At 59.6% G+C, this 113,700-nt stretch carries 103 protein-coding genes, 1 tRNA gene, 3 pseudogenes and 1 riboswitch (2 of these 108 running past the window's edge); of the genes and pseudogenes, 61 read left to right on the forward strand and 46 right to left on the reverse strand.

The features are described from left to right. From lsrD to lsrG, 4 genes and pseudogenes are all read left to right on the forward strand, one after another. Positions 1–793, forward strand: a pseudogene (lsrD, locus tag MMW58_RS03030) (autoinducer 2 ABC transporter permease LsrD) (it extends 201 nt beyond the left edge of the window). Between the two features lie 7 nt (positions 794–800). Next, positions 801–1,814, forward strand: coding sequence for an autoinducer 2 ABC transporter substrate-binding protein LsrB (gene lsrB / locus MMW58_RS03035; protein WP_241722728.1), 1,014 nt, complete (start codon positions 801–803; stop codon positions 1,812–1,814). An 11-nt stretch (positions 1,815–1,825) separates the two neighbouring features. Continuing rightward, entirely contained in the window at positions 1,826–2,713 is an 888-nt protein-coding gene (gene lsrF / locus MMW58_RS03040; protein WP_133600876.1) for a 3-hydroxy-5-phosphonooxypentane-2,4-dione thiolase, read from the forward strand. After that, entirely contained in the window at positions 2,710–3,003 is a 294-nt protein-coding gene (lsrG, locus tag MMW58_RS03045) for a (4S)-4-hydroxy-5-phosphonooxypentane-2,3-dione isomerase (protein ID WP_241722729.1), read from the forward strand. Before lsrF ends, lsrG begins: the two co-directional genes overlap by 4 nt. Positions 3,004–3,077: 74 nt before the next feature. On the opposite strand, the gene ygjG is transcribed toward lsrG, so the two are convergent. Both ygjG and MMW58_RS03055 read right to left on the reverse strand, forming a co-directional pair. Then, complete coding sequence (ygjG, locus tag MMW58_RS03050) at positions 3,078–4,457, reverse strand: putrescine aminotransferase (RefSeq protein ID WP_241722730.1); 1,380 nt, start codon at positions 4,455–4,457, stop codon at positions 3,078–3,080. 266 nt (positions 4,458–4,723) lie between these two features. Next, positions 4,724–5,263 carry a PadR family transcriptional regulator gene (locus MMW58_RS03055; RefSeq protein ID WP_133600878.1) on the reverse strand — a complete coding sequence of 180 codons (540 nt, stop codon included), beginning with the start codon at positions 5,261–5,263 and terminating at the stop codon, positions 4,724–4,726. Positions 5,264–5,500: 237 nt separating this feature from the next. On the opposite strand from MMW58_RS03055, the gene MMW58_RS03060 reads away from it, so the two are divergent. Next, positions 5,501–6,277, forward strand: a complete 777-nt coding sequence (locus MMW58_RS03060) for a siderophore-interacting protein (protein ID WP_241722731.1) — start codon at positions 5,501–5,503, stop codon at positions 6,275–6,277. Between the two features lie 110 nt (positions 6,278–6,387). Here MMW58_RS03060 and MMW58_RS03065 read toward each other — a convergent pair whose 3' ends face one another. The 4 genes from MMW58_RS03065 to dhaK all read right to left on the reverse strand — a co-directional run bounded on the left by MMW58_RS03065 (position 6,388) and on the right by dhaK (position 11,252). Continuing rightward, complete coding sequence (locus MMW58_RS03065; RefSeq protein WP_241722732.1) at positions 6,388–8,037, reverse strand: glycerone kinase; 1,650 nt, start codon at positions 8,035–8,037, stop codon at positions 6,388–6,390. A 69-nt stretch (positions 8,038–8,106) separates the two neighbouring features. After that, entirely contained in the window at positions 8,107–9,528 is a 1,422-nt protein-coding gene (dhaM, locus tag MMW58_RS03070) for a dihydroxyacetone kinase phosphoryl donor subunit DhaM (RefSeq protein WP_241722733.1), read from the reverse strand. Between the two features lie 10 nt (positions 9,529–9,538). Then, the gene (gene dhaL, locus MMW58_RS03075) at positions 9,539–10,171 is read right to left on the reverse strand and encodes a dihydroxyacetone kinase subunit DhaL (RefSeq protein WP_241722734.1); all 633 of its coding nucleotides are present in this window, start codon (positions 10,169–10,171) and stop codon (positions 9,539–9,541) included. A 10-nt stretch (positions 10,172–10,181) separates the two neighbouring features. After that, on the reverse strand, positions 10,182–11,252 hold the full coding sequence (gene dhaK, locus MMW58_RS03080) for a dihydroxyacetone kinase subunit DhaK (RefSeq protein ID WP_241722735.1): 1,071 nt from the start codon (positions 11,250–11,252) through the stop codon (positions 10,182–10,184). A 604-nt stretch (positions 11,253–11,856) separates the two neighbouring features. Here dhaK and MMW58_RS03085 point away from each other — a divergent pair. Next, the gene (locus MMW58_RS03085) at positions 11,857–12,954 is read left to right on the forward strand and encodes a glycerol dehydrogenase (protein ID WP_095099669.1); all 1,098 of its coding nucleotides are present in this window, start codon (positions 11,857–11,859) and stop codon (positions 12,952–12,954) included. Between the two features lie 103 nt (positions 12,955–13,057). Continuing rightward, positions 13,058–14,971, forward strand: a complete 1,914-nt coding sequence (gene dhaR, locus MMW58_RS03090; protein WP_133600882.1) for a dihydroxyacetone kinase operon transcriptional regulator DhaR — start codon at positions 13,058–13,060, stop codon at positions 14,969–14,971. A gap of 4 nt (positions 14,972–14,975) precedes the next feature. Here the strand turns inward: dhaR and MMW58_RS03095 are convergent, their stop codons facing one another. Next, the gene (locus MMW58_RS03095) at positions 14,976–15,764 is read right to left on the reverse strand and encodes a DeoR/GlpR family DNA-binding transcription regulator (RefSeq protein WP_241722736.1); all 789 of its coding nucleotides are present in this window, start codon (positions 15,762–15,764) and stop codon (positions 14,976–14,978) included. A gap of 134 nt (positions 15,765–15,898) precedes the next feature. Here MMW58_RS03095 and MMW58_RS03100 point away from each other — a divergent pair, with 134 nt between their 5' ends. The 11 genes from MMW58_RS03100 (at position 15,899) to MMW58_RS03150 (ending at position 29,675) form a co-directional block, all read left to right on the forward strand. Next, complete coding sequence (locus MMW58_RS03100) at positions 15,899–16,876, forward strand: ABC transporter substrate-binding protein (protein WP_133600884.1); 978 nt, start codon at positions 15,899–15,901, stop codon at positions 16,874–16,876. A gap of 3 nt (positions 16,877–16,879) precedes the next feature. Continuing rightward, positions 16,880–18,592, forward strand: coding sequence for an ABC transporter permease (locus MMW58_RS03105; RefSeq protein WP_241722737.1), 1,713 nt, complete (start codon positions 16,880–16,882; stop codon positions 18,590–18,592). Then, a complete protein-coding gene (locus MMW58_RS03110) occupies positions 18,580–19,608 on the forward strand; it encodes an ABC transporter ATP-binding protein (protein ID WP_159237075.1) in 1,029 nt (342 codons plus the stop codon). The genes MMW58_RS03105 and MMW58_RS03110 overlap by 13 nt, the downstream gene beginning before the upstream one ends. Continuing rightward, entirely contained in the window at positions 19,605–20,663 is a 1,059-nt protein-coding gene (locus MMW58_RS03115; RefSeq protein WP_159237076.1) for an MBL fold metallo-hydrolase, read from the forward strand. Before MMW58_RS03110 ends, MMW58_RS03115 begins: the two co-directional genes overlap by 4 nt. Next, entirely contained in the window at positions 20,654–21,211 is a 558-nt protein-coding gene (locus MMW58_RS03120) for a histidine phosphatase family protein (protein ID WP_159237077.1), read from the forward strand. Before MMW58_RS03115 ends, MMW58_RS03120 begins: the two co-directional genes overlap by 10 nt. Positions 21,212–21,504: 293 nt before the next feature. Continuing rightward, positions 21,505–22,002 carry an RNA polymerase sigma factor gene (locus MMW58_RS03125; protein WP_045856774.1) on the forward strand — a complete coding sequence of 166 codons (498 nt, stop codon included), beginning with the start codon at positions 21,505–21,507 and terminating at the stop codon, positions 22,000–22,002. Between the two features lie 73 nt (positions 22,003–22,075). Next, positions 22,076–23,050 carry a FecR family protein gene (locus MMW58_RS03130; protein ID WP_133600889.1) on the forward strand — a complete coding sequence of 325 codons (975 nt, stop codon included), beginning with the start codon at positions 22,076–22,078 and terminating at the stop codon, positions 23,048–23,050. A 135-nt stretch (positions 23,051–23,185) separates the two neighbouring features. Then, complete coding sequence (locus MMW58_RS03135) at positions 23,186–25,855, forward strand: TonB-dependent receptor (protein ID WP_241722738.1); 2,670 nt, start codon at positions 23,186–23,188, stop codon at positions 25,853–25,855. Positions 25,856–25,933: 78 nt separating this feature from the next. Next, complete coding sequence (locus MMW58_RS03140; protein ID WP_241722739.1) at positions 25,934–26,497, forward strand: heme acquisition protein HasA; 564 nt, start codon at positions 25,934–25,936, stop codon at positions 26,495–26,497. Between the two features lie 50 nt (positions 26,498–26,547). After that, positions 26,548–28,347 carry a type I secretion system permease/ATPase gene (locus tag MMW58_RS03145; RefSeq protein ID WP_241722740.1) on the forward strand — a complete coding sequence of 600 codons (1,800 nt, stop codon included), beginning with the start codon at positions 26,548–26,550 and terminating at the stop codon, positions 28,345–28,347. Then, complete coding sequence (locus tag MMW58_RS03150; protein ID WP_241722741.1) at positions 28,344–29,675, forward strand: HlyD family type I secretion periplasmic adaptor subunit; 1,332 nt, start codon at positions 28,344–28,346, stop codon at positions 29,673–29,675. The genes MMW58_RS03145 and MMW58_RS03150 overlap by 4 nt, the downstream gene beginning before the upstream one ends. A 99-nt stretch (positions 29,676–29,774) precedes the next feature. On the opposite strand, the gene MMW58_RS03155 is transcribed toward MMW58_RS03150, so the two are convergent. Beyond that, a tRNA-Ile gene (locus MMW58_RS03155) sits at positions 29,775–29,850 on the reverse strand. A 124-nt stretch (positions 29,851–29,974) separates the two neighbouring features. Here MMW58_RS03155 and mug point away from each other — a divergent pair. Continuing rightward, positions 29,975–30,481: a G/U mismatch-specific DNA glycosylase gene (gene mug / locus MMW58_RS03160; protein WP_041147304.1), complete on the forward strand. Its 507-nt coding sequence runs from the start codon at positions 29,975–29,977 to the stop codon at positions 30,479–30,481. A gap of 74 nt (positions 30,482–30,555) precedes the next feature. On the opposite strand, the gene rpoD is transcribed toward mug, so the two are convergent. The 3 genes from rpoD to rpsU all read right to left on the reverse strand — a co-directional run bounded on the left by rpoD (position 30,556) and on the right by rpsU (position 34,740). After that, the gene (rpoD, locus tag MMW58_RS03165; RefSeq protein ID WP_041147303.1) at positions 30,556–32,400 is read right to left on the reverse strand and encodes an RNA polymerase sigma factor RpoD; all 1,845 of its coding nucleotides are present in this window, start codon (positions 32,398–32,400) and stop codon (positions 30,556–30,558) included. Positions 32,401–32,550: 150 nt separating this feature from the next. Then, the gene (gene dnaG / locus MMW58_RS03170) at positions 32,551–34,296 is read right to left on the reverse strand and encodes a DNA primase (RefSeq protein ID WP_041147302.1); all 1,746 of its coding nucleotides are present in this window, start codon (positions 34,294–34,296) and stop codon (positions 32,551–32,553) included. A 228-nt stretch (positions 34,297–34,524) separates the two neighbouring features. Further along, positions 34,525–34,740 carry a 30S ribosomal protein S21 gene (gene rpsU, locus MMW58_RS03175; protein WP_001144069.1) on the reverse strand — a complete coding sequence of 72 codons (216 nt, stop codon included), beginning with the start codon at positions 34,738–34,740 and terminating at the stop codon, positions 34,525–34,527. Between the two features lie 349 nt (positions 34,741–35,089). Here rpsU and tsaD point away from each other — a divergent pair, with 349 nt between their 5' ends. Next, positions 35,090–36,103: a tRNA (adenosine(37)-N6)-threonylcarbamoyltransferase complex transferase subunit TsaD gene (gene tsaD, locus MMW58_RS03180; RefSeq protein WP_041147301.1), complete on the forward strand. Its 1,014-nt coding sequence runs from the start codon at positions 35,090–35,092 to the stop codon at positions 36,101–36,103. Positions 36,104–36,145: 42 nt separating this feature from the next. Here tsaD and MMW58_RS03185 read toward each other — a convergent pair whose 3' ends face one another. From MMW58_RS03185 to MMW58_RS03220, 8 genes are all read right to left on the reverse strand, one after another. Further along, complete coding sequence (locus tag MMW58_RS03185; protein WP_133600894.1) at positions 36,146–37,753, reverse strand: purine-cytosine permease family protein; 1,608 nt, start codon at positions 37,751–37,753, stop codon at positions 36,146–36,148. Positions 37,754–37,904: 151 nt separating this feature from the next. Further along, the gene (gene ureG, locus MMW58_RS03190; protein WP_041147299.1) at positions 37,905–38,522 is read right to left on the reverse strand and encodes an urease accessory protein UreG; all 618 of its coding nucleotides are present in this window, start codon (positions 38,520–38,522) and stop codon (positions 37,905–37,907) included. Positions 38,523–38,530: 8 nt separating this feature from the next. Beyond that, the gene (locus tag MMW58_RS03195) at positions 38,531–39,205 is read right to left on the reverse strand and encodes an urease accessory protein UreF (protein WP_241722742.1); all 675 of its coding nucleotides are present in this window, start codon (positions 39,203–39,205) and stop codon (positions 38,531–38,533) included. Continuing rightward, entirely contained in the window at positions 39,206–39,700 is a 495-nt protein-coding gene (ureE, locus tag MMW58_RS03200) for an urease accessory protein UreE (protein WP_241722743.1), read from the reverse strand. A gap of 9 nt (positions 39,701–39,709) precedes the next feature. Next, positions 39,710–41,413 carry an urease subunit alpha gene (gene ureC / locus MMW58_RS03205; protein ID WP_159237088.1) on the reverse strand — a complete coding sequence of 568 codons (1,704 nt, stop codon included), beginning with the start codon at positions 41,411–41,413 and terminating at the stop codon, positions 39,710–39,712. Beyond that, positions 41,406–41,726: an urease subunit beta gene (locus tag MMW58_RS03210; RefSeq protein WP_159237089.1), complete on the reverse strand. Its 321-nt coding sequence runs from the start codon at positions 41,724–41,726 to the stop codon at positions 41,406–41,408. Before MMW58_RS03210 ends, ureC begins: the two co-directional genes overlap by 8 nt. 9 nt (positions 41,727–41,735) lie before the next feature. Next, entirely contained in the window at positions 41,736–42,038 is a 303-nt protein-coding gene (locus tag MMW58_RS03215; RefSeq protein ID WP_041147294.1) for an urease subunit gamma, read from the reverse strand. A 9-nt stretch (positions 42,039–42,047) separates the two neighbouring features. Beyond that, a complete protein-coding gene (locus tag MMW58_RS03220) occupies positions 42,048–42,872 on the reverse strand; it encodes an urease accessory protein UreD (RefSeq protein ID WP_241722744.1) in 825 nt (274 codons plus the stop codon). Between MMW58_RS03220 and MMW58_RS03225 the strand changes: the two are divergent. Next, positions 42,862–42,945 (forward strand): annotated as a pseudogene (locus MMW58_RS03225) (short-chain dehydrogenase); the annotation flags it as partial. The gene MMW58_RS03220 and the pseudogene MMW58_RS03225 sit on opposite strands and share 11 nt — an antisense overlap. A gap of 151 nt (positions 42,946–43,096) precedes the next feature. Here MMW58_RS03225 and MMW58_RS03230 read toward each other — a convergent pair. Both MMW58_RS03230 and plsY read right to left on the reverse strand, forming a co-directional pair. Further along, entirely contained in the window at positions 43,097–44,566 is a 1,470-nt protein-coding gene (locus tag MMW58_RS03230) for an MFS transporter (protein WP_133600899.1), read from the reverse strand. A 210-nt stretch (positions 44,567–44,776) separates the two neighbouring features. Next, positions 44,777–45,397: a glycerol-3-phosphate 1-O-acyltransferase PlsY gene (gene plsY, locus MMW58_RS03235; protein ID WP_041147754.1), complete on the reverse strand. Its 621-nt coding sequence runs from the start codon at positions 45,395–45,397 to the stop codon at positions 44,777–44,779. Positions 45,398–45,627: 230 nt separating this feature from the next. Between plsY and folB the strand changes: the two genes are divergently transcribed. Further along, positions 45,628–45,996, forward strand: coding sequence for a bifunctional dihydroneopterin aldolase/7,8-dihydroneopterin epimerase (folB, locus tag MMW58_RS03240; protein WP_095099587.1), 369 nt, complete (start codon positions 45,628–45,630; stop codon positions 45,994–45,996). A 224-nt stretch (positions 45,997–46,220) separates the two neighbouring features. Next, positions 46,221–47,042 (forward strand): undecaprenyl-diphosphate phosphatase, encoded by an 822-nt coding sequence (bacA, locus tag MMW58_RS03245; RefSeq protein WP_241722745.1) that lies wholly within the window; start codon positions 46,221–46,223, stop codon positions 47,040–47,042. Positions 47,043–47,053: 11 nt separating this feature from the next. On the opposite strand, the gene MMW58_RS03250 is transcribed toward bacA, so the two are convergent. Both MMW58_RS03250 and MMW58_RS03255 read right to left on the reverse strand, forming a co-directional pair. Beyond that, positions 47,054–48,295, reverse strand: a complete 1,242-nt coding sequence (locus MMW58_RS03250) for a multifunctional CCA addition/repair protein (RefSeq protein ID WP_133600900.1) — start codon at positions 48,293–48,295, stop codon at positions 47,054–47,056. 61 nt (positions 48,296–48,356) lie between these two features. Then, the gene (locus MMW58_RS03255; RefSeq protein ID WP_041147288.1) at positions 48,357–48,977 is read right to left on the reverse strand and encodes a TIGR04211 family SH3 domain-containing protein; all 621 of its coding nucleotides are present in this window, start codon (positions 48,975–48,977) and stop codon (positions 48,357–48,359) included. A gap of 214 nt (positions 48,978–49,191) precedes the next feature. On the opposite strand from MMW58_RS03255, the gene MMW58_RS03260 reads away from it, so the two are divergent. From MMW58_RS03260 to glgS, 4 genes are all read left to right on the forward strand, one after another. Beyond that, positions 49,192–50,490 carry a CYTH domain-containing protein gene (locus MMW58_RS03260; RefSeq protein WP_241722746.1) on the forward strand — a complete coding sequence of 433 codons (1,299 nt, stop codon included), beginning with the start codon at positions 49,192–49,194 and terminating at the stop codon, positions 50,488–50,490. A 21-nt stretch (positions 50,491–50,511) separates the two neighbouring features. Beyond that, complete coding sequence (gene glnE, locus MMW58_RS03265; RefSeq protein WP_241723682.1) at positions 50,512–53,349, forward strand: bifunctional [glutamate--ammonia ligase]-adenylyl-L-tyrosine phosphorylase/[glutamate--ammonia-ligase] adenylyltransferase; 2,838 nt, start codon at positions 50,512–50,514, stop codon at positions 53,347–53,349. Between the two features lie 58 nt (positions 53,350–53,407). Further along, complete coding sequence (gene hldE, locus MMW58_RS03270; RefSeq protein WP_133600903.1) at positions 53,408–54,841, forward strand: bifunctional D-glycero-beta-D-manno-heptose-7-phosphate kinase/D-glycero-beta-D-manno-heptose 1-phosphate adenylyltransferase HldE; 1,434 nt, start codon at positions 53,408–53,410, stop codon at positions 54,839–54,841. 263 nt (positions 54,842–55,104) lie between these two features. After that, positions 55,105–55,314: a cell surface composition regulator GlgS gene (gene glgS, locus MMW58_RS03275; RefSeq protein WP_115191857.1), complete on the forward strand. Its 210-nt coding sequence runs from the start codon at positions 55,105–55,107 to the stop codon at positions 55,312–55,314. A gap of 29 nt (positions 55,315–55,343) precedes the next feature. On the opposite strand, the gene ubiK is transcribed toward glgS, so the two are convergent. Next, positions 55,344–55,613, reverse strand: a complete 270-nt coding sequence (gene ubiK, locus MMW58_RS03280; RefSeq protein ID WP_041147283.1) for a ubiquinone biosynthesis accessory factor UbiK — start codon at positions 55,611–55,613, stop codon at positions 55,344–55,346. A gap of 120 nt (positions 55,614–55,733) precedes the next feature. After that, positions 55,734–55,885, forward strand: a riboswitch (FMN riboswitch). 107 nt (positions 55,886–55,992) lie between these two features. On the opposite strand from ubiK, the gene ribB reads away from it, so the two are divergent. Next, positions 55,993–56,646: a 3,4-dihydroxy-2-butanone-4-phosphate synthase gene (gene ribB / locus MMW58_RS03285; protein WP_045856843.1), complete on the forward strand. Its 654-nt coding sequence runs from the start codon at positions 55,993–55,995 to the stop codon at positions 56,644–56,646. Positions 56,647–56,702: 56 nt separating this feature from the next. On the opposite strand, the gene zupT is transcribed toward ribB, so the two are convergent. Continuing rightward, positions 56,703–57,473: a zinc transporter ZupT gene (gene zupT, locus MMW58_RS03290; RefSeq protein WP_241722747.1), complete on the reverse strand. Its 771-nt coding sequence runs from the start codon at positions 57,471–57,473 to the stop codon at positions 56,703–56,705. Positions 57,474–57,666: 193 nt separating this feature from the next. On the opposite strand from zupT, the gene ygiD reads away from it, so the two are divergent. Continuing rightward, positions 57,667–58,458, forward strand: coding sequence for a 4,5-DOPA-extradiol-dioxygenase (ygiD, locus tag MMW58_RS03295; RefSeq protein ID WP_133600904.1), 792 nt, complete (start codon positions 57,667–57,669; stop codon positions 58,456–58,458). 49 nt (positions 58,459–58,507) lie between these two features. Here the strand turns inward: ygiD and MMW58_RS03300 are convergent, their stop codons facing one another. The 3 genes from MMW58_RS03300 to tolC form a co-directional block, all read right to left on the reverse strand. Beyond that, entirely contained in the window at positions 58,508–59,668 is a 1,161-nt protein-coding gene (locus MMW58_RS03300; protein WP_115191859.1) for a glutathionylspermidine synthase family protein, read from the reverse strand. 5 nt (positions 59,669–59,673) lie between these two features. Beyond that, entirely contained in the window at positions 59,674–60,345 is a 672-nt protein-coding gene (locus MMW58_RS03305; protein ID WP_133600905.1) for a DUF1190 family protein, read from the reverse strand. 181 nt (positions 60,346–60,526) lie between these two features. After that, complete coding sequence (gene tolC / locus MMW58_RS03310) at positions 60,527–61,987, reverse strand: outer membrane channel protein TolC (RefSeq protein WP_241722748.1); 1,461 nt, start codon at positions 61,985–61,987, stop codon at positions 60,527–60,529. 195 nt (positions 61,988–62,182) lie between these two features. Here tolC and nudF point away from each other — a divergent pair, with 195 nt between their 5' ends. From nudF to parE, 5 genes are read left to right on the forward strand one after another with little or no spacing between them, the layout of a single operon-like run. After that, the gene (nudF, locus tag MMW58_RS03315) at positions 62,183–62,815 is read left to right on the forward strand and encodes an ADP-ribose diphosphatase (protein WP_041147276.1); all 633 of its coding nucleotides are present in this window, start codon (positions 62,183–62,185) and stop codon (positions 62,813–62,815) included. Then, positions 62,812–63,234: a DUF1249 family protein gene (locus MMW58_RS03320; RefSeq protein WP_041147275.1), complete on the forward strand. Its 423-nt coding sequence runs from the start codon at positions 62,812–62,814 to the stop codon at positions 63,232–63,234. The genes nudF and MMW58_RS03320 overlap by 4 nt, the downstream gene beginning before the upstream one ends. Positions 63,235–63,258: 24 nt before the next feature. After that, positions 63,259–64,086 carry a 3',5'-cyclic-AMP phosphodiesterase gene (cpdA, locus tag MMW58_RS03325; RefSeq protein ID WP_133600907.1) on the forward strand — a complete coding sequence of 276 codons (828 nt, stop codon included), beginning with the start codon at positions 63,259–63,261 and terminating at the stop codon, positions 64,084–64,086. Then, positions 64,086–64,661, forward strand: a complete 576-nt coding sequence (gene yqiA / locus MMW58_RS03330) for an esterase YqiA (protein WP_045856855.1) — start codon at positions 64,086–64,088, stop codon at positions 64,659–64,661. Before cpdA ends, yqiA begins: the two co-directional genes overlap by 1 nt. A gap of 30 nt (positions 64,662–64,691) precedes the next feature. Next, positions 64,692–66,587 (forward strand): DNA topoisomerase IV subunit B, encoded by a 1,896-nt coding sequence (gene parE, locus MMW58_RS03335; protein WP_041147272.1) that lies wholly within the window; start codon positions 64,692–64,694, stop codon positions 66,585–66,587. A gap of 101 nt (positions 66,588–66,688) precedes the next feature. Here the strand turns inward: parE and MMW58_RS03340 are convergent, their stop codons facing one another. From MMW58_RS03340 to qseB, 4 genes are all read right to left on the reverse strand, one after another. Continuing rightward, positions 66,689–67,003: a putative quinol monooxygenase gene (locus MMW58_RS03340; protein ID WP_045856859.1), complete on the reverse strand. Its 315-nt coding sequence runs from the start codon at positions 67,001–67,003 to the stop codon at positions 66,689–66,691. A 35-nt stretch (positions 67,004–67,038) separates the two neighbouring features. Continuing rightward, positions 67,039–67,620 carry an NAD(P)H-dependent oxidoreductase gene (locus MMW58_RS03345; RefSeq protein ID WP_041147270.1) on the reverse strand — a complete coding sequence of 194 codons (582 nt, stop codon included), beginning with the start codon at positions 67,618–67,620 and terminating at the stop codon, positions 67,039–67,041. Between the two features lie 106 nt (positions 67,621–67,726). Continuing rightward, positions 67,727–69,076 carry a quorum sensing histidine kinase QseC gene (qseC, locus tag MMW58_RS03350; RefSeq protein ID WP_241722749.1) on the reverse strand — a complete coding sequence of 450 codons (1,350 nt, stop codon included), beginning with the start codon at positions 69,074–69,076 and terminating at the stop codon, positions 67,727–67,729. Next, the gene (qseB, locus tag MMW58_RS03355; RefSeq protein ID WP_241722750.1) at positions 69,073–69,732 is read right to left on the reverse strand and encodes a quorum sensing response regulator transcription factor QseB; all 660 of its coding nucleotides are present in this window, start codon (positions 69,730–69,732) and stop codon (positions 69,073–69,075) included. The genes qseC and qseB overlap by 4 nt, the downstream gene beginning before the upstream one ends. A gap of 151 nt (positions 69,733–69,883) precedes the next feature. Between qseB and MMW58_RS03360 the strand changes: the two genes are divergently transcribed. From MMW58_RS03360 to MMW58_RS03380, 5 genes and pseudogenes are all read left to right on the forward strand, one after another. Next, positions 69,884–70,291 (forward strand): YgiW/YdeI family stress tolerance OB fold protein, encoded by a 408-nt coding sequence (locus tag MMW58_RS03360; protein ID WP_241722751.1) that lies wholly within the window; start codon positions 69,884–69,886, stop codon positions 70,289–70,291. A 147-nt stretch (positions 70,292–70,438) separates the two neighbouring features. After that, positions 70,439–72,697: a DNA topoisomerase IV subunit A gene (gene parC / locus MMW58_RS03365; protein ID WP_045856867.1), complete on the forward strand. Its 2,259-nt coding sequence runs from the start codon at positions 70,439–70,441 to the stop codon at positions 72,695–72,697. 270 nt (positions 72,698–72,967) lie between these two features. Beyond that, positions 72,968–73,705, forward strand: coding sequence for a 1-acylglycerol-3-phosphate O-acyltransferase (plsC, locus tag MMW58_RS03370; RefSeq protein WP_041147265.1), 738 nt, complete (start codon positions 72,968–72,970; stop codon positions 73,703–73,705). Between the two features lie 83 nt (positions 73,706–73,788). Continuing rightward, a complete protein-coding gene (gene ftsP / locus MMW58_RS03375; RefSeq protein ID WP_133600912.1) occupies positions 73,789–75,201 on the forward strand; it encodes a cell division protein FtsP in 1,413 nt (470 codons plus the stop codon). 33 nt (positions 75,202–75,234) lie between these two features. Beyond that, positions 75,235–77,546, forward strand: a pseudogene (locus MMW58_RS03380) (YgiQ family radical SAM protein). 83 nt (positions 77,547–77,629) lie between these two features. On the opposite strand, the gene dkgA reads toward MMW58_RS03380, so the two are convergent. Together dkgA and yqhD are read right to left on the reverse strand one after the other, a co-directional pair. Then, positions 77,630–78,457: a 2,5-didehydrogluconate reductase DkgA gene (dkgA, locus tag MMW58_RS03385; RefSeq protein ID WP_041147262.1), complete on the reverse strand. Its 828-nt coding sequence runs from the start codon at positions 78,455–78,457 to the stop codon at positions 77,630–77,632. A gap of 145 nt (positions 78,458–78,602) precedes the next feature. Continuing rightward, a complete protein-coding gene (gene yqhD, locus MMW58_RS03390; protein ID WP_041147261.1) occupies positions 78,603–79,766 on the reverse strand; it encodes an alcohol dehydrogenase in 1,164 nt (387 codons plus the stop codon). 196 nt (positions 79,767–79,962) lie between these two features. On the opposite strand from yqhD, the gene MMW58_RS03395 reads away from it, so the two are divergent. The 4 genes from MMW58_RS03395 (at position 79,963) to MMW58_RS03410 (ending at position 83,362) form a co-directional block, all read left to right on the forward strand. After that, a complete protein-coding gene (locus tag MMW58_RS03395) occupies positions 79,963–80,862 on the forward strand; it encodes an AraC family transcriptional regulator (protein WP_123708851.1) in 900 nt (299 codons plus the stop codon). Between the two features lie 324 nt (positions 80,863–81,186). Beyond that, positions 81,187–81,933: a molybdate ABC transporter substrate-binding protein gene (modA, locus tag MMW58_RS03400; RefSeq protein ID WP_133600916.1), complete on the forward strand. Its 747-nt coding sequence runs from the start codon at positions 81,187–81,189 to the stop codon at positions 81,931–81,933. A 6-nt stretch (positions 81,934–81,939) separates the two neighbouring features. Further along, positions 81,940–82,752 carry an ABC transporter permease gene (locus tag MMW58_RS03405; protein ID WP_133600917.1) on the forward strand — a complete coding sequence of 271 codons (813 nt, stop codon included), beginning with the start codon at positions 81,940–81,942 and terminating at the stop codon, positions 82,750–82,752. After that, the gene (locus tag MMW58_RS03410; RefSeq protein ID WP_133600918.1) at positions 82,739–83,362 is read left to right on the forward strand and encodes an ABC transporter ATP-binding protein; all 624 of its coding nucleotides are present in this window, start codon (positions 82,739–82,741) and stop codon (positions 83,360–83,362) included. The genes MMW58_RS03405 and MMW58_RS03410 overlap by 14 nt, the downstream gene beginning before the upstream one ends. Positions 83,363–83,391: 29 nt before the next feature. Here MMW58_RS03410 and yghB read toward each other — a convergent pair whose 3' ends face one another. After that, positions 83,392–84,051, reverse strand: coding sequence for a DedA family general envelope maintenance protein YghB (gene yghB / locus MMW58_RS03415; protein ID WP_045856877.1), 660 nt, complete (start codon positions 84,049–84,051; stop codon positions 83,392–83,394). A 130-nt stretch (positions 84,052–84,181) separates the two neighbouring features. After that, a complete protein-coding gene (gene metC / locus MMW58_RS03420) occupies positions 84,182–85,369 on the reverse strand; it encodes a cystathionine beta-lyase (protein WP_095099509.1) in 1,188 nt (395 codons plus the stop codon). Positions 85,370–85,617: 248 nt separating this feature from the next. Between metC and exbB the strand changes: the two genes are divergently transcribed. The 3 genes from exbB to MMW58_RS03435 all read left to right on the forward strand — a co-directional run bounded on the left by exbB (position 85,618) and on the right by MMW58_RS03435 (position 87,417). Further along, positions 85,618–86,349 (forward strand): tol-pal system-associated acyl-CoA thioesterase, encoded by a 732-nt coding sequence (exbB, locus tag MMW58_RS03425; RefSeq protein WP_133600919.1) that lies wholly within the window; start codon positions 85,618–85,620, stop codon positions 86,347–86,349. Positions 86,350–86,355: 6 nt separating this feature from the next. Beyond that, complete coding sequence (exbD, locus tag MMW58_RS03430; RefSeq protein WP_045856883.1) at positions 86,356–86,781, forward strand: TonB system transport protein ExbD; 426 nt, start codon at positions 86,356–86,358, stop codon at positions 86,779–86,781. 141 nt (positions 86,782–86,922) lie between these two features. After that, on the forward strand, positions 86,923–87,417 hold the full coding sequence (locus MMW58_RS03435) for a TIGR00645 family protein (protein ID WP_041147753.1): 495 nt from the start codon (positions 86,923–86,925) through the stop codon (positions 87,415–87,417). A 41-nt stretch (positions 87,418–87,458) separates the two neighbouring features. Here the strand turns inward: MMW58_RS03435 and mgrA are convergent, their stop codons facing one another. Next, complete coding sequence (gene mgrA / locus MMW58_RS03440) at positions 87,459–88,499, reverse strand: L-glyceraldehyde 3-phosphate reductase (protein ID WP_133600920.1); 1,041 nt, start codon at positions 88,497–88,499, stop codon at positions 87,459–87,461. 147 nt (positions 88,500–88,646) lie between these two features. On the opposite strand from mgrA, the gene yghX reads away from it, so the two are divergent. Together yghX and MMW58_RS03450 are read left to right on the forward strand one after the other, a co-directional pair. Beyond that, the gene (gene yghX, locus MMW58_RS03445; RefSeq protein ID WP_133600921.1) at positions 88,647–89,534 is read left to right on the forward strand and encodes a YghX family hydrolase; all 888 of its coding nucleotides are present in this window, start codon (positions 88,647–88,649) and stop codon (positions 89,532–89,534) included. 79 nt (positions 89,535–89,613) lie between these two features. Beyond that, positions 89,614–89,901, forward strand: coding sequence for a DUF2623 family protein (locus MMW58_RS03450; protein ID WP_133600922.1), 288 nt, complete (start codon positions 89,614–89,616; stop codon positions 89,899–89,901). A 34-nt stretch (positions 89,902–89,935) separates the two neighbouring features. Here the strand turns inward: MMW58_RS03450 and yghU are convergent, their stop codons facing one another. Together yghU and MMW58_RS03460 are read right to left on the reverse strand one after the other, a co-directional pair. Then, positions 89,936–90,802 carry a glutathione-dependent disulfide-bond oxidoreductase gene (gene yghU / locus MMW58_RS03455; protein ID WP_133600923.1) on the reverse strand — a complete coding sequence of 289 codons (867 nt, stop codon included), beginning with the start codon at positions 90,800–90,802 and terminating at the stop codon, positions 89,936–89,938. A gap of 145 nt (positions 90,803–90,947) precedes the next feature. Further along, complete coding sequence (locus tag MMW58_RS03460; protein WP_159864923.1) at positions 90,948–91,508, reverse strand: DsbA family protein; 561 nt, start codon at positions 91,506–91,508, stop codon at positions 90,948–90,950. Between the two features lie 221 nt (positions 91,509–91,729). Here MMW58_RS03460 and gss point away from each other — a divergent pair, with 221 nt between their 5' ends. Both gss and MMW58_RS03470 read left to right on the forward strand, forming a co-directional pair. Next, a complete protein-coding gene (gene gss, locus MMW58_RS03465; RefSeq protein WP_159237102.1) occupies positions 91,730–93,601 on the forward strand; it encodes a bifunctional glutathionylspermidine amidase/synthase in 1,872 nt (623 codons plus the stop codon). Positions 93,602–93,732: 131 nt separating this feature from the next. Then, entirely contained in the window at positions 93,733–94,914 is a 1,182-nt protein-coding gene (locus MMW58_RS03470; protein ID WP_133600925.1) for an aminotransferase-like domain-containing protein, read from the forward strand. A 293-nt stretch (positions 94,915–95,207) separates the two neighbouring features. On the opposite strand, the gene MMW58_RS03475 is transcribed toward MMW58_RS03470, so the two are convergent. The 3 genes from MMW58_RS03475 to MMW58_RS03485 form a co-directional block, all read right to left on the reverse strand. Next, positions 95,208–95,396: a hypothetical protein gene (locus MMW58_RS03475; RefSeq protein ID WP_045856893.1), complete on the reverse strand. Its 189-nt coding sequence runs from the start codon at positions 95,394–95,396 to the stop codon at positions 95,208–95,210. Between the two features lie 329 nt (positions 95,397–95,725). Further along, positions 95,726–97,108 carry an aspartate aminotransferase family protein gene (locus MMW58_RS03480; protein ID WP_041147248.1) on the reverse strand — a complete coding sequence of 461 codons (1,383 nt, stop codon included), beginning with the start codon at positions 97,106–97,108 and terminating at the stop codon, positions 95,726–95,728. 48 nt (positions 97,109–97,156) lie between these two features. Next, on the reverse strand, positions 97,157–98,647 hold the full coding sequence (locus MMW58_RS03485; protein WP_241722752.1) for an aldehyde dehydrogenase: 1,491 nt from the start codon (positions 98,645–98,647) through the stop codon (positions 97,157–97,159). Between the two features lie 529 nt (positions 98,648–99,176). On the opposite strand from MMW58_RS03485, the gene MMW58_RS03490 reads away from it, so the two are divergent. From MMW58_RS03490 to argE, 5 genes are all read left to right on the forward strand, one after another. Then, complete coding sequence (locus MMW58_RS03490) at positions 99,177–100,106, forward strand: LysR family transcriptional regulator (protein ID WP_133600927.1); 930 nt, start codon at positions 99,177–99,179, stop codon at positions 100,104–100,106. A gap of 344 nt (positions 100,107–100,450) precedes the next feature. Further along, positions 100,451–101,716, forward strand: coding sequence for a flavin-containing monooxygenase (locus tag MMW58_RS03495; RefSeq protein WP_159237104.1), 1,266 nt, complete (start codon positions 100,451–100,453; stop codon positions 101,714–101,716). Positions 101,717–101,744: 28 nt separating this feature from the next. Next, positions 101,745–102,167, forward strand: a complete 423-nt coding sequence (locus MMW58_RS03500) for a RidA family protein (RefSeq protein ID WP_041147244.1) — start codon at positions 101,745–101,747, stop codon at positions 102,165–102,167. Positions 102,168–102,176: 9 nt separating this feature from the next. After that, positions 102,177–102,851, forward strand: a complete 675-nt coding sequence (locus tag MMW58_RS03505; RefSeq protein ID WP_241722753.1) for a DUF1028 domain-containing protein — start codon at positions 102,177–102,179, stop codon at positions 102,849–102,851. Then, positions 102,844–103,995: an acetylornithine deacetylase gene (argE, locus tag MMW58_RS03510; RefSeq protein WP_241723683.1), complete on the forward strand. Its 1,152-nt coding sequence runs from the start codon at positions 102,844–102,846 to the stop codon at positions 103,993–103,995. The genes MMW58_RS03505 and argE overlap by 8 nt, the downstream gene beginning before the upstream one ends. A gap of 250 nt (positions 103,996–104,245) precedes the next feature. Here argE and MMW58_RS03515 read toward each other — a convergent pair whose 3' ends face one another. Then, positions 104,246–105,649 (reverse strand): purine-cytosine permease family protein, encoded by a 1,404-nt coding sequence (locus tag MMW58_RS03515; RefSeq protein WP_241722754.1) that lies wholly within the window; start codon positions 105,647–105,649, stop codon positions 104,246–104,248. Between the two features lie 736 nt (positions 105,650–106,385). Continuing rightward, positions 106,386–106,988, reverse strand: coding sequence for a short chain dehydrogenase (locus tag MMW58_RS03520; protein ID WP_041147240.1), 603 nt, complete (start codon positions 106,986–106,988; stop codon positions 106,386–106,388). A 99-nt stretch (positions 106,989–107,087) separates the two neighbouring features. On the opposite strand from MMW58_RS03520, the gene MMW58_RS03525 reads away from it, so the two are divergent. The 3 genes from MMW58_RS03525 (at position 107,088) to MMW58_RS03535 (ending at position 108,938) form a co-directional block, all read left to right on the forward strand. After that, entirely contained in the window at positions 107,088–107,978 is an 891-nt protein-coding gene (locus MMW58_RS03525) for a LysR family transcriptional regulator (RefSeq protein ID WP_159237105.1), read from the forward strand. A gap of 67 nt (positions 107,979–108,045) precedes the next feature. Continuing rightward, positions 108,046–108,495, forward strand: a complete 450-nt coding sequence (gene lysM / locus MMW58_RS03530; protein WP_041147238.1) for a peptidoglycan-binding protein LysM — start codon at positions 108,046–108,048, stop codon at positions 108,493–108,495. Positions 108,496–108,542: 47 nt separating this feature from the next. Further along, positions 108,543–108,938 (forward strand): YidB family protein, encoded by a 396-nt coding sequence (locus tag MMW58_RS03535; RefSeq protein WP_133600933.1) that lies wholly within the window; start codon positions 108,543–108,545, stop codon positions 108,936–108,938. 60 nt (positions 108,939–108,998) lie between these two features. Here MMW58_RS03535 and MMW58_RS03540 read toward each other — a convergent pair whose 3' ends face one another. After that, a complete protein-coding gene (locus MMW58_RS03540; RefSeq protein ID WP_241722755.1) occupies positions 108,999–110,144 on the reverse strand; it encodes a trans-sulfuration enzyme family protein in 1,146 nt (381 codons plus the stop codon). 9 nt (positions 110,145–110,153) lie between these two features. Next, positions 110,154–111,530, reverse strand: coding sequence for a pyridoxal-phosphate dependent enzyme (locus tag MMW58_RS03545; RefSeq protein ID WP_241723684.1), 1,377 nt, complete (start codon positions 111,528–111,530; stop codon positions 110,154–110,156). A gap of 489 nt (positions 111,531–112,019) precedes the next feature. Between MMW58_RS03545 and MMW58_RS03550 the strand changes: the two genes are divergently transcribed. The 3 genes in view from MMW58_RS03550 to MMW58_RS03560 are tightly spaced (at most 36 nt apart) and all read left to right on the forward strand, a layout consistent with a single transcriptional unit that may run on beyond the window. Further along, complete coding sequence (locus tag MMW58_RS03550; RefSeq protein ID WP_371823006.1) at positions 112,020–112,676, forward strand: amino acid ABC transporter permease; 657 nt, start codon at positions 112,020–112,022, stop codon at positions 112,674–112,676. After that, positions 112,654–113,421, forward strand: a complete 768-nt coding sequence (locus tag MMW58_RS03555) for an amino acid ABC transporter ATP-binding protein (RefSeq protein ID WP_133600937.1) — start codon at positions 112,654–112,656, stop codon at positions 113,419–113,421. The genes MMW58_RS03550 and MMW58_RS03555 overlap by 23 nt, the downstream gene beginning before the upstream one ends. A 36-nt stretch (positions 113,422–113,457) precedes the next feature. Next, positions 113,458–113,700: the start of an amino acid ABC transporter substrate-binding protein gene (locus MMW58_RS03560; RefSeq protein ID WP_133600984.1), read on the forward strand. The gene runs 531 nt beyond the window's last position; 243 of the gene's 774 nt are visible here — the first part of the coding sequence; the start codon lies at positions 113,458–113,460; its stop codon lies off the right edge, out of view.

Raw genomic sequence — 113,700 nt, forward strand, 5'->3', positions numbered from 1 at the left:
GGCCTGTGCGCCATCGCGCTGGGGGTAATGATGCAGGCGGGCTGGCCGCTGGGGCTGGCCATTCCGCTCACCCTGGCGCTCGGCCTGCTGTGCGGGCTGATTAACGCGGCGCTGATCCACTACACCGGCATCAGCCCGCTGGTGATCACCCTCGGCACCCTCTACCTCTACGGCGGCGGGGCGCTGCTGCTCTCCGGCATGGCGGGCGCGACCGGCTATGAAGGGATCGGCGGCTTCCCAGACGCCTTCACCGCCTTCGCCAACCTGACCCTGTTGGGCCTGCCGCTGCCGCTGGTGCTGTTTATCGTCATCACCTTCTTCTTCTGGCTGCTGGCCCACCGCGGGCGCTTTGGCCGCCACCTGTTTCTGCTCGGGCAAAACCCGCGCGCCGCGCGCTATGCCGCGCTGTCGGTGAACGGCATGCCGTACGTGCTGTATGGCCTGGTGGGCGTGGCCTCGGCCATCGCCGCGCTGGTGATGGTCTCCTATTTTGGCTCGGCGCGATCGGACCTCGGCCGCGATCTGCTGATGCCGGCGCTGACCGCCGCGGTGCTTGGCGGGGCGAATATCTACGGCGGGTCAGGTTCCATTATCGGCACGGCGCTGGCGGCGCTGCTGGTGGGATATTTACAACAAGGTTTACAGATGGTCGGCATCCCCAACCAGGTGTCGAGCGCGCTGTCAGGGGCGCTGTTGGTTGTGGTGGTGATGGGGCGCTCGCTGAGCCTGCACCATGAATGGGTGCGAATGACCTGGCGACGCCTTTCTCGCGCATAAAACACTCGGAGCATAAACATACGATGAAAACCAAACGAATCCTGCAGATGAGCGCCCTGGCGCTGGCGCTGAGCGTGGCGACCGCCCAGGCCGCAGACCGCATTGCCTTTATTCCTAAGCTCGTCGGCGTGGGCTTCTTTACCAGCGGCGGCAACGGCGCCAAAGAGGCGGGCAAGGCGCTGGGGGTCGACGTGACCTACGACGGCCCGACCGAACCGAGCGTCTCCGGCCAGGTGCAGCTGATCAACAACTTCGTCAACCAGGGCTACAACGCGATTATCGTCTCCGCCGTGTCGCCGGACGGCCTGTGTCCGGCGCTCAAGCGCGCGATGCAGCGCGGCGTGAAGGTGCTGACCTGGGACTCCGATACCAAACCCGAATGCCGCAGCATCTATATCAACCAGGGCACCCCGCAGCAGCTCGGCGGCCTGCTGGTGGATATGGCCTCGAAGCAGGTAACCAAACCGGCCGCTAAGGTGGCGTTCTTCTACTCCAGCCCGACGGTGACCGACCAGAACCAGTGGGTCAAAGAGGCCAAAGCGAAGATTGCCAAAGAGCACCCGCAGTGGGAAGTGGTGACCACCCAGTTCGGCTATAACGACGCCACCAAATCGCTGCAAACCGCCGAGGGCATCTTAAAAGCCTACCCGGATCTCGACGCCATTATCGCCCCGGACGCCAACGCGCTCCCGGCGGCGGCGCAGGCGGCGGAGAACCTCAAGCGTCAGGGGGTGGCGATTGTTGGCTTTAGCACCCCGAACGTTATGCGCCCGTACGTCGAGCGCGGCACGGTGAAGGCTTTCGGCCTGTGGGATGTGGTTCAGCAGGGGAAAATTGCGGTTAACGTCGCCGATCGTCTGCTGAAAAAAGGCGATCTTAACGTTGGCGACAGCGTGGAGGTAAAAGATATCGGAACGCTGAAGGTCGAGCCAAACAGCGTCCAGGGCTATCAGTATGAGGCGAAAGGCAACGGCATCGTGCTGCTGCCGGAGCGCGTGGTGTTCACCAAAGAGAACATCAACAACTACGACTTCTGACGGGGGATGAAATGGCAGATTTAGACGATATCAAAGAGGGGAAAAACTTTGGCCTGGACCGACCGCAGCAGAACGCGCTCTACGGGCTGAAGGGCTGCGGATCGCTGGAGTGGGGGATGCAGTCCCGGCTGGCGCGCATCTTTAACCCGCAGAGCAACCGCACGGTGATGCTGGCTTTCGACCACGGCTATTTTCAGGGGCCGACCACCGGGCTGGAGCGGATCGATCTCTCCATCGCCCCGCTGTTTGCTGAGACCGACGTGCTGATGTGTACCCGCGGGATCCTAAGAAGCACGGTACCGGCGGCCACCAATAAGCCGGTGGTGCTGCGCGCCTCCGGCGGCAACTCGATCCTCAGCGAGCTTTCCAACGAGTGCGTGGCGGTGACGATGGAAGACGCGCTGCGCCTCAACGTCTGCGCGGTCGCGGCACAGGTCTATATCGGCAGCGAATACGAGCATCAGTCGATCGGCAATATTATTAAGCTGGTGGATGCCGGGAACCGTTACGGCATGCCGGTGCTGGCGGTTACCGGGGTCGGTAAAGAGATGACCCGCGACGCGCGCTATTTCTCACTGGCCAGCCGCATCGCCGCCGAGATGGGGGCGCAGTTCGTAAAAACCTATTTCGTTGAAGAGGGCTTTGAAAAAGTGACCGCCAGCTGCCCGGTGCCGATAGTGATCGCCGGCGGCAAAAAGCTGCCGGAGCAGGAGGCGCTGGAGATGTGCTGGCGGGCGATTGACCAGGGCGCGTCCGGCGTCGATATGGGGCGCAATATTTTCCAGTCCAGCGCGCCGCGCGCGATGCTGAGGGCGGTGAAGAAAGTGGTGCACGAGAATATGAGCGCCCGCGAGGCGTATCAGTTCTGGCAGGAGGAGAAGCAGGGGGAGCTGAAATGAACGTGACGCTGGTCGAAATCAATATCAAGCCGGAGCGGGTGCACGAGTTTCTCGACGTCTTTCGCGCGAACCATGAAGGGGCCCTGCAGGAGCCGGGCAACCTGCGCTTCGACGTCCTGCAGGACCCGGAGGTCAAGACGCGGTTCTTCATCTATGAGGCCTATAAGGATGACGAAGCCGTGCTGGCGCACAAAAAAACGCCGCACTACCTGGCCTGCGTCGAGAAGCTGGATGAGATGATGTCGCAGCCGCGGCAGAAGCGCAGCTTTGTGGGCCTGCTGCCGGAATAGCATCGGAAAGCTGAACGGCAGGCGTAAAAAAGCCCGGTGAATATCGCTTCCACCGGGCTTTTTGTTGGCTATCGTCAGGCTTCTTCCACTGAAACCCGCAGCTCGGCCAGCGCGTTCCGCGCCGCTTTCAGCACCAGATCGCACTGCTCAAGGGTCAGGGTCAGCGGCGGTTCGATGCGGATCGTCCTCGCGTTGTTCAGGGTGCCGGCCACCAGCACCCGCTGGCGGAACATCAGGCTGGCAAAGTCATAGCCGATTTCGTTATCCACGAACTCAATGGCCATCAGCATCCCTTTACCACGGACTTCGTTCACCAGCTCCGGATACTCGCGAGCCAGCAGGCGGAAGCCGTCCAGCAGCAGATCGCCTTTCTGTTCGGCCTGCGCCGGCAGATTCTCCGTCAGCAGAACGTTGATCGTCGCCAGCGCCGCGGCGCAGGCCAGCGGGTTACCGCCGAAGGTGGTGGTGTGCAGGAACGGATTATCGAACAGCACCGAGAACACCTCTTCGGTGGCAACCGTCGCGCCAATCGGCATCACGCCGCCGCCGAGCGCTTTGGCAAGACACAGAATGTCCGGATGAACGTTTTCATGCTCGCAGGCAAACATTTTGCCGGTGCGGCCCATGCCGGTCTGCACTTCGTCGAAGATCAGCAGCGCGCCAAACTCGTCGCACAGCTTACGGACCGCGGGGAGATAGCCCGGCGGCGGCAGGATCACCCCACCTTCGCCCTGGATCGGCTCAAGGATCACCGCTGCGACGTCATCGCCGGTTTTTTTACACTCGCTGAGCAGCGTGCGCATGGCGTTGATGTCGCCAAACGGCACGTGACGGAATCCCGGCAGCAGCGGCATAAAAGGCTTACGGAACGTCGATTTGGCGGTAGCGGACAGCGCGCCCAGCGATTTGCCGTGGAAAGCGCCGCTGGTGGCCACAAAGGTAAATTTGCCGCGCGGAGACTGATAGGCTTTAGCGAGCTTCAGCGCCGCTTCGACCGACTCGGTGCCGCTATTGGAAAAGAAGCTGTATTTCAGCTTGCCCGGCGTCAGGGCCGCCAGCGTTTTGGCGAGCATAGCCCGCAGCGGATCGAGCAGTTCCTGACTATGAAGAGGTTGCTTAGCGAGCTGGTGCTCTACGGCGGAAACAACGACTGGATTACGGTGCCCTACATTAAAAATTCCAAAGCCACCCAGGCAATCAATAAACTCTTGTCCCTGAGTGTCGACAAGCGTATTTAAACTTCCCGCCTGCCACTCTACGGCTCCGTAATCCCCGCCAGCGGTAACAGATTTTCGATACGCTAAAAACCCCGGATTCACGTGCTCTTTAAAGTACTCTCTGACCTCCTGGTTAAGTGCTTTCATCTCCTCATGATCGAGCGTTTGCTTCTCAATGAGATTCAGTGCGTGTGCGCTGCAGGCCAGAGCCGATGCGCTGGAAGGTAACCTGTTCAAAGTGGGCTCCTGGGATGGGCGTATCACATGATACTGAATTAAGTATTGCAGGGATTACGCCACTTCGGTGCAGGAGCTGAAAATCGGGATAAACGCAGCGTGAAAGCGCAATTGCGCAATATTTAATCTTCCGGCGATATTTTTGGCATACTTTACTCCTGAGCGGGCGCGGTATGCGCTCTGCGGGCTTAGCGCCGCGTGCTTCGCCGCGGTGCGCTTTGCCCAACGATGGGGCAGAGGAGAGCCGGCTGGCGGGCAGCGACGGCTTAATCGAGCTGGGAGATCTCCATCGCCGCGCGGTCGATAACGGCAATAATCTGCTTTAGCTGCGCTTCGCTGATGGCCTGCTGATTCACTTTCAAATCCAGCACGGCTTTAAAATTTTCCAGCGCCCGTTTCATCTGCGGATTTTTGCGCAGCTCGCAGCCGACCATCCGTGCCTGAAGACGCTCCCGAATGTCTACCAGGGACTGCTGGTTTTCCACGTGCAGGCGGCGGCCGTCTTCGCTAATCGAGATTTTTTTACGCCCGTTTTCCTCCTCAACGCCGATCAGCCCCTGATCCTGCAGAAGGTCGAGCGTGGGGTAGATAACGCCGGGGCTCGGGCTGTAGTTGCCCTGGGTCAGGGTCTCTATCTCTTTGATCAGCTCGTAGCCGTGGCTGGCGCTGCGGCTGAGGATATCGAGGATAACCAGCCGCAGCTCGCCGTGGCCGAAGAAGCGCTGGCGCCGCCCGCCGCCTCTGCGCCCGCCGCGTTCAGCGTGGTGCTCGCGCGAGTCGTGGTCCTCTTCATGATGATTTCGCATTGTTATCTCCTGTTGATTTTTGATATATCTAATTTATATCTAAATGTCTTATCGTGGCAATGATAATTATTGTGTGTAATTTAATTTATTGATAATTAATGTATTTATTTCATTTTTTGGATTTTTATGTCTTTTAGTCTGACTATATCAAAAAAGATCTTGCATTCTTTTTTGATGGCAATCATTATCATTTGCATCAAGTTTAGATATATCTATTTAACTTCAAGAAGGCCGCCGATGATGACAACAATGAAAAAAACGCAGTACCCGCAGCGCGTACAAAACGAGCTCCGTTTCCGCGAGCTCACCGTTCTGCGCGTGGAGCGTGTGAGCGCTGGCTTCCAGCGCATCGTGCTGGGAGGCGACGCGCTGGATGGTTTCGTTTCGCAGGGTTTTGATGACCACACCAAGCTCTTTTTCCCGCAGGAGGGCGCGACCTTTACGCCGCCGCAGGTGACGGATGAAGGCATTAACTGGGGCGAGGGCGTGCGCCCGGCGAGCCGCGACTACACGCCGCTGTACGATGCCGAACGCCACGAGCTGGCCTATGATTTCTTTATTCATGACGGCGGTATCGCCAGCCGCTGGGCGCTGGCGGCAAGCGTCGGCGATAAGCTGGTGATTGGCGGGCCGCGCGGTTCGCTGGTGGTGCCGGAAGACTACGCCTGGCAGCTGTACGTTGGCGATGAGTCAGGGATGCCCGCGCTGCTTCGTCGCCTGCAGGCATTAAGCCAGCTGCCGGTTCAACCGCAGGTTACGGCGATCGTCACCATTGGCGATGCGTCTTATAAAGACTATCTGGCGGAGTTTGACGGCTTCAATATCGAGTGGGTGGTGGGCCATAACCCCGCCGCGGTGGCCGAACGTCTGGCGCAGGTGAGCGTCCCGGCTGAGGATTACTTTATCTGGGTGACCGGCGAAGGCGCGGTGGTGAAATCGCTGCTTGAGCGCTTTAAAGGGGAAGAGATCGACCCGCAGCTGGTGCGCTCCCAGGCCTACTGGCACAGTAAATAAGCGGATGCTATGAAGTCCCGGGCCGCGGCTCGTCCTGTCCGGGCCGTATTGCCAAAATTCCCTGCTTTCCGGACATTCCCGCAGGCATCTGCGGGAATGTCCGGCTCGTTCTATTTCTCCGCCAGGGCCTTAAACACCATCGCCACCGCGTGAGCGCCCGGGTCCATATTGCCCAGCAGGCTGTCGCTGTTGAGATACGACGCGCGCCCGGCGTTGGCTTTGCTGGCGTGGAGGGTGCTTTCTGCGCCGGCCTGAGCTGCAGCGAACGCCGCCTGCAGGTTGTCGGGCGCGGCCAGCAGCGAGGCCAGCGCCGGCTGCAGCGCGTCAATCATGGTGCGATCGCCTTCGTCCGCCCCGCCGTAAAACTTCATCTGCGCCAGGCCGGCGTTCAGCGCTTCGGCGACGCCAGCGCCCTGTTCCAGCTTCTGCCCGGCGGCGGTAAAGAAAATAGACATCAGCACGCCGCTGGAGCCGCCCATCACCACGGTCAGGCGTTCGCCGATCAGCGCAAACAGGGTGGCTAGGTCGGCGAGCGGCAGCTGCTGGCGATGCAGCAGGTCAGCAACGTCGCGCGCGCCCGCGGCGAAGGTCGAGCCGGTGTCGCCGTCGCCGACTTTGGCATCCAGCGCGTTGAGGTGGGCCTCAAGGTCGGACAGCGTTGCGGTCACCGTTCCGACGTAGCCCGCCACGAGGCTATGGTCTGAAGGCTGGAACTCCACGCGGCTGCTGCGCAGCGAGCAGGGCATAACCCCGACGGCGCGCGGCTGGACCGGCTTCTGCCAGCTGGCAGTTTCCACCTCGGACAGCAGCGCTTTCTCAATGCTCTCTTCCAGCACGATCGCGGTAATCGAGAAGCCTTTCATGTCCAGGGCGGTGACCAGCGAAGCCGGGCCAATCAGCCAGTCAATACGCTGGTGGAGCGGCGTGTTCGCCAGCTCGCGGGTGAGGATCGCCATTTCCGCGACCGACACGCCGCCGAGATTATTGAGCATCACCGCCAGACGGCCGGTTTCCGGCAGGGCCGCGGTCAGCTTCTCCACCATCAGCCGCATAATCTGCGCGCTGTTCTGGGTGGCGATAACCGAAGCGCCGGGCTCGCCGTGAATGCCCATCCCCAGCTCCGCCTGTTCGGGATGGTGGCGCGGGGCCGTCCCGGCATCCTGCGGCAGGTGGCAGCTGGAGAGCGCGAGGCCGAGGCTGCGGGTGTTGTTCGCCGCGTACTGTGCCTCGCGCAGCACGGTCGCCAGGTTGTAGCCGCGTTCGGCGAAGTAGCCCGCCACCTTATGCACCAGGATGGTCCCGGCAATGCCGCGCGGATGCTTGTTATCCGGCAGCGAAATATCGTCGCCAACGATCAGCATCTCGACGCTGTAGCCCAGGCGACGCGCTTTCTCCGCCGCGAGGCCAAAGTTCAGGCGATCGCCGGTGTAGTTCTTGACGATCAGCAGGCAGCCCGCTTCGCCGGTGACGGCCTGGATCGCCGTCAGCACCGCATCGACGCTCGGTGAGGCAAAAATATCGCCGCAGACGGCGGCGGTGAGCATGCCTTTACCAATAAAGCCCACGTGGGCCGGCTCGTGGCCGGAGCCGCCGCCGGAGATCACCGCGACGTTGCTCTTATCCAGATCGCTGCGCACGACCACGCGGATCGCCGGATCGCTCTCCAGCCGCGCCAGGTTATTCCACGGGCTGGCGATAATCGCCCCTTCAATAACGTCGCTGACGAGGCTGGTGCGCTGATTAAAAAAGAATTGAGACATAACGGTTCCTGGAGGTTGAGCGAAAACAAAGTCCCCGGAGGCGGCGCCTCCGGCGTGAGGTCAGCGGGGCTACCCGCGGATAATGCGCCTTTCGGCGACATCAAGGGTGATGGCATCGCCGCTGCGCAGCGTTTTCAGCGTCTCACCCTGCTGGCACAGGCAGGCGATCCCGGCCTGGCGCGCGATGATTGCGCCGTGGGAGACGTCGCTGCCTTCCTGCAGGCAGATCCCCTTTACCTGCCGGGGATCGAGCTGCACCACGGTTGAGGGGAAGATATCATCGGCGATGACGATCACCGGTTCATTCACCGCCAGCGGCACCTCGCTGCGGCCCTGAAGATGGCGCAGCGTGCGGTGGAGAAGATCTTCGATATCAATATAGCGCGCCTGCAGATAGGCATCGCTCAGCTGGCGATACTGCTGGCTGAGATCGACCAGCACCTGATACCACGCCCACTCGGCGCAGCACTGCTCCTTGCTCAGGATGGCGCAGGCGGCGTCATAGAGGTCCGGGTCGTCGAGCAGGGTATGGTGACCGGAGAAAATGGCCGCGATATCGGCGGAATAGCGCTCCTCCGCCAGGCGGGTCAGGGCGTTGAGATCCGCCAGCGTCTGGTCAATGGCCTGCTTCAGGCGCCGCTGCTCTTTGGCGCTATTGGCGCTGTTTCGTCGCCGCGGCTCGGCATGCGGCAGGGGATAGAGCAGCGCCTTTCCCTGGACGCGCCCGGTGGAGGGGACGGCCGCCGCCGGGGCCGCGCCCGGCTGCTCGCCAAAGTTCTCCGCCGCCAGCGCCTGGAATGCGGCCAGCGCCGCCTCGGCGTCCGGCCCGCGGGCCAGCAGCCGGAGCCTGTCGTCGCGGCGCACCTGCAGCAGCGCGATTTTATTGATGCTGTCGGGCGCCACGCACTTGCCGCCTTTCTCCAGCAGCAGATCGGCGTTGAAGCCGGCCAGCGCCGCCACCAGGCGCGAGGCCGGGCGAACGTGCAGGCCGTTGTGGTTGCTAATCACCACCGAAACCGACCGCGCGTCGTCATCTCCGGCAAAGGGGATCGCCTCAGGGGCGGCCTGAGCGGGCGACGGTAACCCCAGCTGAACGCGCTTAGCCTCCAGCGCGTTCATGGCGTCCTCGATAACCTTGTCGATCGTTGACCCGGTCGCCGCGCTGACCGTTGCCGCCAGCGTACCTTCGACCAGCGGGGCCGCGCAGAGGCGAACCTTCGCGGCGATAGCGGGATCGAGAAGATCCAGCGCCGTCTCGGCGCTCAGCAGGGCGCTGCCGATATCCATCATCACCAGCACGTGATCGGCGTCGGCAACGGATTCAATGGCCTCCATCACCTTAATGGGATCGGTGCCGATCGGGCTCTCGGGATCGTCAATCCCGGCGGCTATCGCCAGCCGGCAGCCGTCGCCGATTAACATCTGCCGGGCCAGTTCTCCGACTCCTTCGCCCAGCCGGGCGCTATGAGAAACAATCACCAGGTTTACCATCGCTTTTTCCTTACTCTTTGGCTGCCGCAGCCAGCTCCTGAATCATAAACATCACCGAGGTCGCGCCCGGATCCTGATGCCCGATACTGCGCTCGCCGAGGTAGCTGGCGCGGCCTTTGCGGGCCTGCATGGTGATGGTGGAGCGGGTGGCGATCTCCGCCTGCTTGCAGGCGGCATCCAGTGCGGCCTGCATCGACAGATGCTGTTCGCTGGAGTGGCGCAGCGATTCAACGACCGGTAGCCAGACGTCGCACATCGTTTTATCCCCCGGCTCCGCCTTGCCGCGGTTGACCACGCCGTCCGCGCCTTCGCGCATCATCTGGTACAGCTCGTCGAGGCTGAGGCTCTGGTGCGCCTGGGTTACCTGGGCCGCGCGGATAAAGAAGGTGCCGAACAGCGGGCCGCTGGCGCCGCCGACGTTGGAAAGCAGCGTCATCCCGGTATTTTTAAGGATAAAACCGATGTCCTTATCGGCAATAGAAGGCAGCTTTTCCACCACCTTGCTGAAGCCGCGATGCATGTTCAGGCCGTGGTCAGCGTCGCCGATTTCTTTATCCAGCCCGGTAAGAAAATCCCGCTCTTTGGTAAAGATCTCGCCGCAGCGATAGAGCCAGTTAACGATCTGCGTTCTGTTCAGTGACATGTTGTGCTCCTTAATGGCCCCAGTTTAGCGCCGGGGTATGGACGGGGGCATCCCACAGGGCCAGCGTCTCGTCGTCGGCTTTCAGCAGGGTGATGGAAAAGCCCACCATATCCAGAGATGTGCAGTAGCTACCGATAAGGCTGCGGGCGATAGCGATCCCGCTCTCCTCGCAGCGTTCGGCGAGGCGGTTGTAGACGCCGTACAGTTCCGATAGCGGCGTGGCGCCGAGGTTATTGACCAGCGCGATAACGCGGTCGCCGCTCTGTAGCGCTTTTTTACTCTGCTGGACGTCCTGCCAGCTGCCTTTGGCCGGGTCCCACTGGCGCAGGGTGCGGCTGTAGGTACCGTTTTCCAGCAGGGTGGCGAACATTTCGTCCACGGTCTGGTCGAGGGAGCTGAAGGCGCGGCGGTCAATCCCCGGCTCGCCGTGGATGCCGACGCCGAACTCCATTTCATTATCCTGAAGCTCAAAAGAGGGCTGCCCGGCGGCCGGAACGGTGCAGGCCGCGAGGGCGACACCGATGGAGTGGCCGAGGTTGTTGAGCCTGCGGCCCAGCTCGGCGCAGGCTTCCAGCGAATCGCCGCGCTCGGCGGCGGCGCCCACCAGCTTTTCAACCAGCACGGTGTTGGCTACGCCCCGGCGACCGGCGGTATAGAGGCTGTCCTTCACCGCCACGTCATCATCGATAACCACGGTGGTGACCTTGACGCCGCTCTCATGCAGCAGCTCGGTGGCGGTTTCGAAATTCAAAATATCGCCGGTATAGTTTTTGATAATCAGCAGCACGCCTTCGCCGCCGTCGATATTCATCGCGCACTCAAACATTTTATCCGGCGTCGGCGAGGTGAAGATCTCCCCGGGACAGGCGCCGGAGAGCATGCCCTGGCCAATGTAGCCGCAGTGCATTGGCTCATGTCCGCTGCCGCCGCCGGAGAGCAGCGCCACCTTGCCGGCAACCGGCGCATCGGCGCGGGTGACGTACACCGGGTCCTGATGCAGCGTTAATTCGGGATGGGCCTTCGCCAGGCCCGCCAGCTGTTCGCTCAGGACATCTTCGACACGGTTAATCAGTTTTTTCATCTTTATGCTCCGTCGCAGTGGTTCGATGCCGCCTCTCTGCTGGCGGAGGCGGTCATCGTGTAGGGGTTCGCCAGCCGATAGGCGCTGTCCGGCGATGTAGTGATTCTGGCTGAGTTAGCGAAAAATAAAATCTGCCCGAAGAGGGTTTCATTCCGGAACGTGATTGCTGATAAATGTTCCGTAATGAAACGTTTATTGTGAAGAAAAAAGCAAAATGCGACCCAGAGCGGTTTTTTTCATACCGCCGCGAGGCGGATAAGCGGCGATGGCGAAGCGGGTTTTTAGTTTTTTTTCGCGGCCAGGGGCCGATTTCCCGGTGCGCTATGCTGCCTGCTGCGCAAATTTTCTCTGAACGGGCGGATCGGGATCGCAATCCCGGCGTTTCACCGTGATTAATGTTTCAATATGAAACGCAAAAATATTTTTGCTGTTCCATATCAGAACAAAAAGGCGAAATATTTTTTTGTTCTCCGCTCGCCCTACAGTGATTGCATCGCTCCGGCAGCACTCCCGTTTCCCTCATTAGTAGAAGGCTGAACGCAGCGGCGCCAGAGCTCATAGAGCTCATCATGTAAAAAAATGCACTTATTTGAGGATGAAAGGAATGCTAAAAGTTATTCAATCTCCAGCCAAATATCTCCAGGGACCTGATGCATCCACGCTGTTTGGCGAGTACGCCAAAAACCTGGCGGACAGCTTTTTCGTGATTGCCGACGACTTCGTCATGAAGCTGGCGGGAGACAAGGTGCTGAACGGCCTGCACAGCCACAACATCAGCTGCCATGCCGAGCGCTTTAACGGTGAATGCAGCCATGCGGAAATCAACCGCCTGATCGCGATTCTGCAGCAGCACGGCTGCCGCGGCGTGGTGGGGATTGGCGGCGGCAAGACCCTTGATACGGCGAAAGCCATCGGTTTTTACCAGAAGCTGCCGGTGGTGGTTATCCCCACCATCGCCTCGACCGATGCGCCAACCAGCGCGCTGTCGGTTATCTACAGCGAAGCGGGCGAGTTTGAAGAGTATCTGATCTACCCGAAAAACCCGGATATGGTGGTAATGGATACGGCGATTATCGCCAAAGCGCCGGTGCGCCTGCTGGTGGCCGGGATGGGCGACGCGCTCTCCACCTGGTTTGAAGCGAAGGCCTGTTTTGATGCCAGGGCAACCAGCATGGCGGGCGGGCAGTCCACGGCGGCGGCCTTGAGCCTGGCGCGCCTGTGCTATGATACGCTGCTGGCCGAGGGTGAAAAGGCGCGTCTTGCCGCCCAGGCGGGGGTGGTGACCGATGCCCTGGAACGCATCGTGGAAGCCAATACCTACCTCAGCGGTATCGGCTTTGAAAGCAGCGGCCTCGCCGGGGCGCACGCGATCCACAACGGCTTTACCATTCTGGAAGAGTGCCACCATCTGTACCACGGCGAAAAAGTGGCGTTTGGTACCCTGACCCAGCTGGTGCTGCAAAACAGCCCGCTGGAAGAGATTGAAACGGTGCTGAACTTCTGCCAGAAAGTGGGCCTGCCGGTGACCCTTGCGCAAATGGGCGTCAAGGAGGGCATTGAAGGGAAAATTGCGGCCGTGGCGCAGGCGACCTGCGCGCCGGGCGAAACCATCCACAATATGCCGTTCCCGGTTACCGCCAGCAGCGTCTACGCCGCGATTCTGACCGCCGACCTGCTGGGGCAGCAGTGGCTGGCGCGGTGATAGCGTGCCGGTAAGTCTCTTCTCTGGAGAGTAAAGAGACCTCTTCTCCCCTTCGGCAGCTTCTGCCGGAGGGGTTGTCGTTTTTAACACAGCGGAAACGGATATGACTGCGCAGACTCAGAGCTTTTCTTCGGTGATAACCCAGTCATGGCATCGTTGCAGCAAGTTTATGCAGCGGGAAACCTGGCAGGCGCCGCACCAGGCGCAGGGGCTGACGTTTGAATCCATCTGTCGGCGCAAAACCGCGCTGCTGACGATTGGCCAGGCCGCGCTGGAGGACGCCTGGGAGTTTATGGATAGCCGCCCCTGCGGGCTGTTTATCCTCGACGAGTCCGCCTGTATTCTCAGCCGCTGCGGCGATCCGCAAACCCTTGACCAGCTTGCTGAGCTGGGCTTTCGCGACGGCAGCTACTGCGCGGAAAGCATTATCGGCAGCTGCGCGCTCTCCCTGGCCTCGATGCTCGGACAGCCGGTGAAAACCGCCGGCGACAGCCACTTTAAGCAGGCGCTGCGGCCGTGGTCTTTCAGCTCGACGCCGGTGTTTGATAACCACGGCCGGCTGTTTGGCTCGATCTCGCTGTGCTGCCTGACGGAGCAGCAGGCGACGTCGGATTTATCGCTGACCCTCGCGATTGCCCGCGAGGTGGGCAACTCCCTGCTCACCGACAGCCTGCTGGCCGAGTCCAATCGGCACCTTAATCAGATGTACGGCCTGCTGGAAAGCATGGATGACGGGGTGATGGCGTGGAACGAGCAGGGGGTTCTGCAGTTTCTCAACGCGCGGGCCGCGACGCTGCTGCATCTCGATGTGCAGGCCAGCCAGGGACGCAATATTAACGAGCTGGTGACGCTGCCGGCGCTGCTGCGCCGGGCGATTAAGCACGCGCGCGGGCTGAATCATGTGGAAGTCACCTTCGAAAGCCAGCACCAGTTTGTCGATGCCGTGATCACGCTGAAGCCGATTGTCGAAGAGCAGGGCAACAGCTTTATTCTGCTGCTGCACCCGGTGGAACAGATGCGCCAGCTGATGACCAGCCAGCTGGGTAAGGTGAGCCACACTTTTGAGCAGATGTCGGCGGACGATCCGGAAACCCGGCGTCTGATTCATTTTGGTCGTCAGGCGGCGAGGGGCGCTTTTCCGGTGCTGCTGTGCGGGGAGGAGGGCGTCGGCAAAGAGCTGCTCAGCCAGGCCATCCATAATGAAAGCGAGCGGGCGGGCGGCCCCTATATTGCGGTGAACTGCCAGCTGTACGCCGACGGCGCGCTCGGGCAGGATTTTATGGGCAGCGCGCCGACCGACGACGAAAACGGCCGCCTGAGCCGGCTGGAGCTGGCCAACGGCGGCACCCTGTTTCTGGAAAAAATCGAGTATCTGGCGCCGGAGCTGCAGTCGGCGCTGCTGCAGGTCATTAAGCAGGGCGTATTAACCCGCCTCGACGCCCGGCGCCTGATCCCGGTGGACGTCAAGGTGATCGCGACGACCACCGTCGACCTCGCCAACCTGGTGGAGCAGAACCGCTTTAGCCGCCAGCTGTACTACGCGCTGCACTCGTTTGAGATCGTGATTCCCCCGCTGCGGGCGCGGCGCAACAGCATCACCTCGCTGGTGCATAACCGTCTGCGGAGCCTGGAAAAGCGCTTCTCGTCGCGCCTGAAGGTGGACGATGACGCCCTGGCGCAGCTGGTGAACTACTCCTGGCCGGGAAATGATTTTGAACTGAACAGCATTATTGAAAACGTCGCGATCAGCAGCGACAACGGGCACGTTCGCCTGAGCAATCTGCCGGAGTACCTGTTTACCGAACGTACCGGCACCGACACCTCCTCTTCGCTGCTCCCCGCCAGCCTGACGTTTAGCGCCATTGAAAAAGAGGCGATTATCCACGCCGCCCGCGTGACCAGCGGCCGGGTCCAGGAGATGTCGCAGCTGCTGAATATCGGGCGCACCACGCTGTGGCGCAAGATGAAGCAGTATGACATCGACGCCGGCCAGTTTAAGCGTAAACGTCTGGAGTAGGCGCCTATCCGCCGTTCGGCGGCAGGGCATCGGCGTCGTCACGGCACAGCCACTGCGTCCGGCGCTGCGCCAGCCCCGTCCGCTGCTGCGCCGTCGGGGGGCGCTCGCTGACGACGTAGTCAAAATCACCGACGTGGCCGTTGCGGCACAGCGCCGTGCGGCCAAACTTGGTGCTGTCGATCGCCAGCACCGTGACGTCCGCGCCGGCGGTTAACGCCCGCCGCGCCACCACTTCGTCATCGTTAAAATCGTACAGCTCGCCGGCGTCGCCGATGCCGCCGACGGAGACCACGCCAATATCCACCCGATAGCGGCTAAAGAACGCCAGGGCGTCGCCGCCGATAATATCCAGATCGCGCTTGCGGATACGTCCGCCGGCTATCGTCAGCGCGCAGTCTGGAAGCTGGCTGAGCGGCTGCGTGGCGTGCAGATTATTGGTGAAGACGGCGAGAGAAACGCTCTTCGGCAGGGCGTGCGCCACCATCTCCACCGTGGTGCCGGTGCCGAGGAAGCAGCTTTGCGCCCCGCAGAGCAGCCGCGCAACCTGCTCGCCAATCCAGCGTTTGCCGTTGATATTGACGATCTCCCGCTGCTGATAAGCGATGTTTTCGCGCGCGAAAGGCGCGACCAGGCCGTGGCGGCGCAGCAGCAGCCCCTGCGCCGTTAAGTCACGCAGATCGCTGCGTATGGTCTGCAGCGAGACGCCAAAGTGCCTGGAGAGCGCTTCAATGCTGATTTCGCCGCGTTCTGTCGCCAGCGCGACAATGGCGCTGCGACGGGTTTCCGGTGTCATATTCCCTTCCTGCCACGCTATTTTCGGCCATGCTAGCGCGGCAATGTGAAGCTATGACTACGAAAGAAGGTGGTCATATTTTTGTCAGATTCCCCTGTTTTAATCGTCGCAACGAAAACACCGGGGACGGAACGATGAATAAAAAAAACGCGCTGGCGGCGATGCTGCTAACCATCATGAGCGCATCGGCTTTTGCCAAATCGACGCTGACGCTCTATACCAGCCAGCCCAACGAAGACGCGCAGACTACCGTCAGCGCCTTTGAAAAAGCGCATCCCGATATTGAAGTGAAATGGATCCGTGACGGAACCACCAAGCTGACCGCCCGCCTGCAGGCCGAGCTCGCCGCCGGCGCCGCCGCGCCGGACGTGCTGCTGATCGCCGATAGCGTCACCATGGAGGCCCTGAAGCAGCAGAACTTACTGGCCGGCTATCGCTCGCCGCAGGCCGCCCGCTTTGACGCTCAGCTGTACGATAAAGACGGCTACTACTACGGCACTAAGCTGATCACCACCGGCATCGCCTGGAATACTAAAGCGCCGGTTAAACCCACCTCCTGGCTGGATCTCCTCAAGCCGGAGCTGAAGAACATGACCACGCTGCCCAGCCCGCTTTACTCCGGCGCGGCGCAGATCCATCAGGCGACGCTGATGAATGCACCCGACCTCGGCTGGCAATACTACGAGAAGCTAAAAGCGAACGGCGCGATGCCGCAAAGCGGCAACGGCGCGGTGATGAACGCCATCGCTTCCGGCAGTAAGGCCTACGGCGTGTTGGTGGACTACATGGCCATTCGCGAAAAGGCCAAGGGCGCGCCCATCGAATTTACCTTCCCGAAAGAGGGGGTCAGCATCGTCACCGAGCCGGTGGCGATGCTGAAGAACGCCAAAAACCCGCAGGCCGCGAAGGCGTTTATCGACTTCTTACTCTCGACGGAGGGGCAGAGGCTGGTGCTGCAGCAGGGCTACCTGCCGGCCGATGCTTCTCTGCCGGTGCCGAAGGGCTTCCCGCCGCGCGACAGCATTAAGCTGATGCCGTTCGACGCCGCCAAAGCGCTGGCCGATACCGAGGCGAACAAAAAGCGCTTTGCCGACCTGTTCGGCAGCCGTTAATAGATGAGCGATATGACCCTGCGGCAAAACGCCGGCGGCAGCTCCCTGAAGGGGCTGCTGTGGCTATTATTATGCCTCGTGGCGCTGGTCAGCCTGCTGCCCAGCCTGCGTCTGCTCATTGCGGCGCTGCTCGACTGGCGGCAGGGCAGCGACAGCAGCCTGTGGCGCGTGCTGAGCAACCCCGCGACCTGGACCGCGCTGTATAACAGCCTGTATACCAGCGGGCTGGGAACGCTGATCTCGCTGCTGCTTGGCAGCCTGTTCGCCTTTTGCCTGGCTTTGACCAATATCCGCTTTAAGCCGGTGTGGGTGTTCCTGTTTATGCTGCCGATGATGATCCCGCCGCAGGTCACCGCCCTGAGCTGGCTACAGCTCTTCGGGCCGAGCAGCATTCTGCTCAACAGCATCGGCCTGGCGCCGGGATTTGGCAGCGCTAATCCGCTCTACTCCGCCGAGGGCATCGCCCTGCTGCTCGGCATTCAGCATGCGCCGCTGGTGTTTCTGGCCCTGCGCACGCAGCTGCAGTGCCTGCCGAAGGAGCATATCGAAGCGGCCAGGCTCAACGGCGCCTCGCTGTGGCGGGTCTTTTTCGATATCGTGCTGCCGCTGTGCCGTACGGCGCTATGGGGCGGGGCGGCGATTGCCTTCGTTTCCGCCCTCGGCAACTTCGGTATTCCGGCGATGCTGGGGATCCCCATCTCTTTATTTGTGCTGCCGGTCTATATCTACCAGACGCTCTCCAGCTTCGGCCCGTCGATGCTCAACGAGGTGGCGGCGCTGTCGGTGCTGATGGGCGTGCTGGCGATCGGGATCGTTATCGTCCAGGGCCACATGCAGCGGCGCTACGCGCTGCCGCTGATCGGCATGGCGGGGCGTGGGCTGGGGTTCTCGCTGGGGAAATGGCGGCTGGCGACGGAGGCGCTGCTGGGCGTCGTGCTGTTCGCTATTCTGGTCGCGCCGCTGCTGGCGCTGATCGCCACCTCGCTGGTGCCGACGCTCGGCGTGCCGCTCAACGGCGAGACCCTGACCTTTGCCGCCTGGCGCGGCGTCGTTGACGCGCAGAGCGCCACCTGGCGGGCGCTGAGCAATAGCATGCTGCTCTCGATGTGCGCCGCGGCGGTGCTGATGCTGCTCAGCCTGCCGCTGGCGTGGCTGCTGGTGCGCCATCCTTCCCGGCCGCTGCGCTGGCTGCACAATCTTATCGATATTCCCTACACCCTGCCCGGCGTGGTGCTGGCGATTGCCTGCATTCTGCTGTTTGCCCGCCCTCTGCCGCTGCTGAATATCAGCCTCATCGGGACGCTGACGATTATCTTTTTCGCCTATCTTGCCCGTTTTCTCACCGTCTGCCTGAAGCCGGTACACAACAGCATGCTGCAGCTGGACCCGGCGATGGAGGAGGCCGCCAGCCTTGCCGGAGCGAACGTTTCGCAGCGCCTGCGCCACATCGTACTGCCGCTGATGGCGCCGGCGGCGTTTGCCGGCGCGCTGCTGGTGTTCCTCTCCGCCGTCAACGAGCTGACGGTATCGGCGCTGCTGTGGAGCGCCGGGAAAGAGACGCTGGGGGTGATGATTTTCAATCTTGATGAGAGCGGAGATAAGGTGCTGGCGTCGGCGGTGTCGGTACTGGTGGTGGCGCTGGTGGCGGTGGTGATGCTGCTGCTCAGCGCGCTCGGCAGATATTTACCCAAAGGAGTGATTCCATGGCAGAACTGAGGCTGGAGCGGCTCAGTAAAGTATTTGGCAACCAGACCGTGGTACGGGATCTCAATCTGACCATCCCGCAGGGCGCCTTCACCGCGCTGCTGGGGCCGAGCGGCTGCGGTAAAACCACCACGCTGCGCATTCTTGCCGGCCTTGAGCAGCTGAGCGACGGGCGTCTGCTGCTGAGCGATCGCCTGCTGGCGGATAGCGCCGTCCACCTGCCGCCGGAGCAGCGCGATATGGGGATGGTGTTTCAGTCCTACGCCCTGTGGCCGCACATGACCGTGGCGGAGAACGTCGGCTATCCGCTCAGGCTGCGTAAAGTTAACGGCGCCGCCCGGCAGAAGCGGGTGATGGAGGCGCTGGAGGTGGTCGAGCTCGGGGCCTATGCCGGGCGTTCGCCGCAGGAGCTGAGCGGCGGCCAGCGTCAGCGGGTGGCGCTGGCGCGCTGTCTGGTCTCCGAGCCGCAGGTGGTGCTGCTGGATGAGCCGCTGGCGAACCTCGATCGCCACCTGCGCGCGACGATGGAGCAGACGTTCCGGGAATTTCACCGCCGTACCGGCGCCACCTTTGTCTACGTGACGCACGACCAGGCGGAGGCGATGGCGCTGGCCAGCCACATCGCGGTGATGCATCAGGGCGCGCTCATGCAGTGGGGCGCGCCGCAGGAGCTTTATCAGCAGCCGCAAAACGCCTGGGTGGCGCGCTTTATCGGCAAGGGGCAGGTGCTGTCGCTGGCGATACCCGGCCAGCAGCGCCAGCTGGACTGCGCCCTGCTGCATGGGGGATTTTCCGCGGGCCAGCATGCGGCGGCGCAGCCGGTGCTGGTGCGCCCGGAACACGTGCAGCTCGCGGAGAGCGGACTGAGCGCGGAGGTGGAAAGCTGTATCTATCAGGGAGAGCGTTATTTAGTTGATTTGCGTCTGGCGGACGGGCAGCCGCTGAGCGCCTTCCACCACTCGCCGCTGCAGGCGCAGCAGAGCGTCCGCGTCCGGCTGATCCAGGGCTGGCGTCTGGAGGCGGCGTGAAGATAGACGTGATTAGCGGCCTGGGCCGCAAGGCTCCGGCGGCCATTTTGCTGAGCACGCCGCGCCAGCGCATCCTGCTGGATGCCGGCGGCGCGCTGGAGCCGGATGAGGCGCCGTGGCCGGTTCCGGCGGATATCGACGCCATTCTGCTCAGCCACGATCATGTGGATCATATTGCCGGGCTGAGCCGCCTGCCGGCGGAAATTCCCATCTACTGCAGCGCCGTCACCGCCCAGGCGCTGCCCGCGGGGCGCAACGTTCACCCGGTGGCGGTGCGCGGTCAGTTCTCCCTCGGCGAGATAACCGTCACTACCGGCAGCTGCGGCCACGCCTGGGGCGGGATGTGGTTCCATCTGAACGTGGCGGGCGGCCTGTTTTACAGCGGCGATATTAGTCTGGAATCCCTGCTGTTCCGCTTTGACGTTCCGCCGCCCGCGAGCCTGGCGCTGGTGGATGCCTCCTACGGTTTATACGATGTGCCGCAAAGCCGGCAGCGAGAAAAGCTGCGCGCGTACCTGTCGCAGCCGACCCTCTGCCCGGTGCCGCCTTCCGGACGCGCCGCCGAGCTGGCGCTGTTTATGGCCCGCGAGCGGCGGCCGAACGTCGCCATGGACGCCGCCTGCCTGAGCATGCTGGTGCAGATGGCGGAGCATGACGATGGCAGCCTGCAGCATGGCGTTGCCGCGGAGCTGCGGGCGCTGGCCGCGGCGCTTCCGGTGTTTTCGCCCCACGCGCCGCTGGTATTGGCCGCCGACCCCGACGGCATGAGCGGCATGGCGGGCGCGCTGCGGGCGCGGGAGGATTTTCAACATCGAACCCTGTTTACCGGCCACCTCAACCAGCTTGCGCGCCAGCAGCGGCTGGCAGGCGACGTTGATTTTTGCCGCTGGAACGTGCACCCCACCGTCAGCTGCCTGCAAACGCTGATCTCTCAGCTCTCCTGCCGCTACTTTATGCCGCTGTTTACCGCCATTGAGAGCCCGCTTCTGTGGCAGCAGGCGCTGGGCTGCCAAATCATGACTCATCCGACGATCGAGATGGAACTATGCCAATAATCTGTAAGCCTTTTGTCTTCGTTCGCCACGGCGAAACGGCCCTTAACCGGGATAAATTAATCGGCGGAAGCACGGACGTACCGCTCACCGAAGAGGGCGAGCTGCAGGCGCAGGAGGTTCGTCCGCTGCTGGGGCGCTATCGCTGGAACGGCGTCGCCGTCAGCCCGCTGCTGCGTGCGCGACAAACGGCCGAGCTGGCGCTCCCCGACGTGCCCTATACGGTGTTCGACGATCTGCGCGAGCGGGACTGGGGGGAGTTAGAGCGCCGGCCGTGGACGGAGCAGCCGCCGTATGAGGAGACGCCGCCGGGCGGCGAAAGCTGGGAAGCGTTTTGCCAGCGGGTGACCGGCGCGCTAAATACGATCCTGACGCAGTACGAGCGTCCGTTAATTATCGCCCATTCCGGCGTGTTTCGGGTGCTGCGCCGCTATGCGCTCGGTACGCCCTACGGCATCCGGCTCGGTAACGTGGTGCCGATGTGGATTTCCCCCGGACAGCAGCCTAACGAGTGGCGCATCGTCCCGCTGGAGGAAGCCGACGAGCGCTAAGCCCGCGCGGCGGGGATGCTGGCGGGATCGCCAGCATCCCCGCCGGAATCTCCGTCCCGCCAGCACCGCCTGAAAACGGAACCCACCGCTTTATCCGCCCAGCAGACCCGCAGCAGCGCTGAACAACAGGCCATGATGGCGGCCTCTCGCACCAGCCTGTCCAGGCGCAGGCGGCCGGCGCCAGCCTCCCTTTGAACGCTTCCGGCGCAGCGGCGGCTAAAAAGCTTATTGAAAATGAGAATCATTTATGTGATTTATAGTGGCTTTGATGCAGGCTCCTCAGGGAAAAGTTAATGTCCAATATTGAGCTGCAGGTGCTGTTTGAGCGTCATGCCCAGCCGCTGTTGGCGTATCTGAAAAGCCAGCTGCACGATGCGCAGCTGGCCGACGATTTGATGCAGGAGAGTTTTGCCCGCCTCTTCGAACACTATCCACAGGGAAAAATTCAGGACAGCGAATCCTATCTGTTCCGTACGGCGAGGAATCTGCTGTTCGATCATTACCGTCAGCTGCAGCGGCGGCAAACCATGGCATTCAGCGATGATGAGATGGCCCACTTTCCCAGCGACGATCCGGGCGCTGAACAGCGCGCGATTGACCAGCAGCAGGTTGAGCGGATTGTCGGCCAGCTGCTGAGCCTGCCGGAACGGACGCAGGCTATTTTTCGCCTCAGCCGGCTCGAAGGAGTGCCGCAGGCGGAGATTGCGACGCGGCTGGGCGTATCGCTCAGCACCGTAGAAAAACATCTGGCGCAGGCGCTGGCAACCCTGATGTGCGGAATACAGAAATAATGGCATTTTTTTTACGGGTTTTACCTGGTTCAAACGTCTTAATGATTAACCCGGATAGTCAGGAAGCAGTGAAATGAGTCAGTTGAGTGAGGCAATACGTCAGCAGGCCGCGCTATGGGCTGTGAAAATGGCCGAGCGGTCGCTGACCGACGATGAGGAGCGGGCGATGGCCGCGTGGCGGGAGGCGGATCCGCAGCACGCCGACGCGCTGATTCAGGCGCAGCAGCTGTGGCTTATGCTCGGGACGCTGCCGCGAGCGACGCCGACCGCCCGCGAAGCGGATGGGCCCTCTGCCACGGTGGTACCTTTGCCCGTCCCGCCGGCGGCGAGCGTTCGTCCCCGCTGGCGCTCCTGGGCGACGGCCGCCGTCGTGGTGCTGGCGTCCCTGCCGGTACTGTTGATGCTTCCCGACGCCTGGCTGCGCTGGCAGGCCGATTATTACACCGCCGCCGGCGAAATTCGCCAGGTGACGCTGCCGGACGGCAGCCGGGTCGATCTCGATAGCCGCAGCGCCATCGAGCTGCATTTCAACGCCGGGGAGCGGCGCGTTACGCTGCTGTCAGGCAACGCCTGGTTTACCGTCGCCCCGCTGAGCAGCCGCGAGACGCGGCCCTTTCGCGTAGAGGCGAACGGCGGCGTCACGCAGGCGCTAGGGACGCAGTTCAGCGTCGATCTTGACGGCAGCGGGGCGGACGTGGCGGTGCATGAGCACAGCGTGCGGGTCAGCTATAAAGGGCAATCGCTTGTGCTGGATGAGCAGCAGGGCGCGCGCTATGCCGATAATCGCCTGACGCGGCGGCCGGTTTCGCCGGCGCAGTTCGCCTGGCGGCGCGGCTGGCTGATTATCGACGGGCTGCCGGTAGGCGAGGCGGTGGCGCGGATAAATCGCTACCAGAGCCAGCGGGTTATCGTCGTCAATCCGGCGCTGAGAAAGCGGACCGTCAGCGGCGCCTTCGCGCTCAAGGAGCCTGAACGCGCCGTTGAAACCCTGCGCCAGACGCTGGGGGCGAAGCAGATGACGCTGCCGGGAATGACCCTTCTGTACTAGATTGTGCGGGCGTTTTTGTGGGCCCATTTTTATATTTTTACTTTTTCTAAAAAATTTTTACGGGTTTGTGTACGTCGTTCGTCTTTATTGTTGAATGAGATTGATTACCATTATCAACGATAATCGAGTACACACATGCACCCATTACAGCCCCAATTTTGCAAAAGCCGCCGTCGCCTTGCTTTTGCCATATCGCTGACGTTAGCGCTGACCGCGCCGGCGCTGAGCCAGGCCGCAGCGGCGGCAACGGAAGCGGTAAAACAGAACAAAACCTTCGCCATTCCCCCGCAATCTCTGCAAAGCGCGCTGCTGCGATTTGGCGAGCAGTCCGGCGTGCAGATTTTTTTTGAAGACAGTACGGTGCAGGGGATGAAGTCGCAGCCGCTGAACGGCACGATGCCGATCGCCGCCGCGCTGCGCCAGCTGATTGGCAACAACGCCGTGGCGCCGGAATTTACCGCCGACGGGCAGATTATTCTCCGCGCGCGGCGCGCCGATGAATCGCGCATCGGCGGGCCGGTAAGCGACGATACCTTAACCGTTACCGCCACCTTAAATTATTCTGCGGATGACTGGGTCTATGAACAGCCCCGCTCCGTCAGCGTTATCGACCGCAAGAAGATGGACGACCGGCCGGCGCGGCACGCGGCGGATATCCTCGAACAGACCGCCGGCGTTTACTCCAGCGTGAGCCAGCAGGATCCGGCCCTGTCGGTGAATATTCGCGGGATGCAGGACTACGGCCGCGTCAACATGAACATCGACGGGATGCGGCAGAATTTCCAGAAAAGCGGCCACGGCCAGCGTAACGGCACCATGTACATCGATCCGGAGCTGCTGAGCGGGGTCACCGTCGAAAAAGGCACCACCGGCGGCATGGGCAGCGCCGGCACGCTGGGCGGCATCGCCACTTTTAACACCCTCAACGCCAGCGACTTTATCTATGACGGCAAAGAGCTGGGCGGCAAGCTGCACGCCAGCACCGGCGATAACGGTACCCGCTTTATCGGCAGCGGCGCGCTGGCGTGGGGCAATGAAACGGGAGATATTCTGCTGGCCGCCAGCGAGCGCCACCTGGGCGACTACTGGCCGGGCAATAAAGGCGATATCGGCGACATCCGCGTCAACAACGACACCGGCAACTACGATCGCTATGCCAGCGCGTTAAAAAACAATCAGATTACCGACAGCCGCTACAAGATGCTGTCGCGGATGGCGAAGGTAGGCTGGAATCTGCCCTCTAACCAGCGCGTGCAGCTAAGCTATCTGCAAACCCAGGTGAGCTCGCCGACGGCCAGCACCCTGACCGCCGTCGGCGAAGGCGATGACCGGACGCTGGGCTGGAAGCAGAGCGGCTACGACGTGGTGATGGCGCGCAACGTCGCCCTCGACTACAGCCTCGCGCCCTACGATCGCGACTGGCTCGATCTGCACGCCAAGCTCTACTACGTCGATACCGACTCGAACAGCGATACTTACGGCAGCGGGACGACGGCGGATTACTGGACGCAAACCCGCCTGCGCACCTACGGCGCCCAGCTGCAAAACACCTCGCACTTCTCGCTGGCCCCGGCGCACGGGCTGAAGGCGAACTACGGCGCCGAGTTTTACTATGACAAAGCCACCAGCCGCTCAACGTCTGAGGATATGGAGGGCGTGACGCCCGGCGGAAACCGGTCGATATTCAGCCTGTTCTCGACGCTGACCTACGAGTACGACGACTGGCTGACGGTGGAGGGCGGGCTGCGCTATGACCGCTATCGCCTGCGCGGCACCACCGGCATGAACTATCCCGAAGCGACCTACACCATCGATAACCCCTGCACCTCGCGTCGTCTGAGCGGCTGCCTCATTTCCAGCTCTTACCATGAATGGCTGGTGGATCGCGAAGAGTCGCGCGTCTCGCCGACGCTGGCGCTGGCGGTGAAGCCGGGCGTCGACTGGCTGGAGCTGTATACCACCTACGGCCGCTCCTGGCGTCCGCCGGCGATTACCGAAACCCTGACCAGCGGCAGCGCCCACGGCGACTCCACGCAGTATCCCAACCCGTTCCTGCAGGCGGAACGCTCCCGCGCCTGGGAAGTGGGGGTGAACCTGCTGAAAGGCGGTCTGCTGCAGGAGGAGGATCGCCTGGCGGTCAAGGTGGCCTACTTCGATACCAAGGTGTCGAACTATATCAGCATGGCGATTAACCGCGAAAAGCCGGGCATCACCCAGCCGGGGCTGGGCAACACCGCGTACGTCAATAACCTCAACACCACCCGTTTCCGCGGGATCGAGTATCAGCTGAACTACGATGCGGGCTTTGTTTATACCGATTTCACCTACACACACATGATCGGTAAAAACGAGTTTTGCTCGCGTAAAGCGTGGCTGGGCGGGAAGCAGCAGGGCGCCGGCAGCGCCAATAACTGGTACTGGGAAGATAATGATGAGGCGAACAACTTCGTGACCTGCGACGGCGGCAGCCAGTTTAGCTCCGCCGCGTTTCTCCCCGGCGATCGCGGCTCGTTTACCCTCGGCGGTCGCGCCTTTGACCGCAAGCTCGACGCCGGCGTCACGGTGCGCTTTGCGCCGGGCTATCAGGATCACAGCGTGCCGACCAACTACCCCTATCTGGCCGACTGGCCGCGCTACACCCTGTTTGACCTTTACGCCAGCTATCGCGTGACCGACAACCTGACGCTGCGCGGCTCCGTGGAGAACGTCTCCAACCGCGCCTACGTGGTCAGTTACGGCGAAACCCTGGGCAACACCTTAGGCCGCGGACGCACCGTGCAGGGTGGCATCGAATACCGCTTTTAACCCCCGTATGACGCGGCGCAGTTCGGGCGTGCTCTGCACGTAAAAAGGCCGCGATATCTGTAATATCAGGAGACCAATATGGCATTTTCAGTGGATTACGACAGCTCTGTAGGCAGCTATAGCATTCATGATTATCTGGCTGAATGGTCAGCCACGTTTGGTGACGTTAACCATACCAACGGTAACGTGGACGATAGCAACTCCGGCGGCTTCTACGGCGGTGCGCTGTCCGGAAGCCAGTACGCTATCACCAGCACCGCGAACAACATCACCTCATTCGTGGCGGAAGGAAACCTAACCTATACCCTGTTTGCCGACCCGGCGCACACGCTGTACGGCTCCCTTGACGGCCTGTCGTTCGGCGATGGCCTGCAGGGCGGCAGCTCTTCGCCGTACAACATCCAGGCGCTGGACGTTAGCTTCAGCGGGCTCGGCCTGAGCAGCGCGCAGTCCGAAGGTCATGACGGCATCGTGCATGAGGTGGTGTATGGCCTGATGTCCGGCGATACCAGCGCGCTGGAAACGGCGCTGAACGGCATCCTTGACCAGTACAACCTGAGCATCGACTCGACCTTCGATCAGATCGCGGCGGTCGTGGGCACATCGGCAACCGCAGACCATACGGACCTGCTGGCGGCTTAACCCTTCCGTTTCCCCGCTGCGGCGGGGAAACGGTTCAGGCAGGAGAAAGAATGAGCGAAACTCAGGTGCCTCAGGCGGGACGGCAGGAGATTCTGGCGGCGCTCGCGACCTGCCGGCGCGGCTTCTGGTGCGTGGCGCTGTTCACCGCGGCGATCAATATCCTGATGCTCTCGCCGGCGCTGTATATGCTGCAGGTCTACGATCGCGTTCTGCCGTCCGGCAACCTTATGACGCTGACGATGCTGACCTTAATGATCGTCGGACTGCTGCTGTTTCTTGGCCTGATGGAGTGGGTGCGCAGCGGGCTGGTCATCCGCCTCGGCGCGCAGCTGGATATGCGTCTTAACGCGCGGGTTTTTGACGCCGCGTTCGGCACCAATCTGAAAACGGGCAACGTCCTGGCAGGCCAGGCGCTAAACGACCTCACCAGTTTACGCCAGTTCGCGACCGGCAGCGCGCTGTTCGCCTTTTTTGACGCCCCCTGGTTTCCCCTCTATCTGCTGGTGGTTTATCTGCTGCATCCGTGGCTTGGCGTTCTGGCGACCCTCGGCGCGGCGCTGCTGCTGGCGCTGGCCTGGCTCAATCTGCGCTTAAGCCAGCCGCTGCTGGAGCGGGCGGGAAAGGTAGCGCTCCACGCCAGCCAGCGGGCCAACGGCCAGCTGCGGCAGGCCGAAGCGATAGAAGCGATGGGGATGCTGCAAACTCTGCGTCAGCGCTGGCGCTGCCGGCACGCCGAGTTTTTACATTTACAAAGCCGCGGCAGCGAGAGAATGGCGCTGATCACCTCCCTGACGCGCACGCTGCGCCTGGCCCTGCAGTCGCTGATGCTCGGCTGCGGCGCGCTGCTGGCGGTCAACGGCGATATCACCTCCGGCATGATGATTGCCGGCTCTATCCTGATTGGCCGCGTGCTGGGGCCTATCGATCAGCTGCTCGGCAGCTGGAAGCAGTGGCTGGCGGCCCGCGAAGCCTGGCAGCGGCTGCAGGTGCTGCTGGCCGCGAATCCGCCGCAGCCCGAGCGTTTACCGCTGCCCGCGCCGCAGGGACATTTACGCGTTGAGCAGCTGACGATTACGGCGCCGGGAGGCCGTCAGCCGATATTGATGCAGCTGCAGTTTTCGCTGGCTGCCGGCACCGTTCTGGGGGTGATTGGCGCATCCGGTTCGGGTAAAACGCAGCTGATGAAGCAGCTGGTCGGCGTGCAGAAACCGCTATCCGGCAGCGTGCGGCTGGACGATGCTGAAATCCATCAGTGGGATAAAACGGCGCTGGGTCCGCATATCGGCTATCTGCCGCAGGATATCCAGCTGTTTGCCGGGACGCTGGCGGAAAATATTGCCCGCTTTGGCGAGGTGGATGCCGATAGCGTGGTGCTGGCCGCGCAGATGGCCGGCATCCACGCGCTGATTTTACGTCTGCCGCAGGGCTATGACACGGTGTTGGGCGAAGGCGGCAGCGGCCTGTCTGGCGGCCAGCGCCAGCGGGTGGCGCTGGCCCGCGCGCTTTACGGCCTACCGGCCCTGGTGGTGCTGGATGAGCCGAACGCCAACCTCGATAAAGAGGGCGAGGCGGCGCTGCAGCAGGCCATTTTGACTCTGAAAGAGAAAGGAAAAAGCGTGGTACTGGTGACGCATAAACCGGCGATTCTGGCGATTACCGATCGCCTGCTGGTGCTCTCCGGCGGCAGAATGCAGCACGAAGGCCCGAGCGCCGAAGTGCTGAAAAAGCTGCCGGGCATGGCCGGCGCGCCGACCTCCGGCGCGGTAACGCCGATCGGCGCGGGCCGGCACGGCGGTTTTAACGTGGGCTATACCGCGGTGTCGCCGCGGGTACGCGCTGAGGGGAAATGATGAGAGCGCTGACGCAGTCCGAGCAGCTGGCCTGGTATGAGGGATCGTTCAGCGAACGCGCCTATTTACGCTGGGGATTATGGCTGGTGATCGTCGGATTCGGCGGGTTTCTCTGCTGGGCCAGCTTCGCGCCGCTCGATCGCGGCGTGCCGGTCTCCGGCAGCGTGGTGGTGACGGGAAATCGTAAAGCGGTACAGCATCCCGGCGGCGGGGTGATTGCGCAGCTGCGCGTCCACGACGGCGAGAAGGTGCAGGCAGGCCAGGTGCTGGTGGTGATGAATACCGTGACCACGCAAACCCGACGCGACGCGCTGCAAAGCCAGCTGCGCAGCCTGCAGCTGCAGATGGCGCGCTGGACGGCGGAGCGAACGGGGGAGAGCGAGATCGTGCTGCTGCCCGAGCTGGCGGCGGTCAGGGAGGAACCGGAGGTGGTGGAACAGCTGGCGATTCAGCGTCAGCTCCTGGTTAACCGCCGCGCGGCCCTGCGCAGCGAGCTGGCGGCCATTGATGAAGGGGTGGCCGGTACCCAGGCGCTGCTCAGCGGGATGCAGTCTTTACTGAGCAGCAAGCAGCAGCAAAAGCGCCTGCTCAACGAGCAGCTCTCCGGCATACGCGGGCTGGCCGCGAAGGGCTACGTGGCGCGCAATCAGCTGCTGTCGATGGAGGGGGAGCTTGCCAGCGTGGAGGGGGAGATTTCACAAACCCACGGCAGCATCGGGCGGCTGCAGCGGCAGGCGATCGAGCTGCGGCTGCAGGCGCAGCAGCGTCGGGATGAGTACGCTAAAGAGGTCAATACCCAGCTGGCGGACGGCCAGGCGCAGATCGCCGCGCTGAAAAACCAGCTGGAGAAAGCGCAGGCCGATCTGCAGGATACGCAGATTAAGGCCCCGGTGGCGGGAACGGTGGTCGGCATGGCGGTATTTACCGAGGGCGGCGTTATTCAGGCCGGGCAGCAGCTGATGGAGATCGTGCCGGAGGATTCGCCGATGGAGGTTGAAGCCCGCGTGCCGGTCGAGCTGATCGATAAGGTGCATCAGGCCCTGCCGGTGGAGCTGCTATTTTCGGCCTTCGATCAGAGCACCACGCCGCGCGTGGCGGGGGAGGTCACGATGGTCGGCGCCGACCGCCTGGTCGATGAACAAACCGGGAAGCCCTACTACGCGCTCCGCGTTAAGGTCACGCAGGAGGGGATGGACAAGCTGCAGGGATTAACGATTCGACCCGGAATGCCGGTTGAAGGGTTTATCCGCACCGGCGAGCGTTCGCTGATGAACTATCTGCTGAAGCCGCTGACCGACCGCCTGCACCTGGCGCTGACCGAATCCTGACGAGCGCCCGCCGGCACCAGCCGCTGGCCGAACGGGTTGCAGGCGAGCGGGCAAATAAAAAGGACTTAGCCATTTTCATGGTTAAGTCCTTTTCTTGTCTGGTGGCCCCTGCTGGACTTGAACCAGCGACCAAGCGATTATGAGTCGCCTGCTCTAACCACTGAGCTAAGGGGCCGTGGCGAGGGATTATAAAGTAACTGGCAGATGCAATCCAGCCTAAAACGCGCGGCTGCTGTTTTTATAAACAACGCATTTTCAATCCTTTATAATTACCTTTTAGCTATTGAGCAGGGGATAAGATGATTAACGATATTCTGGCACCGAACCTGCGGGTGGTGTTCTGCGGGATCAATCCGGGAAAATCCTCCGCCCATACCGGCTTTCACTTCGCGCACGCGGGAAACCGCTTCTGGAAGGTGATTCACCAGGCGGGCTTCACCGACCGGCTGCTGAAGCCGGAAGAGGAGCTCCAGCTGCTCGACACCCGCTGCGGGATCACCATGCTGGTGGAGCGTCCGACGGTGCAGGCCAGCGAAGTAGCGCTGCAGGAGCTGCGCAGCGGGGGGCGAGAGCTGGTGCGGAAAATAGAGGAGTATCAGCCGCGGGCGCTGGCGGTTCTCGGCAAGCAGGCCTTTGAGAAGGCGTTTCAGGCGCGCAGCGTGAAGTGGGGCAGGCAGCAGGCGACCATCGGGGCGACCGAGCTGTGGGTGCTGCCGAATCCCAGCGGGCTGAATCGGGCGACGCTCGATAAGCTGGTGGAGGCGTATCGCGAGCTTGACGATGCGCTGGCGACGCGCGGGCTATAGCCTCGCGCCTGGGGGTAAACGCCGGGCAAAAAAAAGCTCCCCGCGGGGAGCTTTTTGCATTTACTGCCTGACGATTAATCGTCGAGGAAGCTACGCAGAACCTCAGAGCGGCTCGGATGGCGCAGCTTGCGCAGCGCTTTCGCTTCGATCTGACGAATACGTTCGCGGGTAACGTCGAACTGTTTACCCACTTCTTCCAGCGTGTGGTCGGTATTCATGTCGATACCGAAACGCATACGCAGGACCTTCGCTTCACGAGCGGTCAGGCCGGCCAGAACGTCGTGGGTGGCAGCGCGCAGGCTTTCCGTGGTGGCGGAATCCAGCGGCAGCTCGAGGGTGGTATCCTCGATGAAATCACCCAGATGCGAATCTTCATCGTCGCCGATCGGCGTTTCCATGGAGATCGGCTCTTTGGCGATTTTCAGCACCTTACGAATTTTATCTTCCGGCATCAGCATGCGCTCGGCCAGCTCTTCCGGCGTCGGCTCGCGGCCCATTTCCTGCAGCATCTGGCGAGAAATACGGTTGAGCTTGTTGATGGTCTCAATCATATGCACCGGAATACGGATGGTGCGCGCCTGATCCGCGATGGAGCGGGTGATCGCCTGACGGATCCACCAGGTTGCATAGGTGGAGAACTTGTAGCCGCGACGGTACTCGAACTTATCTACCGCCTTCATCAGGCCGATGTTACCTTCCTGAATCAGATCGAGGAACTGCAGGCCGCGGTTGGTGTATTTCTTGGCGATAGAAATAACCAGACGCAAGTTTGCTTCAACCATCTCTTTCTTCGCACGGCGGGCTTTCGCTTCACCGATGGACATACGACGGTTGATATCCTTAACCTGCTCGATGGTCAGGCCGGTTTCTTCTTCAATCTGCTGCAGCTTCATCAGGCCGCGCTGAACGTCTTCTTTGACGTCGTGCAGCTTTTCAGACCACGGTTTGTTCATGGCGACAGCCGCGTTGAACCAGGTTTCGCTGGTTTCATTGCCGGTGAACAGCGTGATGAAGTTTTTCTTCGGCATTTTGCACTGTTCGACGCACAGCTTCATGATGATGCGTTCCTGAGTACGCACTCTGTCCATCATGCTACGCATGCTGCCGACCAGGTAATCGAACTGTTTCGGTACCAGGCGGAACTGTTTAAAGACTTCAGACAGCTTGAGAATTTCTTCCTGTGCTGCGGCGTGGCTACGGCCTTTTGCTTTGATGGTATCGCGGGTCAGTTCGTATTGTGTACGCAGCTCACCGAATTTCTCGCGCGCCAGCTCTGGGTCGATGCTGTTGTCGTCATCGCTGCTGTCGTCGTCTTCTTCTTCTTCATCTTCTTCGTCGTCATCCATCTCTTCCTGAGACAGTTCGGAGCCGACGTGCGTGGCGGTTGGCGCCATGTCTTCTTCGGCGTTCGGATCGACGAATCCGGTGATCAGGTCAGACAGACGCGCTTCTTCAGCTTCAACGCGATCGTACTGTTCCAGCAGGTAGGTAATGGCTTCCGGATATTCGGCAACGGAGCACTGGACCTGGTTGATCCCGTCTTCGATGCGCTTAGCGATGTCAATTTCGCCTTCGCGGGTCAGCAGTTCCACGGTACCCATTTCGCGCATATACATGCGCACCGGGTCGGTCGTGCGTCCGATCTCTGATTCAACACTGGACAGAACCTGTGCAGCAGCTTCTTCTGCATCTTCGTCGGTGTTGTTGCTGTTTTCGGCCAGCAGCAGATCGTCGGCATCCGGTGCTTCTTCCATCACCTGAATGCCCATATCATTGATCATTTGGATGATGTCTTCGATCTGATCGGAGTCGACGATATCTTCCGGCAGATGGTCATTGACCTCGGCATAGGTCAGATAGCCTTGCTCCTTACCACGTTGGACAAGAAGCTTCAGCTGTGACTGCGGGTTTTGCTCCATAAGACGGTATCCACACTTAATTCGTTTGATTGGTGTTGGCAGACAAACTGCCAGCATTTAAAGCGAGGGCGTACTTATATTATTGCCGCTGCGCCTCAGCGCGGCTGTCGGGGGCTTCCCGAACGATATTCGGCACTTAAGCCGTGCAATTCATTTTTTTGCCAGCTCCTGGCTGATAGTCCAGAGCTCCCGGCGTTCCTCACTGCTTAAGCCGTGCGTGCGATCGCGAGCTATCAACTCTTCCTGTCGCAGTTCAAGCAGTGAATCAAACATATGGTTGAGCGAGTCGGTGAAGGTTTTTTCTGCGATATCTTTATCTGCTATATCGTCCCACATCGACAGTTTTTCAAGGGTGGCGGCCTCATTTGTGCCGCGATACTGCTCTAAAAGTTGTCCGGTGGTCAGACCTGGCTGAGACAGACAGGTGTTAACCAGTTCGCTGAATAAGCCCAGTCCCGGCATTCTACGCTGATCCAGGCCCGCTAAAGGCGGTACCAGCGGTGCCAGATCCGGATTTTGCACCAGCAGTCCTATCAGTATACGCATGGTCGTGCGTTTTAGCTGTGGAGCAGGGCGCGGTGCGCCATTTTCTGTCAGCTTTGGCATTAAACGTTCAAGCTGGGCGTCATCTAAAATCCCCAGCTTGTTACCCAACTCCTGGCGCAGATAGATGCGCAGCGTCTCACCCGGAACCTGCGTGATCAGCGGCAGCGCCAGCGTGCTGAGCTGCGCGCGCCCGTCCGGGGTGCTCAAATCAACCTGCGGCAGCAGGCTGTTAAATAAAAACGTGGAGAGCGGCTGAGCCTGCTCCATCCGCGCTTCAAACGCGGCCTTACCCTCTTTACGCACCAGCGTATCCGGGTCTTCGCCGTCGGGTAGAAACATAAAGCGCAGCTGGCGGCCGTCGGTCATATACGGCAGCGCCGTCTCCAGCGCTCGCCATGCTGCCTCGCGGCCCGCCCGGTCGCCGTCGTAACAGCAGATGACCTGATTGGTCGCCCGGAACAGCAGCTGAATATGGTCGGCTGTCGTCGAGGTGCCAAGGGACGCGACGGCATAGTTAATGTCGTACTGCGCCAGCGCTACGACGTCCATATAGCCTTCGACAACTAACAGGCGCGGCGGTTCGGCGTTGTTCTGCTGCGCTTCATACAGGCCGTACAGCTGACGACCTTTATGGAAAATATCGGTTTCCGGGGAGTTAAGGTATTTCGGCAGGGCATCACCCAGCACGCGACCACCAAAACCAATTACCCGGCCTCGCTTATCGCGGATCGGGAACATCACCCGTTCGCGGAAGCGGTCGTAACTGCGTCCCTTATCGTTAGTCACCAGCATGCCGGCGTCGATAAGCGACTGGCGGTTTTCTTGATTGCCGCCAAAACGTTTTAAAACGTTGTCCCAACCGGGTGGCGCGTAGCCAATCGCAAAGCGCGCAATGACCTCGCTGCTTAAACCACGCTTATCCAGATACTGGCGCGCGGGGTCGGCGGCGGGTTGCTGCAAAGACTGCTGATAAAACGCATTCAGACCATCCATCAGCTGATAGAGACTTTGCCGTTGATGGCGCTCAATCTGACTGGGTCCGTTGCCCGCTTCGTACGGTACTTCAAGGTTGTGCATGGCGGCCAGCTCTTCGACCGTCTCCACGAACTCGAGCTTGTCGTAGTTCATCAGGAAGTCGACGGCGTTGCCGTGCGCACCGCAGCCGAAGCAGTGGTAAAACTGTTTTTCACCGTTGACGGTAAAAGAGGGGGTTTTTTCGTTATGAAATGGACAGCACGCGTGGTAGTTCTTGCCCTGCTTTTTGAGCTTTACCCGCGCGTCGATAAGATCGACGATGTCGGTTCGCGCCAGCAGGTCATTGATAAATACGCGTGGGATTCGTCCAGCCATAGGCCCCGTAATTATACACCTTATCCAACAAGCTGCTTCAGCGCCGATGCGCCCCTGCCGCCGACGTCAGTCAGCTCCCGGGATTCGCTCTTATGCTGCTTTGGTGCATCCTGAAGGGGTGAGTGTATATGCTAATGCATAAACGAAAATAAGCCGCGCATTCCTTCCGGAAGCACGGCCTTACAACTTACAACTCAGCCTGAATTGAGGGCTGTAGCCCTCAACAGATTAGTACAGACGAGTGCGGCGTGCGTTTTCGCGAGCCAGTTTCTTCGCGTGACGTTTCACTGCAGAAGCTTTAGCGCGCTTACGTTCGGTAGTCGGTTTTTCATAGAACTCACGACGACGAACTTCCGCCAGAACACCTGCTTTTTCACAGGAACGCTTGAAGCGACGCAGAGCTACGTCGAACGGCTCGTTTTCACGTACTTTAATTACCGGCATGTGCCTCTCACCTTTGATTAATTCGGTTTGCTGCTGGCATCAGCGCCAGCTTATTTCAAAATGGTGCGGAATTTTACTGCAACTACTGCTGCTTTGTAAAGCACCTGCGCCCTTTTTGAAAGGACTTTTATAAGGGTGAGGAGTATACACGAGGGTTCTTCCTGGGGCGAACAAAGTTTTATGTCCGCTGCCCCGGAGTCCGTCCCGCGCCAGGCTTTTACCGCCGGCCCTGGCCGCGTATCCCTTGCGGGCCCCGGCCCTCGTCGCGCTGCTGCCTGCAATTCTTAGGGTATACATCAACCCGCATTGGTCCTAAACTGCGCGGTATTAGAGCGAGGTAAAACAAGACATGCGTGTACTGGGTATTGAAACATCCTGCGATGAAACCGGCATCGCCATTTACGACGATAAGCAAGGCCTGCTGGCCAACCAATTGTATAGTCAGGTGAAACTTCACGCTGACTACGGCGGCGTGGTGCCTGAGCTGGCTTCGCGCGATCACGTGCGTAAAACGGTGCCGCTGATCCAGGCGGCGCTGAAAGAGGCCGGACTGACGGCGAAAGATATCGATGCGGTTGCCTACACCGCCGGACCTGGGCTGGTCGGCGCGCTGCTGGTTGGCGCTACGGTGGGCCGTTCGCTGGCGTTCGCCTGGAACGTCCCGGCGATCCCGGTACACCATATGGAAGGGCATCTGCTGGCGCCGATGCTGGAAGATAATCCGCCGGACTATCCTTTTGTAGCGCTGCTGGTTTCCGGTGGCCATACCCAGCTGATTAGCGTGACCGGCATTGGCCAGTATGAGCTGCTGGGTGAATCGATAGACGATGCGGCAGGGGAAGCGTTCGATAAGACCGCGAAGCTGCTGGGGCTCGATTATCCCGGCGGCCCGATGCTCTCTAAAATGGCCGCCCAGGGGAGCGAAGGCCGTTTTGTCTTCCCGCGGCCGATGACCGATCGCCCGGGGCTGGATTTTAGCTTCTCCGGCCTGAAGACCTTTGCCGCCAACACCATCCGCAATAATGAGAATGACGACCAGACCCGGGCGGATATTGCGCGGGCGTTTGAAGATGCGGTGGTGGATACGCTGATGATTAAGTGCCGTCGGGCGCTGGATCAGACCGGCTTTAAGCGCCTGGTGATGGCGGGCGGCGTGAGCGCCAACCGCACGCTGCGCGCGAAGCTGGCCGAGATGATGCAAAAGCGCGGCGGGGAAGTGTTCTACGCCCGCCCCGAATTCTGTACCGACAACGGCGCGATGATCGCCTATGCCGGAATGGTGCGCCTGCGGACCGGCGCGAAGCCCGACCTCGGCGTCACCGTGCGCCCGCGCTGGCCGCTCGCCGAGCTGCCGGCGGCCTGATCCTGCTCACAGGCCGACCTCGCGTCGGCCTGACTTTTTGCGCTATTCCATACTCTTACACAGCGAGCAAATCGCCCCCTGATGTTTTGCCGAGTGCATCACGTCCGGACGCTCGTACTCTTCCCGGCAGGTCACGCAGCGATACACGGTGGTGGAGGCGTTCCCCTGCGCGTCGTAGCGCGGTTCGGCAATGCCGTCATCGTACCGTTTGATGTAGTAGCGCCCGCGGGTCAGGATGCCCATCAGCGGCGTCATCACCAGCGCTATAACCAGCGCAATCAGCGGCGAGAACGGGGCCAGGGTGGCGCCGAGCAGGCCGAAGAACGCGCAGATAGAGAGCCCGGCGGCGAGAGCAAAGGAAACCACCCCCACCGGGTTAACGTTATGGATCATCCCCCGACGATACTCCGGCTGGGCCGGCGCCAGCTTCAGCAGGCCTTTATTGACGGTAATATCGGTGGCGACCACCACAACCCAGGCAATGGCGAAGTTGGAGTAAAAGCCGAGGATCCACGACAGCGCGCTGAACATATCGCCTTCCATCAGCGCCAGCGCAATGGCGAGGTTGACGACAACAAAGACGATCCGCCCCGGATAGCTGCGGGTGGTGCGCGTCCAGGCGCTGGTCCAGGCCAGCGAGCCGGAGTAGGCGTTGGTGACGTTAATTTTAATCTGCGAGATAACCACCAGCACCACGGCCAGGGTCAGCGCCAGCCAGCCGGGCACCATGTTATCAAAGACGCTGACGAACTGCTGAACCGGCTCGGTGTTATGTACCGCCGGGAAGCGGGTCAGCAGGTAGAAGCCGAGGAAGGCGCCAATAATCTGTTTAATCGCCCCCAGCACCACCCAGCCCGGACCGGCGGAAAAGACCGCCAGCCACCAGCTTTTGCTATTCTCCGCCGTTTTCGGCGGCATAAAGCGCAGATAGTCAATCTGCTCGCCGATCTGCATGATCAGCGACAGGCAGACCCCGGCGCCCAGCATAATGGCGGTTAAATCCACGCGCGAGGCGTCGTTCTTGCCGGCAAAGTTCATAAAGCCATCCACCAGCTCCGGGTCTTTGGCGATAAGCCAGGCCACCGGCACGACCATCAGCACCAGCCACAGCGGCGTGGTCCAGACCTGCAGACGGGTCAGAGCCTTCATGCCGTAAACGACCAGCGGCAGCACCATCAGGGTGGCGATGAGGTAGCCCATCCACAGCGGGATCCCGAGGCCGACCAGCAGCCCCTGCGCCATAATCGAGCCCTCAAGGGCGAAGAAGATAAAGGTAAATCCGGCAAAAATGATGCTGGTAATGACCGAACCAAAATAGCCGAACCCGGCGCTGCGGGTGATTAAATCGAGGTCGATGTTATAGCGGGCGGCGGTGATCGCCAGCGGAATGCCGGTCAGGAAAATCACCAGCGCGGCCAGCAGAATTGAGTAAATGGCGTTGGTGGTGCCCCACGCCATGCCGATGCTGGCGCCGATAGAAAAGTCGGCCAGATAGGCAATGCCGCCCAGCGCGGTGACGGCGACGACGCCTGGCCCCCAGCGGCGAAAGCTCAGCGGAGCGTAGCGCAGGGTGTAATCTTCTAATGTTTCACGGGAGCCGGCTGTGCCGGTTTGCGCAGGTAGCTCAGTTTTTATATCCAGTGACGACATAGTCATTCCTTAATGGTCAGGTATGACTGTAATTAGCAAACCTTATGCCACTTCGTAGAGCAGGCGCCGCAGGGGCCGTGAGGGAGGGGAGGATAAAAAGAGGGCGTCGAATGCACCATCCGGGCGCGGGCGCGTCCGGATGGTGCACGGCCTAGCGGCGCAGCATGCCTTTGTCTTCGAGGAAGTCAATGATGCTCTGCAGGCCGTCGCCGCTTTTCAGGTTAGTAAAGGCCCACGGACGCTCGCCGCGCATCCGCATGGTGTCGCGCTCCATCACTTCCAGCGAGGCGCCCACATACGGTGCAAGGTCGGTTTTGTTGATCACCAGGAAGTCCGATTTGGTGATCCCCGGGCCGCCTTTGCGCGGGATTTTCTCCCCTTCCGCCACGTCGATAACGTAGATGGTCAGATCGGCCAGCTCGGGGCTAAAGGTCGCGCTGAGGTTATCGCCGCCGCTTTCGACGAAGATAAGTTCGAGGTTACCGAATTTTTCGCTCAGCGCTTCCACCGCCGCCAGGTTCATGGACGCGTCTTCGCGGATGGCGGTATGCGGACAGCCGCCGGTTTCGACGCCGACGATCCGTTCCGGCTCCAGCGCGCCGGCTTCGGTGAGGATGCGCTGATCTTCTTTGGTGTAGATATCGTTGGTGACGACGGCCAGCTGATACGTGTTGCGCATGGCTTTACACAGCGCTTCCAGCAGCGCGGTTTTCCCGGAACCGACCGGGCCGCCGACGCCCACGCGCAGCGGATGTTTGTAGTTGTTCATGCTTTCTCCTAAGAACGGAATAATCGGGAATACTGCGTTTCATGTCGGGCGGAGGCGATGGCGGTCAGCGGCGTGGAGGAGCCGATCGCCTCGTCCGGGGCGGCAAGCGCGCTGGCCATATCCGCCGCATAGCGATCGCACAGGCGGATGATCAGCTGCTGCGCCGCCTGTTGCCCAAAGGGCACCAGCTTAACGCCGGCCATCACCGCGCCCTCAATCCAGCTGTAGCCGAGGCTCAGCGCCAGGTCGGGGAGGCTAATTTGCCAGCGTACGCCAAGCCAGGCCATGCCGGCCAGCTGGCTTTGCTGGCACAGCGTCCGCCACTCTTTGGGACACTCCGGCTGCCAGTCGGCAAGCAGTCGGGTGAACGCCGCCCCGCGATTACGCTCCTCTTCGCGCAGCTCGCGGGTTTCCCTGCAGGCGAGCAGGTACGCCGCCCAGCGCTGCGCCTCAGGCAGGTTGCTATCTTCGCAGGCGCGATAGAGGCGGGCGAACAGCGGCAGGTCGACGGTAAAAAAACTCTGCTCCATCTGCTGCAGCTGCCAGCGCTCGAAGGCCGGAGTATCGGCCACCCAGCCCGCTTCTACCGCCCACTCCAGCCCCTGCGACCAGCTATAGCCGCCGACCGGCAGGTTGCTGCTGGCCAGCTGCATTAGCCGCAGGCGTTTTTCCGGCGACGGCATTCAGTGGCTGTGCTCATGATGGTCATCGTGGCTATGGCCATGATGATGCCCGTGTCCATGCCCGTGGCTCTCGCTGGCGTAGGCGCCGGCTTCCGGTTCGAACGGTAGGTGGGCGAAGCTCACCAGCAGACCGAACTGGCGCAGCATATCGTCCAGCACGTGGTCGTGGTGGTAGCGCAGCTCGCCGGGCATAATCTGCAGCGGAACGTGGCGGTTACCGAGGTGATAGCAGGCTTTCGCCAGCGTAAACGGGTCTTCGCAGCGCACGACGGAGACGCCCTCATCGGCGGCAATGACCGCGACAAACTCGCTGCCCTCTTCATTACTCAGGACGTCACCGCCCCGTAGCAGCAGACCGCGCGGCAGCAGCAGGCCCGCTTCGCGCCCGTCGTTAAGGGTGACTTTGATTCGGCTTTTTACCCGCACATCAATCGGCAGCGTGACGCTGGCCGTTGCCTGCGCCGGCGTCTCCACGCGTTGGGTCAGATACAGCATCCGGACTCCTTAAAACAGAAAGTAACGTTGCGCCATCGGCAGCACTTCTGCCGGTTCGCTGGTGATTAACTCCCCGTCAATGCGCACCTCGTAGGTTTGCGCATCAACGGTAATATTGGGCTGCAGGCCGTTATGGATCATGTCGGCCTTCTGCAGCGTTCGGCAGCCCTTCACCGTGGCCGTGGCGCTGTGCAGATTGAGGCGCTGCGCCACGCCGCTCTCTACCGCCGCCTGCGACAGGAAGGTCAGCCGACAGCGATGGCGGGCGCTGCCCAGCGCCCCGAACATCGGCCGATAGTGCACCGGCTGCGGGGTGGGAATCGAAGCGTTAATATCGCCCATCGGCGCGATGGCAATCATCCCGCCCTTCACCACGCACGCCGGCTTCACGCCGAAGAACGCCGGAGACCACAGCACCAGGTCCGCCATCTTGCCGGCCTCAATCGAGCCGACCTCGTGGGCGATACCGTGGGTCAGCGCCGGGTTAATGGTGTATTTCGCGATATAGCGCTTAACGCGAAAGTTATCGTTGTCGCCGCGCTCTTCCGCCAGCGGGCCGCGCTGAACCTTCATGCGGTGGGCGACCTGCCAGGTGCGCAGCACCACCTCGCCGACGCGGCCCATGGCCTGCGAATCGGAAGAGGTCAGCGAGAAGGCGCCGATATCGTGCAGGACGTCCTCGGCGGCGATGGTTTCCCGGCGAATGCGCGATTCGGCAAACGCCACGTCCTCCGCGATGTCCGGGTCGAGGTGATGGCAAACCATCAGCATATCGAGGTGTTCATCGATGGTATTGACGGTGTAGGGCAGCGTCGGGTTAGTCGAAGAGGGCAGAATATTGGGGTGCGCGCAGGCGGTAATAATATCCGGCGCGTGGCCGCCGCCGGCGCCTTCGGTATGGAAGGTGTGGATGGTACGACCGCCAATCGCCGCCAGGGTATCTTCGACAAAGCCGGACTCGTTGAGGGTATCGCTATGCAGCGCGACCTGAACGTCCATCTCATCGGCGACGGTCAGCGCGCAGTTGATAGCCGCGGGCGTCGCGCCCCAGTCCTCGTGGATTTTTAGGCCAATCACCCCTGCCGCCACCTGCTCGCGCAGCGCGTCAGGGTTGGAGCCGTTGCCTTTACCCAGCAGGCCGATGTTGACCGGCAGGCTATCCGCGGCCTGCAGCATTCGCGAGATATACCAAGGCCCGGGGGTGCAGGTGGTGGCGTGGGTGCCCGCCGCCGGTCCGGTGCCGCCGCCGACCATGGTGGTGACGCCGGAGACCAGCGCCTCTTCCGCCTGCTGCGGGCAGATCCAGTGGATGTGCGTATCGACGCCGCCGGCGGTGACTATCTTACCTTCGGCGGCAATGATTTCCGTCGCCGCGCCGATAGGGATGGTGACGTCAGGCTGGATATCCGGGTTGCCCGCTTTGCCAACGGCGAAGATGCGCCCCTCTTTGACGCCGATATCCGCCTTCACGATCCCCCAGTGATCGACGATCAGCGCGTTGGTCAGCACCAGATCGACGCACTCCGCTGAGAGCATTTGCCCCTGGCCCATGCCGTCGCGAATCACCTTTCCGCCGCCGAACTTCACCTCTTCGCCGTAGGTAGTGAGATCGTCCTCAACCTCGATCCACAGCTCGGTGTCCGCGAGGCGGACCTTATCGCCGGTGGTGGGGCCAAACATATCGGCATAGGCCTGGCGTGAAATATTACTCATCGGTTGCCTCCAGTTTTCCCATCACCGCCCCACGAAAGCCGTACACCGCGCGGGAGCCGGCAAGAGCAACCAGCTCCACTTCACGCTTTTGCCCGGGTTCAAAACGGACCGCGGTACCGGCGGCGATATTCAGGCGATAGCCCGTCGCCTGCTCGCGGTCGAACTTCAGCGCCGGATTCACTTCGGCGAAGTGATAGTGCGATCCCACCTGGATCGGCCGGTCACCGTGGTTTTCAACGATTATGCTGCGGGTCATGCGGCCAACGTTAAGGGCTATCTGGCCGGGCTTCACTTGGTACTCACCTGGGATCATCGCGAAACCTCAGATTATCGGATTGTGGACGGTGACCAGCTTCGAGCCGTCCGGGAAGGTGGCTTCGACCTGGATATCGGGGATCATTTCGGGCACGCCCTCCATCACCTGGCTGCGGCTCAGGACGTGGCGGCCCTCTTCCATCAGCGCCGCCACGCTATTGCCGTCGCGGGCGCCCTCCATAATAAAGGCGCTAATTAACGCCACCGCTTCCGGGTAGTTCAGCTTCAGCCCACGGGCCAGGCGGCGCTCCGCCACCAGCGCGGCGGTAAACAGCAGCAGCTTATCTTTCTCTCTGGGGGTCAGTTCCATAGCGTTCTCTTAGGTCAGCCAGATTCGGGGAGGAACCGGGGGTTTCCCGGTCAGATGCGGGCGCATAAACTGCCAGATATCGCGCATTGCCCGCTGGCACAGCAAATTATCATCACTTAAAAATCGGACCGTCAGCAGGCCGTCGGTCAGGCTGGCGCCGGCGTAGCTGGCAAGCCCGGCGAGCCGTTCGCGTACGCCGTCGAGCAGGGTCTCGTTGGCCGGATAGAACAGCAGCGTTCCTATCCACGGCCGCTGGGCGATGCAGGCCAGCTGGCCGTCGGCGAGGCACAGACGTTCTACCAGCAGCGGCGTCTCATCAACCCATACCTCCAGGCGGTTCGCGAGGGTGCCGTGGCTAAAGGTTTCGCCCATCACCGGGCGGCCGAGGCACAGCAGATCCCAGGCTAAAAGGGTGCTGGTGGCGCAAAGATGAAAGGTGGTCTGCAGATTAGCCCGCGCGCCGGGGAAAAAAATGGCGTCCTGCGGCAGCCATTCAAGAATAGCCTGCGGCGCGACGGTGAAGCGCTGGTGCAGATGCGCCTGCGCGCCGCTGCTGCGGTAAAACTTGCTGGCACCGGGCATGGTCATCAGCGCGTGGCTGCCGCCGTCGAGGGCGGCGGTAATCGTCAGCTCATCGCCGCCAACGATGCCGCCCGGCGGATGCAATAAATAGAGGTGGCAGGTTTCTTCTTCGGGATAAAAAGGGCGCTGGACGGTTAACGGGCCAACGTGACGGGAAGAGGTCAGGACCGTTTTATCGCCGATAGATTGAAAGCGGAGATCCAGCGTAGCCTGCCAGCCTTTTTTTGTCTGTGGTAACACGGTGCTGTGCAATGTTGCGCCCCTGCAAACTCAAGAAAAAACAGCAGCGATGAGTATTGATCGGCCGCAAAGCATCCCGATCATATGAAAAGCTTATGCTTATTATCCCCGTAAACCGCCGCCGGCTGCGGATAGGCTCCATCCCTGGACCTTCCCCCGCAGGCGGGATAGCTACATGTTGAACGGTTGAGGGGCGGTGGGTAAAAGGCGCTCAGCGCGAGCGCCCGGGGGTAACGCTATTTATCCTGATAATCCTCGGCGTCGATATCGTAGCCCGACGGTTCCCAGCGGATGGCCAGCAGCGACAGCAGGCCAATGAGCGGCGCCGCGGCGATAACCCAAAAGACGCGCGTATCCAGCGCCGCGACCAGCAGCGGGAAGAGGAACAGCGACAGCGTTGAGCTGCTGCGCATCAGGGTTTGGTTGAGGCCGACGCCAACGCCGCGCAGCGACGTTGGGTAGCTCAGCGAGGCAAAGGTCATGGTATGCGCGCCGGGGCCAAAGCCCTGGCCGAAGAGGAACAGCGCCAGCATGGCGACCGCGGCGATCCCTTCGGCGGCCCCTTCCGGGCGGCCAATCAGCGCCAGCCCCAGCAGCGCCGCCAGCTGGCAGCCGTATCCCGCCAGCGACATTTTCCATGCCCCAAGGCGCGGCACCAGGCGTACCGCCAGCAGCCCGCCGACGAAGGCGAAGAGCAGGTTCAGCGCCAGCGAGATCAGGATTGTGGTTAGCATCGACTGCACGAAGAAGCTGGAGATAATCACCGGCAGGCCGAAGGCGACGGCGTTATAGGCGAATGACGAGACCACCGAGAGCAGCGTCGCCAGGGTCGTACGCCGCAGGTAAACCCCCTGGAACAGGCGTAAATAGTTGCTCCACTGCGCTTTTTTCACCACCGGAGCCGGTTTATCCAGCGCGTCCTGCGCCACGTGGGCGTTGATATTGTACGCCTGGCGCAGAATCGAGGCCGCTTCACGCAGGTTGCCCTGATTGGCGGCCCAAACCGGCGACTCGCTCATATAGCGGCTGCGAATGGCGATAATCACCAGCGCGGGGATTGCGCCGAAGCCGAGGATCAGCCGCCACAGCCAGTCGCTGTGGCTTTCCGGCAGCGCGGCGTAGAAAAACAGCACCAGTAGGTACGAAACGCTGATGGCGGCGTACCAGGTCGGGCACCACATGGCCACGCTGGCGGCTTTGTTGCCTGGCCCTTTGAGTTTAGAAAATTCGCTCAGGAAGGCCATCGCCACCGGCAGGTCAATACCCACCCCGAGCCCCATGACAAATCGGGCGCCGGTGAGGACGTATTCGTTGGGCGCCAGCGCGCAGGCGATTGCGGCAACCACGAAGAACAGCATATCCGCCATAAAGACGCGGTAGCGGCCGATTTTATCCGTCAGATAGCCGCCCAGCAGCGCGCCGACGATGGCGCCGAAGGTGATGGCTGAGGCCACCATGCCGGTGCCGGCGGGCGTCAGGTTGAATTCACGGGTAATGTCCTTCAGGCCAAAGGCCAGGGAGCCGAGATCGTAGGCATCGAGAAAAATGCCGCCCAGCGCGATGCCCATGACGATGCGCGCGTTGTTGCGCCCGCTGCTGCCCTCGTTAATCAGGCGCGAAACGTCCGCCGCGCCGCGTATCCATTTAACTTCCCCGTCGGGCGCCCCTGCCGCTGCAATCGGCGCCGAATTGATTACGTCTGTCATATTATTGTTCTGTTGTGTCTTATCAGGAGATTCAGAGTAAACATCGCCGGGCGGGCAAATAAATCATTTTTGGTTATAAGACATAACTAAGTGATTGTTGCGAAAGGTTTATCTTTGAAGCGACAGCGCGGTGGAATGATTGGCTGTCAGGACGGGGAATCAAAAGATATTGTCGGGGAAAATCGTGCCCGGCGGCGCCGGGCGCGGCGGTTATTTCTGCTGCGGTTTTTTCCTGTTCTTCTTCAGCCGGGCCCAGATTTTGGTTTCCTGACGGCGCCACAGGCGCTGGATATTGTCATGATGGCGCAGGAGGATCAGGCAGGAGAGCATCGATACCGGAAAGGTGTACTGCGGCTTGAACCACCAGACGTAGAACGGCGCAATAAGCGCGCTGACGATGGCGCCGAGCGAAGAGTAGCCGCTGAGCAGAATGGTCAGTAGCCAGGTTCCGGCCATGACGCCGGTTAAATCCCAGCCGATGGGCGCAATGGCGCCGAAGGCGGTCGCAACGCCCTTGCCGCCGCGAAAATTGAAGAACACCGGCCAGATATGACCAATGCAGGCGGCGATCGCCACCAGGCCCAGCCAGAAAGGGGTCAGTCCGAGTGCCCATGCGCCCCAGACCGGCAGCATGCCTTTGAGCACGTCGAAGATAAGCACCGTTACGGCCGCTCCCTTGCCGCCAATCCGCAGGACGTTGGTCGCCCCGGGGTTGCCCGAGCCGCTATCGCGAGGGTCGGGCAGGCCGGCGAGGCGGCAAACCAGAATGGCGCTGGAAATTGAGCCGCAGAGGTAGGCAAGGATAACGAGTCCAGGCGCGATTGCACTCATCAGCTGTTCCATTTTGAAAGTGTCGTTTTATCCCCGTCATCCTTGGCGCGGCCGGTGCGTTGGCTCTCCTCGCGCGCCCGGATACATCGTGATGCTATGCTCCCGGAAGCTCGCTGCGCCGCCGCCTTCCTGCAACGCAAATTATTTAGGGGATGTCTTTGCATCTGTGGATAATACGCATAATTCGCCGGAAGTGGTATCCGGTTTAGCCAAAAAGCAGGCAGGTCGTGATGGATATTGTATTTATAGAGCAACTTTCGGTAATCACCACTATTGGTGTTTATGACTGGGAACAAACCATTGAACAGAAGCTGGTGTTCGATATCGAAATGGCGTGGGATAACCGCAAAGCGGCGTCCAGCGATGATGTGAGCGATTGCCTTAGCTATGCCGATATTAGCGAACTGGTTATCAACCACGTTGAAGGGGGCCGCTTTGCGCTGGTGGAGCGCGTCGCTGAAGAGATTGCCGATCTGCTGCTGGCAAAATTTTCCTCGCCGTGGGTGCGAATTAAAGTCAGCAAGCCGGGAGCGGTTGCCCGCGCGGCCAACGTCGGCGTCATCATTGAGCGTGGCCTTAATCTGAAACAAAACTTTTAAGGTCATATTGATTAAACAATTTGGGCTTATACAGGTCTTAGTGCCGGTCATCAGGTTATTTTATTTGCCATCTTCTCCTCGAACGGGGCTCGAATTCCTCGCGTACTCCGTGTACGCTCCGGAATTGACGCGCCGTCCGAGGCCTAGCTGGCTGCCCCAATGACGCCTGATGGCATGGCTCGTAGTGCCTGGTTTTTTCATTTTACTTTTAAAGGGTTTATTGGATGAGCGATATACACTCGCTGCTGGTGGCGGCAATATTGGGTGTGGTTGAGGGTTTGACAGAGTTTTTACCTGTTTCCAGTACTGGTCATATGATTATTGTTGGCCATCTGCTGGGGTTTGAAGGTGATACTGCAAATACATTTGAGGTGGTCATTCAGTTAGGTTCTATTCTTGCCGTTGTCGTGATGTTCTGGCGTCGTTTGTTTGGCCTGATCGGTATCCATTTCGGTAAACCACCTGCGCATGAAGGGCAGGGCAGCGGTCGCTTATCGCTTATCCATATTCTGTTAGGGATGATTCCGGCGGTGGTGCTGGGCCTGATATTCCACGACACCATTAAGTCGCTATTTAACCCGGTCAACGTGATGTACGCGCTGATTGTCGGCGGCGTGCTGCTGATTGCCGCTGAGGTGCTGAAGCCGAAGGAGCCGCGCGCGGTAGGCGTTGACGATATGACCTATCGTCAGGCGTTCGTGATTGGCTGCTTCCAGTGCCTGGCGCTGTGGCCGGGCTTTTCTCGCTCCGGCGCGACCATTTCCGGCGGTATGCTGATGGGCGTGAGCCGCTATGCGGCCTCTGAGTTCTCGTTCCTGCTGGCAGTGCCGATGATGATGGGCGCCACCGTGCTGGACGTTTATAAAAGCATCGGCTTCCTGAACGCCAGCGATATTCCGATGTTTGCCGTCGGCTTTATTATGGCGTTTATCGTGGCGCTGATTGCGATTAAAACCTTCCTGCAGCTGATTAAACGTATTTCGTTTATCCCGTTCGCAATCTACCGCTTTATCGTGGCGGCAGTTGTTTACGTGGTCTTCTTCTAAGACCCTGGCCCTCAGTCTTTTGGCTGAGGGCAGCGTTCTTCCTTCCACTGCGCGATGGCCGCAATACGCCGACGCGTCAGCTCCTCGCGAATCTCCGGCCCTTTAAACCCTTGTGCGACCACCTCTTTCGTCGATACCGACCGGGCGACATGCCACGCTTCAAGCAGCAGGCGCCCCTGGGGATAGTCGCAGGCCTCGAAGCCGGTTCGGCCGCGGACGTCGGCTTCGCTGGTGAGGGCAATTTTCTCCACCCGCTGCGGCTTGCGCCAGGCGTCGATGCTGTCGAACAGCTTGACCAGGGTTTTGGGCTGCAGAATCGGCAGGGTATGAATCAGATCGTGGAACTCGGCGACCAGCTTCGCCAGGTCGCGGATCTCATTCGGGACGCGCAGGCGGGCGCAAAGCTGCTCGACCAGCTTGACGCCGGCCGGCCCGTGGCCGTGATGACGGGGCCAGAGCGCTTTCGGCGTCAGCCCTTTGCCCAAATCGTGGCACAGGGTGGCGAAACGCACGTCGATTTCCGGCGACAGCATCGCCGCCATGCTCAGGGTCATGAGGGTATGCAGGCCGGTGTCGATTTCCGGATGCCATTTGGCCGGCGCGGGTACGCCGTACAGCGCCTCGATTTCCGGGAACAGCACGCCGAGCGCGCGGCAGTCGCGCAGGGTCTGGAAAAAGACCTGCGGATTGCGGGTGCCCAGCGCGCCCTCGGTCTCTTTCCATACCCGCTCCGGGGTCAGGTGCGCCAGCTCGCCGGCGTCGGCCATCGCGCGCATCAGCGCCATGGTGTCGTCCGCAATGCGAAAGCCGAGATGGGCGTAGCGGGCGGCAAAGCGCGCGACGCGCAGAACGCGCAGCGGATCTTCGCTAAAGGCCGGTGAAACGTGGCGCAGCAGGCGCTGGCGCAGATCGGACTGGCCGCCGTAGGGGTCGATAATCTGGCCGTCTGAGTCCTGGGCGAGGGCGTTAACCGTCAGGTCGCGGCGGAGCAAATCCTGTTCGAGGGTGACGTCGGGCGCGGCGTAGCAGGTGAAGCCGGTGTAGCCGGCGCCTGACTTACGCTCGGTTCGCGCCAGGGCGTACTCTTCCCGGCTTTGCGGGTGCAGGAACACGGGAAAATCGCGGCCTACCTGCTGGTAGCCCGCGTCAAGCAGCTCTGAGGGCGCGGCGCCCACCACCACCCAATCTCTGTCTTTGACCGGTAGTCCGAGTAATGCATCCCGGACGGCACCGCCGACCAAATAAATCTTCACGCCTGCTTCTCCCGCATCCACTTTGCGCTGGATGATACGTAAGTCTGGCAGAGAAGACGAATTAGTTCATCCACCGGTCTTTACGCTTGCGGCTCGGGATCAGGTGCGGCAGCACCAGACCAAGCAGCAGGCCGACGCCCAGCACGCCGCCGCCGTACATAAACCACTGCATGATGATGGTGCGCTGCTTATCATCAAGCTGCAGATTGGCGGCATTGACCTTTTTCTGCGCGACGACCAGCTCATTTTTCAGCTTCTGGTTCTCATCTTTCAGGGCGTTAATGGCGTTATCGCTCCCGGCGACCTTTTTCTGCATGTCCGCCGTGCGCTGGTTCCAGGTGGTGTCGATGTTATTTAGCTTGTCGGTCAGGGTCTTAACCTGATTTTCGAGATCCGGTACGCGGGTGCGCAGGCTGGGCTCGTTGCTCAGCTCTTTCAGCGGGATCCAGGCGGTGCGGCCGTTGCCGTCGCGGATCTGGGCATAGTTGGTGCTGTCGTTGGTTTGCAGCAGAGAGACCTGCTCCCCGGCATTAATGGTTCCCTGGAGGCGATAATTATCGCCAGGACCGGTGCGGACCCAGGTGTTCAGTTCATCAGAAACATAGCGTTTTTCTTCTGCATGAACCGCCGTAGCGGCGCTAAGCGCCAGCAAAGTTATCGTAATCAGGCGTAATTTAGGCATCAGGTCATCGTTTGGTCATAAAAAGTTGAACGATAGTAGTGGCATCACCATAGCGACGCAAAGTTTTCCGCCACAATCGGAAACATCCAGGAGGTGGCCCGGCAAATTGCGCATTGCATGGCGATTCGCCGCAAAATATTATCTACTGACAAGAAATATCGGCGTTAGTTCGCCGTATTTTCCCTGCAGAGCACAGAAGCGGAAGAATTCAGTTATGGCGCAAGAAATCGAATTAAAATTTATCGTCTCCGACAGCGGTGTGGAAACGCTGCGTCAGCACCTTAATACGCTCAATGCGCAGCATACGCCCGCAGGAAAGCTGCTCAATATTTACTATGAAACGGCGGATAACTGGCTGCGCCGTCACGATATGGGTCTGCGTATTCGCGGCGATCGCGGTCGCTACGAAATGACCCTGAAAATTGCCGGACGAGTGGTGGGTGGGCTGCATCAGCGCCCGGAGTACAACATCCCGCTGGAGAAACCGGAGCTGGCCATGAGCCTGCTGCCGGCGGAAGTCTGGCCGCAGGGCGAACTGCCTGCCGAGCTGGAGAACAGCGTACAGCCGCTCTTCAGCACTGATTTTGAACGTGAAAAATGGGTCGTCAGCGAAGGCGATAGCCAGATTGAGATCGCCCTCGATCGCGGCGAGGTAAAGGCCGGTGAGCATCAGGAAGCGATTTGTGAACTGGAGCTGGAGCTGCTGTCCGGCAATACCGCAGATGTCCTGACCCTCGCCCGTCGTCTGCTGGATACCGGCGCGCTGCGTCAGGGAAGCCTGAGCAAGGCGGCGCGAGGCTACCATCTGGCCCAGGGCAACGGCGAACGGCCGCCGATCGCGCTGGATATCCTGCCGACAGTCGCGAAGGCCAGCGTCGAGCAGGGAATGGAGGCGGCGCTGGAAAATGCCCTGGCCCACTGGCTCTATCATGATGAAGTCTTGAGCCGCGGCAACCCGGCGGCAAAAGGCGAAATTCTGCGCGCGATTGCCCGCCTGCGCCATACGCTGGCGCTGTTTGGCGGTATCGTGCCGCGTAAAGCCAGCGCGGCGCTGCGCGAGCAGCTGAGCGCAGCGGAAGCGGCGCTGTCTGAGGCCGAAAATGCGCAGGCGGCGCTGTTCAGCATCGCCGCAGTCAGCGCCAGGCTGACGCTGACGGAATGGCTGGTAAACCGCGGCTGGCGTGAGTTCCTCAACGAAAATGGGCAGAAGAAAATTGCCGGATCTTTTAAACGCTTTGCCGATATTCAGCTTTCGCGTGCGGCGGCAGAATTAAAAAATGCCTTCCTGCAGTCGCTGGGCGACGAGTATGAAGGTCAGCTTCCGCGGCTGGCGCGCGAGATCGACACTGTTCAGCTATTAGCCGGCGCTTACGCCGACGCCGCATCGCCGTGGCTGGAAAACTGGAAAGAGCTTCGCCGGGCCGTTGAGCACCGGGACAGCAGCGTCATTGAATATTTCCGTCGCCAGGCGCTGGCCGCGGAACCGTTCTGGCTGCATAGTGGAAAACGATAATTTCAGGCCAGGGAGACCCCTATAATGCCGCTTTCTTCGCAGTTACAGCAGCACTGGCAGACGGTTGTAGACCGGCTACCAGCGGATTTTCCATTACAAACGTTAAGTCCGCAGGCGCAGTCGGTTATGGCGTTCAGCGATTTCGTCGAGCAGAGCCTGGTCGCCCAGCCGCAGTGGCTGGCTGAGCTGGAGAGCTCGCCGCCGGAAGCGGATGAGTGGCGTCACTATGCCGACTGGCTGCAGGCGGCGCTGGCGGAGGTGAATGACGAAGCGGCGCTGATGTGCGAGCTGCGCCTGTTCCGCCGCCGGATTATGGTGCGCATCGCCTGGGCGCAGGCGCTGTCGCTGGTCAGCGAAGAGAGTAGTTTGCAGCAGCTTAGCGCGCTGGCGGAGACGCTGATTGTCGCCGCCCGGGACTGGCTATACGCCGCCTGCTGCCGGGAGTGGGGCACGCCCTGCAGCGCCGAAGGCAAGCCGCAGCCGCTGCTGATCCTCGGGATGGGTAAACTTGGCGGAGGAGAGCTTAACTTCTCCTCCGATATCGACCTGATTTTTGCCTGGCCGGAGCACGGCGCAACCCGCGGCGGGCGCCGCGAGCTGGATAACGCCCAGTTCTTTACCCGCCTCGGCCAGCGTTTAATTAAGGCCCTCGATCAGGCCACCCAGGACGGCTTTGTCTACCGCGTGGATATGCGCCTGCGCCCGTTTGGCGACAGCGGCCCGCTGGTGCTGAGCTTCGCCGCGCTGGAGGATTACTACCAGGAGCAGGGGCGAGACTGGGAGCGCTATGCGATGGTTAAGGCGCGGATCATGGGCGATAACGAAGGCATCTATGCCAGCGAGCTGCGCGCCATGCTGCGGCCGTTCGTCTTCCGTCGCTACATTGACTTCAGCGTGATCCAGTCGCTGCGTAATATGAAAGGGATGATTGCCCGCGAGGTTCGCCGCCGCGGGCTGAAGGACAATATCAAGCTCGGCGCCGGCGGGATCCGCGAAATTGAATTTATCGTCCAGGTCTTTCAGCTGATCCGCGGCGGCCGCGAGCCCGCGCTGCAGCTGCGGGCGCTGCTGCCAACCCTGGCGGCTATCGAGGAGCTGCATCTGCTGCCGGAAGGCGATGCTTCCCGGCTGCGCGAGGCCTACCTGTTTTTACGTCGTCTCGAAAACCTGCTGCAAAGCATCAACGATGAGCAGACGCAAACCCTGCCGCAGGATGAGCTCAACCGCGCTCGCCTGGCGTGGGGAATGCACGTTGCCGACTGGGCGACGCTGAGCGCGCAGCTGGAAGAGAAAATGGCCAGCGTCAGGCGGGTATTCAACGATCTGATTGGCGATGACGAAGCGCAGTCGCCGGATGAACAGCTTGCCGAGTACTGGCGCGAGCTGTGGCAGGACGCGCTGGAGGAGGATGACACCAGCCCGGCGCTGGCGCACCTCGATGATGCCGATCGGCGCAGCGTGCTGGCGCTGATCGCCGATTTCCGCAAAGAGCTCGACAGGCGCACCATTGGCCCGCGCGGACGGCAGGTGCTGGATCAGCTGATGCCGCATCTGCTCAGCGAAGTGTGCGCGCGTGCGGACGCGCCGCTGCCGCTGGCGCGCATTACGCCGCTGCTGACCGGTATCGTGACCCGCACGACCTATCTTGAGCTGCTCAGCGAGTACCCCGGCGCGCTCAAGCACCTGATCTCCCTGTGCGCCGCCTCGCCGATGGTCGCCAGCCAGCTGGCGCGCCACCCGCTGCTGCTGGACGAGCTGCTGGACCCGAATACGCTCTATCAGCCGACGGCGACCGACGCCTATCGCGATGAGCTGCGCCAGTATTTACTGCGCGTACCGGAAGAGGACGAAGAGCAGCAGCTGGAGGCACTGCGTCAGTTCAAGCAGGCGCAGCTGCTGCACATTGCCGCCGCGGATATCGCCGGCACGCTGCCGGTGATGAGAGTGAGCGATCACTTAACCTGGCTGGCCGAGGCGATGATCGATGCGGTTGTCCAGCAGGCGTGGATGCAGATGGTGGCGCGCTATGGCCAGCCGACGCACCTGCGCGACCGTCAGGGGCGCGGCTTTGCCGTCGTCGGCTACGGCAAGCTGGGCGGCTGGGAGCTGGGCTACAGCTCCGATTTGGATCTGGTATTCCTCCACGACTGCCCGCCGGAGGCCATGACCGACGGCGAACGCGAGATTGACGGCCGCCAGTTCTATCTGCGGCTGGCGCAGCGCATTATGCATCTCTTCAGCACCCGCACCTCTTCAGGGATCCTCTATGAAGTGGATGCCCGCCTGCGTCCGTCAGGCGCCGCGGGCATGCTGGTCACCACCACCGATTCCTTCGCCGACTATCAGCAAAATGAAGCCTGGACCTGGGAACATCAGGCGCTGGTCCGCGCGCGGGTGGTTTACGGCGATCCCGAGCTGCAGACCCGGTTTGATGAGATTCGCCGCGCTATCCTCACCCGCCAGCGCGAGGGGGCGACGCTGCAGACCGAGGTACGGGAAATGCGTGAAAAAATGCGCGCCCATCTTGGCAATAAGCAGCGCGATCGCTTTGATATCAAAGCTGATGCCGGCGGGATCACCGATATTGAATTTATCACCCAGTATCTGGTCTTACGCTATGCCCACGACAAGCCGAAGCTGACGCGCTGGTCCGATAATGTGCGCATTCTGGAGCTGCTGGCGCAGAACGACATTATGGATGAAGAAGAGGCTCGGGCGTTGACCCATGCTTACACCACGCTGCGCGATGCGCTGCACCATCTGGCGCTGCAGGAGCAGCCGGGCAACGTCGCGCCGGAGGCTTTTGCTCATGAACGTGAGCAGGTTAGCGCCAGCTGGCAGAAGTGGTTGATAGCTTAACTAAAAAACCGGGTGTGCTATTATCGCGCGCAAAGTTTGCATCTCGCAGGAGTGAGTAATGAAAGTAACGCTGCCGGAGTTTGAACGAGCAGGAGTGTTGGTGGTTGGCGATGTGATGCTGGACCGCTACTGGTATGGTCCCACCAGCCGTATTTCCCCTGAAGCCCCGGTGCCGGTGGTGAAAGTGGAAAATATCGAAGAGCGTCCCGGCGGCGCGGCAAACGTCGCGATGAATATCGCGTCGCTCGGTGCGACCTCGCGGCTGGTGGGCCTGACCGGGATTGACGATGCCGCCCGCGCGCTGAGTAAAGCGCTGGCCGACGTCAACGTGAAGTGCGACTTCGTTTCGGTGCCGACCCACCCGACCATCACCAAGCTGCGCGTGCTGTCGCGCAACCAGCAGCTGATCCGCCTCGATTTTGAAGAGGGCTTTTCCGGCGTCGATCCGCAGCCGATGCACGAACGTATTCAGCAGGCGCTGGGTTCTATCGGGGCGCTGGTCCTCTCTGACTATGCAAAAGGCGCTCTGGCCAGCGTGCAGACGATGATTAAGCTGGCGCGGGATGCGGGCGTCCCGGTGCTGATCGATCCGAAAGGCACCGAATTCGAGCGCTATCGCGGCGCCACCCTGCTGACCCCGAACCTCTCTGAGTTTGAAGCGGTGGCGGGGAAATGTAAGGACGAAGCGGAAATCGTTGAGCGCGGCCTGAAGATTATTGCTGATTTTGAACTGTCCGCGCTGCTGGTGACCCGCTCCGAGCAGGGCATGACGCTGCTGCAGCCGGGCAAACCGCCGCTGCATATGCCAACCCAGGCGCAGGAAGTGTATGACGTCACCGGCGCCGGCGATACGGTGATTGGCGTACTGGCGGCGACCCTCGCCTCAGGCAATACGCTGGAAGAGGCGTGCTATTTCGCCAACGCGGCGGCCGGCGTGGTCGTCGGCAAGCTGGGCACCTCAACCGTTTCACCGATCGAGCTGGAAAACGCGGTACGCGGGCGCGCTGAGACCGGTTTTGGCGTGATGAATGAAGAAGAGCTCAGGCAGGCGGTGGCCGCGGCGCGCAAGCGCGGCGAGAAAGTGGTGATGACCAACGGCGTGTTTGACATCCTGCACGCGGGCCACGTTTCGTATCTGGCAAACGCGCGCAAGCTGGGCGATCGCCTGATTGTGGCGGTCAACAGCGATGCGTCGACAAAACGTCTGAAAGGGGAGTCCCGTCCGGTGAACCCGCTTGAGCAGCGGATGATCGTCCTGGGCGCGCTGGAGGCCGTTGACTGGGTGGTCTCTTTCGAAGAGGACACGCCGCAGCGCCTGATCGCCGGGATCCTGCCGGATCTGCTGGTGAAAGGCGGTGACTATAAGCCAGAGCAGATTGCCGGGAGCGAAGAGGTCTGGGCAAACGGCGGCGAGGTGCTGGTGCTCAATTTTGAAGATGGCTGTTCGACCACCAACATTATCAAAAAGATCCAGAAAGATAGCGGGAAGTAATATTTCCCCGCCGAGCGGCGGCTCGACCATCGTCCCGGTAAGCATCGTGCGGCCGGGAGGGTAGTGAGAAAGCCGTACTTAAAGAGGCCTGCGATCGTCCGATCGCGGGCCTTTTTTATTTAATTGATGGCGTAAATGATTCAGCGCAATAATTGTTCTTGTTTTGCGCATTTTTCGCGCAAAAAAAGTTAACGTAAGGATAAATACTGAAGTCAGTAAAGCATATGACCACTCAGAACACCCACGGCTGAAGGAGTATGCGGATGAACCATAACGAACTGTATTCAATGAAGAATTTTGACTTTCTGGCGCTGAGCTTTGCCAGGATGCACGCGCAGGGCCACGTTGTCGATCTCGAGGCCATTGTCGGCAATATGGATGAGGATCATCGTGAATGGTTTTGCCAGCGGTATGCGCTCTACTGTCGTCAGGTTAGCCAGCCAGAGACGCCGGCGACAGAGCTGGAACACTGATACAACAACGGGCCTGATGGCCCGTTTTTTTACTGCTTCTCTTCGACGCTCGGCGCGGCCGTTCGGCTTTCCAGATCGCTGATGCGCTGTTCGAGTAACGCCAGCTTTTCGCGCGTGCGCAGCAGCACCTGAGTCTGCACGTCAAACTCTTCACGGCTGACCAGATCGAGGCGGGTCAGCTGCGACTGGAGCACCTGACGGATTTTTTTCTCCACGTCTTCCCCAAGGTCACGAAGGCCTTTCGGCATCGATTCATGGACCTGGCGGGCGATTTGTTCAATTTTTTTCGGGTCAATCATGGTGGTTTCCTGCTCTGGTCGATTTACCGTCCATTGTAGTGCGATCGGCGCCGCCTATAAACCAGAAATGTTTGAAGCTTATGCATTGCCGAGGATAATCAATAGCGTTATAGTTATCTCGCTTATTCTCAGGGCGGGGCGAAATTCCCCACCGGCGGTAAATCAACCATAGCGTTGAAAGCCCGCGAGCGCTTTTTGCGAAAGCAAAAAGGTCAGCAGATCCGGTGTAATTCCGGGGCCGACGGTTAGAGTCCGGATGGGAGAGAGTAACGGCTCAGTCGGATTGCGATCCGCTTGCGTTGACTTTTTTGCCGCTTAACCGGCACTCCTAAGACTGCCCTGATTCTGGTAACCATAATTTTAATGAGGTTTTTTTACCATGAATCAGACGCTCCTTTCCTCTTTTGGTACCGCTTTTGAACGTGTAGAACACGCGTTAAATGCACTGCGCGAAGGCCGCGGTGTGATGGTACTTGACGATGAAGACCGTGAAAATGAAGGCGATATGATTTTCGCCGCCGAAACCATGACCGTTGAGCAGATGGCGCTGACCATTCGCCACGGCAGCGGTATTGTTTGCCTGTGCCTGACCGATGAACGCCGCAAGCAGCTCGACCTGCCGATGATGGTGGAAAATAACACCAGCGCCTACGGTACCGGCTTCACCGTGACCATCGAAGCCGCAGAAGGCGTCACGACCGGCGTATCCGCTGCCGACCGCGTCACCACCGTGCGCGCCGCGATTGCCGATGGCGCAAAACCTTCTGACCTGAATCGTCCAGGCCACGTATTCCCGCTGCGCGCGCAGGCGGGCGGCGTGTTGACCCGCGGCGGCCACACCGAAGCCACTATCGATCTGGTAACTCTCGCAGGCTTCAAGCCGGCGGGGGTTCTGTGTGAGCTGACTAACGACGATGGCTCTATGGCCCGCGCGCCGCAGTGCATCGAATTTGCTCAGCAGCACAATATGGCCGTGGTCACCATCGAAGATCTGGTGGCCTATCGCCGCGAGCACGAGCGTAAAGCCAGCTAATCCGGCTTCGCTGTTCTCTAAAGCCCACTTAACCGTGGGCTTTGTTGTTTTTGGCGCTAGCCAATGCCCATCGCCTGCAGGGCCACGAGGCTAAATCCCATCACCGACATACCGCACAGCACGCCATAGCTTGGGTTGCTTTGCGGATCGATCTCTTTTGCCAGCGGCATGAGCTCATCAACCGACAGCGCCACCATAACCCCGGCGACGACGGCCATAATGGCGCCCATCACCACCGGCGACACCAGACTGCCGAGGATCAGCCAGGCCAGCAGGCCGCCGAGGATCTCGGCCATTCCGGAGAGTCCAGCCCAGAAAACCGCCTTGCGGCGCGAGCCCGTTGCAGCATACACCGGGCCGGCAACCGCCAGCCCTTCCGGAATGTTATGCAGTGCGACCGCCAGCGCGACGCCCATACCCAGCTCCAGGTTATTGCTGGCCGTCACAAAGGTGGCGATGCCCTCCGGGAAGTTGTGCAGGCTGATACCGAGGGTCAGCAGAATCGCGGCGCGGCGCAGATTGCGCGGGCGCGGGACGCCGGTCGACATCAGATCCTGCGGATGAGCGTGCGGCAGCATACGGTCCAGCGCAAAGTAGCCCAGCAGGCCGATAACAAACATGCCGTAACCGAGCAGCGCCGACATCCCCTCGGCGTTCAGCGCGGCGGGCAGCATCTCCATCAGTGAAATAAGCAGCATAATCCCGGCGGCGAAACCGAGAGAAAAACCCAGCAGACGGTTGGACGGTTTTTGGCCCAGTACGCCGAAAATCGCGCCGATAAAGGTCGCGCTACCGGCCAGCAGGGTCAATATGAGGGGGGATGACATCACTCAGCTCCTTTGATAATGATTATCATTCATAATATCCATCTTACCCGATGGCAGCGAGAGGGAAATGACGTCTTTACCGCGGCTTACATTCAAATTTTCTGATGATGATCATCATGCTTATCTGAGTTTATCCTGATGCAAAAACGCGTAATGTGAAGGCATCAAATCTCCTCTACTCAAGGATATCATCATGTCCCTTACCCGAATGCCAGCGTTGTTTTTAGGCCACGGCAGCCCGATGAACGTGCTGGAAGATAACATCTATACTCGCGCCTGGCGGCATCTGGGCGAAACGCTACCGCGTCCGCGGGCGATTGTGGTGGTCTCCGCACACTGGTTTACGCGCGGTACCGGCGTCACGGCGATGGAAGCTCCGAAAACGATCCACGATTTTGGCGGCTTCCCGCAGGCGCTGTACGATACGCACTATCCGGCTCCGGGCTCTCCTGAGCTGGCGCAGCGCCTGGTTGAGCTGCTGGCACCCGTGCCGGTGACGCTGGATAAAGAAGCCTGGGGCTTCGACCACGGCTCGTGGGGCGTGCTCATCAAAATGTATCCGGATGCCGATATTCCGATGGTGCAGCTGAGCATCGACAGCAGCAAGCCGGCGGCCTGGCATCTGGAGATGGGGCGCAGGCTGGCGGCGCTGCGCGATGAGGGCATTATGCTGATTGCGAGCGGTAACGTGGTGCATAACCTGCGCACGGCGCGCTGGCATGGCGAAAGCACGCCGTATCCCTGGGCGGAATCGTTCAACGAGTATGTGAAAACGAACCTGACCTGGAAAGGGCCGACGGAGCAGCATCCTCTGGTGAACTATCTGACGCACGAGGGCGGATCGCTCTCAAACCCGACGGCGGAACACTTCCTGCCGCTGCTGTACGTGCTGGGTGCCTGGGACGGTGAAGAGCCGATTTCCGTGCCGGTAGAAGGAATGGAAATGGGGTCGTTAAGCATGCTGTCAGTGCTGGTCGGCGCGTAGCGGGGAAATGGAGATGCCCCGGCAGGCGTAATGCCGCCGGGGCAGGAGACTACTCGACAAAAATGTGCGGATAGAAGCGTGAAAGATCCTGGGTGATCAGCGCCCGATCTTCGCGAACGCCGATCCCGGCTGGCTTATCGTTGATCAGCCAGCTGCCGATCAGCGTATAGCTATCGCCAAACTTCGGCAGCGGATAGAACTCCTGGACGATGGTACCTTCTTCACCGTACGGGCCTTCAACCGCTTCCACCACCTTGCCGTTTTCAACGATCGACACGTTTGCGCCTTCGCGGGAAAAAATCGGCTTGATGACGTACTTCTCCATTTCGGGATGCGCGTCTTCGCTGAACCAGGATGCCAGCAGGTTAGGGTGGTTCGGGAACATCTTCCACAGCAGCGGCAGCAGCGCTTTGTTGGAGATAATGCTCTTCCATGCCGGCTCAAGCCAGCGTACGCCGGCGTCTTCCAGCTTGGTAGAGAAGACCTCGCGCAGCATATACTCCCACGGATAAAGCTTGAACAGATTGCCGATGACCTGATCCTGAACGTCGGTAAACTGCCCCTTTTCGCCGAGGCCGATATCTTCGATATAGAGGAATTCGGTGGCGACGCCGGCTTCGGCCGCGCAGTCCTGCAGATACTGTACGGTACCGCGATCCTCTTCGGTATCGCGGCAGCACGCCATATGCAGCAGCTGGAAGCCAAACTGTTCCCGGAGCTCGGTAAAGCGCTCAATCAGCTTTTCCTGCAGGCTGTTGAACTGGTCGCTGCCTGCCGGCAGCTGGCCGGCGTTGAGCTGATCTTCCAGCCAAATCCACTGAAAGAACGCCGCCTCATACAACGAGGTTGGCGTATCGGCGTTGTTCTCCAGCAGCTTGGGCTCGCCAACGCCGTCCCACGCCAGATCGAGGCGCGAATAGAGCGACGGCTGGTTGGTTTTCCACGATTGACGCACGAAGCCCCAGGTGTGTTTGGGGATGCGGAATTTAGCCATCAGCTCATCGCTGCCGATCACGGTTTCTACCGCCTGCAGGCACATCTGATGCAGCTCGGCGGTAACGTCTTCCAGCTTCTCAACCTGCGCCAGGGTCAGCTTGTAATAGGCCTCTTCGCTCCAGTACGGCTCGCCGTACATGGTATGAAAGCTAAAGCCATATTCGCTCGCTTTTTCGCGCCAGTCCGGGCGCTCCGTGATGCTGATTCTTTCCATGAGTTTTAGCCGCCCATTGAGCGTTTAGATGAGGTGGTCCCTGCGGCGCTACGCTGCATGGCGGACTGTTTCGCCACCGACTCGCCGAAGCCGCCGCGGGTCACGGTGCTGGTGGTCGCAGGTTTCGGCGCCATGGCCGTCTTAGGTACGTTCATAGAACGACCCGGCTGCGCGGCGCCGTAGCTCTTGCCGCCGGCATCGGTGTACTGACCATAGGCCGGGCTGGCCGGGTTTTTCGAGCTGAACAGCGGCTGCTGCGCGCCCATGCCGCCGCCCATCATGCGGCCCATCATGTAGCCGGCCATCAGCGGCATCCAGAAGCTGCCGCTGCTTTGTGCCTGAGCCTGGTTTTCCGGCGCGACGCCTGCCTGAGCCGGCGTTTGCTGGCACTGGCCTTCACCGAACTCCGCCACGCAATCTTCACGGGTGGCGTATTTTGGCGCGGTACGTTCAGCTTCTTTGGTCGCGTTATTAAAGGCGGTGGTGCATTCTGCGCCTTTGCCAGGGTTGGCCGCAGAGCAGTCGTCGGCATTTTGATACAGAGAAACCGTCTCGTCGCTTTTTTCGCAGCCGGCGAGCATAAAGACGGCCGTCACGGCGAGCGCGACCGGCGTCAGATGGCGAGCGCTCCAGCTTTTGCGGAACGAGGCATGATTAATATTTTTTGTCCGTTTCATATTTGTCTTCCTGGACCCAGTGGTATGGCGGTTTGTTAACGCTCAGGATAGAGGATGAGTGGTGGAAAATGAAGCGACCAGGGGCGGAAAGGAGCGGAAAGGAGGAGATCTTTACGTTGCCTTACGTTTAACGCCCCGCTTAGCGGAATCTGCTAAGCGGGGCGCGGTGACGCAACGAAGGTTATTGGCGGAAAGGATTCGCGCCGCTGGTTTTCGTGGTATGAACGGCTGCCGGTTTAGCCGCTGGCGCCGCGCTGCTGGCGTAGCCGTCGGCGCTGGCGTCCTGCTGCGGGGTTTCCGGCGCAACGCTATCCGGTGAGGTGTCGACAGGTTTACCCAGCGTATTGTTCAGCGCAGTCAGATCCTGCTCGTTCAGCGTACCGAGCGCGGACTTGATGTTCAGCTGGTTAATCAGGTAGTTATAACGTGCGCTTGAGAGCTGCTGCTTGGCGTTATACAGCGTGGTTGTCGCATCCAGCACGTCAACGATGGTACGTGTACCAACGGAATAGCCGGCTTCCATCGCATCAAGGGAGCTCTGGGCAGAGACCACCGCCTGTTTGTAGGCGTTGATGCTGCTGATAGAGGCGTTGATGTTATTAAAGGAAGAGCGAACGGTCTGCACCACGGTGCGGTGCGAGCTTTCCAGCTGCTCGCTGGCGCCGACGAAGTTGTACTGCGCCTGTTTCACCTGCGAGTTAACCATCCCGCCCTGATACAGCGGCAGCGAGAAGCTCAGGCCAATAGTGTTCTGGCCGATGTCTCTGTCCGGAGTTGTACTTCTCGAACCGTTATATTTGGAATTGGATACGCTGGTAGACGCGTTTAAATCCAGCGTCGGCAGGTGGCCGTCCTGCGCCTGGCGAATCTGCTCACGCGCCAGATCCTGGTTCAGGCGAGCCTGCAGCAGCGACAGGTTGCGGTTTTCCGCTTCCTTCAGCAGCGCGTTCACCGTTTGCGGCTTGTTGGTTTTGAAGCCATCAACGTTCAGCGACGACAGCTGCGGATAGTAGTTGCCGGTCACCTGACGCAGCGCTTCAACCGCGTTGTCGAGGTTGTTACGCGCGGTGACTTCGTTGGCCAGCACGGAGTCGTACTGGGAACGGGCGTTCTGCACGTCGGTAATGGCAACCAGGCCGACGTTAAAACGCTGGGTGGTCTGATCCAACTGACGATAGATCGCCTGCTTCTGCGCTTCGGTATAGGAGAGCGTATCGATGGCGCTCAGCACGTTAAAGTAGGCCGTAGCGGTGTTCAGAATCAGCGTCTGCTGGTCGGTCTGATAGGTGACGTCCTGAATACCGGCCGCTTTTTCCTGCAGCGTCAACGCGCGCCATTTCGACATATCGAACAGCGTTTGTGTTAACTGCAGTGACCCGCTGGTGACGTTGGAATTCTGATTATTGGCGTCGCGATAGCCGTTGGTATAAGTATAATCTGCACCCAGACCGAGCTGAGGCAGTAACGGGCTACGTGCTTCGTTGATCTTTTCGAATGCAGCATCACGATCGGCTGCTGATTTACGCAGGTCAGGGTTGCTGATGCGCGCCTGCTGATAAACCTGCATCAGGTTTTCTGCCTGGCTTATGGCGCTGAAGCCAGTCAGGCCCAGGCCGATAAGGATGGGGAAAAATTTCTTCATTTGCATTCCTTGTTGTGAAGCATAAAGCGCTGCCCAAAAGCTAAATATATCTGCTGATTGTATAGAGTCTGTCGCCGTAAAAAGTTGGCGTTACGTGCCATCCGGCGGTAATTTGCACCAATCTAACATACGGACTGTAAAACGGTAGCCAAACGGCTTATAAATCCCTACTTTCGAATTCGCAGGACACCGACAATGAGCAAGCCCAACAAGCAGGGAATTACCTTCGCTAAAAACGATGTAGAAATTATTGCACGCGAAACGCTTTATCGTGGTTTTTTTTCGCTGGATTTATACCGCTTTCGCCACCGTCTGTTCAACGGCGGGATGAGCGGCGAAGTGACGCGCGAAATTTTTGAGCGCGGGCATGCCGCCGTCTTGCTACCCTTTGACCCGATACGTGATGAAGTTGTGCTGGTCGAGCAGATTCGCATTGCCGCCTATGATACCAGCGAGAGCCCGTGGCTGCTCGAAATGGTGGCCGGCATGATTGAAGAAGGCGAAACGCCTGAGGAGGTCGCCCGCCGTGAAGCGGTGGAAGAGGCGGGCCTTGAAGTCGGCCGGACAAAACCGGTGCTGAGCTATCTGGCCAGCCCCGGCGGCACCAGCGAGAGGCTGTCGATTCTGGTGGGGGAAGTCGATGCGACGACGGCAAAAGGCATCCACGGCCTGGCGGATGAAAATGAGGATATTCGGGTTCATGTGGTCAGCAGGGAGCAGGCTTATCAGTGGGTAGAAGAAGGGAAGATCGACAACGCAGCTTCTGTCATCGCGCTGCAATGGCTGCAGCTGCACTATCACAATTTACGTAATGAGTGGTCAAAATGAAGCGTTATACGCCTGACTTCCCTGAAATGATGCGCCTGTGTGAAACCAATTTTGCCCAGTTGCGCCGCCTGCTGCCTCGAACCGACGCAGTGGGCGATATGGCGGGCTACCAGGTGGGCAGTGCGCAGTACCGGCTAACTATCGTTGAGTCGACCCGCTACACTACACTGGTGTCGATTGAGCAAACGGCGCCGGCGGTGAGCTACTGGAGTTTACCGTCCATGACGGTACGCCTGTATCATGACGCGATGGTGGCCGAAGTGTGTTCGAGTCAGCAGATTTTTCGCTTCAAAGCGCGGTATGATTATCCTAATAAAAAGTTGCATCAACGCGACGAAAAGCATCAAATTAACCAGTTCTTAGCCGACTGGCTGAGATACTGTTTAGCACATGGAGCGATGGCGATTCCGGTTTGTTAGCGTCGTGAAACCTAAGGACACCATTTGGAAAGCCTGTTAAACCTTCCTTTGGCTGGTGAGGCCAGAGTCAGGATATTACAAATTACTGATACTCACCTGTTTGCTGAAAAACATGAAACGCTGTTAGGCATCAATACCTGGGAAAGCTATCAGGCCGTGCTGGATGCCATCCACGCCTCACAGCGCCAGTGCGATCTGATTGTCGCGACAGGCGATCTGGCACAGGACCACTCGGCCGCGGCCTATCAGCACTTCGCTGAGGGTATCGCGAGTTTTGCTGCGCCCTGCGTCTGGCTGCCGGGCAATCATGACTTTCAGCCGGCAATGTACAGCACGCTGCAGGAATCAGGCATTTCCTCCGCCAAGCGCGTTCTGCTCGGCGAACGCTGGCAAGTACTGCTGCTGGACAGCCAGGTATTCGGCGTTCCCCACGGTGAATTAAGCGATTTTCAGCTGGAGTGGCTTGAGCACAAGCTCGCGGCAGAGCCGGAACGCTATACGCTGCTGCTGCTGCATCATCATCCTCTCGCCTCGGGCTGCAGCTGGCTGGATCAGCATAGCCTGCGCAACGCCGCGGCGCTCGATCGCGCGCTGGCCGCCTTTCCTCGCGTCAGGCATCTGCTGTGCGGTCATATTCATCAGGAGCTGGATCTCAACTGGGGCGGGCGACGCATGATGGCCACGCCGTCAACCTGCGTGCAGTTTAAGCCGCACTGCGACAACTTCACGCTGGATACCGTTTCTCCCGGCTGGCGCTGGCTGGATCTGCATCCCGACGGCACCCTGACGACCGAAGTTTGCCGCCTTAGCGGCGTGAAATTTCACCCGGATATCGCTTCAGAAGGATACTGATGGCTACGCTCCTCTATCTGCACGGATTTAACAGCTCGCCGCGCTCGGCTAAAGCGACGGCGCTGAAGGCGTGGCTGGCGCAAAATTATCCTGAAATTAACATGGTGGTGCCGGAGCTGCCGGTTTACCCCGCTGAAGCGGCGGAGCTGCTGGAAGCGATCGTACTCGAGCACGGCGGGGAACCGCTGGGCGTTGTCGGCTCTTCGCTGGGAGGCTACTACGCAACCTGGCTATCGCAGTGTTTTATGCTGCCAACGGTGGTTGTAAACCCGGCCGTACGCCCGTTTGAGCTGCTGAACAATTTCCTCGGCCTCAATGAGAATCCGTACACGGGGCAGCAATATGTGCTAGAGTCTCGCCATATTTACGATCTCAAAGTCATGCAAATCGACCCGCTGGAATCGCCTGATTTACTCTGGCTGTTACAGCAAACGGGCGATGAAGTGCTGGATTATCGCCAGGCCGTTGGCTACTACGCCTCATGTCGGCAGACGGTAGAGGAGGGCGGCAATCATGCATTTGTCGGCTTTGAAGATCATTTCACTCAGATTATCGATTTTCTGGGCCTGCGCTAAGCATTCCTGGACTACCTACGAATACACACCATGACGCAATCTTCATACAACGCTGATGCCATTGAGGTACTCACCGGGCTAGAGCCGGTTCGCCGCCGCCCGGGAATGTACACCGACACGACACGTCCTAACCATCTTGGTCAGGAGGTTATTGATAACAGTGTGGATGAAGCACTGGGCGGCCACGCCAAACGCGTGGAAGTCATTCTTCATGCCGATCAATCGCTGGAAGTTATCGACGACGGGCGAGGAATGCCGGTCGATATCCATCCTGAAGAAGGGGTTCCGGCGGTTGAGCTGATCATGTGTCGGCTGCACGCCGGCGGCAAGTTTTCCGGTAAGAACTACCAGTTCTCCGGCGGCCTGCACGGGGTGGGTATTTCGGTGGTCAACGCCCTGTCGAAGCGCGTTGAGGTTAACGTACGCCGCGATGGCCAGGTCTACAGCATTGCGTTTGAGAACGGCGATAAGGTTGAAGAGCTGCACGTCACCGGCACCTGCGGCAAACGTAATACCGGTACCAGCGTCCACTTCTGGCCGGATGAAAGCTTCTTCGACAGCCCGCGCTTCTCCGTATCGCGCCTGACCCATTTGCTCAAAGCCAAAGCCGTACTGTGCCCCGGCGTGGAGATTGTCTTCCGTGACCTGGTGAACAACAGCGAGCAGCGCTGGTGCTATGAAGATGGCCTGACGGACTATCTGCGCGAAGCGGTGAACGGCCTGCCGCTGCTGCCGGAACAGCCGTTCGTCGGCAACTTCTCCGGTGAAACCGAAGCGGTCGACTGGGCGCTGCTGTGGCTGCCGGAAGGCGGCGAGCTGTTAACCGAAAGCTACGTCAACCTGATCCCGACCATGCAGGGCGGGACGCACGTTAACGGCCTGCGCCAGGGCCTGCTGGAGGCGATGCGTGAGTTCTGCGAATATCGCAATATTCTGCCGCGCGGCGTCAAGCTCTCGGCGGAGGATATCTGGGATCGCTGCGCCTACGTGCTGTCGGTAAAAATGCAGGATCCGCAGTTCGCCGGCCAGACCAAAGAGCGCCTCTCCTCGCGCCAGTGCGCGGCCTTCGTCTCCGGCGTGGTAAAAGACGCCTTCAGCCTGTGGCTGAACCAGAACGTCCAGGCCGCGGAGCTGCTGGCCGAAATGGCGATTTCCAGCGCCCAGCGCCGGATGCGCGCGGCCAAGAAGGTGGTGCGTAAGAAGCTGACCAGCGGCCCTGCGCTGCCGGGCAAGCTGGCGGACTGCACCGCCCAGGACCTCAACCGTACCGAGCTGTTCCTCGTGGAAGGGGACTCGGCGGGCGGGTCTGCCAAGCAGGCGCGCGACCGCGAGTATCAGGCGATCATGCCGCTGAAGGGCAAGATCCTCAATACCTGGGAGGTCTCTTCGGATGAAGTGCTGGCCTCGCAGGAGGTGCACGATATTTCAGTGGCGATCGGTATCGATCCGGATAGCGATGATTTGAGCCAGCTGCGCTACGGCAAGATCTGTATCCTCGCGGATGCGGACTCCGACGGCCTGCACATCGCCACGCTGCTCTGCGCGCTGTTCGTTAAGCACTTCCGCACGCTGGTCAAGCACGGACACGTCCACGTGGCGCTGCCGCCGCTGTACCGTATCGACCTCGGCAAAGAGGTTTACTACGCGCTGACGGAAGAAGAGAAAGCCGGGGTGCTTGAGCAGCTCAAGCGCAAGAAGGGTAAGCCGAACGTTCAGCGCTTTAAAGGGCTGGGCGAAATGAACCCGATGCAGCTGCGTGAAACCACGCTTGACCCCAATACCCGCCGTCTGGTTCAGCTGATTATCAGCGATGAGGACGAGCAGCAGACCAACGCGATGATGGATATGCTGTTAGCCAAGAAGCGCTCGGAAGATCGCCGCAACTGGCTGCAGGAAAAAGGCGATATGGCGGATATTGAAGCCTGATTCGGCTGGCCGGCCGGCAGCTGTAATCATACAAAAAAGGGAGCCAGCGGCTCCCTTTTTGCTGGCCGTCATAGCGCAGGCCAGCGGGTTTACTTATTGACTTAAACGCCCGGCTGCAGGATGCGAATGCTGACTTCCAGCACGTCGCCCTTCACCGCTTCGCCGTGGGCTTTCATATGCGGGGTTTGCAGGTGCGCTTCGAGATGCGCCACGCTTTCCCACAGCTCCACCATCACGATGGAATCGGGGGAGGTGCTCTGAAAGCTAACGCCTGCGGCGTGGTCGATCATCGGCGTATAGCCGTGGCAGCCCTCTTCCTGTAAAACCAGCGGAATCGTTTTGGCGAACTGATCGAGCACCGCCTGGCGATGGTGCTGGCCCGGGCGGGTGCGAATTTCTGCAATCACTGTCAACATGATGTACTCAACTCCTTCTGTTTATAGATCTTTAGTTAACCAAAAATCTGCGCCAGATGCTTGCGATATTCTGCGATGTAATGCGGAACATCAGGCATTTTAATCACGTCGTTGGCGATAAACGTCGGCAGGGCGGTCATGCCGAGGAACTGGTTGGCTTTGTGGAACGGCAGGTAAACGCCGTCAACGCCGACGCCGTGGAAGAACTGCTCTTCATCGGTAAAGGCGTCCATCGGGGCGTTCCAGGTCAGGGAGAGCATGTAGCGCTTGCCCTGAATTAAACCGCCTGAGCCATATTTTTTGCTGGCATCGGAGCGGGTGCGGCCGTCGCTGGCGTATAGCGAGCCGTGGCCTTCGGTGAAGACATCATCGATATACTTTTTCACGGTCCAGGGCGCGCCCATCCACCAGCCCGGCATTTGCCAGATGATGACGTCGGCCCAGAGGAAATTTTGTACTTCTGCTTTAACGTCGTATTCGCTTTCGGCGCGGACGATTTTAACATCATGCCCGGCGTCGCGCAGATAACCATCCGCGACCTCGGTCAGGGTGTCGTTCAGCTGGCCGTTAGAGTGAGCGAATTTCTTCGCTCCGTTGATAATCAGAATGTTGCTCATTTTTTATCCCTGGCGTTTCAATTTTGTCGATTATTTTACCCCGCAGGGCGAGGCGGTAAAATGAGCAAAATGTGCAAAGTCTTTTGCTTTTTTCGCAATAATCCCGCTACCAGCCGACCCGCGCTTCAAAGCCGCCGTCGGCAGCATTACCGAAGGTGACGGTCATGCCGTGCAGGGCGGCAATACGCCGGACGATAGACAGCCCCAGCCCGCTGCCCGGCTCATCCTGGCCGGGAGGGCGATAAAAGCGCTCGCCGAGACGTGCCAGCGCTTCGGGGCTGATACCTGGGCCGTTATCGCAAACGCGAAATCCGCGGGCGTCGAGGATGATATCCACCCGGCTTCCGCGCGGGCTGTAGCGCACGGCGTTATCCAGCAGGTTACGCACCAGCAGGCTAAGTAGCAGCGGCTGACCCACGCGCGTCACCCGTGCGGCGTGCGGATGCAGACGCAGCTCGATGCCCGCCTGCTGCGCCGGATGGTACATCTCCATCACCGCCGACTGCAGCAGCTCGTCGATGGCGACGCTATCCACGTCCTCGAGCGCGGCCAGGGAGTCGAGGCGCGACAGCGTCAGGAGCTGATCGACCAGCCGGGTAGCGCGATCGATCCCGACGTGCAGCTGCGCCAGCGCCTTTTCACGCCCCTGAGGGTCGTCCATCGACAGCTGGGCGACCTCGGTTTGCACCTTCAGCGCCGCCAGCGGGCTACGCAGCTCGTGGGCGGCGTCGGAGGTAAAGCGGCGCTCGCGGATCATGGCGTCGTGAGTTCGGGCAAACAGCTGATTCAGCGCATCGACCAGCGGACGGACTTCGCTGGGAATGCTGTCGACGTTAAGCGATTCCGCCGAATCCGGCGCGCGCAGGCGCAGGGTGCGGGCGAGCCGCTTCAGCGGCGCCAGCTCCCGGCTGAGCAGGACGATCAGCAGCAGGAACATCAGCGGCAGCGCCACCAGCCAGGGGGTGAGCTGCGAGGTGACGATATCCAGCGCCATCTCCCGGCGATAGTCCCACTCCTGGCCGACGACAATGCGGTAGCGGCCGTCGGCGGTGGTGAGCTGAAGAAAGCGCCACTCATCATCATCGTTACGCAGGTAGCCGTCGCTGAAGCCTTCTCGTCGGTTATCCCACGGAATATCCTGCCCGTTTTCGCTATCGTGCAGCACCATGTTGCCGTCGGTGGTGAAAATGGCGAAGGCCAGCGCGTCATCGTCAAGGTGGCCATGCCTGACCTTCTTTTTCGCCCGCACCTGCGGGGGAGAGGTATGCAGCTCAGCGAAATTCATCGCGCTCAGACGGCGGGCAAACAGCAGCTGCTGGGTATCAAACAGCTTATCCAGCTTGTGGGCGGTCTGCTGCCAGGCAATAAACGAGGCTATTCCCCATGCCAGGCTGGTGAGCAGGAAGAAAAGCAGCGTCAGGCGAACGCGCAGGCTTAGCCGACCCAGCCGCTTCATGCGTCCCCCAGGGTGTAGCCAATGCCGTGGACGGTGCGGATAAACTCGCTCCCGAGCTTGCGGCGCAGATGGTGTACGTGGACCTCCACGGCGTTGCTGGAGACATCGTCGTCCCAGCTATAGAGCTTTTCCTCAATGAGCTTGCGCGGCAGCACGCGCCCGGCGTTACGCATCAGCAGTTCGAGCAGGGCGAACTCTTTGGGCTTCAGCGCCAGCGGCTCCCCCGCCAGGGTGGCCGTCAGGCGGCCGGGGTCGAGGGTGACGTTTCCGTGGCGCAGCTCGCTGCTGCTCTGGCCGTGGGCGCGACGGATAAGCGCTTCGAGACGGGCGGCGACTTCGATAAGGGCGAAAGGCTTACACAGATAGTCATCGGCGCCGAGCCGAAGCCCCTCAACCCGCTGGCTGAGCGCATCGCGCGCGGTGAGGATCAGCACCGGCTCGTGGTGACCTTTATCGCGCCATTCGCGCAGGATATCGAGACCGTCGATGCCGGGCAGCGTCAGATCGAGGATGACCGCGTCATAGGGAGCGGCGTAGAGCGCGGCTTTTCCCTCTTCGCCACGCGTAAACCAGTCGATGCTGAAGCCCATTTTGCTCAGCCCGGCCTTGATGCCGTCGCCGATGAGTTTGTCGTCTTCCACCACTAAAATACGCATTGGCCTGCTCCTGTGGCTCGCGGATGTACGCGCAGTAAAACGCGTTGCGGCGCCCTCTGTACAGCAATAAAATTTCTTTTTTCCGCTTAAGAAGTTGTTAAGTTTTGCCAGGCCTAATGGTGACGATATCAACACAAAGGGAGAACACATCATGAAGAAAATCGCCGCAATTACCGCAATCGTTGCTTTAGTTTCTATGCCGGTACTGGCTGCCGAGCAGGGTGGTTTTTCCGGCCCTGGCGCCGCGCAAACCAGCCAGACAACCGCGAAAAAAGGCGGCTTTGTGGGCCCGAACGGCAGCGTGACGACGGTAGAGAATGCCAAATCCCTGCGTGACGACACCTGGGTGACCCTGCGCGGTAAAATTGTTGAGCGCATCTCCGACGATCTTTATAAATTCCAGGATGCCTCCGGGACGGTGAATGTCGATATTGACCACAAGCGCTGGAATGGCGTCACCGTGACCCCGAAGGATACGGTGGAAATTCAGGGTGAGGTCGATAAGGACTGGAACTCGGTGGAAATCGACGTGAAGCAGATAAGCAAAGTCGCCCCGTAAAGCCTCTGAGCGGGCCGCCGCCGCCGCTCCACGTAACAGAATCCTCAACCGGTCTAACGCCCTGTGACTCAGGGCGTTAGATAGGGTATTATCGCGGGTAGTTTTGCCGTCCGAACGGTCGGTACCCAGATTGAGGATTCACGATTAATGAGCGATATGGCAGAGCGCCTTGCGCTGCATGAATTTACGGAAAACGCCTACCTGAACTATTCCATGTACGTCATCATGGACAGGGCGTTGCCGTTCATTGGCGATGGCCTGAAACCGGTCCAGCGGCGCATCGTTTATGCGATGTCCGAGCTGGGTCTGAACGCCACCGCTAAATTCAAAAAATCCGCGCGCACCGTCGGCGACGTGCTGGGTAAATATCACCCGCACGGCGATAGCGCCTGCTATGAGGCGATGGTGCTGATGGCGCAGCCGTTCTCTTACCGCTACCCGCTGGTGGACGGTCAGGGCAACTGGGGCGCCCCGGACGATCCCAAATCCTTCGCCGCGATGCGTTATACCGAATCCCGCCTGTCAAAGTATGCGGAGCTGCTGCTGGGCGAGCTGGGTCAGGGAACCGTTGACTGGGTGCCTAACTTTGACGGTACGATGCAGGAGCCGAAAATGCTGCCTGCGCGTTTGCCGAATATTCTGCTCAACGGCACCACCGGTATCGCCGTGGGGATGGCCACCGATATTCCGCCGCACAACCTGCGCGAAGTGGCCAAAGCGGCCATCACCCTGATTGAAAAGCCGCAGACCTCGCTCGACGAACTGCTGGATATCGTTCACGGGCCGGACTACCCCACCGAAGCTGAAATCATTACCCCGCGCGCCGAGATCCGCAAAATCTATCAGAACGGTCGCGGTTCGGTTCGCATGCGTGCGGTGTGGAAAAAAGAGGACGGCGCGGTGGTGATTAGCGCCCTGCCGCATCAGGTTTCCGGCGCCCGCGTGCTGGAACAGATCGCCGCGCAGATGCGCAATAAAAAGCTGCCGATGGTTGACGATCTGCGCGACGAGTCGGATCACGAAAACCCGACCCGCCTAGTTATCGTCCCGCGCTCCAATCGCGTGGATATGGATCAGGTCATGAACCATCTGTTCGCGACCACCGATCTCGAAAAAAGCTACCGCATCAACCTGAATATGATTGGCCTGGACAACCGTCCGGCGGTCAAAAATCTGCTGGAGATCCTGACGGAGTGGCTCACCTTCCGTCGCGATACCGTCCGTCGCCGCCTGAACTATCGTCTGGAGAAGGTGCTCAAGCGCCTGCACATCCTCGAAGGTTTGCTGGTTGCGTTCCTCAACATCGATGAAGTTATCGAAATCATCCGCCACGAAGATGAGCCCAAGCCGGCGCTGATGTCGCGCTTTGGCATCAGCGAAACGCAGGCGGAAGCAATCCTCGAACTGAAGCTGCGCCATCTCGCCAAGCTGGAAGAGATGAAAATTCGCGGCGAGCAGGGCGAGCTGGAAAAAGAGCGCGATAGTCTGCAGGCTATTCTGGCGTCCGAGCGCAAGATGAATAACCTGCTGAAGAAAGAGCTGCAGGCCGACGCCGACGCGTTTGGCGACGACCGCCGTTCGCCGCTGCGCGAGCGTGAAGAAGCGAAGGCGATGAGCGAGCACGATATGCTGCCGTCTGAACCGGTGACGATTGTGCTGTCGCAAATGGGCTGGGTACGCAGCGCCAAAGGCCACGACATTGATGCTCAGGGGCTAAGCTACAAGGCGGGCGACAGCTGGAAGGCGTCGTCGAAGGGCAAGAGCAACCAGCCGGTGGTGTTTATTGATACCACCGGGCGCAGCTACGCCATCGATCCGATTACCCTGCCGTCGGCCCGCGGCCAGGGCGAGCCGATTACCGGCAAGCTCACGCTGCCGCCGGGCGCCAGCGTCGAACATATGCTGATGGAAGGCGACGACCAGAAGCTGCTGATGGCCTCCGACGCCGGCTACGGCTTTGTCTGCACCTTCAACGACCTCGTCGCGCGCAACCGCGCCGGTAAGGCGCTGATCTCGCTGCCGGACAATGCGCGGGTGATGCCGCCGCTGGTCATTGAGGACGAGTCCGACATGCTGCTGGCCATCACCTCTGCCGGGCGCATGCTGATGTTCCCGGTCAGCGATCTGCCGCAGCTGTCGAAAGGCAAAGGCAATAAAATCATCAATATTCCGTCTGCGGATGCCGCTTCCGGGCAGGATGGCCTGGCGCACCTGTTCGTGCTGCCGCCGCAGAGTACGCTGACGATCCACGTCGGCAAACGGAAGATCAAGCTGCGTCCGGAAGAGCTGCAAAAAGTCACCGGCGAGCGCGGTCGCCGCGGTTCGCTGATGCGCGGGCTGCAGAAAATCGATCGCGTGGACGTTGATTCGCCTCATCGCGCCTCGGCGGGCGATAGCGAAGAGTAATACGGGCACCCGCCTCCACAGGGAGGAGGGTGTTAACATTTGCCGCCAAATCGTTGTTTATTCGGCCGTTGCGATTAACAATAGACGCAAAATCATTCAAGATATGCCGGGGTAGTCAGTCGCTCCCGGCGTCTTCAACGGGCGAATAACGAATCTGTATCCTGATTAATACCAGCGGCGGTCCGCAAGGGCCGGACAGGGCAGCCTGCGCGCAAGCAGCCTGCGGTATAACGGGTATTATTCTCGGCGGTTTGGGTTTTAGAGGTAGCTATGCTATTTATTTTTCGACTAATTATCGTTGTTATTTACTGTATCTTTGTCTGCATATTTGGCTGTATTTACTGCTTGTTCAGCCCGCGTAACCCGAAACACGTGGCGACCTTTGGTCATCTTTTTGGTCGACTCTCTCCGGTATTCGGCCTGAAGGTGGAAACGCGCAAGCCCGCCGGTGCGGAAAGCTACGGCAACGCGATATACATCGCTAATCACCAGAACAACTATGATATGGTGACGGCGGCAAACATCGTGCAGCCGCCTACCGTCACCGTGGGTAAAAAGAGCCTGCTGTGGGTGCCGTTCTTTGGCCTGCTGTACTGGCTGACGGGAAACCTGCTGATCGACCGTAATAACCGGACCAAGGCGCACGGAACCATCGCCCAGGTGGTGGATACGTTTAAAAAACGCAAAATATCTTTTTGGATGTTCCCGGAAGGAACGCGCAGCCGCGGCCGCGGCCTGCTGCCGTTTAAAACCGGCGCTTTTCACGCGGCTATCGCCGCTGGCGTGCCGATTATTCCGGTATGCGTTTCTAATACATCGAATAAAATTAAGCTCAATCGCCTGAATAACGGCCTGGTGATTGTTGAAATGCTGCCGCCGGTTGATACCAGCGGGTTTGGTAAAGACGGCGTGCGCGCGCTGGCGAAACACTGCCGCGAGCTGATGGCAGCGAAGATTGAAGAGCTGGATCGCGAAGTGGCTGAACGTGAAGCCGCGGGTAAGCAATAAACAGGAAACGCTGCGGTAACGCGAGCCGGTGCTAGCGGGAAACGAATTCCCTTTCTGATTTGTCAGTATTTCATGGAGTTAATATGTCACTCAGTCGGCGTCAGTTTATTAAGGTTTCAGGCGTAGCGCTGTGCGCGGGCGCCGCGCCGCTGAACGCACATGCCGCCGGCCAACAGCCAGCACTGCCGGTTCCTCCGCTGCTCGAGTCCCGCCGCGGCCAGCCGCTGTTTTTAACCCTGCAGCGCGCGCACTGGTCATTTACGCCGGGCACCCGCGCGTCGGTGTGGGGCGTGAACGGCCGCTATCTTGGGCCGACGATTCGCGTCTGGAACGGCGATGACGTTAAGCTGATTTACAGCAACCGGCTGACTGAAAACGTCGCCATGACCATCCGCGGCCTGCAGGTTCCCGGCCCGCTGATCGGCGGCGCGGCGCGCATGATGTCGCCGAACGCCGACTGGGCGCCGGTGCTGCCTATCCGCCAGAGCGCCTCCACCCTGTGGTACCAGGCGAATACGCCAAACCATATGGCCCAGCAGGTCTACAACGGCCTGGCGGGGATGTGGCTGGTGGAGGACGAGATCAGCAAAAACCTTCCCATTCCTAACCACTACGGCGTGGATGATTTTCCGATCATTATTCAGGATAAGCGGCTGGATAACTTCGGTACGCCTGAATACAGCGAGCCGGGCAGCGGCGGCTTCGTCGGCGATACGCTGCTGGTGAATGGCGTACAGGGCCCGTACGTGGAGGTTTCACGCGGCTGGGTGCGTCTGCGCCTGCTGAACGCCTCTAACTCCCGCCGCTACCAGCTGCAAATGAGCGACGGTCGACTGCTGCACGTTATCTCCGGCGATCAGGGTTTTCTGCCGGCGCCGGTCTCGCTGAAGCAGCTCTCTCTGGCTCCCGGCGAGCGGCGTGAGATCCTGGTGGATATGACCAACGGCGATGAGGTGTCGATTACCTGCGGCGAGGCGGCGAGCATCGTCGATCGCATTCGCGGTTTCTTCGAGCCCTCGAGCATCCTGATTTCGACGCTGCTGTTAACCCTGCGCCCAACGGGCCTGCTGCCGCTGGTTACCGACAGCCTGCCGGTGCGCCTGCTGCCGACGGAGATTTTGACCGGGACGCCGATCCGCAGCCGCGACATCTCGCTCGGCGACGATCCGGGAATTAACGGCCAGCTCTGGGATCCGCAGCGCATTGATATTACCGCCCAGCAGGGCACCTGGGAGCGCTGGACGGTACGCGCCGACCGGCCACAGTCGTTCCATATCGAAGGGGTGATGTTCCAGGTGCGCAACGTCAACGGTTCCACGCCGTTCCCGGAAGACCGCGGCTGGAAAGATACCGTCTGGATCGACGGGCAGGTGGAGCTGCTGGTGTACTACACGCAGCCGTCGTGGTCGCATTTCCCGTTCCAGTTCCTTAGCCAGACCCTGGAGCTCGCCGACCGCGGCTCGATTGGCCAGATCCTGGTTAACCCGGCGCCGTAACGCCCGCAACCCTAACCGGACAACGGTTAGGGTATGAGAAAATCCCCCTTCATTTCCTGCGTCAATCCGGCTTATAATCGCCGCCCTTTGGTTATTTTTTTATCATTTTTTTCCCGGAAGCAATATGAGCGCAATATCCCTGATCCAACCGGATCGTGACCTATTTTCCTGGCCGCAGTACTGGGCCGCCTGTTTTGGCCCCGCGCCGTTTTTACCCATGTCACGCGAAGAGATGGATCAACTTGGCTGGGATAGCTGCGACATCATTCTGGTAACCGGCGATGCGTACGTCGATCACCCAAGCTTCGGCATGGCTATCTGCGGCCGCATGCTGGAGGCGCAGGGGTTCCGCGTTGGGATTATTTCCCAACCGGACTGGAACAATAAAGATGACTTTATGCGCCTCGGTAAACCGAACCTGTTCTTCGGCGTCACCGCCGGCAACATGGACTCGATGATCAACCGCTACACCGCCGACCGCAAGCTGCGCCATGACGACGCCTATACCGCAGGCAACGTCGCCGGCAAGCGTCCGGATCGCGCCACCCTGGTCTATACCCAGCGCTGCAAAGAGGCGTGGAAAGACGTCCCGGTTATTCTCGGCGGCATTGAGGCCAGCCTGCGTCGTACCGCGCACTATGACTACTGGTCCGATACCGTGCGCCGCTCGGTGCTGGTTGATTCCAAGGCCGATATGCTGATGTTCGGCAACGGTGAGCGCCCGCTGGTAGAAGTGGCGCACCGTCTGGCAGCAGGCGAGCCGATCGCCAGGATCCGCGACGTGCGCAACACCGCTATCATGGTGAAAGAAGCCCTGCCGGGCTGGAGCGGCGTCGACTCTACCCGTCTCGATACGCCGGGTAAAATCGATCCGATCCCGCATCCGTACGGCGAAGATCTGCCGTGCGCGGATAACAAAACCGTTGAGCCGGCAAAGCAGGAGGTGAAACAGGTCACCGTTCAGCCGCCACGCCCGAAGCCGTGGGAAAAAACCTACGTTCTGCTGCCGTCCTTTGAGAAGGTCAAAGGGGATAAGGTGCTGTACGCCCACGCGTCGCGCATTCTCCACCATGAAACCAACCCGGGCTGCGCGCGCGCGCTGATGCAAAAGCACGGCGAGCGCTATATTTGGGTTAATCCGCCGGCCATTCCGCTGTCGACGGAGGAGATGGACAGCGTGTTTGCACTGCCGTACAAGCGCGTTCCGCACCCGGCGTATGGCGATAGCCGCATCCCGGCATATGAGATGATCCGCTTCTCTATCAACATTATGCGCGGCTGCTTTGGCGGCTGTTCCTTCTGTTCGATAACCGAGCACGAAGGGCGCATTATCCAGAGCCGTTCCGAAGACTCGATCATTAACGAAATCGAAGCGATTCGCGACACGGTCCCGGGCTTCACCGGGGTCATTTCCGACCTCGGCGGCCCAACGGCCAATATGTATATGCTGCGCTGCAAGTCGCCGCGCGCGGAGCAGACCTGCCGTCGCCTGTCGTGCGTTTATCCGGACATCTGCCCGCATATGGATACCAACCACGAGCCGACGATTAATCTCTACCGCCGCGCCCGCGATCTGAAAGGTATCAAGAAAATCCTCATTGCCTCCGGCGTGCGTTACGACATTGCCGTTGAGGATCCGCGCTATATCAAAGAGCTGGCGACCCACCACGTGGGCGGCTACCTGAAGATTGCCCCTGAGCATACTGAGGAAGGCCCGCTGTCGAAGATGATGAAGCCGGGAATGGGCAGCTACGATCGCTTCAAAGAGCTGTTCGATAGCTACTCAAAACAGGCGGGTAAAGAGCAATATCTGATCCCGTACTTTATCTCCGCGCATCCGGGCACCCGCGATGAAGATATGGTGAACCTGGCGCTGTGGCTGAAGAAAAACCGTTTCCGTCTGGATCAGGTGCAGAACTTCTATCCGTCGCCGCTGGCTAACTCAACCACCATGTATTACACCGGCAAGAACCCGCTGGGCAAGATTGGCTATAAAAGCGAAGACGTGGTGGTACCAAAAGGGGATAAGCAGCGCCGCCTGCATAAAGCGCTGCTGCGCTACCACGATCCGGCAAACTGGGCCCTGATCCGCCAGGCATTGGAGGCGATGGGTAAAAAGCACCTGATCGGCTCACGCCGCGACTGCCTGGTGCCTGCGCCAACGCTGGACGAGATGCGTGAAGCGCGTCGCCAGAATCGCCATACCCGCCCGGCCTTGACTAAGCATACGCCTGTTGAGCATCAGCGGCAGACGCCGGCCAGCGGAGCGAAAAAACGCGTTCGCTCTGCGTCCCGCTAAAATGAAGTGCCCCGGCAGCGCAAGGCTGGCCGGGGAGATGGAATAAAGGGATGAGGCTGCCCGGAGCGGGCGGCCGCTGCGCCACCTTCCGGGATAACCGAAAAACCGCTCTGCGGTCAGGAAGAAAGGTTAGCCGCCAAACTGGTCAGGATCTGGCCCGAGGCGCTTGTTGATATCCAGCTTCGCCATTGCTCCCAGTTCGTCTTTATCAAGACGGAAGTCCCAGACGTTAAAGTTCTCCACGATACGCGAAGGGGTCACCGATTTAGGGATCACCACCAGGCCGTTATCGAGATGCCAGCGGATGACAATCTGCGCCGGCGTCTTGCCGTACTTATCGGCCAGCTCGCGGACGATTTTCTGATCGAATACGCCTTCGCCCCCCTGAGCCAGCGGGCTCCAGGATTCGGTCTGGATTTTGTGCGTCGCGTTCCAGGCGTGCAGCTGGCGCTGTTGCAGCAGGGGATGGAGTTCGACCTGATTAATCACCGGTACCACGCCGGTTTCATCAAGCAGCCGCTGCAGATGGTGGACCTGGAAATTACAGACGCCGATGCTTTTTGCCAGCCCCTGTTTTTGGAGCTCAATCATGCCCTTCCAGGCTTCAACAAAATGGTCGATCGCCGGAACCGGCCAGTGCATTAAATACAGATCGACGTAGTCGAGCTGCAGCTTGCTCAGGCTCTCCTGCAGGGCTTCATGCGGACGTTTTTGATCGTCGTTCCATAGCTTGGTGGTGATAAACAGCTCATCGCGAGGGACGCCAGCCTGGCTCAGCGCGCTGCCGACGCCGGCTTCGTTTTGGTACGCGGCGGCGGTGTCAAAAGAGCGATAACCGACTTCCAGCGCCTTGTGAATGGCGGAGACGACCTCCTCGTTGCCTGCTTTCCACACGCCGAGGCCCAGCTGTGGCATCAGGTTGCCGTCGTGCAGTTTTATCACGGTTGGATGTGTCATGCCTTCCTCCTGTTAATGAAACTTAGCGGGGTACATTTCGCTAAGGGGTAGCATTAAGTCTGGACGAAATAGCTAAAAACGGTAGTTAAACTCCTCTCCTTCGCATCCGATGACCCGAAGGAGAGGGCGTATCAGCAGGGGAGAATTAGCGTGCAGCCTCGTAAATACGGCGGCTGACGTCGAGAGTGATATCCTGGTTTTCACCGAGCTGAGTCATACCGTGCTCTTCCAGTTTAGCCAACAGCGCCGGGATGGAGCTACCGTCAAGACCGTAGCCGCTCAGGCGAGTCGGTACGCCGAGCTGCTCGAAGAAATTGCGCGTTGCGGCGATGGCCGCGTCGATACGCTCATCTTCAGAACCTTCGGTGATATTCCACACGCGGGCGGCGTACTGCAGCAGCTTAGCGCGTTTGGTATCGCGTTTTTCATTCCACAGCACCGGCAGAACGATGGCCAGGGTCTGGGCATGGTCAAGGCCGTGCATGGCGGTCAGCTCATGTCCCAGCATATGCGTTGCCCAGTCCTGCGGCACGCCTGCGCCGATCAGGCCGTTTAACGCCTGGGTCGCGGCCCACATAATGTTGGCGCGCACGTCGTAGTTTTCCGGCTCTTGCAGCGCTTTCGGGCCATCTTCAATCAGGGTCAGCAGAATGCCTTCGGCAAAGCGGTCCTGGATTTTGCCATCAACCGGGTAGGTCACGTACTGCTCAACGGTATGGACAAATGCGTCAACCACGCCGTTGGCAACCTGACGCGGCGGCAGGGTGTAGGTGTAGACCGGATCGAGGATCGCAAACACCGGCTGTACGTGGGAAGACATAAAGGCGCGCTTGTCGCCGGTGGTTTTACGTGAAACGACGGCACCTTTATTGGATTCGGAGCCGGTCGCCGGCAGCGTCAGCACGGAACCCATCGGGATGGCGCTTTTGACGTTTTGACCGTAGGTTTCGAGGATTTCCCACGGATCGACGCTTTCATCATAGTGCGCGGCGGCGGCGATAAACTTCGTCCCGTCGAGCACGGAGCCGCCGCCGACGGCCAGCAGGAAGGTGATCTGCTGTTCACGGGCAATTTTGACCGCGTTCATCAGCGTTTCGTAGGACGGATTCGGTTCAATACCGCCGAATTCCAGCACCTCAAAATCGCTCAGCGCGCTCAGGGCCTGATCCAGGACGCCGGTTTTTTTCACGCTGCCGCCGCCGTAGGTGACCAGAATGCGGGCCCCTGCCGGGATCTGATCGCGCAGGTTTTCGATGGCACCTTTACCAAACAGGATACGGGTTGGGGTATACAGATCGAAATTGTTCATTGCTCATCACCTCAATAAGAGAAAACTGCCGGCAGAGAAGATATCCCGGCCAGATGACGAACATTGTGGTCCCGTCATCCGTTCCCCTCAATGCACATTCCTGCCGATGTCTTGCCCATTTCTCCGTGGGGCTGGAGAAAAGGCAGCGGAGTGCGCACAATAGAGAGGTGGAAAAACGACTGGAGAGTCACCGTAAATGAAGCGTGCCCAGATATGTCAGCTGCTAACGGAAAAGGTTAACAAGCTGAAAGATAACGAAGAAAACCTCAGCGAGCTGCTGCCTGATATTCGGTTATTGTACGGCACGCAGCCGGGGACGCGCACGCCGGTGATGTACCAGCCGGGCATCGTTTTTCTCTTTTCCGGTCATAAAATTGGTTACATAAATGAACGGACTTTTCGTTACGACACCAACGAATATCTGCTGCTGACGGTGCCGCTGCCGTTTGAGTGTGAAACCTTCGCGACGCCGGAGGTTCCGCTGGCGGGGCTGCGGCTGAACGTGGATATTCTGCAGCTGCAGGAGCTGCTGATGGATATTGGCGAGGATGAGCGCTTCCAGCCGGCGGTGGCGTCGAGCGGGATTAACTCGGCGGCGCTCTCTGAGGAGATTTTGTGCGCCGCTGAACGGCTGCTGGACGTGATGGAGCGGCCGCTGGATGCGCGCATCCTGGGCAAGCAGATTATTCGCGAGATGCTCTACTACGTGCTGACCGGGCCGTGCGGCGGGGCGCTGCTGGCTCTGGTGAGTCGGCAAACGCACTTCAGCCTGATTAGCCGCGTCCTCAAGCGTATTGAAAGCCAGTACACCGAGAACCTGAGCGTCGATCAGCTGGCGGCGGAGGCCAACATGAGCGTCTCGGCGTTTCATCACAATTTCAAATCGGTCACCAGCACCTCGCCGCTGCAGTATCTGAAAAGCTATCGCCTGCATAAGGCGAGGATGCTGATGATCCACGACGGGATGAAGGCCAGCGCGGCGGCGATGCGCGTGGGCTACGAAAGCGCGTCGCAGTTCAGCCGGGAGTTTAAGCGCTATTTTGGCATGACGCCGGGCGAAGATGCGGCGCGGATCAGAACGATTCAGGGGATGTAACAGGAAACGCACGCTTCGGGAAGGCGCGCCGGCGTGAAGCCGGTTCCGGCCACAGCTGGTTTTATTTGTTTCCTGCCGCCGGCGACGCAAATTTCTTCCCTTTTTTAACCCCTGCGCTCTGTTTTTAACCTCTCTTTTGATTTTGGCCAACTCCCTGGTCGGTATATATCTGCTTATATAGCGAATGATTTTTGCCCAGCCGCTCGTCCGAGCCGGGGAATGTCATCGGCAGGCGCTTAGGCGCCGTAGTGCGCCAGCGTTTGGCGGATAACGCCATGCAACCGTTAATCAATTGACGCTATCAATACGCAGGGAAAATGGGATATGAAAATAACAAAGTGGATCGTTATCGCTCTGGCGGCGCTCGGTAGCCAGCTCGCTTTTGCCGCTGAGCTGCATCTGTACGCGGGGGCCGGACTGCGCGCCCCGGTCGATCAAATTGTCGCCAGATATGAAAAAGAGAGCGGCAATACGGTGCTCGTCGAGTATGGCGGCTCCGGCCAGATCCTGACGCGTTATCAGCTTACGCAGCAGGGCGATCTTTTCCTCCCCGGTTCGGCCGACTACGTCGAAAAACTCCGGCTGCAGGGGAAAGTGGAGGCCGCCTTCCCCCTCGTGCACCACACCCCGGTAATGGCCGTGCGCAAAGATAAGGCGGCGGGCATCGACTCCTATGCCGCGCTGGCCGATAGCTCGCTGAAAATTGGCATGGGCGATCCCCAAAGCATCGCGTTAGGCAAAAGCGGCGAGAAGCTGCTGGAGGCCACGGGATATGGCGAAGCGCTGCGTCAGAAGGTGGTGGTTCGCACCGCGACGATCAAACAGCTGGTGCTCTATTTGCTGAACGGCGACGTTGACGCCGCGGTTATCGGCAGAACGGATGCGGTCAAAAACCAGCAGCAGCTGGTTCTGCTGCCGGTGCCGGCGAATACGCCAGATGAGGTGGCAACGCTGGCGGTGCTGCGGACCAGTCAGCACCCCGAGGAGGCCCGTCAGCTGGCGAACGCTTTTACCTCCGCGCAGGGGATAAAAACGTTTACCGACCTCGGCTATCTGCCGCTGGCAAAGTAAACCAGGATGGCTAATCGTCAGGTGAGTTCTCTGGCCGGGCTGATGTTTGCGCCGCTCTGTCTGCTGCTGACGCTGGTTGTCGGCTCGCTGCTGTCGCTGGTATTCGAACTGGACTTTGCCACCCTCATGCAGGTCTTGCAGGAGCCGGAGCTGCACTTTGCCATCGCCATGTCGGTGGGCACCGCCTTACTCTCGCTTCTGTTGGCGCTGCTGATCGGGATACCTGCCGCGTGGGTGATGGCGAGAACCGCCTTCCGTGGGAAAGGTATTATCGACGCGCTGCTGGATATTCCGCTGGTGACGCCGCCGCTGATCGTCGGCATTGGGCTGCTGCTGCTGCTGGGTCAGCGCGGGCCGCTGAGCGGTATATTTCCGCAGCTCTCCGCGCTGCTCTTCTCTCCGCTGGGCGTGATTATCGCCCAGACCTACGTTGCCAGCGCGATAGTGGTTCGGGCGGCGAGCGCCGCGTTCTCATCGCTCGATCCGGCATTCATCGCCACGGCGCATAACCTTGGGCTGACGCCAGTCCGCACGCTGCTGCTGGTTGAAATCCCGCTGTGCTGGCCCTCCCTGCTGAGCGGCGGCGTGCTGGCGCTGGCCAGGGCGCTGGGGGAGTTTGGTGCGACCCTCATGCTGGCAGGGGCGATCCGCTTTAAAACGGAAACCCTGCCCATGGCGGTGTACCTGAATATTGCCAGCGGTGATTTTTCACTGGCGATCGGCTGCTCGCTGCTGCTGATTGCGCTGGCAGGGCTGCTGCTGGTGATTCTGCACCGGATCCAACGACTCTATAAAGAGAGAGAGTATGCTGCGCGTTGAAGATGTCACCACACGGATTTTGCAGGGGATAAGCTTCCGCGTGCCAGAGGGAAGCTGCGTGGCGATCGCCGGGCCGTCCGGGAGCGGCAAGACCACCATGCTGAACGCGATTGCCGGAGCGATCCCTTATCAGGGAACAATTTATCTTGCCGGCCAGCGCCTTGACGACCTGCCGCCCTGGCAAAGGCCGTGCCGCTATCTCAACCAGCGTCTTTACCTTTTTCCTTACCTGACAGTTCGCGGTAACCTCGCGCTGGCGCAGTACGCGGCGGGCCTTCCACGGCTCAAAAAGGAGCAGACGGATCTGCTGGAAGAGATGGGCATCGCTCACCTGGCGGAGCGCTATCCGCGGCAGATTTCCGGTGGGGAGCAGCAGCGGGCGGCGCTCTCGAGGGCGCTGATCTCCCGCCCCAGGCTGCTGCTGCTGGACGAGCCTTTCTCAAGTCTCGATCGCGGGACCCGTGTCCGGCTATGGGAAGTGGTGCGTTCCCTGCGGCGCCATGCGGTGACGGTGGTGCTGGTGACGCACGAGCCGGAAGAAGCGGCGGCGCTGGCGGACAGACAGCTGACGTTACTCAACGGCAGGCTGGTTTCCGAGGGGGGAGAATAAGGGAGGGCTCCTCCCTTATTGATGCTTTATTACGCGCTGCAGAACTTTTTCTTAATGACCACCACCAGCGTACCCAGCAGGCCGGCAACCAGCAGAGCGATAGGCAGGATCATCAGGCAGGTCATCACCTGATCTTCGTGGCGCTTGACGAAAGGGATCATGCTGAGCGCATATCCGAGCCCGGTGACCACGCCGACCCACAGCAGCGCGCTGAGCCAGTTGAAGAACTGGAAGCGGCGGTTGGAGAGCCCGGAAATACCGGCCATGGTTGGCAGCAGGGTGCGGACGAAGGCCAGGAAGCGTCCGGCCAGCAGGGCCAGCAGCCCGTGCTTATCGAACATGCAGGTCGCACGCTGATGATATTTTTGCGGTAGATGGGAAAGCCAGCCCTTAACGGTCTCGGTATTGCCGAGCCAGCGCCCCTGAATATAGCTCAGCCAGCAGCCGAGGCTGGCCGCCGCCGTCAGAATGGCGAGGGTGGGCACAAAGTCCATGACGCCTTTTGCAATCAGCGCGCCGGCGAGCAGCAGCAGGCTGTCCCCGGGTAAAAACGAGGCCGGCAGCAGACCGTTCTCGAGAAACAGGGTCGCGAACATGACCAGATATACAACGCCCACAACGTGAGGGTTCGCCAATGCGGCAAAATCATGTTGCCAGAGCGCGGCGACAATCTCTTGAATAACAACCATGGACTTTCCTAAGTGGTACCGTATTTTTGACTAGTGTACTCCTGAAGAGCCCCGAACACCTTGATCCCGGGCGCAACAAAAGCGGCCGCCTCTAGCAGAACGTCCGCAATTATTGCCACTGGCCGTCACTTTACACGATACGCGCGAAGCCCGCCGCTAAATCCGCCAGCAGATCGTCAACATTTTCTAAACCGATATGGACGCGAATCAGCGTGCCGCTGAAATCGACTTCCGCCTCGGGGCGGATGGCGGCGATGTGCTCCGGCTGGTTAGCCAGGATCAGCGATTCGAAACCGCCCCAGGAGTAGGCCATGCTGAACAGGCTGAAGTTGTCCAGATAAGCGGACAGCTCGGCGTCGTTCAGCCGCTTGTTGAGAATAAACGAGAACAGGCCGCTGCTGCCGGTAAAGTCGCGCTTCCAGAACTCATGTCCTTTGCTGCCCGGCAGCGCGGGATGGTTGACCCGCGCCACCTGCGGGTGCTGCGCCAGCCATTCGGCGATGCGCAGGCTGCTCTCGTGGTGCTGACGCAGGCGCACGCCGAGGGTGCGCAGGCCGCGGCTGGTCATATAGGCGGTATCCGCGTCGAGCATCTGCCCCATCAGATAGGCGTTCTCACGCAGCTGGTCCCAGCAGCGCGCGTTGGCAACCGCGGTGCCGACCATCGCATCGGAGTGGCCAATCAGGTATTTGGTGCCGGCCTGAATCGAGATATCGACGCCGAAATCCAGCGCCCTGAACAGCACGCCTGCCGCCCAGGTGTTGTCGATCATGATGATTGCCTCCGGGGCAACGCTGCGCACGGCCGCGACGATCGCCGGAACGTCGTGGACCTCCATGGTGATTGAACCCGGAGATTCGAGAAACACCACGCGGGTATTCGGCTGGACCAGACGGGCGATATCGGCGCCAATCAGCGGATCGAACCAGCCGGTGCTCACGCCGAGTCTGGCAAGCACTTTGGTACTAAAATCCTGGCTCGGCTCATAGGCGGTATTGGTCATCAGAACGTGGTCGCCCTGCTCAACAAACGCCAGAATCGTATTGGCCACCGCCGCCGCGCCGCAGGGGAACAGGGCGCAGCCGGCGCCGCCTTCCAGCTCGCACATGGCTTCCTGCAGCGAGAAGTGGGTCAGCGTGCCGCGGCGGCCGTAAAACAGCTCGCCCTTCGCCCGGTTGCGGGTGGCATGTTTCTTATCTTCGACGGTATCGAATACCAGCGATGAAGCGCGCTGAATCACGCTGTTTACCGATCCTAAGGTATATTTTTTACTGCGCCCGGCGTGGACCAGAGCGGTATCAAGATGTTTGTCAGCCATGTTTTTGCCTGTTTTTATACGTCTGGACGTCTAAACTAGCATGAATACCCGGACCTGTACCGGCTAACGACGGATACAGGCAAAAATTTTACCAAATCCCCCGGCGGCCGCTTTTTTACTGCGTAAGCGCAAGGAAAATAAACGTGATTTGCTGCACAGTGTAAATACTAATGAGAACCACTATCAATTCGATGCCGTTTTGATATTATTATGCTCAGATTTTGTGATTTACGTCCTGGAGACTCAGAGTGGGTAATAATTTGATGCAGGCGGATCTTTCCGTTTGGGGTATGTATCATCATGCCGATATTGTCGTTAAGGTCGTGATGATCGGCCTGATTCTGGCGTCGATAGTCACATGGGCTATCTTCTTCGGCAAGGGTGCGGAAATCCTCTCCAGCAAGCGCCGCCTCAAGCGCGAACAGCAGCTTCTCGGCGAAGCGCGTTCCCTCGATCAGGCCAGCGACATCGCCAACGCTTTCCATCCTAAAAGCCTCAGCACGCAGCTTATCAACGAAGCGCAGAACGAGCTTGAGCTGTCGGCAGGCGTCGAAGATAACGAAGGCATCAAAGAGCGTACCGGTTTCCGCCTTGAGCGCCGCGTGGCGTTTGTCGGTCGTTATATGGGCCGTGGAAACGGCTATCTGGCGACTATCGGAGCCATCTCCCCGTTCGTCGGCCTGTTTGGTACCGTCTGGGGCATCATGAACAGCTTTATCGGCATCGCCCAGACTCAGACCACCAACCTCGCGGTTGTCGCACCGGGCATCGCGGAAGCGCTGCTGGCAACGGCAATCGGCCTGTTTGCCGCTATCCCGGCGGTGGTTATCTATAACATCTTCGCCCGTATGATCGGCAGCTACAAAGCCACCCTCGGCGACGTCGCCGCCCAGGTATTGCTGCTGCAGAGCCGCGATCTGGACCTCAGCGCCAGCGGCACTGCGCCGGTGCGTACCGCGCAGAAATTACGAGTAGGTTGATGCTTTATGGCGATGCATTTTAACGAAAACCTCGATGATAACGGCGAAATGCACGATATTAACGTGACGCCGTTTATCGACGTCATGCTCGTGCTGCTGATTATCTTTATGGTGGCCGCCCCGCTGGCGACGGTTGATGTGAAGGTCAACCTGCCCGCCTCCTCCAGCCAGCCGCAGCCGCGTCCGGAAAAGCCGATCTATCTGTCGGTGAAGGCGGATAAAGCCATGTTCCTCGGCAACGATCCGGTCACCGAAGAGAACATGATCGGCGCGCTGGATACGCTGACTGAAGGTAAGAAAGACACCACCGTCTTCTTCCGCGCGGATAAAACCGTGGACTATGAGACGATGATGAAGGTCATGGATACCCTGCACCAGGCGGGTTATCTGAAGATTGGTCTGGTGGGCGAAGAGACCGTTAAAGCGCAGTAGCCCTCACCGACATCTCCCCAGGAGGCTGGCCTTGTGCCGGCCTTTTTTATTTCTGCCGATCCGCGGCGCTGACCGGATGTTGCAATCACGCTGGCGGCTTGCGATATAATGCCGATCGTTTTTTTTAACTTACAGGGTCTTATGGAACGCTTTCTGGAAAATGCCATGTACGCCTCACGCTGGCTGCTGGCACCGGTTTATTTTGGTCTCTCTCTGGGACTGGTGGCACTGTCGATAAAATTTTTTCAGGAGATCCTCCACATCCTGCCGCATATCTTCAGCGTGGGGGAGTCGGACCTGATCCTGACCCTGCTGTCGCTGGTGGATATGACGCTGGTCGGCGGCCTGCTGGTGATGGTGATGTTCTCGGGCTATGAAAACTTTGTCTCTCAGCTGGATATTAACGAGGGCAAAGAGAAGCTCAGCTGGCTGGGAAAAATGGATGCCACTTCGCTGAAAAACAAGGTTGCGGCCTCCATCGTTGCGATCTCCTCGATCCACCTGCTGCGGGTGTTTATGGATGCCAAAAACGTACCGGACAATAAGCTGATGTGGTACGTCATTATCCACCTGACCTTCGTGCTGTCGGCGTTTGTGATGGGCTATCTCGATCGCCTGACCAAAGTGAAGCACTAGCTCCTGTCTGCCCGGCCGCGTTTAGCCGCCGGGCCAGCGATTTACTTGTCCGACGAAGCCTGCCACAAATTTAGCTGACCATCCGCCACGTGCTGGTCGATCTGCGCCAGCTCTTCGGCGCTGAAGGTCAGGTTTTCCAGCGCCTTTACGTTCTCCTCCAGCTGCTGCGGACGGCTGGCGCCAATCAGTACCGAGGTCACCCGGCTATCCTTCAGCAGCCAGCTCAGCGCCATTTGCGCCATGCTCTGACCGCGGCCGTGCGCCATCTCCTGCAGCAGGCGCAGGCTTCGGACGTTTGGCTCGCTGAGCATCGTTTCCGTCAGGCCGCGATCCCGCTTCCCTTCATAGAACATTCGCGAACCTTCCGGGATCTGCTGGAGATACTTGCCGGTCAGCAGGCCCTGCGCCAGCGGCGTAAAGGCGATGCAGCCGACGCCGTTCTCCTCCAGCGTATCCAGCAGCCCGCTGCTATCGACCCAGCGGTTAAGCAGGTTATAGGAGGGCTGATGGATCAGCAGCGGAATTTTCCACTCGCGCAGGAGCGCCGCCATCTGCTGCGTGCGTTCCGGCGAATAGGAGGAGATGCCAACGTACAGCGCCTTGCCGCTCTGCACCGCCTGCGCCAGCGCTGCGGCGGTCTCCTCCATCGGCGTGTTCTCATCAACGCGATGAGAATAGAAAATATCGACGTAATCCAGCCCCATGCGCTGCAGGCTTTGGTCGAGGCTGGCCAGCAGATATTTACGCGAACTGCCGGAACCATAGGGCCCCGGCCACATGGAATATCCGGCTTTGGTCGAAACAATGAGTTCGTCGCGGTGGGCGGCAAACTCCTCGCGCAGCAGGCGGCCAAAGTTTTCCTCGGCGCTGCCGGGCGGCGGCCCGTAGTTATTGGCCAGGTCAAAATGGGTAATGCCCAAATCGAAGGCCTTGCGAAGCAGGGCGCGCTGGTCATCCAGCGCGTTACCGTGGCTAAAGTTGTGCCACAGGCCCAGCGACAGCGCGGGCAGCTGCAGGCCGCTTTTGCCGCAGTAGCGATACTGCATCCGATCGTAGCGACCAGGGTTAGCGAACCAGGACATGATCTCTCCTTTTTTATTTAAAACGACGTTCTACTTTAGACGCTAAGTCGCCGATGAGGCGTTTGCTGGATCACACTGCGCGAGATTTCTGGCGTCCCGGCGAGCTTATGCTTTGCTTAAAGGGCCTTCACTTACGGAGAACACGCGATGACGCGACTGACCGCCAAAGATTTCCCGCAGCAGCTGCTCGAGTACTACGACTACTATGCCCACGGCAAAATCAGCAAACGTGAGTTTCTCCAGCTGGCGGGGAAATATGCCGTCGGCGGAATGACCGCGCTGGCGCTGTTTAACCTGCTGAAACCCAACTATGCCCTGGCGGAGCAGGTGGCGTTTACCGACCCGGATATCCGCCCGGAGTATATTCACTATCCCTCTCCCGACGGGCATGGCGAAGTGCGCGCATACCTGGTGACGCCGACGAAGATAGCCGACAAAGCCGCGGCGGTGGTGGTGGTGCATGAGAACCGCGGCCTCAACCCCTATATTGAAGACGTTGCCCGGCGGGTGGCGAAGGCGGGCTATATCGCCCTGGCGCCGGACGGTCTGAGCTCCGTCGGCGGCTATCCCGGCAATGATGATGAGGGGCGAGAGCTGCAGCAGAAAGTCGATCCCGTGAAGCTGATGAACGACTTTTTTGCCGCGGTGGCGTTTATGGCGAAGCATCCGCAGGCGACGGGGAAAGTCGGCATCACCGGCTTTTGCTACGGCGGGGGCGTCAGCAACGCCGCCGCGGTGGCGATCCCGGAGCTGGCCTGCGCGGTGCCGTTCTACGGCCGGCAGCCGCCGCTCAACGAAGTCGCCAGGATTCAGGCGCCGCTGCTGCTGCACTACGCCGGCCTCGATAGCGGCATCAACCAGGGTTGGCCGGCCTATGAAGAGGCGCTGAAAGCGCAGCATAAGGTCTATGAGGCCTATATTTATCAGGGGGTTAATCACGGGTTTCATAATGACTCCACGCCGCGCTATGACCGGGAAGCGGCAGAGCTGGCGTGGCAGAGAACCCTGGCCTGGTTTGAGAAGTATTTGCGCTAGCGCGATCGGCTGAAATAGCGCTACCCCTTGCTTAAAAAATCGCTATATAATTTTGTATATAACGATTGAGGGGAACGCGATGGATAACCATTTTGGTAAAGGTTTAATGGCCGGTCTGCAGGCGGCTCAGGCCGACAGCGCCAGCGGTGCCGCAAATTTTTGTACCGACTATAAGCGCGGGTTTGTGCTCGGCTATTCTCAGCGGATGTTTGAAAAAACCGGCGACCGCCAGCTTAGCGCGTGGGAGGCCGGGATCCTGACCCGCCGCTACGGTCTGGACAGGAACATGATTATGGATTTCTTTAAGGAGGGGAGCTCCTGCACCGCGATGCGCTACTTTATGGCGGGATACCGCCTGGAGCGCTAATAGCCGAAGGCCGAAGCCTTCGGCTGGGATGGCCTTATGCCTGGCGCTTGTCTTCGGTTTGGCTATCGAAGTCGCTGGCGCTATGGCGCTCGTGGAGCTGCTCGTTTAGCGGGCCGTTGGTGCGGTTAACGATCCGCCCGCGCTGAACCGCCGGACGGCTGCCTACCTCCTGTGCCCAGCGCAGAACGTTTTTATAGCTGCCGGCGTCGAGGAATTCGGCGGCGTTATAGACGCCACCGAGCACCACGTTGCCGTACCACGGCCAGATAGCCATATCGGCGATGGTGTACTCTTCTCCGGCGACGTAGCGGTTGTCGGCGAGCCGCTTATCCAGCACGTCGAGCTGACGCTTGGCTTCCATGGTGAAGCGGTCGATGGCGTACTCGATTTTCACCGGCGCGTAGTTGAAGAAGTGGCCAAAGCCGCCGCCGAGGAACGGCGCCGCGCCCTGCAGCCAGAACAGCCAGTTCAGCGTTTCGGTGCGCCCGGCCGGATCTTTTGGCAGGAAGAAACCGAACTTCTCCGCGAGATAAAGCAGGATGCTGCCGGACTCAAACACGCGCGTTGGCGGGGTGGTTGAGCGATCGCTCAGCGCCGGGATTTTTGAGTTCGGGTTCACCGCAACGAAGCCGCTTGAGAACTGATCGCCTTCGCCGATCCGAATCAGCCAGGCATCATACTCCGCATCGCTCACGCCCAGCGCCAGCAGCTCTTCCAGCAGGATCGTCACCTTCTGGCCGTTAGGCGTTCCCAGGGAGTAAAGCTGAAGCGGATGCGAGCCGACCGGCAGCTCTTGCTCATGCGTTGCGCCGGAGACAGGACGGTTGATGTTGGCGAACGCGCCGCCGTTGTTCTGCTTCCATTCCCACACTTTCGGGGGTTGGTAGTTATTCTCTGACATGCTGGTCTGCCTTTGTAGTGAGGTGTTCAGGGAGTGTAGCAGGTGGCGTATTAAGGATTTAACAGTGTGAGGCTTATTCACCCGCTGGCGATATTCCCGGACGGCTTCCCCGGCCGCGTTACGCTCGCCGGGGCAGCGCCCTAAATCAGGCCATTATCCGCGCGGCCCAGACGCTGATATCGTCGCCGCTGCCGAGATCCGCCTGCACCAGCCCGTTGACCATAAAGGTCGGCGACACGTGGATACCGTTCTGGCGCGCATATTTGCTGTGCCATTTGATCTCCGCCTGCAGCTCAGGGCGGGCGAACGCCGCGGAAAGCAGAACGTGGCTGTAGCGCTCGATACGCTCAACGATTTGCTGCGGAGTGGCGTTCATATTCGGCCCGCTGCAGTGATCGGTAAATTCGAACTCTTCGCGATGGTCGGCCACGGCTTTTAGCACCTTATGCGCCTGCTCTCTGCCGTGCGGCAGGGTGGAGGCCGCCAGAATACAGCGCACGATGACCCCCGAGAACATGTGCCAGGGCTGGGACTGCAGGCGAACTTTGATGGTCACGTTATCCGCGCCAACCTCGTCGAGCAGGTCGTCGAGCTTATTGAATGCGCGTACCGAATAGGGGCAGGTTGGCTCCAGGAAAACCTCGAAGGTGCGCGGGCCATGTCCCCAGACCAGCGGTTGCGCTTGCAGATGCGGTTGTGTGCTCATAATCAACTCCTGACGTTAATTCGCGATTTGTTGTTATATCTCAGATAAACGATATCACTTTTGCCCTGCGGCGCAGGGTTATTTTCCGTAAGGGCACAATTCGCAAACCGAATGAGTGGTATCATTATTCCACCTCTGTCTGGTAAGTGCCTGCGGCAGGATAAGAAGAGGGAGTTTTGTTCCGCCAACTGCCCGGGCTGCATTAATTTGAGGTCAGGCTAATGAGCAAAGGATCGACAAGCAGTGATGCCCCTTTTGGTACATTGTTAGGCTACGCGCCGGGCGGCGTGGCAATTTATTCATCGAACTACAGCAGCTTAAATCCGCAAGACTATCCGGATGACGCCACGTTCCGCAGCTATATCAATAACGAGTATATGGGGCACAAATGGCAGTGCGTCGAGTTCGCGCGCCGCTTCCTGTTTCTCACCTACGGTTTCGTCTTCACCGACGTCGGCATGGCGTATGAAATCTTCTCCCTGCGCTTTCTGCGCGAAGTGGTTAACGACAACATTCTGCCGCTGCAGGCCTTTGCTAACGGCTCGCGTCGTCCGCCGATGGTGGGTTCCCTGCTGATCTGGCAGAAGGGCGGCGAGTTTAAGCATACCGGCCACGTGGCGGTGATTACGCAGCTGGTGGGTAATAAGGTCAGGATCGCCGAGCAAAACGTTATCCACACGCCGCTGCCGCAGGGCCAGCAGTGGACCCGTGAATTAACCCTCGACGTGAAGGACGGCATCTACACCCTCAAAGATACCTTTACGGACACTCAGATCCTCGGCTGGATGATCCAGACCGCCGATACCGAGCACAGCCTGGCGCAGCCGGTGCTGCCGGGCGAAGCGATGGCCATTCGTGGCGCGCGGCTGCCGAACAACGGGCAGTTTCGCGGCAAGTGGCTAAACGAGAAAGATACGCTGCAGAAAGCCTACGTTGACGCCAACGGCCACTTTATTAACGCCGACCCTTACCAGTATTTCACCATTACCGAAAGCGCTGAGCAGGAGCTGATCAAAGCAACCAACGAGCTGCATTTGATGTACCTGCACGCCACCGATAAGGTGATGAAAGACGACAGCCTGCTGGCGCTGTTCGATATCCCCAAAATTCTCTGGCCGCGTCTGCGCCTCTCATGGCAGCGGCGTCGCCACCATATGATTACCGGCCGCATGGATTTCTGCATGGACGAGCGCGGGCTGAAGGTCTATGAGTACAACGCCGACTCCGCCTCCTGCCATACCGAAGGTGGGCTGATCCTCGAACAGTGGCTGAAGCAGGGCTACTACGGCAGCGGGCATAACCCGGCGGAAGATCTGCTGGATGAGCTGGCGGGCGCGTGGAAGCACAGCCGGGCGCGGCCTTTTGTGCACATCATGCAGGATAAGGATCTGGAGGAGAACTACCACGCGCTGTTTATCCAACGTTCGCTCACCCAGGCCGGATTCGAGAGCAAAATCCTCTTTGGCCTCGATGAGCTGCGCTGGGATGCCGCCGGGCAGCTGATCGACGGTGACGGGCGGCTGGTTAACTGCGTCTGGAAAACCTGGGCATGGGAAACCGCCATCGAGCAGGTGCGCGAGGTCAGCGCCGACGAGTACGCCGCGGTGCCGATCCGCACCGGCCATCCGCAAAACGAGGTGCGGCTGATTGACGTCCTGCTGCGCCCCGAGGTGCTGGTATTCGAACCGCTGTGGACGGTGATCCCCGGCAACAAGGCGATTTTGCCGGTGCTGTGGTCGCTGTTCCCGAACCATCGCTATCTGCTGGATACCGATTTTGTCGTCAACGACGATCTGGCGAAAACCGGCTACGCGATTAAGCCCATCTCCGGGCGCTGCGGCAACAATATCGATCTGATAAGTCCCGACGACGAGGTGCTGGATAAGACCAGCGGGCAGTTTGTCGATCGCAAAAATATTTACCAGCAGCTGTGGTGCCTGCCGAAAGTGGATGGTAAATACATCCAGGTGTGCACTTTTACCGTTGGCGGCAACTACGGCGGCACCTGCCTGCGCGGCGATGATTCGCTGGTGGTCAAAAAAGAGAGCGATATTGAACCGCTAATTGTGCTGAAAGACAACGATAGACGATAGTTCCGCCTGCGCCGAATCGCAGGGGCCGCAAAATCCCCGGTAAGCGTAGCGCTGCCGGGGATTTTGGGTAAAAATTGGTACTAAATAGTTAACAAACCACAACAACAAGACAGACAAAAAAGGAAAATAATATGCACGATCGGCGACTCGCCGCCCGCGCGGGTGAACTCAAGCCCTCCGCCGTCCGCGAACTTCTCAAGCACAGTAAACTCCCCGGCGTTATCTCTCTGGGTGGTGGGATCCCGGCTCCGGAGCTGTTTGATACCGAAGGTCTGAATCTGGCGGTGCAGCAGGCGATGGGCGGGCGTTTCAACGATGCGTTCCAGTACGGATTGACCGAAGGCTATCCGCCGCTGCGTCAGGCCGTCAGCGAACTGTGTCGGGCGCGCGGCGTTGCCTGTCCGGCAAGCCATGTCTATATCACCTCCGGTTCCCAGCAGTCTTTGGATATCGTCGCGCGTACGCTGCTCGATCCGGGCGATGCGATCGTCGTCGAGCGCCCAACCTATCTGGCCGCGCTGCAGGTGTTCCAGCTGGCTCAGGCGAATATCCTCAGCGTCGATACCGATGACGACGGCATGCTGGTGGAACAGCTGGCGGACCTGCTGGAGACGACGAAGGTCAAGGCCGTGTACCTGGTGCCCACCTTCGGCAACCCGGGCGGAAAAACCCTCAGCGCCGATCGCCGCCGTCGGGTGGTTGAGCTGGCGAAGCAGCATGATTTCGTGATTATCGAAGACGATCCCTACGGCGAAATCAGCTTTACCGACGAAGTCCGCCGCCCGCTGTATCAGTACGCGCAGGAGCTCGGCTGTGAAGACCAGGTGGTCTACACCTCGACGTTCTCCAAGATCCTCGCCCCGGGCATGCGCATCGGCTGGATTGTGATGCCGGACTGGCTGGCGCAGCAGACGGTGATCGTCAAGCAGGCGGCGGATCTCCACACCAACATGCTGTCGCAGGTGATCACCGCGGAATACCTGGCGATGAACCGCCTGGAGAACCAGATAGCCCTGATCCGCGAAGACTATCGCAAGAAGTGCGTCGCCCTGGCCGATGCCCTGGAGAGCCAGCTTGGCGAGCATCTGGAGTTCAGCCGACCCAAAGGCGGCATGTTCCTGTGGGCCCGCTTCCGCTATCCGTTCGATACCATGCAATGGATGAAAAAGACCCTCGAAAACGGCGTGGTCTACGTGCCGGGCGAAGCGTTCTATAACGACAATCCGGATACCCGCACGCTGCGCCTCTCCTACTCAACGGTGTCGGAAGCGGGTCTGCTGACCGCCGTCGAACGCCTGGCGAAATCGCTGTAATTACCGCGCTTTCACTCCGCGTCGCGAGACGGCGCGGAGCCTTCACGCTTTCCACACAACGGCGAGTGACGGATCGTTGAAGCTGAGGGTATCGGGTGCTGCAGGAACAGCCCGTAGCGCTTCACGATGAGCGCACACGGGCATGTAAAATAAGAGAGGGGGGAGCTGCGCGCCGGAGGTTAATCCTGCTCGCTGATGCGATCGTCAAGCCAGATCAGCATTAATGAAGAGAGAAAAGCAACTGCCGCTGTGCCAATAAATAGCAACATAAGAAATACCTCAGAGGTTTTTAATTATTTTTCTAATTTTACCGGTGAGTGGGTGTTTTTGTCGGAGATGGTGATTTTGGTGGCGTGCTGGGATGTCGCGAGGGTGAAAAAATCATCGGCATCAATATCAAAGTTAAGAACTATTTCCTTATATTTCCCGCAGTTAATTAATTCTTTTGCTTCTTTCATACTACCGGCTGTAATAGTAGGCATCGTTTTATCTCGTTTGAAAAACTGACAAGCAAAATAAGAGCTTGTGCGTATCAGATCAACTACTTTTTATGGTAATAGCAGCCATCGCCAACGGTTATGCGGTCGAGTTTACTGATTTTTTGAAATATAATTTCTTTTTTTTCTTTTAGTGTAGCGTAACATTTTGCCAATCTCGCATCGTGCTGCGCAGATCATCGGCGTGGAGAGAATTATGACGAATTTGTTACATCGTCGGCGGCGCGAGAACGCCCGCGGGAGTGCGGGCGTTGGGTTTATCAGGCCGGCAGGCCTTCGACGAGGGGAATCATCGCTTCGGCAACGGGCAGGGTTTACAGCAGGCCGGCTTCCTTCGCCGTACGGTCGATAGCGCGTTTGGTCTTCTCGACCAGTTCGTCCAGCTCGCTACGTCCGGCGATCAGCGCCGGCGCCATGATCATCCGCCCCAGCGTCGAGCGAATAATGACCCCCTCTTCAAAACCGATGGTGCGGCAGCGCCAGGCCAGCTCGTTCTCATTGGCGAAGCGGCGGCGGGTGCTTTTATCTTCCGCGAACTGCAGGGCCGCGACGAGGCCCGTACCCTGAACTTCGCCGATCAGCGGGTGATTGTCGAACACCTCCCGCAGGGTTTTCTGCAGATACGGGCCGGTGTTATCGCGTACGTTGGTGACGTGGTTTTCGTCGCGCAGCGCCTTCAGGTTGGCAATCGCCACGGCGGCGGCAACGGGATGGCCGGAGTAGGTCAGACCGTGGGCGAAGACGCCGCCTTTCTCAACCAGCACTTCCGCCATGCGCTTGCTCAGCACCAGGCCGCCCATCGGCACGTACCCGGAGGTCAGCCCTTTGGCGATGGACAGCGTATCCGGCTCGAAGCCGAAGTACTGATGCGCGAACCACTCGCCGGTGCGGCCAAAGCCGCCAATGACCTCATCGGCGCACAGCAGGACGTCGTACTTCCGGCAAATGCGCTGGATCTCAGGCCAGTAGCTTTCCGGCGGGAAAATCATCCCGCCCGCGCCCTGGAACGGCTCGGCGATAAAACCGGCCACGTTTTCCGCGCCCAGCTCGAGTATTTTCTCCTCGAGCTGACCGGCGCAGCGCAGGCCAAACTCGTGCGGCGTCAGGCTGCCGCCGTGCATGTACCAGTAGGGCTCGTCGATATGGGCCACGTCGGGGATCATGCCGCCCATGGTGTGCATCGCCTTCATCCCGCCCAGCGCGGTGGCGGCGAGGGTTGAGCCGTGATAGCCGTTCCAGCGGCCAATCATCACCTTCTTCTGCGGCTTGTCGAGGATCTGCCAGTAGCGGCGAACGGTGCGGATCAGCACTTCGTTCGATTCAGACCCCGAGTTGGTGTAAATCGCGTGGCTGTAGTGCGGCGGCAGCAGGCTGAACAGCAGCTCGGAGAGCTCGATCACCGTTGGGTGGGTGGTGTGGAAGAACATATTGTAATAGGGCAGCTTAGCGAACTGCGCCGCCGCCGCATCCGCCAGATCCTGGCGGCTGTAGCCGAGCTGGGTGCACCACAGGCCGGACATGCCGTCGAGGTACTTGTTGCCGTCGTTATCCCAAAGGTACAGACCCTCCCCGCGAACCATCACGCGAGGCCCCTCGGCGTTCAGCGCCTTCTGGTCGAGAAAGGCGTGGATATGGTGTGCGGCATCGGCGCTCTGGTAGTCCGGGGTGCTGCGTTGCGGGTTATTCGGGGTAGTCATCTTCTCTCTCCTGTAAGCGGAATCTAAAAATGCGAAAGCTGCCGGGTGCTAGCGAAACTGGAACCAGGTCGTTTTGAGGCTGGTGAATTTGTCAAAGGCGTGCAGCGACAGGTCGCGGCCAAAGCCAGACTGCTTATTGCCGCCAAACGGCACGCTGACGTCCAGCGCGTCGACGGTATTCACCGAGACGGTCCCGGCGTTAAGCATTCCGGCAACGCGATGGGCGCGATGGAGATCGTCGGTCCACACCGAGGCGGCGAGGGCGTAGATGTGCTGATTGGCGAGGGTGACGGCCTGCTGCTCGTCGTCAAAAGGCATAACGGCAAGCACCGGGCCGAAAATCTCCTCCTGCCACAGGGAGGAGGCGGTATCCGCGGCTTCAATCAGCGTCGGTTCCACGTAGTTGGCGACGCCGTCGATCTCAATCTCGCGACCGCCAATGAGGACGCGGGCGCCGGTGCGCTCGGCGGCGCGAATGGCGCTCATCACCTTTTGCGCATGCGCCGCGCTGACCATGGCGCCCATTTTGGCTGCAGGCTCGAAGGGATGAGACGGCGCCCACGCCTGCATTTTTTCCTGCAGCTTAGCGATAAATTCGGCGTAAATCGTCCGCTCGACCAGCAGGCGAGAGTTAGCCGAGCAGACCTCGCCCTGGTTGAAGCAGATGCCGAAAGCCGCTTTTTCAGCGGCCAGATCGAGATCCTTGCAGTCGGCGAAGACGATATTGGCGCTTTTGCCGCCGCACTCCAGCCAGACCTGCTTGAGGTTGGACTGCGCGGAGTAGGCCATAAAGGCTTTGCCGACGGCGGTAGAACCGGTGAAGGTGATGGTATCGACGTCGTTATGCAGGCCTAAGGCGCTGCCGGCTTCGGTCCCCAGGCCAGTGACGACGTTCAGCACGCCCGCCGGGAGGCCCGCCTCAAGCGCCAGCTCCGCCAGACGCAGCGCTGAAAACGGCGAGTTCTCCGACGGCTTGAGGATCACGCTATTGCCGGCCGCCAGCGCCGGGCCGAGCTTCCACGAGGCGAGGTCGAGCGGGAAGTTCCACGGCACGATGGCCGCCACGACGCCAATCGCTTCGCGGGTGATGGTGGCGAGAGAGCCTTTCCTGGCGGGGGCCACCTCGTCGTAAATTTTATCCACGCTTTCGGCATACCACGAGAAAACGTGCGCCGCGCCGGGGACGTCGACGTTTAGCGCATCGTTGACCGGTTTGCCCATGCTGACGCTCTCCAGCAGCGCCAGCTCTTCGCGATGTTCGAGGATCAGCCCCGACAGCCGCAGCAGAACGGCCTTGCGCTCCTGCGCGGAGAGCCCTGACCAGATGCCTGAGTCAAAGGCCTTACGGGAGGACCGGACGGCGACAGCAATATCCTCTGCCTGAAGCGCCGTGACCTCGGCGAGCAGCGCGTTGGAGGCGGGGTTGATAACCGGGAAAACGCGGCGGCTTTGGGCGACGTAGGGCTGGCCATCGACGATGGCATGGCTGATAAAGCGCTGCTCCCGCAGCCTGCTGTGCCAAAAGTTTCTGTCGGTCATAAGCCTCTCCGTTATCGTGTTGCGTAATTGTTATTTATTTGTTGCCGTTAATTCATGATGCCGGAGGGGGGAGAAGTGAGAAAGGACTAAAAATCTAGGTAACCTCCATAAAAAACTTTGTTAGCCTGGCAGGGAGCCGCCGATGCGCGGATCCTGGCGATGACGCTTTGTGTGATGTGGCTCAAAAGAATTCACCATTAGTGATTTTAATGTCATGTAATTAAATCGTTTTTATTTTTAGTTCCGGTTTTTGACGGTCGATGGTTATGCTATTCGTAACAATATTTAATGTTCTTAGATTGGTCTGTAAGGAACTAAAAAAATATATCCGGCCTTTTTTAGCCGCCGCCCTAAAGCCGCCGCCTGTGACGGCGCCGTCGTTTTCTTTACGCCTCCATGTTAATTTTCTGTAAAAACCTGACCGATGTCGGATTGTTGATCTTTATTTGTCGGCGGGGTTGCGCCCGAGGGGGAGCATCGTTTAATCCTATTCAGCTCATCTCTTTGCCAACAAAAAATAAGGTATCGCATGCCCCATTTCACCCTGAAACAGCTCAAATACTTTGTTGCCGTTGTCGAAGCGGAGAGCATTGCCGAAGCCTCCCGGCAGCTCCATATCGCGCAGCCCTCTATCTCCATCGCGGTGAAAACCCTGGAAGATATGTTTGAGCAGCAGTTTTTTATTCGCCACCATGCGCAGGGGGTCTCCATGACCTCCAGCGGGCAGCGCTTCTATGAGAAAGCGAAGGAGCTGCTCCGGCTCTCGTACCAGTTCGAGCAAAACTCGAGGGCGGATAATGAGCTGGTGTCGGGGATTGTTTCTATCGGCTGTTTCGAGACCGCGGCGCCGCTCTACCTGCCGTCGCTGATCGCCGGGTTTAAGACCATTTATCCGGATATCACCATTAAAATTTACGATGGCGAGCAGCATGAAATTGCCCACGGTCTGCACCGCGGTCGCTTTGACCTGGCGTTTATGTACGATCTCGAGCTGGATGTCTCGATTCAGACCGAGAGCCTGAACGCGCCGCAAAAGCCCTACGCGCTGCTGCCGGCAAATCACCCGCTGGCGCAGCGGGCATCGGTCAAGCTGTCGGAACTGAGCCACCTGCCGATGGTGCTGCTGGACGTTGTCCCCAGCCGTAACTATTTCATCAGTATTTTCAAAGACAAAGGCTACAATCCTCAGGTGGCCTACAGTTCGCCGTCGATTGAGATGGTGCGCTGCATGGTCGGCCAGGGGCTGGGCTTTTCGGTTCTGGTGACCCGCCCGGTTTCTGATATCACCTACGATGGGCAGCAGGTGCGCTGCGTCGAGATTCAGGATGAGATGGCCAATTCGACGCTGGTGATGGCCCATCTGCGCAGCAGCGAGCCCACTAACCCCGCCAAGCTGTTTATGGAATATTGCCGCAACGCGGTGCTCAGCCCGCCGGAGCAGGTGGCGCGGGTGGCCTGACCGGAGTTTTATTCAGCTCAGAGACCCGCGCCCGTGCGGGTCTTTTTATATTTGGCGGCATATTTTCTGAATATAAAAAAACGATACTCTGCATATATTTTTTATATCCTCGCAGGCCGCCTCCCGCCGCATCGATAAATAAGCACTAAGCACAAAATTATCCGGCGAATAATTTACGCTAAAATCCGGTTTATCTTGTAGATTCAAGGCGCTGCACTCTGCATCACTATTTTATTCTCAGGTTCTAAATTTATAATAATTTACCTGTTTGTTACTGTTTATTAACCTCGGTCCTGCGCAGTGGTTTATTCCTGGCGATTGAACTCCATTCGAAGGACACATTTATGACCGTAGAAAAAACACAAATTGATACGCTGATTGTTGGCGGGGGTCAGGCCGGTATTGCCATGAGTGAGCATCTGACCCAGCAGGGGATCTCGCATCTGGTTATCGAGAAAAACCGCATCGCTGAGGCCTGGCGTACCGGGCGTTGGGATTCGCTGGTGGCGAACGGCCCGGCGTGGCACGACCGCTTCCCGGGAATGGAGTTTAAAGGCGGCCAGCCGGATAGCTTTATTCCCAAGGACGATGTGGCGCAGTACTTTGAAGATTACGTCAGGAAATTCTCCCTGCCGGTGCGTACCGGCGTGGAGGTAAAAAGCGCGGTTCGCAACAGCGGACGTCCCGGATTTACCGTTGAAACCACGGATGGGGTGATCGAAGCGCAGCGCATCGTTGCCGCGACCGGGCCGTTCCAGAAGCCGGTCATTCCGCCGATCGCGCCGAAAGAGGGCGACATTCATCAGATCCATTCCGCCAAATACTACAACCCTGAGCAGCTGCCCGCCGGCGCGGTGCTGGTGGTTGGCGCCGGCTCTTCCGGCGTGCAGATTGCCGATGAGCTCCAGCGCGCGGGCCGCGAGGTCTATCTCTCCGTCGGCGCCCACGACCGGCCGCCGCGCGCCTACCGCAACCGGGATTTCTGCTGGTGGCTGGGGGTGCTGGGCCTGTGGGATGCCCCCGCCAGCGAGCCGGGGAAAGAGCACGTCACCATCGCGGTGAGCGGCGCCCACGGCGGGCGGACGGTGGATTTTCGCGAGCTGGCGCAGCGCGGCATCACCCTGGTCGGGCTGACGAAGGCGTTTGAATCCGGCGTCGCCACCTTCCAGCCGGACCTGGGCGACAACATCCGCCGCGGCGATGAAAACTACCTCTCGCTGCTGGACGCCGCTGACGCCTACGTTGCGGCCAACGGCCTCGATTTGCCGCCGGAGCCCGCGGCGCGCGAATTCTTAGCCGACCCGGCGTGCATGACGTCGCCGATCCTCTCTCTGGACCTGGCGCAGGCCGGCGTAACGAGCATCATCTGGGCGACCGGCTACGCCGTGGACTACGGCTGGCTCAACGTTAACGCCTTTAACGCGCAGAATCGCCCTCAGCACCAGCGCGGCGTCTCCAGCGAACCGGGGGTCTATTTCCTCGGCCTGCCGTGGCTGTCGCGCCGGGGTTCGACCTTTATCTGGGGCGTTTGGCACGACGCGAAGCACATCGCCGACCATATCGCGACCCAGCGGAAATACAGCCAGTACCGGGATGCCGGTCAGCGCTGAACTGTAGCTCTTAATCAGGATAAAAATGATGCCGACACATACCCGTATTCGCATGTTTAACACCAAAGAGACCTATCCCAATCAGACCCTGGACAACGATTTGTGCCAGGCCGTACGCGCCGGTAACACCGTCTACGTCCGCGGCCAGGTGGGCACGGATTTTGAAGGCAATCTGGTGGGGCTGGGCGATCCGCAGGCTCAGGCCGAGCAGGCGATGAAAAACGTCAAGCAGCTGCTGGAAGAGGCCGGAAGCGACCTTTCGCATATTGTGAAAACCACCACCTATATTATCGACCCGCGCTATCGCGAGCCGGTCTATCAGGAAGTCGGCAAGTGGCTGAAGGGCGTGTTTCCCATCTCTACCGGGCTGGTTATCTCAGGCCTGGCGCAGCCGCAGTGGCTGATGGAAATTGACGTGATCGCCGTAATCCCCGATGGCTATGTGAAATAAGGAGCCACCATGACGTTTTCTATCGCGGCATTCTGCCCGGAAACCGGGCAGTTTGGCATCGCCATAAGCTCCTCCAGTATTGCCGTCGGCGCCCGCTGCCCGTGGCTGCTGGCGGGAGTCGGCGCGGTATCCAGCCAGAACATTACCCTGCCTGCCCTCGGTCAGCTAACGCTCTCCCAGCTGGAGCAGGGGCTGGCGCCGGAAAAGGCGTTGCGTAAGGCGCTGGCGGAGGATGATTTCAGCCGCTATCGGCAGATTATCGCCATCAACGCCAGCGGGGAAACGGCCTCGTTTAGCGGCGATAAAACTCTCGGCATCTATCACGTTGCCGAAGGGGTAAACTGCATCGCCGGCGGCAATATGCTCGCCAGCAGCGCGGTGGTTGAGGCGATGGCTGCCGAATTCCAGCAGGCCGAAGGGGAGATGGCGACGCGCCTGCTGGCCGCTCTCCAGGCGGGGCTGGCCCTCGGCGGCGAGGCCGGACCGGTGCACTCTGCGGCGGTAAAAGTCGTGGATGATTACTCCTGGCCGCTGGTTGACCTGCGGGTTGACTGGCACGAACAGGATCCGATTGGCGAGCTTACCGCGCTGTGGCTGGCGTATGAGCCGCAGATGCAGGCCTATATTACGCGCGCGCTCGACCCGCGGGAGGCCCCCAGTTACGGAGTACCGGGTGATGAATAGCGACCTGAAAAGGATCCTCGCGACGCTGCTGGCATTCGACACCACCAGCCGCGAATCGAATCTGCAGCTGATTAACTATATCGATGAGTATCTCCGCGGCTATGGCATTGCCACGCGGATTTTCTTTGATGAGGGAGGCAAAAAAGCCAACCTCTACGCCCGCTTTGGCCCCGAGGGGCCGGGAGGCGTGATGCTCTCGGGCCACACCGACGTGGTCCCGGTTGACGGGCTGCGCTGGACGGTGCCTCCGTTTGAACTCACCCTGCGCGACGACCTCTGCTACGGCCGCGGCAGCACCGATATGAAAGGCTTTATCGCCTGCGTGCTGGCCGCCGTTCCCGACTTCCTCTCCCAACCTTTACGCATGCCGCTGCATCTGGCCTTTTCCTACGATGAGGAGGTCGGCTGCCTTGGCGTACGCAGCCTGGTGGACCATCTTAAAGCCTCAAAGGACAAGCCGGCGCTGTGCATTATCGGCGAGCCCACCGAGATGCGTCCGGTCTACGGCCATAAGGGCAAGCTGGCTATGCGCTGTACGGTGCAGGGCAAGGCCTGCCATTCGGCCTACGCGCCCCGCGGCGTCAACGCCATCGAGTATGCGGCAAAGCTGATTAGCCGTTTAGGAACGCTCGGCGAAACGCTGGCGCAAACCCGGGATAGCCGCTTTGACCCGCCTTACAGCACGCTGCAGGTTGGGGTGATTCACGGCGGGGCGGCGCTCAATATCGTGCCGGAAAGCTGCCAGTTTGATTTTGAAATTCGCCATCTGCCGGACGTCTCGCTCGAGCCGACCCTCGCCGAGCTGCACGGCTACGCCGCAGGCGAGCTGCTGACGTCGATGCGGGCGGTGGCGCCGCAGGCGGATATTACCTTTAGCCCGCTCAGCCGCTATCCGGGGTTGCTCAGCGACCCGCAGTCGGAGTTTGCCGGCTGGCTGGCGCAGTGGGCGCAAAGCGAGGCGTTTTCCACCGTGGCCTTCGGTACCGAGGGCGGCCTGTTCGATGAAGCGGGCGTAGCCACGCTGATCTGCGGGCCCGGAAGTATGGATCAAGGGCATAAGGCGGATGAGTTTATTGCCCTCGCTCAGCTGGAGAAGTGCCTGACGATGCTGGGTAATCTGCGCCGCTGGATGGCGCAGGCTTAACGTTTACGCGCCGGTATTAAGGCGCGTTTTTTTGTCTCTCCCCCGACCTGCTCCTTTCCCACCTTCCTCCTGTTCCTGCTCTGCCCCGTGCCCTGCTTCGTCGCCGTCCAGAGATAAAAAAACTCCGGATGGTTAATCCGGAGTCAGCAATGCGTACTGATATTCCCGTCATCCCTCAAGCCGCATGGCCGGAGCCTTCGCCTGCCGCCTGCCTGAAGATCGACTTATTTAGGGGAAATAAAGCGAAGCGCTAAACTTTCTCTTTCACCAGGGCGATACTCTTCACCGCCTTGGCTTTAGAGAGGGAGTAATAGACCGGTGAGACCACCAGCAGACCAATAATCCATGATAAATCAGCCCCGCCAAATGCGGTTGCAATCGGGCCGGTATAAATCGCCGTCGACATAAACGGCACCTCAACTAATATCCCCAATAAATAGCAGAAGATGGCGGTAGCATTAAAGTAGCCATATATTCCACCGTCGCGCTTAAAGAAGGATTCGACATCGTATTCGCCGTGCGCAACCAGGTAATAATCCACCAGGTTAATTGCCGTCCACGGCACCAGGACATACAGCAGGACGGTAATAAAGTTGGTATAGATTAACAGGAAGTTTTCCTGGCCGTAGATCGCCAGCGCTATTTCGAGGAGCATGGTGAGGATAGCGGTAATTATCCTTGCGCGGGCCATCGGCGACCAGCCGTCAATAAAGGTCTGGCCCAGGGTCAGCGTACAGAGCACCCCGCAGTACAGCATCATCGAGTTTGTGGCGGCAATCCCCAGCGCCAGCACCACGATAACCACCGCGCCGAAGCCGCCGGTGAGGTCAATAATGCCTTGAATAATATCATCATTGCCAATACTGGTTGCCACCAGCACGCCGAGAACCATCGGCAGATAAGAGCCTAAGATGCAGCCAAAGTAGCTGGCGTAAAAGACGCTTTTGTCGTTGGTGCTGTAAGGCATATAGCGCGAGTAGTCAGAGACATAGGGCGCGTAGGCCAGCTGCCACAGCGCGGCAATCGAGACCGCGCCGAGGAACCCAACCTTGTTGAAACCGCCGCGATCGAGAAAATCGACCGGCAGCCCGTGGACAAAGACGATCCACAGAAAGGTTGCGGCCAGCACAATCCCGGATATCCACGACATAATTCTGGCGTAGGAGTGGATGATCTTATAGCCAAAAATAGTGGCAAACAGACTCAGGGCGCCGACGATAATAATCCCCACGTCGGAGTTCATCGGCTTATAGATGGCGTGCATGGACTGCCCGCCTAATACCAGGCTGGAGGCGGTAAAGCCGATATACATTAATACGACAATGGACACCACCAGCACCGAACCATAGGAGCCAAACTGGCCCTTGGTTTGCACCATCTGCGGTACGCCGAGCTTTGGACCCTGTGCGGAATGCAGGGCCATAAACAGGCCGCCGACCAGACTACCGATAAACAGCGCAATGACAGACCAGAAAAAAGAGAGATGGAAAATAGTGACCGACATCGCTCCGGTGATAACGGTTAATAGCATGATGTTAGAGCCAAACCAGATGGTAAACAGATCGCCCGGTTTGCCGTGTCGCATATTAAGAGGGATAGGTCTGATGGTATTGCTTTCGAGATTTTCAACGTTGACAGGTTGATGTTTAGTCATGGTGCTCTCTCATCACTGTGGGTCTATACCGTGAATGATTCGGGCAACAGCAGGCCGCTAGCTGAGCGAACGCAGCCAACAACGAAGTCGCCTGAAGCATCATGGGTATAAATCAGCGTTAGATTGATATTCCAATGAGGAGTACAGCTAATCTACTCATCATAACATTTCGTTTACTATTCTCACAATCTCGTATCATTTTTGAAATTATTAAAAATGTCGAACGTCGATATAAAAAAAGTGCTTTACCCGGGACCCGGGGCCTGATTGTGGTTAACGGTCGGCCATCTCCCGCTTATTTTTAGACGTTTATGCTGCTCCCCAGCTTGTTTTATATTTAACAATCTGGGCGGCTAATTTAAGTCAGATAATTCTGCGAGCCGGCGGATGCGGCGTGGAATGATTGAGGGTCGGCAATAAAAGCAAAGGCATATTTATTGTAGGGAATATGGCAGCCGCTTTAATTCGCCAGATAATGACGATAATTCCGAAAGATATTTAATATAATCTGAGACAAATCATAGGATTGCCTGTTACTGCCGGCAGCGGTTGCCTGCGGCGCGGAAATTAAATATGCGAAGTTGTTCACATTAAAATTCATTTATTCATAGTGTGCGATGGATCAATATTTAAAACACGCGGCGCCGGCGCTGAGCGGATTAACGGCGAAGAAATAGCCTCTGCAGAGATAAATAATAACCCGCCAGCGTGGCGGGTTATTAGCGACGGCGAATTATCAGTAGCCGACGGTGTATATCCGACCGCTCTGGACTCCCTCCACGCTGCGGCGGTACGCCTGGGCCACCGTCGCGGCCGGGACGCTGATAAAGCCCGGGAAGAACCCGTCATAGGCGGCGGCTGATTCGGTCAGCACCGTGGGGCTGATCAGGTTGATACGGATCCCGCGCGGCAGCTCGCAGGCCGCGGCGCGGACGAAGCCCTCCAGACCGGCGTTAACCGTCGTGGCATTAACGCCCTGGGCGATCGGCTCATGCGCCACGATGCCGCTGATAAGGGTGATGGAACCGCCGTCGTTCAAATAGTGCTGGCCGGTGAGCGCCAGGCGGATTTGCCCCAGCAGCTTGTCCTGAAGGCCCTGGTTGAAATTGTCGTCGGTCATGGTGGCCAGCGGGCCAAAGAACAGGCTTCCGCTCGCCGAGACAATCGCATCAACCCGGCCAATTTTCTCAAACAGCGCCTGGACGCTTTGCTGAGAGGTGATATCAACCTGATGGTCGCCCTGAGACCGACCGACGCGAATGACTTCATGCTGACGACTGAGCTCTGCGGTGACCGCGCGGCCTACGGTACCGCTGGCACCTATAACGACGATTTTCATGGCTGACTCCTGATAAGTTGTGAGCCTCTATTCTTTAATGAAATGGATATCGGATAAACTGGCAAAAAGTTAGATGATTACTAACCTGAGGTTCGCAATATGGATAAGCTGCGCGGAATGGAAACGTTTATCGCCGTGGTGGAGTACGGCAGTTTTACCGAGGCGGCATCGCACCTGGAGATGTCGGCGGTGATGGTGGGCAAATATATTGCCCTCATCGAACGCCGGCTGGCGACGCGCCTGCTTGAGCGCAACACCCGCCGCCAGAGCCTCACCGACGCCGGGCGGGTCTACTATGAAGAGGCGAAACGCGTTCTGGAGCAGGTCTCAATTGCCGAAAGCTCGGTGGAGCGACTGCGGCTGGCGCCCGCAGGGACGCTGCGCATCAGCGCGCCGACCTCATTTGGCGCCTGCGTCATGGCGCCGCTGACGGCCACCTTCTTACAGCAGTGGCCGGACGTGCGCGTGGAGCTCGATCTGACCAACCGGCTGGTCGATCTGGTGGATGAAGGGTTCGATCTGGCTGTCCGCATTGGCGACATTCACCAAACCGACCTGGTGGCGAAATATCTCTGCGCCTACCGGATGGTGATTTGCGCCGCCCCTGCCTATCTCAGCCGCCACGGCACGCCGCTCACGCCGGCCGACCTTGCTGGCCATCTCTGCCTCTCCCATACGGTGTGGACCGCGCGCAACGAGTGGAAGCTACCGGGCGTCACGCAAGAGGTGCGCTGGCGGCGCGATGCGATCCTCCGCTGCAACGACGGCTACGGCCTGCGGATGGCGGCCATCGCCGGAGCCGGCCTGCTGCTGCAGCCGGAAGTGCTGCTGGGGGAGGATCTTGCCAGCGGAAAACTGGTCCGCGTGCTTGAGACCTATACCCCCGAACCGCGCCCGGTGCATCTGCTCTGGCGTCAGGATCTTCGTCCGTTGCCGAAGCTGACCCGGTTTGTCGAGCACGCGCTGACCGAGGTCGGGCGCCATTTATGAACTATTATTATCTGGTCTGGTCTGATGAACGTTCTTCATAGATCACTTCTGCTAAAAGGAGATTGGTATGAGTTTATTGAGTTTTGTGAAAGAAGCGGGCGAGAAAATCTGGGATGCCGTTTCGGGCGGGGACAAAGAGAGCCAGGCCGATAAGCTGAAAAAGCATATCGATGGGCTTAATCTCCCCGGCGCGGATAAGGTCAGCATCACCGTGGCCGAAGACGGCACCGCGACGGTCACCGGCGACGTCGGATCGCAGGAAGATAAAGAGAAAATTATGGTGGCGGTGGGTAACGTCACCGGCATTGCCCAGGTCAGCGACAACGTGAGCGTCACGCAGAGCGGCGCCGAGAGCCGCTACTACACCGTGAAATCCGGCGACACGCTGAGCGCTATTTCTAAAACCGTGTACGGATCGGCGAATGACTATCAGCGGATCTTTGAAGCCAACAAGCCGATGTTAAAGCATCCCGACAAGATCTATCCGGGACAGGTGCTGATTATCCCGAATAAGTAAGGCGGGAAAATCGGCGTTATGCACGCTCTATTGTTACGGAGTCGGTAATGGGACTACTTGATCAAATTGGCGGTATGCTCGGCGGCCAGGCCGGTAAAGCGGAGCAGCTGCAGGCAATCATGGCCTGGATCCAGCAGCAGGGGGGCGTTCAGGGGATCCTCGAAAAATTCCGCAGCGGCGGCCTGGGTGAGATCGTTGAATCCTGGATCGGCCAGCAGGGCAATATTCCGGTTTCCAGTGACCAGGTCACCTCGGTGTTCGGATCGTCCGCGCTGCAGGAACTCGGGGCGAGGCTCGGGATCGACCCGCAGACCGCCTCGTCGCTTATCTCCGAGTATCTGCCGAAAATTGTCGATGGCTTATCTCCGCAGGGCGAAGCGCCTGCGCAGCAGGATCTGCTGTCTGAAGGCATGAACCTGCTTAAAGGCAAGCTGTTTAGCTAAGCGCGATGGCGCGCGGCCGGAATGCCAAAAGTCAAACCCGCCGACAGGCGGGTTTTTTGTTTATGCCCGCAGCGCCTGCTGCCAGTCGGCAATCAGATCCTGCGCGTCCTCAATGCCAACGGAGAGGCGAATGAGCTGGGGCGTAATGCCGTTTGCCAGCCGCTGCTCCAGAGGAATGGAAGCATGGGTCATGCTAAACGGCTGGCTGACCAGGCTCTCCACGCCGCCGAGGCTCTCCGCCAGCGTAAACAGGCGCAGCCTGCCGATAACCTGCTCGGCATAGCGATCGTCGCCTTTCACCACCAGCGAAATCATCCCGCCGGGCAGCGCCATCTGCTTACGCGCCAGCTGATGATGCGGGTGCGACGCCAGCCACGGGAACCACACCTTTTCCACCTGCGGCTGCTGCTCCAGCCATTCGGCGAGCGCCAGCGCGTTGCTGCTGTGGCGCTCCATACGCAGCGCGAGGGTGCGGATGCCGCGCAGCGTCAAAAAGCTGCTGAAGGGGTCGAGCACGCCGCCCACCGCGTTTTGCAGATACCCGAGCCGGTCCGCCAGCTCGGGGTTGTCGCCGACCACCGCGAGGCCAGCTACCACGTCGGAATGGCCGTTGAGATATTTTGTCGCCGAGTGCACGACGATATCAAACCCCAGTTCGAGAGGACGATGAATGGCCGGCGAGGCGAAGGTGTTATCGGTGACGCTGATCAGATTGTGCCGCCGGGCGATCGCCGCGATGGCGCCGAGGTCCGCCAGCTTGAGCAGCGGGTTGGTCGGCGTTTCAACCCAAATCATTCGCGTATCCGGCCGGATGGCCGCCTCAATCGCCGCCAGGTCGTCGGGTTTGACCCAGCTGACCCGCAGGCCGGCGCTGCGGCGGCGGACGTTTTCGATCAGCCGCCAGGTGCCGCCGTACACGTCGTCGACGGCCACCAGGTGGCTGTCTTTATCCAGCAGCTCAAGCACCGTGGAAATCGCCGCCAGCCCGGAAGCAAAGGCGTAGCCGCGGGAGCCGCTCTCCAGTTCGGCAATGGCCGTTTCCAGCGCGTGGCGGGTAGGGTTGCCGCTGCGCGAGTACTCATAGCCCGTATGCTGCCCGGGGGCCGGCTGTGCGAAGGTGGAGGTGGCATAAATGGGCGGCATCACGGCGCCGTGCGCATCGTTAAAGGTGCCGCCGTGTACGCTTAATGTATTTAAATTTTTCATGGACGATCCTTAGTGTTCAAGTCGGTTACGCCAGGTGGTCAGCACATCGCTGCGGGTGATCAGGCCGAGAAAACGATCGTTATCGGCGATGACGGCTACCAGGCCGCGATCGAAAATGGCTTTTAGCGCGCTTTCCGGCGCGCGTTTATCGAGGGTTTCGACGTTGCGGGTCATGGCCTCTCTGACCGGCAGCGCAAAGCGCTGGCTGTTGCCCTCGACGTGGCTAATCAAATCCCACTCATCGACGATGCCAACGACGCGGCCGTTTTCCAGCACCGGCAGCTGGGAGATGTCGTACAGGCGCATGCGCGCCAGGATGGCGGCCAGCGTGTCGTCCGGCGCGGCGGTGACGGTGGCGTCTTCGTCATGGCGCAGGGCGATAAAATCGGTTAAATCGCCGCGCGAGGGGCGGGTCAGCAGCCCCTGCTGGTGCATCCAGTCATCGTTGAACATTTTCGACAGGTACTTGTTGCCGCTGTCGCAGGCGAAGGTCACCACGCGTTTGGCGGTGGTCTGCGCCTGACAGTAGCGCAGGGCGGCGTGCAGCAGCGTGCCCGTTGAAGAGCCGGCAAGAATGCCCTCGGTCTGCAGCAGCGCCCGCGCCGTCGCAAACGCCTCCCGGTCGGTGACGCGATAGGCGGTATGCACGCCGTCGAGATGGGCCAGCGGCGGAACAAAGTCTTCGCCAATCCCTTCAACCAGCCACGATCCCGCCTCGCCGGAGCGGCCGGTTTCTACCCGATCGGCGAGGATCGATCCCGCCGGATCGGCAAGAATAAATTCCGTTTTCGGCGAGTGTTTGGCAAACCACGCCTGCAGCCCGCCGAGGGTTCCGCCGGAGCCGACGCCAACGACAATGGCGTCGATATCGCCGTCCAGCTGGGCGAAGATTTCTGGCGCGGTGGTGCTGATATGCGCCAGCGGATTGGCCTCGTTATTAAACTGATCGATATAGAACGCCCCCGGCGTCTCCTCCGCCAGGCGACGGGCGTAATCCTGATAGTAGGCCGGATGGCCTTTATTCACGTCGGAGCGGGTGAGCAGCACCGTTGCCCCCAGCGCCCGCAGATGGAATATCTTCTCGCGGCTCATTTTGTCGGGGACGACGAGGATCAGGCGGTAGTTCTTTTGCGCCGCAATGAGCGCCAGGCCGAGCCCGGTATTGCCGGCGGTGGCTTCAATAATCGTACCGCCGGGCTGCAGCTTACCGAGACGCTCGGCCTCGTTAATCATCGACAGCGCGACGCGATCCTTAATAGAACCGCCGGGGTTTTGGTTTTCCAGCTTGAGGAACAGGCTACAAGGGCCGGTTTCGAGCTTGTGCAGCTGGAGCAGGGGCGTGTGGCCGATAAGATCGCTAACAGAATGAAAGAGTGACATGACTATTTACCCATTCGTATCAAGATGACGAATGGTAGGTCTGTGAATTTGGCAAATTAAAGAATATTTAACCGTCCATAAGAGCAAAATGGAATATAAGATGCTGTTTGGCCATCCGGAGGGAAAGGTTGTTAGCCGCCTGGGTGTATTGATATCTGAAAAATAGCGTTTTTGGCGTAATTTCCAGCAATTAATGCCTTTTGGCGCCGACGCAAATGCATTTTTCAGCAAAGGATGGTTAAAAAAAACATAGCCGAAAATATCAGGATGGCGTGCGTGATTTACTTTGCCGATGCATAGCTGTTGGCTGAAAACAAATAACAAAGCCGGCTATTCAATACCGTTTTTGATAGATACGTCAGGGCCCAGGCGCATGATAACCTTTTATTCAACTAGAGCGATTTTCGATTACGTCCGGGCTTATTAATGAGGCGTCGGAAGAAAAGGTGAGATGTGCCTGAGTTTATATCACTAGCGATAAGTTCATTCTGGCCGATGCTGTATGCCGGGCTGGTTTTTACTATCCCCATTACGTTAATTTCGTTTGCCCTCGGCCTCGGGCTGGGGTTTACCGTGGCGCTTATCAGGCTGTACGGGCCGCGACCGCTGCGGCTGCTGGTGCGTTTCTACGTCTGGGTTATCCGCGGCACGCCGCTGTTGGTGCAGCTGTTTCTGATTTTTTACGCGCTGCCGGGTATCGGGATCACCCTCGACGCTTTTCCCGCCGCGGTGATCGGCTTTACGCTGAACGTCGGGGCCTTCACTTCCGAGGTTATCCGGGCGACGCTGCTTTCCGTGGCTAAGGGGCAGTGGGAGGCCGCGCACTCGATCGGCATGAACTGGTGGCAGTCGCTACGCCATATTATTTTGCCGCAGGCCGCGCGGGTGGCCGTGCCGCCGTTATCGAATACTTTTATTTCGCTGGTGAAAGATACCTCGCTGGCGTCGGTTATTACCGTACCGGAGCTATTTTTAGCGGCCCAGAGAATTGCCGCCGTGACCTATCAACCGTTAATTCTGTATACCGAAGCCGCCCTTATCTATTTATTAATCAGCTCGGTACTGTCGTATCTGCAATCGAGGCTCGAGGCCCGGTTAGAAAAAAACATCTCGGGCAAGGAGCATAATAATGATAACCCTGTCCGGGCTTGAGAAAAGTTTTGCCGGGCAAAAGGTCCTGCAGGATATTTCGTTAAATATTACCGAAGGGAGCGTTACCGCGCTTATTGGGCCATCGGGAAGCGGCAAAAGCACGCTATTACGCTGCATTAACCTGCTCGAGCTGCCGCAGGCCGGGAAATTAACTATTGGCCAGGAGAATATTACGTTCTCCGCCGATGCGGCGCCGAAGAGAAAGGATATCCGCCGTATATGCCAGCAAACCGGGATGGTTTTCCAGAGTTTTCAGCTGTTCCCTCATTTGACGGTACTTGAAAACATTATGACGGGGCTGATTGTGGTGCAGAAATGGCCCGTCGAACGGGCGAGGGCCCGCGCCGAGGCGCTGCTGGCGAAGGTGGGGCTGCTGCATAAGCGTCATGCCTGGCCGGCGATGCTGTCCGGCGGCCAGCAGCAGCGGGTGGCGATTGCCCGGGCGCTGGCGCCTTCACCCAAGGTTCTGCTCTGCGATGAGCCAACTTCAGCGCTGGATCCCGAGCTTTCGCTGGAGGTGATTGCGGTTTTGCGTCAGCTGGCACAGGAGGGGACCACCATGCTGATGGCGACGCACGATCTGCGCCTGGCCGCCAGTATCGCCAGCCAGGTGGTGTTTCTTGAGTCCGGGCAGATCGTTGAGAGCGGCAGCTCGCGGGATATTTTTACCCGCGCGAAGAAAACCCGGACCCAGCTTTTTATTTCCACATTAACCGAAACGTTTCCCGATTCCTGGGAAATTTAAAACAACAACACGGCATAGCAGATTAAGGAGTTAATGATGAAAGTACTGATGACGGCACTACTGGCTACCGCTATTCAGCTGGGCGTGGCGCATGCGGCGGTGGCGCAGGACGACCTCGCAAAGATTAAAACGGCCGGCGTGTTTAAGGTCGGCACCGAAGGGACCTTCCCCCCGTTTACCTACCACAATACCGCGGGGAAGCTGGTGGGTTTTGACGTTGATATCGCGCGTGAAATTGCCAAACGGATTGGCGTAAAGGCCGAGTTCGTTGAAGGTAAG

This window comes from Klebsiella sp. HC6 (assembly GCF_022605325.1).
In the GTDB taxonomy this organism is placed as follows: Bacteria; Pseudomonadota; Gammaproteobacteria; order Enterobacterales; family Enterobacteriaceae; genus Klebsiella; species Klebsiella terrigena.

Coding starts and splice junctions, on each gene's coding strand:
- MMW58_RS03535 (WP_133600933.1), top strand. CDS start 108,543: ATGGGACTACTTGATCAAATTGGCGGTATGCTCGGCGGCCAGGCCGGT.
- MMW58_RS03345 (WP_041147270.1), bottom strand. CDS start 67,620: ATGAGCAACATTCTGATTATCAACGGAGCGAAGAAATTCGCTCACTCT.
- MMW58_RS03255 (WP_041147288.1), bottom strand. CDS start 48,977: ATGCCTAAATTACGCCTGATTACGATAACTTTGCTGGCGCTTAGCGCC.
- hldE (WP_133600903.1), top strand. CDS start 53,408: ATGAAAGTAACGCTGCCGGAGTTTGAACGAGCAGGAGTGTTGGTGGTT.
- dnaG (WP_041147302.1), bottom strand. CDS start 34,296: ATGGCTGGACGAATCCCACGCGTATTTATCAATGACCTGCTGGCGCGA.
- qseB (WP_241722750.1), bottom strand. CDS start 69,732: ATGCGTATTTTAGTGGTGGAAGACGACAAACTCATCGGCGACGGCATC.
- dhaK (WP_241722735.1), bottom strand. CDS start 11,252: ATGAAAAAACTGATTAACCGTGTCGAAGATGTCCTGAGCGAACAGCTG.
- gss (WP_159237102.1), top strand. CDS start 91,730: ATGAGCAAAGGATCGACAAGCAGTGATGCCCCTTTTGGTACATTGTTA.
- dhaL (WP_241722734.1), bottom strand. CDS start 10,171: ATGTCACTGAACAGAACGCAGATCGTTAACTGGCTCTATCGCTGCGGC.
- MMW58_RS03460 (WP_159864923.1), bottom strand. CDS start 91,508: ATGAGCACACAACCGCATCTGCAAGCGCAACCGCTGGTCTGGGGACAT.
- MMW58_RS03525 (WP_159237105.1), top strand. CDS start 107,088: ATGGATAAGCTGCGCGGAATGGAAACGTTTATCGCCGTGGTGGAGTAC.
- rpsU (WP_001144069.1), bottom strand. CDS start 34,740: ATGCCGGTAATTAAAGTACGTGAAAACGAGCCGTTCGACGTAGCTCTG.
- MMW58_RS03340 (WP_045856859.1), bottom strand. CDS start 67,003: ATGTTGACAGTGATTGCAGAAATTCGCACCCGCCCGGGCCAGCACCAT.
- MMW58_RS03555 (WP_133600937.1), top strand. CDS start 112,654: ATGATAACCCTGTCCGGGCTTGAGAAAAGTTTTGCCGGGCAAAAGGTC.
- argE (WP_241723683.1), top strand. CDS start 102,844: ATGAATAGCGACCTGAAAAGGATCCTCGCGACGCTGCTGGCATTCGAC.
- zupT (WP_241722747.1), bottom strand. CDS start 57,473: ATGTCATCCCCCCTCATATTGACCCTGCTGGCCGGTAGCGCGACCTTT.
- plsC (WP_041147265.1), top strand. CDS start 72,968: ATGCTATTTATTTTTCGACTAATTATCGTTGTTATTTACTGTATCTTT.
- MMW58_RS03500 (WP_041147244.1), top strand. CDS start 101,745: ATGCCGACACATACCCGTATTCGCATGTTTAACACCAAAGAGACCTAT.
- dhaM (WP_241722733.1), bottom strand. CDS start 9,528: ATGGTAAACCTGGTGATTGTTTCTCATAGCGCCCGGCTGGGCGAAGGA.
- MMW58_RS03230 (WP_133600899.1), bottom strand. CDS start 44,566: ATGACAGACGTAATCAATTCGGCGCCGATTGCAGCGGCAGGGGCGCCC.
- ureE (WP_241722743.1), bottom strand. CDS start 39,700: ATGCTGTATCTGACCCAACGCGTGGAGACGCCGGCGCAGGCAACGGCC.
- MMW58_RS03195 (WP_241722742.1), bottom strand. CDS start 39,205: ATGCCGTCGCCGGAAAAACGCCTGCGGCTAATGCAGCTGGCCAGCAGC.
- modA (WP_133600916.1), top strand. CDS start 81,187: ATGAAAATAACAAAGTGGATCGTTATCGCTCTGGCGGCGCTCGGTAGC.
- MMW58_RS03360 (WP_241722751.1), top strand. CDS start 69,884: ATGAAGAAAATCGCCGCAATTACCGCAATCGTTGCTTTAGTTTCTATG.
- yghU (WP_133600923.1), bottom strand. CDS start 90,802: ATGTCAGAGAATAACTACCAACCCCCGAAAGTGTGGGAATGGAAGCAG.
- MMW58_RS03515 (WP_241722754.1), bottom strand. CDS start 105,649: ATGACTAAACATCAACCTGTCAACGTTGAAAATCTCGAAAGCAATACC.
- parC (WP_045856867.1), top strand. CDS start 70,439: ATGAGCGATATGGCAGAGCGCCTTGCGCTGCATGAATTTACGGAAAAC.
- parE (WP_041147272.1), top strand. CDS start 64,692: ATGACGCAATCTTCATACAACGCTGATGCCATTGAGGTACTCACCGGG.
- MMW58_RS03055 (WP_133600878.1), bottom strand. CDS start 5,263: ATGCGAAATCATCATGAAGAGGACCACGACTCGCGCGAGCACCACGCT.
- metC (WP_095099509.1), bottom strand. CDS start 85,369: ATGGCTGACAAACATCTTGATACCGCTCTGGTCCACGCCGGGCGCAGT.
- MMW58_RS03305 (WP_133600905.1), bottom strand. CDS start 60,345: ATGAAACGGACAAAAAATATTAATCATGCCTCGTTCCGCAAAAGCTGG.
- exbD (WP_045856883.1), top strand. CDS start 86,356: ATGGCGATGCATTTTAACGAAAACCTCGATGATAACGGCGAAATGCAC.
- folB (WP_095099587.1), top strand. CDS start 45,628: ATGGATATTGTATTTATAGAGCAACTTTCGGTAATCACCACTATTGGT.
- MMW58_RS03300 (WP_115191859.1), bottom strand. CDS start 59,668: ATGGAAAGAATCAGCATCACGGAGCGCCCGGACTGGCGCGAAAAAGCG.
- qseC (WP_241722749.1), bottom strand. CDS start 69,076: ATGAAGCGGCTGGGTCGGCTAAGCCTGCGCGTTCGCCTGACGCTGCTT.
- nudF (WP_041147276.1), top strand. CDS start 62,183: ATGAGCAAGCCCAACAAGCAGGGAATTACCTTCGCTAAAAACGATGTA.
- MMW58_RS03140 (WP_241722739.1), top strand. CDS start 25,934: ATGGCATTTTCAGTGGATTACGACAGCTCTGTAGGCAGCTATAGCATT.
- MMW58_RS03495 (WP_159237104.1), top strand. CDS start 100,451: ATGACCGTAGAAAAAACACAAATTGATACGCTGATTGTTGGCGGGGGT.
- MMW58_RS03185 (WP_133600894.1), bottom strand. CDS start 37,753: ATGTCGTCACTGGATATAAAAACTGAGCTACCTGCGCAAACCGGCACA.
- MMW58_RS03450 (WP_133600922.1), top strand. CDS start 89,614: ATGGATAACCATTTTGGTAAAGGTTTAATGGCCGGTCTGCAGGCGGCT.
- MMW58_RS03210 (WP_159237089.1), bottom strand. CDS start 41,726: ATGATCCCAGGTGAGTACCAAGTGAAGCCCGGCCAGATAGCCCTTAAC.
- bacA (WP_241722745.1), top strand. CDS start 46,221: ATGAGCGATATACACTCGCTGCTGGTGGCGGCAATATTGGGTGTGGTT.
- ubiK (WP_041147283.1), bottom strand. CDS start 55,613: ATGATTGACCCGAAAAAAATTGAACAAATCGCCCGCCAGGTCCATGAA.
- MMW58_RS03435 (WP_041147753.1), top strand. CDS start 86,923: ATGGAACGCTTTCTGGAAAATGCCATGTACGCCTCACGCTGGCTGCTG.
- MMW58_RS03100 (WP_133600884.1), top strand. CDS start 15,899: ATGAATAAAAAAAACGCGCTGGCGGCGATGCTGCTAACCATCATGAGC.
- yghX (WP_133600921.1), top strand. CDS start 88,647: ATGACGCGACTGACCGCCAAAGATTTCCCGCAGCAGCTGCTCGAGTAC.
- MMW58_RS03120 (WP_159237077.1), top strand. CDS start 20,654: ATGCCAATAATCTGTAAGCCTTTTGTCTTCGTTCGCCACGGCGAAACG.
- ygiD (WP_133600904.1), top strand. CDS start 57,667: ATGTCCCTTACCCGAATGCCAGCGTTGTTTTTAGGCCACGGCAGCCCG.
- mug (WP_041147304.1), top strand. CDS start 29,975: ATGATTAACGATATTCTGGCACCGAACCTGCGGGTGGTGTTCTGCGGG.
- MMW58_RS03130 (WP_133600889.1), top strand. CDS start 22,076: ATGAGTCAGTTGAGTGAGGCAATACGTCAGCAGGCCGCGCTATGGGCT.
- MMW58_RS03475 (WP_045856893.1), bottom strand. CDS start 95,396: ATGCCTACTATTACAGCCGGTAGTATGAAAGAAGCAAAAGAATTAATT.
- MMW58_RS03320 (WP_041147275.1), top strand. CDS start 62,812: ATGAAGCGTTATACGCCTGACTTCCCTGAAATGATGCGCCTGTGTGAA.
- ureG (WP_041147299.1), bottom strand. CDS start 38,522: ATGAACAACTACAAACATCCGCTGCGCGTGGGCGTCGGCGGCCCGGTC.
- MMW58_RS03485 (WP_241722752.1), bottom strand. CDS start 98,647: ATGACCGACAGAAACTTTTGGCACAGCAGGCTGCGGGAGCAGCGCTTT.
- MMW58_RS03550 (WP_371823006.1), top strand. CDS start 112,020: ATGCTGTATGCCGGGCTGGTTTTTACTATCCCCATTACGTTAATTTCG.
- MMW58_RS03505 (WP_241722753.1), top strand. CDS start 102,177: ATGACGTTTTCTATCGCGGCATTCTGCCCGGAAACCGGGCAGTTTGGC.
- lysM (WP_041147238.1), top strand. CDS start 108,046: ATGAGTTTATTGAGTTTTGTGAAAGAAGCGGGCGAGAAAATCTGGGAT.
- MMW58_RS03405 (WP_133600917.1), top strand. CDS start 81,940: ATGGCTAATCGTCAGGTGAGTTCTCTGGCCGGGCTGATGTTTGCGCCG.
- MMW58_RS03490 (WP_133600927.1), top strand. CDS start 99,177: ATGCCCCATTTCACCCTGAAACAGCTCAAATACTTTGTTGCCGTTGTC.
- MMW58_RS03125 (WP_045856774.1), top strand. CDS start 21,505: ATGTCCAATATTGAGCTGCAGGTGCTGTTTGAGCGTCATGCCCAGCCG.
- yqhD (WP_041147261.1), bottom strand. CDS start 79,766: ATGAACAATTTCGATCTGTATACCCCAACCCGTATCCTGTTTGGTAAA.
- tolC (WP_241722748.1), bottom strand. CDS start 61,987: ATGAAGAAATTTTTCCCCATCCTTATCGGCCTGGGCCTGACTGGCTTC.
- lsrB (WP_241722728.1), top strand. CDS start 801: ATGAAAACCAAACGAATCCTGCAGATGAGCGCCCTGGCGCTGGCGCTG.
- tsaD (WP_041147301.1), top strand. CDS start 35,090: ATGCGTGTACTGGGTATTGAAACATCCTGCGATGAAACCGGCATCGCC.
- MMW58_RS03145 (WP_241722740.1), top strand. CDS start 26,548: ATGAGCGAAACTCAGGTGCCTCAGGCGGGACGGCAGGAGATTCTGGCG.
- lsrG (WP_241722729.1), top strand. CDS start 2,710: ATGAACGTGACGCTGGTCGAAATCAATATCAAGCCGGAGCGGGTGCAC.
- MMW58_RS03470 (WP_133600925.1), top strand. CDS start 93,733: ATGCACGATCGGCGACTCGCCGCCCGCGCGGGTGAACTCAAGCCCTCC.
- MMW58_RS03410 (WP_133600918.1), top strand. CDS start 82,739: ATGCTGCGCGTTGAAGATGTCACCACACGGATTTTGCAGGGGATAAGC.
- MMW58_RS03150 (WP_241722741.1), top strand. CDS start 28,344: ATGATGAGAGCGCTGACGCAGTCCGAGCAGCTGGCCTGGTATGAGGGA.
- ureC (WP_159237088.1), bottom strand. CDS start 41,413: ATGAGTAATATTTCACGCCAGGCCTATGCCGATATGTTTGGCCCCACC.
- rpoD (WP_041147303.1), bottom strand. CDS start 32,400: ATGGAGCAAAACCCGCAGTCACAGCTGAAGCTTCTTGTCCAACGTGGT.
- ftsP (WP_133600912.1), top strand. CDS start 73,789: ATGTCACTCAGTCGGCGTCAGTTTATTAAGGTTTCAGGCGTAGCGCTG.
- yqiA (WP_045856855.1), top strand. CDS start 64,086: ATGGCTACGCTCCTCTATCTGCACGGATTTAACAGCTCGCCGCGCTCG.
- MMW58_RS03085 (WP_095099669.1), top strand. CDS start 11,857: ATGCTAAAAGTTATTCAATCTCCAGCCAAATATCTCCAGGGACCTGAT.
- MMW58_RS03540 (WP_241722755.1), bottom strand. CDS start 110,144: ATGAAAAATTTAAATACATTAAGCGTACACGGCGGCACCTTTAACGAT.
- glgS (WP_115191857.1), top strand. CDS start 55,105: ATGAACCATAACGAACTGTATTCAATGAAGAATTTTGACTTTCTGGCG.
- MMW58_RS03060 (WP_241722731.1), top strand. CDS start 5,501: ATGATGACAACAATGAAAAAAACGCAGTACCCGCAGCGCGTACAAAAC.
- lsrF (WP_133600876.1), top strand. CDS start 1,826: ATGGCAGATTTAGACGATATCAAAGAGGGGAAAAACTTTGGCCTGGAC.
- MMW58_RS03065 (WP_241722732.1), bottom strand. CDS start 8,037: ATGTCTCAATTCTTTTTTAATCAGCGCACCAGCCTCGTCAGCGACGTT.
- MMW58_RS03215 (WP_041147294.1), bottom strand. CDS start 42,038: ATGGAACTGACCCCCAGAGAGAAAGATAAGCTGCTGCTGTTTACCGCC.
- MMW58_RS03260 (WP_241722746.1), top strand. CDS start 49,192: ATGGCGCAAGAAATCGAATTAAAATTTATCGTCTCCGACAGCGGTGTG.
- mgrA (WP_133600920.1), bottom strand. CDS start 88,499: ATGTCCTGGTTCGCTAACCCTGGTCGCTACGATCGGATGCAGTATCGC.
- MMW58_RS03095 (WP_241722736.1), bottom strand. CDS start 15,764: ATGACACCGGAAACCCGTCGCAGCGCCATTGTCGCGCTGGCGACAGAA.
- MMW58_RS03395 (WP_123708851.1), top strand. CDS start 79,963: ATGAAGCGTGCCCAGATATGTCAGCTGCTAACGGAAAAGGTTAACAAG.
- yghB (WP_045856877.1), bottom strand. CDS start 84,051: ATGGTTGTTATTCAAGAGATTGTCGCCGCGCTCTGGCAACATGATTTT.
- ribB (WP_045856843.1), top strand. CDS start 55,993: ATGAATCAGACGCTCCTTTCCTCTTTTGGTACCGCTTTTGAACGTGTA.
- dkgA (WP_041147262.1), bottom strand. CDS start 78,457: ATGACACATCCAACCGTGATAAAACTGCACGACGGCAACCTGATGCCA.
- MMW58_RS03520 (WP_041147240.1), bottom strand. CDS start 106,988: ATGAAAATCGTCGTTATAGGTGCCAGCGGTACCGTAGGCCGCGCGGTC.
- dhaR (WP_133600882.1), top strand. CDS start 13,058: ATGACTGCGCAGACTCAGAGCTTTTCTTCGGTGATAACCCAGTCATGG.
- plsY (WP_041147754.1), bottom strand. CDS start 45,397: ATGAGTGCAATCGCGCCTGGACTCGTTATCCTTGCCTACCTCTGCGGC.
- MMW58_RS03480 (WP_041147248.1), bottom strand. CDS start 97,108: ATGACTACCCCGAATAACCCGCAACGCAGCACCCCGGACTACCAGAGC.
- MMW58_RS03105 (WP_241722737.1), top strand. CDS start 16,880: ATGAGCGATATGACCCTGCGGCAAAACGCCGGCGGCAGCTCCCTGAAG.
- MMW58_RS03110 (WP_159237075.1), top strand. CDS start 18,580: ATGGCAGAACTGAGGCTGGAGCGGCTCAGTAAAGTATTTGGCAACCAG.
- MMW58_RS03135 (WP_241722738.1), top strand. CDS start 23,186: ATGCACCCATTACAGCCCCAATTTTGCAAAAGCCGCCGTCGCCTTGCT.